This window comes from Pseudomonas fluorescens, from assembly GCF_902498195.1.
In the GTDB taxonomy this organism is placed as follows: Bacteria; Pseudomonadota; Gammaproteobacteria; order Pseudomonadales; family Pseudomonadaceae; genus Aquipseudomonas; species Aquipseudomonas fluorescens_BU.
Map to the genome: position 1 here is coordinate 1 of NZ_CABVIY010000009.1, position 112,298 is coordinate 112,298.

Sequence of the window (112,298 nt, forward strand, 5' to 3'; positions counted from 1 at the left end):
AACTCAGAAGTGAAACGATGCATCGCCGATGGTAGTGTGGGGTTTCCCCATGTGAGAGTAGGTCATCGTCAAGATTAAATTCCGAAACCCCAATTGCGAAAGCAGTTGGGGTTTTGTTTTTGCCTGCAGAAAACTGATTCTCCGTGTTTCTATGCAACGGCTTGAGGCGTGGCTATCATGCGGGCCTCATTGTGAGGCGAGACTTGCATGCTGACGTTGTTAAAGCTTCTTAAAGATGGCCGATTCCATTCGGGACAAGCGCTTGGGGCCGCTCTGGGCGTTAGTCGCAGTGCTGTGTGGAAACAGCTTCAGCAACTAGAGGCTGAGCTAGGTTTGTCCATTCATAAGGTTCGAGGGCGTGGCTATCAATTGGCCGCACCTCTGGCCCTGCTCGATCCTGCGGAAATCGGGCGGTTGGCGTCTAATTGCGATTGGCCTGTCCTGGTCTTTGACTCCATCGACTCCACTAACGCTGAAGCACTGCGTGCTATCGAGCGCCTTCAAGCTGCGCCCTTTCTTGTGCTGGCGGAGCGGCAGACCGCCGGCCGCGGGCGGCGGGGGCGTAAATGGGTCAGCCCATTCGCTGAAAACATCTACTGCAGCGTTGTTTTGCGGGTAGAAGGTGGAATGCGTCAGCTGGAAGGGTTGAGCCTGGTTGTCGGGCTCGCCGTCATGCAGGCCTTGCGCGGGGTTGGTGTTCAGGGCGTTGGTTTAAAATGGCCCAACGATGTCCTGGTCGGCCAGAAGAAAATTGCCGGAATACTGCTTGAGTTGGTTGGGGATCCGGCTGATGTGTGCCACGTGGTGATCGGCGTGGGGATTAACGTAAATATGCAGATGACCGATGAGGTTGACCAGCAGTGGACGTCCGTGCGGCTTGAGTCGGGTAGAGTGATAGATCGCAATTACTTGGTCGCTGAGCTTGAAATGACACTGCAGAAATACCTGGAGCGGCATCGGGATGGTGGGTTTTCAGCGGTGCAGGATGAGTGGCAGCAAAATCATCTGTGGCAGGGGCGTGCGGTGTCGTTGATTGCGGGTGTTAACCAGATAGATGGTGAGGTTCTGGGTATCGATAGCCAGGGCGGTCTGCGCTTGAAGGTGGATGGTGTGGAAAAAGTCTTCAGTGGCGGTGAGTTGAGCCTGAGGTTGCGTGATGATTCTTGAGCTCGACTGCGGAAACAGTTTTATCAAGTGGCGAGTGCTCAATGCAAATGCCCGGCTGGTGGTGGGAGAGGGTGTTGTCGATTCGGATCGTGCGTTGTTGCAGGGCGTAAAAGCGCTCAAGGGGCTTGCACTGAGGTCTTGCCGACTGGTGAGTGTAAGGACCTCTGAAGAAACCAGTGAATTGATCTCTCTCCTGAAGGGGGCGTTCGATGTGACAGTGGTTTGTGCAGCGCCTGCGCTTGATATGGCGGGTGTTCGCAACGGCTATGAGGAATTCGAGCGATTGGGGCTTGATCGCTGGCTCGCGTTGCTGGGTGGATTCCACCTGGCTGCAGGGGCCTGTCTTGTACTGGACTTCGGCACGGCCGTTACCGCTGATTTTGTTGCTGCGGACGGGCAGCATCTTGGCGGATTCATATGCCCTGGAATGCCTTTGATGCGCAATCAACTCCGCACTCACACCCGGAAAATTCGCTACGGCGATCTTGCTGCTGAGCGTGCATTGGAAGAGCTCGTACCGGGTCGGACGACGGTTGAGGCGGTAGAGCGCGGCTGCCTGTTGATGTTGCGTGGCTTTGTGCTGACTCAGCTTGAATTGGCACGTAGCTACTGGGGGGAGGATTTCGCGGTGTTTCTTACCGGTGGTGATGCGGCGTTGATTTCCGAGGTTGTGCCTGACGCCAGGGTCGTTCCGGATCTGGTGTTTGTCGGCTTGGCCATGGCTTGCCCTTTGTCCTGAGGTCTTTATGCGTTGGTTGTTTCTGCTGCTGCTTGTTCTCAATGTGTTTTATTACATCTGGCATCAACAGGAGGCGCCTCTGCGTGCCAAAGACGTAACGCCTTTGAGCCTGTATCGCGGCTCCCAGCAGGACATACGTCTGTTGAGCGAGGCGACAGATACGACAAGGGGTGAAGGAAAGGTAGTGCAGGCAGAGACTGAATGCCTTTATGTGGGTGGATTTGCACGTCAGGAGGCCGAGCAGGCGCTTGAGCGCAGGTTGACCGGCATGGGCGTGAAGTATCAACCGCTGCCTGCAAGTCAGGCTGAGCCCCCGGCGTACTGGGTTCGGGTGGCCCCTGAAAGCAAGCGTTGGCTGGATGACTTGCAGCTGATAAACCTTTCTAGAGAATTCAATGAGTTAAAACATAAAATAATGCCTTGTGGGGGGGTTGCACCCATCGAATAGTTTGCATAGAATGGCGCCCGCTCCACAGCGAAGACCTAAAGCGGTCAGCGAGGTGAAGCGAGGTCAATGCAGATAAGCTCAGGATTTTAATGAGAAAAATGCTTGACAGAAGGTCGGCGTAGTATAAAATGCCGGCTCGCTTAGGAGGGGTTCCCGAGCGGCCAAAGGGATCAGACTGTAAATCTGACGTCTACGACTTCGAAGGTTCGAATCCTTCCCCCTCCACCATTTTAGCGAGAGCTGCAAGCCTCGCGGGTATAGTTTAGTGGTAGAACCTCAGCCTTCCAAGCTGATGATGCGGGTTCGATTCCCGCTACCCGCTCCAAGTTTGCAGGTTTTGCACAGTGTTACGCTCTTGTAGCTCAGTTGGTAGAGCACACCCTTGGTAAGGGTGAGGTCAGCGGTTCAAATCCGCTCAAGAGCTCCATATAACAAGGCAGATATGAAAATATCTGCCTTTGTTTTAGGGGTCGCAGTTGTGAGTCGTTCCTGATGTCGCTGGTTAGAAGCTGGCTACCTCATGGCAATTGCGGACAAGTAATTTGTTGTAAAGTCTTTTTCGGGCCGGCATAATGGTCGGCCTGATTTTGTTTTAGGTCAGTAGCTCAATTGGCAGAGCGACGGTCTCCAAAACCGTAGGTTGGGGGTTCGATTCCCTCCTGACCTGCCAGATTCACTAGGTGTGTCTGGCTTTCTTTTCACAGGATCTTCATAGATGACTCCTAAGGCTGAAGCTCAAGGCTCTCGCTTCGATCTGCTCAAGTGGCTTGTAGTAGTCGCTTTGGTGGTTATTGGCGTTGTTGGCAATCAGTATTACTCTGCTTCGCCAATCCTGTATCGCGTGCTTGCATTGCTTGTCATCGCTGCTGTAGCTGCCTTTGTAGGCCTGCAGACGGTTAAGGGCAAGTCCTTCTTTGTGTTGATCAAGGAGGCGCGCACCGAAATTCGTAAAGTCGTATGGCCAACTCGCCAAGAAACCACGCAGACCACGTTGATCGTTGTGGCTGTTGTTCTGGTTATGGCGTTGCTGTTGTGGGGGCTCGATTCCCTGCTCGGTTGGCTTGTTTCCTTGATTGTCGGCTAAGGGTGTCCCGTGGCTAAGCGTTGGTATGTTGTGCATGCTTACTCGGGTTACGAGAAGCATGTGATGCGCTCGCTCATAGAGCGCGTAAAGCTGGCTGGCATGGAAGATGGCTTTGGCGAAATTCTGGTCCCCACTGAAGAAGTGGTGGAAATGCGTAATGGCCAGAAGCGCAAAAGCGAGCGTAAGTTCTTCCCGGGTTATGTGCTGGTCCAGATGGACATGAACGAGGGTACTTGGCACTTGGTCAAGGATACGCCTCGGGTGATGGGTTTCATTGGTGGTACTGCCGATAAGCCTGCGCCAATCACTGATAAAGAGGCAGAAGCGATTCTGCGTCGCGTCGCTGATGGCAGCGATAAGCCCAAGCCGAAGACGTTGTTCGAGCCGGGCGAGTCGGTGCGTGTCAATGATGGTCCGTTTGCCGATTTTACGGGGACGGTCGAAGAAGTTAACTACGAAAAGAGCCGGATCCAGGTCGCAGTGCTCATTTTCGGTCGCTCTACCCCGGTAGAGTTGGAGTTCAGTCAGGTCGAAAAGGTCTAGCTGATCATGCATCCCAACCCCGCAGCCCAAGGCTGTGGGGTTTTGTCGTCACTGGGATAAACGCGCAAGTAACCGGGGAGCCTTTCGAGGCGTTTGAACCCGTAATTGGAGTGCCTCATGGCCAAGAAGATTACCGCTTACATCAAGCTGCAAGTGAAGGCCGCTCAGGCTAACCCAAGCCCACCTGTTGGTCCTGCTCTGGGTCAGCACGGCGTGAACATCATGGAATTCTGCAAGGCTTTCAACGCCCGTACCCAGGGTCTTGAGCCAGGTCTGCCGACTCCAGTGATCATCACTGTCTACAGCGACCGTAGCTTCACGTTCGAAACCAAATCCACCCCTGCTTCGGTTCTGCTGAAGAAGGCGGCCGGTCTGACCAGCGGTTCCGCTCGTCCGAACACCGTTAAGGTTGGCACTGTAACCCGTGCTCAGCTGGAAGAAATCGCGAAAACCAAAAACGCGGATCTGACTGCAGCTGATATGGAAGCAGCCGTGCGTACTATCGCCGGTTCTGCTCGTAGCATGGGCCTTAACGTGGAGGGTGTGTAATGGCTAAGCTGACCAAGCGTCAAAAGGCTATCGCCGGCAAAATCGAAGCAGGCAAGGCCTACAACTTTGTAGACGCCGCTGCGCTGCTGGCTGAGCTGTCGACTGTCAAGTTCAGCGAGTCGTTCGACGTTGCTGTGAATCTGGGTGTTGACCCGCGTAAATCCGACCAGGTCGTTCGTAGCGCTACCGTGCTGCCGCACGGCACTGGCAAGACTGTTCGCGTTGCTGTGTTCACCCAGGGTCCAGCTGCTGAAGCCGCTCTGGCTGCCGGCGCTGATCGCGTAGGTATGGACGATCTGGCTGCCGAAATGAAAGGCGGCGACCTGAACTATGACGTTGTGATCGCATCCCCTGATGCCATGCGCGTTGTAGGTCAACTGGGTCAGATCCTCGGTCCACGTGGTCTGATGCCTAACCCTAAAGTCGGCACCGTAACTCCAGACGTAGCTACCGCGGTTAAAAACGCCAAGGCTGGTCAGGTTCGTTATCGCACCGACAAAAACGGCATCATCCACACTTCCGTTGGCAAGATCGGCTTCGATGCCGTCAAGCTGAAGGAAAACGTTGAAGCCCTGATCGCTGATCTGAAGCGTATCAAGCCAGCTTCCTCGAAAGGCATCTACGTCAAGCGCGTTACCCTGAGCACCACCATGGGCCCAGGTCTGGTTATCGACCAGAGCTCGCTGGACGCGTAAGACAAAAATTGGTGCAAGCGATTGCACCAGTTTGAAAAAATTGGGGTCCCTGCCTGGCGGGGGCTATCCAAGACCGTAGGCGACGCAAGTCTTAAACCTCAAGCCTACGCAGATGGTGCTCCCGGTTCCTTACCGAATCAGACACCAAAACGACATCCGGCTCTGGCCAGATGAAACGGTAACAAGCAGGAGTTAAACCCGTGGCAATTAATCTCGAAGACAAGAAGGCCATCGTCGCTGAAGTCAACGAGGCTGCCAAAGCTGCTCTGTCCGCTGTCGTGGCTGATGCCCGTGGTGTGACAGTAGGCGCTATGACCGGACTCCGTAAAGAGGCCCGTGAAGCTGGCGTTTACGTACGCGTTGTACGTAACACCCTGCTCAAGCGCGCTGTTGCTGACACTGAATACAGTGTTCTCAACGACGTGTTCACTGGCCCGACCTTGATCGCATTCTCCACCCAACATCCTGGCGCTGCTGCCCGTTTGTTCAAGGAGTTCGCTAAAGGTCAGGACAAGTTCGAGATCAAGGCAGCTGCGTTCGAGGGCAAGTTCCTCGCAGCTAACCAAATCGACGTGCTGGCAACTCTGCCGACCCGTGACGAAGCTATTTCCCAGCTGATGAGCGTGATTCAAGGCGCTACCAGCAAGCTGGCTCGTACACTGGCTGCAGTTCGCGACCAAAAAGAAGCTGCCGCAGCCTAAGGCTCGTCAACTTCTCGCGTTTTTTGTTTATTTCGATGGTCGCGTAGGCCGTCCCCCAATTCAGGAATTAGATTCATGTCTATCTCTCAAAACGATATCCTTGAAGCAGTTGGCAACATGTCCGTAATGGAAGTTGTTGAGCTGATCAAAGCTTTCGAAGAAAAATTCGGTGTTACCGCTGCTGCTGCTTCGGCTGGTCCAGCTGCTGCTGCCGCTGTTGTTGAAGAGCAAACTGAATTCAACGTCATGCTGACCGAAGCTGGCGAGAAGAAAGTTAACGTGATCAAGGCTGTACGTGAACTGACCGGTCTGGGCCTGAAAGAAGCCAAGGCAGTAGTTGACGGCGCTCCTGCAATGGTTCTGGAAGGCGTTGCCAAAGACGCAGCTGACAAAGCCAAAGCAGCTCTGGAAGAAGCAGGCGCTAAAGTCGAGCTGAAGTAAGCATCGACTTTGCGTTTCCAGCCCGAGCGTTAAGCGAAAGGCTGATGGCTGGTGGCTCTTGCCACCGGCCTTTTTCCGTTATTGGCAGCCGACTGGGTCGGCGCTGATAACGAGCTGTAACCACCCGATGCGGTGGCGCAAACCATGGGGTTTGCACGATTTTCTGGCTGCTCCCGTCGGGAGGGCCAAACAAGCAGGTGACCAAGCTGGGGAACGCTGATGGCTTACTCATATACTGAGAAAAAACGTATCCGCAAGGACTTTAGCAAGTTGCCGGACGTCATGGATGTGCCTTACCTCCTGGCCATCCAGCTGGATTCGTATCGTGAATTCTTGCAAGCGGGAGCGACTAAAGATCAGTTCCGCGACGTGGGCCTGCATGCGGCCTTCAAATCCGTTTTCCCGATCATCAGCTACTCCGGCAATGCTGCGCTGGAGTACGTCGGTTATCGCCTGGGCGAGCCGGCATTTGATGTCAAAGAATGCGTATTGCGCGGTGTAACTTACGCCGTACCTTTGCGGGTAAAAGTGCGCCTGATCATTTTCGACAAAGAATCGTCGAACAAAGCGATCAAGGACATCAAAGAGCAAGAAGTCTACATGGGTGAAATCCCCCTGATGACTGAGAACGGTACCTTCGTAATCAACGGTACCGAGCGAGTAATCGTTTCCCAGTTGCACCGCTCCCCGGGCGTGTTCTTCGACCACGACCGTGGCAAGACGCACAGCTCCGGTAAGTTGCTGTACTCCGCGCGGATCATTCCTTACCGCGGTTCGTGGCTGGACTTCGAGTTCGACCCGAAAGACTGCGTATTCGTGCGTATTGACCGTCGTCGCAAGCTGCCTGCCTCGGTACTGCTGCGCGCGCTCGGCTATACCACTGAAGAAGTGCTGGACGCGTTCTATTCCACCAACGTATTCCACGTGAAGGGCGAGACCCTGAGCCTGGAGCTGGTGCCTCAGCGCCTGCGCGGTGAAATCGCAGTCCTGGATATCCAGGATGACAAAGGCAAGGTGATTGTCGAGCAGGGTCGTCGTATCACGGCTCGCCACATCAACCAGCTGGAAAAAGCCGGTATCAAAGAGCTGGACGTGCCTCTGGACTACGTCCTGGGTCGCACTACCGCCAAGGTCATCGTGCATCCGGCAACCGGCGAAATCCTGGCAGAGTGCAACACCGAGCTGAACACCGAGATCCTGGCGAAAATCGCCAAGGCCGGCGTCGTTCGCATTGAAACTCTGTACACCAACGATATCGACTGTGGTCCGTTCGTCTCTGACACGCTGAAGATCGACTCCACCAGCAACCAATTGGAAGCGCTGGTCGAGATCTATCGCATGATGCGTCCAGGCGAGCCGCCAACCAAAGACGCTGCCGAAACCCTGTTCAACAACCTGTTCTTCAGCCCTGAGCGCTATGACCTGTCTGCGGTCGGCCGGATGAAGTTCAACCGCCGTATCGGTCGTACCGAGATCGAAGGTTCGGGTGTGCTGTGCAAGGAAGACATCGTCGCGGTACTGAAGACCCTGGTCGACATCCGTAACGGTAAAGGCATTGTCGATGACATCGACCACCTGGGTAACCGTCGTGTTCGCTGCGTTGGCGAAATGGCTGAGAACCAGTTCCGCGTTGGCCTTGTGCGTGTTGAGCGTGCGGTCAAAGAGCGTCTGTCGATGGCTGAAAGCGAAGGCCTGATGCCGCAAGACCTGATCAACGCCAAGCCAGTGGCTGCGGCGGTGAAAGAGTTCTTCGGTTCCAGCCAGCTGTCCCAGTTCATGGACCAGAACAACCCGCTGTCCGAGATCACCCACAAGCGTCGCGTCTCTGCACTCGGCCCTGGCGGTTTGACTCGTGAACGTGCCGGCTTCGAAGTTCGTGACGTACACCCGACTCACTATGGTCGTGTTTGCCCGATCGAAACGCCGGAAGGTCCGAACATCGGTCTGATCAACTCCTTGGCGGCTTATGCGCGCACCAACCAGTACGGCTTCCTCGAAAGCCCGTACCGCGTGGTGAAAGACGCGCTGGTTACCGACGAGATCGTGTTCCTGTCCGCCATCGAAGAAGCTGATCACGTGATCGCTCAGGCTTCGGCCACGATGAACGACAAGAAGGTCCTGATCGACGAGCTGGTAGCTGTTCGTCACTTGAACGAGTTCACCGTCAAGGCGCCAGAAGACGTCACCTTGATGGACGTATCGCCGAAGCAGGTAGTTTCGGTTGCAGCGTCGCTGATCCCGTTCCTCGAGCACGACGACGCCAACCGTGCGTTGATGGGTTCGAACATGCAACGTCAAGCTGTACCCACCCTGCGCGCTGACAAGCCGCTGGTAGGTACTGGCATGGAGCGTAACGTAGCCCGTGACTCCGGCGTTTGCGTCGTGGCTCGTCGTGGCGGCGTGATCGACTCAGTCGACGCCAGCCGTATCGTGGTTCGTGTTGCCGATGACGAAGTTGAAACCGGCGAAGCTGGTGTCGACATCTACAACCTGACCAAGTACACGCGCTCCAACCAGAACACCTGCATCAACCAGCGTCCGCTGGTGCGTAAGGGTGATCGGGTTCAGCGTAGCGACATCATGGCCGACGGTCCGTCCACCGACATGGGTGAACTGGCGCTGGGTCAAAACATGCGCATCGCGTTCATGGCATGGAACGGCTTCAATTTCGAAGACTCCATCTGCCTGTCCGAGCGTGTGGTTCAGGAAGACCGCTTCACCACGATCCACATTCAGGAACTGACCTGTGTGGCACGTGACACCAAGCTTGGCCCAGAGGAAATCACTGCGGACATCCCGAACGTGGGTGAAGCTGCACTGAACAAGCTGGACGAAGCCGGTATCGTTTACGTAGGTGCTGAAGTTGGCGCGGGCGACATCCTGGTGGGTAAGGTCACTCCGAAAGGCGAGACCCAACTGACTCCGGAAGAGAAGCTGCTGCGTGCGATCTTCGGTGAAAAAGCCAGCGACGTTAAAGACACCTCCCTGCGTGTACCTACCGGTACCAAAGGAACTGTCATCGACGTACAGGTCTTCACCCGCGACGGCGTTGAGCGTGATGCTCGTGCCCTGTCGATCGAGAAGTCCCAGCTCGACGAGATCCGTAAGGACCTCAACGAAGAGTTCCGTATCGTTGAAGGCGCTACTTTCGAACGTCTGCGTTCCGCCCTGGTCGGCCGCAAAGCCGAAGGCGGCGCCGGTCTGAAGAAAGGTCAGGAAATTACTGACGAAGTGCTGGACGGTCTTGAGCATGGCCAGTGGTTCAAACTGCGCATGGCTGAAGATGCTCTGAACGAGCAGCTCGAGAAGGCTCAGGCCTACATCGTTGATCGCCGTCGCCTGCTGGACGACAAGTTCGAAGACAAGAAGCGCAAGCTGCAGCAAGGCGATGACCTGGCTCCAGGCGTGCTGAAAATCGTCAAGGTTTACCTGGCAATCCGTCGTCGCATCCAGCCGGGCGACAAGATGGCCGGTCGTCACGGTAACAAGGGTGTGGTCTCCGTGATCATGCCGGTTGAAGACATGCCGCACGATGCCAATGGCACCCCGGTCGACGTTGTCCTCAACCCGTTGGGCGTACCTTCGCGTATGAACGTTGGTCAGATCCTTGAAACTCACCTGGGCCTCGCGGCCAAAGGTCTGGGCGAGAAGATCAACCGCATGGTTGAAGAGCAGCGTAAGGTTGCCGAGCTGCGTAAATTCCTGCACGAGATCTATAACGAGATCGGCGGTCGTCAGGAAAGCCTTGATGACTTCTCGGACCAGGAAATCCTGGATCTGGCTCAAAACCTGCGTGGCGGCGTTCCTATGGCCACTCCAGTGTTCGACGGCGCCAAGGAAAGCGAGATCAAGGCCATGCTGAAACTGGCAGACCTGCCAGAAAGCGGCCAGATGCAGCTGACTGACGGCCGTACCGGCAACAAGTTCGAGCGCCCGGTTACCGTTGGCTACATGTACATGCTGAAGCTGAACCACTTGGTAGACGACAAGATGCACGCGCGTTCTACCGGTTCGTACAGCCTGGTTACCCAGCAGCCGCTGGGTGGTAAGGCGCAGTTCGGTGGTCAGCGTTTCGGGGAGATGGAGGTCTGGGCACTGGAAGCATACGGTGCCGCTTACACTCTGCAAGAAATGCTCACAGTGAAGTCGGACGATGTGAACGGCCGTACCAAGATGTACAAAAACATCGTGGATGGCGATCACCGTATGGAGCCGGGCATGCCCGAGTCCTTCAACGTGTTGATCAAGGAAATTCGTTCCCTCGGCATCGATATCGATCTGGAAACCGAATAACACGTGACGCGAATCGAGAGCGGGGCAGGACTGCCCGCTCTCTGCTCCGCCAGGAGGAAAGGCCTTGAAAGACCTACTGAATTTGCTGAAAAACCAGGGTCAAGTCGAAGAGTTCGACGCCATCCGTATCGGATTGGCATCGCCTGAGATGATCCGTTCGTGGTCGTTCGGTGAAGTTAAAAAGCCGGAAACCATCAACTACCGTACGTTCAAACCTGAGCGTGACGGCCTGTTCTGCGCCAAGATCTTTGGCCCGGTAAAGGATTACGAGTGCCTGTGCGGTAAGTACAAGCGCTTGAAGCACCGTGGCGTAATCTGCGAGAAGTGCGGCGTTGAAGTCGCGCTGGCAAAAGTTCGTCGTGAGCGCATGGCGCACATCGAGCTGGCTTCTCCGGTTGCCCACATCTGGTTCCTGAAATCGCTGCCGTCCCGTATCGGCCTGCTGATGGACATGACCCTGCGTGATATCGAGCGCGTTCTCTACTTCGAGAGCTATGTCGTTATCGATCCAGGCATGACCACCCTTGAAAAAGGCCAGCTGCTGAACGATGAGCAGTATTTCGAAGCGCTGGAAGAGTTCGGCGACGATTTCGATGCCCGCATGGGTGCCGAAGCTGTCCGTGAGCTGCTGCACGCTATCGACCTGGAGCACGAGATTGGTCGTCTGCGCGAAGAGATTCCGCAAACCAACTCCGAAACCAAAATCAAGAAGCTGTCCAAGCGTCTGAAGTTGATGGAAGCCTTCCAGGGTTCCGGCAACCTGCCAGAGTGGATGGTGCTGACCGTTCTGCCGGTTCTGCCGCCGGATCTGCGTCCACTGGTCCCGCTGGATGGCGGTCGCTTCGCGACTTCCGACCTCAACGACCTGTATCGTCGAGTGATCAACCGTAACAACCGCTTGAAGCGTCTGCTCGATCTGTCCGCACCGGACATCATCGTGCGCAACGAAAAGCGTATGTTGCAGGAAGCTGTCGACGCCTTGCTCGATAACGGTCGTCGTGGCCGCGCTATCACCGGTTCCAACAAGCGTCCTCTGAAATCCCTGGCTGATATGATCAAGGGTAAACAGGGTCGTTTCCGTCAGAACTTGCTCGGTAAGCGTGTTGACTACTCCGGTCGTTCGGTAATTACCGTAGGTCCGACCCTGCGTCTGCACCAGTGCGGTCTGCCGAAGAAAATGGCTCTCGAGCTGTTCAAACCGTTCATTTTCGGCAAGCTGGAAATGCGTGGTCTCGCTACCACCATCAAAGCTGCCAAGAAGATGGTCGAGCGCGAGCTGCCGGAAGTCTGGGACGTTCTCGCAGAAGTCATCCGCGAACACCCGGTTCTGCTCAACCGTGCACCGACCCTTCACCGTCTGGGTATCCAGGCGTTTGAACCGGTACTGATCGAAGGTAAGGCTATTCAGCTGCACCCTCTGGTCTGTGCTGCGTACAACGCCGACTTCGACGGCGACCAAATGGCCGTGCACGTACCGCTGACACTGGAAGCCCAGCTGGAAGCGCGTGCGTTGATGATGTCGACCAACAACATTCTGTCGCCAGCCAACGGTGAGCCAATCATCGTTCCTTCGCAGGACGTTGTACTGGGTCTGTACTACATGACGCGTGAAGCGATCAACGCCAAGGGCGAGGGTCGTGTGTTCGCGGATCTGCAGGAAGTTGACCGTGTGTTCCGTGCCGGCGAAGCCGCACTGCACGCCAAGGTCAAAGTGCGGATCAACGAAACCGTAAACGACCGTGATGGCGGCAGCGTGAGCAACACCCGCATCGTCGACACCACTGTCGGCCGCGCGCTGTTGTTCCAGGTTGTGCCAAAAGGTCTGTCGTACGACGTCGTCAACCTGCCAATGAAGAAAAAGGCGATTTCCAAGCTGATCAACCAATGCTACCGCGTGGTTGGTTTGAAAGAGACCGTGATCTTCGCTGACCAGTTGATGTACACAGGTTTTGCCTATTCGACCATCTCTGGCGTCTCCATCGGTGTTAACGACTTCGTTATTCCGGATGAGAAAGCCCGCATCATCAATGCTGCCACCGATGAAGTGAAAGAGATCGAAAGTCAGTACGCCTCCGGCCTGGTAACCCAGGGCGAGAAGTACAACAAAGTGATCGACCTCTGGTCCAAGGCGAACGACGAAGTTTCCAAGGCGATGATGGCCAACCTCTCGAAAGAGAAAGTCATCGACCGTCATGGCGTCGAAGTCGACCAGGAATCCTTCAACTCGATGTACATGATGGCTGACTCGGGTGCGCGGGGTTCCGCAGCACAGATTCGTCAGCTGGCCGGTATGCGTGGCCTGATGGCCAAGCCGGACGGTTCCATCATTGAAACGCCGATTACTGCGAACTTCCGTGAAGGTTTGAGCGTACTCCAGTACTTCATTTCGACTCACGGTGCTCGTAAGGGTCTTGCGGATACCGCGTTGAAAACGGCTAACTCCGGTTACCTGACTCGTCGTCTGGTAGACGTTGCACAAGATCTGGTTGTAACCGAGATCGATTGCGGCACCGAACACGGTCTGCTGATGACTCCGCACATTGAAGGCGGTGACGTTGTAGAGCCGTTGGGTGAGCGCGTATTGGGTCGTGTTATTGCCCGTGACGTATTCAAGCCGGGCACCGAGGACGTTATCGTTCCTGCTGGCACCCTGGTTGACGAAAAGTGGGTCGAGTTCATCGAGCTGAACAGCATCGACGAAGTGATCGTGCGTTCGCCAATCAGCTGCGAAACACGCTACGGCATCTGTGCCAAGTGCTATGGCCGTGACTTGGCTCGTGGTCACCAGGTGAACATCGGTGAAGCGGTCGGCGTTATCGCTGCCCAGTCCATCGGTGAGCCGGGTACCCAGCTGACGATGCGTACGTTCCACATCGGTGGTGCGGCAAGCCGGACCTCCGCGGCTGACAGCGTTCAGGTGAAGAATGGCGGTACCGTCCGTCTGCACAACCTGAAGCACGTTGAGCGAGTGGATGGCCACCTGGTGGCGGTATCCCGTTCCGGTGAGCTGGCAATCGCTGATGACTTCGGTCGTGAGCGCGAGCGTTACAAGCTGCCGTATGGTGCCGTTATTTCGGTTAAAGAGGGTGACAAGGTCGACGCTGGCGCCATCGTGGCCAAGTGGGATCCGCACACTCACCCAATCGTTACCGAAATGAAAGGTACCGTGACCTACGTGGGCATGGAAGAAGGCATCACGATCAAGCGTCAAACTGACGAATTGACCGGTATGACCAACATTGAAGTACTCGACGCCAAAGACCGTCCAGCTGCCGGTAAAGATATCCGTCCTGCTGTGAAGATGGTTGATGACAACGGCAAGGATCTCTTGCTGCCGGGTACCGACGTAATTGCTCAGTACTTCCTGCCTGCTAACGCCCTGGTCGGTGTAGCGGACGGTGCGAAAATCGCGATCGGTGACGTTATCGCTCGTATTCCGCAAGAGACTTCGAAGACCCGTGACATCACCGGTGGTCTGCCGCGTGTTGCCGACTTGTTCGAAGCCCGTCGTCCGAAAGAAGCTTCGATTCTGGCTGAAGTCAGCGGCACCATCGCGTTCGGTAAAGAGACCAAGGGCAAGCGCCGTCTGGTCATTACCCCGAACGACGGTAGCGATCCGTACGAAGAGCTGATTCCGAAGTGGCGTCACCTGAACGTGTTCGAAGGCGAACAGGTAAACCGCGGCGAAGTTATCTCCGACGGCCCGAGCGATCCACACGACATCCTGCGTCTGCTGGGTGTGAGTGCGCTGGCCAAGTACATTGTTAACGAGATCCAGGACGTTTACCGTCTGCAAGGCGTGAAGATCAACGATAAGCACATCGAGACCATCCTGCGTCAGATGCTGCGTAAAGTTGAAATCGCTGAATCCGGCGACTCCAGTTTCATCAAGGGCGACCAGATGGAATTGACTCACGTTCTGGTAGAGAACGAGCGTTTGAGCGGCGAAGACAAGTTTGTCTCCAAGTTCACTCGCGTTCTGCTGGGTATCACCAAGGCGTCGTTGTCCACCGAATCGTTCATCTCGGCGGCCTCCTTCCAGGAGACCACTCGCGTACTGACCGAAGCGGCGGTAACCGGCAAGCGCGATTACCTGCGCGGCCTGAAGGAAAACGTAGTCGTGGGTCGTCTGATCCCGGCGGGTACCGGTTTGGCTTATCACAGCGAGCGTAAGCGCCGCCGTGAAGCTGACAAGCCGTTGCGCGTGAGCGCCAGTGAAGTGGAAGCTGCACTGACCGAAGCGCTGAACTTGAGCGGTAACTGAGTTCTGCGATAAATGAGAGTAAGGCCCTGGTCGCTCCGTTCATCGAATCAAGACATTTTGTCGAGGTTGGATGGGTGGGGAGGTCGGGGCCTTGCCTTGACTGGGGACAAGATCCTCTTTAGACTCTTGTACCCCTAAATTTGGCGGGGATTCGTTCCTGTCATTTTGCTTTTCTTGCAAGACAATAGCGTCGCAAGACAACAGTGGAGCTAGTAGATGGCAACTATCAACCAGCTGGTACGTCAGCCGCGTAAGCGTATCGTCGAGAAATCCGACGTACCTGCGCTGCAGAACTGCCCGCAACGTCGTGGCGTGTGCACCCGTGTGTACACCACTACGCCGAAAAAACCTAACTCGGCACTGCGTAAAGTATGCCGTGTGCGTCTGACCAACGGTTTCGAGGTTTCCTCGTACATCGGTGGTGAAGGCCACAACCTGCAAGAGCACAGCGTGGTACTGATCCGCGGCGGTCGTGTAAAAGACTTGCCAGGTGTTCGTTACCACACCGTTCGCGGTTCTTTGGATACTTCCGGCGTTAAAGGTCGTAACCAGGGTCGTTCGAAGTACGGTACCAAGAAGCCTAAGTAGTAGCGGCTTTTTGTAAAACTGAATCATCTATTTTTCTGAGTCGATAAGAGTAAGGTCGGAGGCGTCCCGTAAGGGTGCTGATTCCGAGCGAACCTGAAGACCGTTTGAGGGCTTATCCATGCCAAGAAGACGCGTAGCAGCCAAGCGCGAAGTGCTTGACGATCCAAAATACGGAAGCCAAATCCTGGCCAAGTTCATGAACCACGTGATGGAAAGCGGCAAGAAAGCCGTTGCCGAGCGTATCGTTTATGGCGCGCTGGAAAAGGTTAAAGAACGCAAGAACAGCGACCCCCTGGAAATCTTCGAGAAAGCTCTCGACGCCATCGCTCCGCTGGTCGAAGTAAAGTCGCGCCGTGTAGGCGGTGCTACTTACCAGGTTCCGGTTGAAGTTCGTCCGTCCCGTCGTAACGCTCTGGCAATGCGCTGGTTGGTAGACTTCGCCCGTAAGCGCGGCGAGAAGTCTATGGCTCTGCGTTTGGCTGGCGAACTGTTGGACGCTGCCGAAGGTAAAGGTGCTGCAGTTAAGAAGCGTGAAGACGTGCACCGTATGGCTGAAGCTAACAAAGCTTTCTCGCACTACCGCTTCTAATTTTAGCGTCACTAATTTTGCGAGGGCTTTATGGCTCGTACTACACCGATTAATCGCTACCGTAACATTGGTATCGTTGCTCACGTGGATGCTGGTAAAACCACCACCACCGAGCGCGTCCTTTTTTACACTGGCAAAAGCCACAAAATGGGCGAGGTGCATGACGGCGCCGCGACCACGGACTGGATGGTGCAGGAGCAGGAGCGTGGTATTACCATTACTTCTGCTGCTATCACCGCCTTCTGGCAGGGTTCTGCGAAGCAGCACAAAGACCAATACCGCTTCAACGTTATTGATACCCCGGGCCACGTTGACTTCACCATTGAAGTTGAGCGTTCCCTGCGTGTACTCGACGGCGCGGTTGTTGTGTTCTGTGGTACTTCGGGTGTTGAACCTCAGTCCGAAACCGTATGGCGTCAAGCCAACAAGTACGGCGTTCCACGTATTGTTTACGTGAACAAGATGGACCGTGCTGGCGCAAACTTCCTGCGCGTGATCGCTCAGATCAAGCAGCGTCTGGGTCACACTCCGGTGCCTATCCAGTTGGCTATTGGTTCCGAAGACAATTTCCAGGGTCAGATCGATCTGATGACCATGGAAGCGGTTTACTGGAACGATGCTGACAAGGGTATGACTCCTCGTCGCGAAGCTATCCCTGCTGAACTGCAGGAACTGGCTGAAGAGTGGCGCAGCAACATGGTTGAGGCTGCGGCCGAAGCCAGCGAAGAGCTGATGAACAAATACCTCGAAGGCGAAGAGCTTTCCATCGAGGAAATCAAGGCCGCTCTGCGTCAGCGTACTATCGCTGGTGAGATCGTTCTGGCTGTTTGCGGTTCTTCCTTCAAGAACAAGGGTGTTCCCCTGGTTCTCGACGCCGTTATCGACTACCTGCCGGCTCCAACCGACATTCCTGCCATCAAGGGTACTGACCCGGATGACGAGGAAAAGCAAATGGAGCGTCATGCGGACGACAACGAGCCGTTCTCGGCTCTGGCGTTCAAGATCGCTACCGACCCATTCGTGGGTACCTTGACCTTCGTCCGCGTTTACTCGGGCGTGTTGGCCTCCGGCGACGGCGTGATCAACTCGGTCAAAGGCAAGAAAGAGCGTGTGGGTCGTATGGTGCAAATGCACGCAAACGCCCGTGAAGAAATCAAGGAAGTACGCGCTGGCGACATCGCGGCCTTGATCGGCATGAAGGACGTCACCACTGGTGAGACTTTGTGCAACGCTGACAAGCCAATCATCCTGGTTCGCATGGACTTCCCGGAGCCGGTTATTTCGGTTGCCGTAGAGCCTAAGACCAAGGATGACCAGGAAAAAATGGGTATCGCACTGGGCAAGCTTGCTCAGGAAGACCCGTCTTTCCGCGTCAAGACTGATGAAGAGACTGGTCAAACGATCATCTCCGGCATGGGCGAGCTGCACCTGGACATCCTGGTTGACCGGATGCGCCGTGAGTTCAACGTCGAAGCCAACATCGGTAAGCCTCAGGTTTCCTATCGTGAGCGCATCACGAAGAACTGTGAGATCGAAGGCAAGTTCGTTCGTCAGTCCGGCGGTCGTGGCCAGTTCGGCCATTGCTGGATCCGTTTTGCTCCTGCTGACGAAGGTCAGGAAGGTCTGCAATTCGTGAACGAAGTAGTGGGTGGTGTGGTTCCTAAGGAATACATCCCGGCTATCCAGAAGGGTATCGAAGAGCAGATGAAGAACGGCGTTGTTGCCGGCTATCCGCTGATCGGCCTGAAGGCTACCGTGTTTGATGGTTCTTACCACGACGTCGACTCGAACGAGATGGCGTTTAAGGTGGCTGCTTCCATGGCGACCAAGCAACTGGCCCAGAAGGGCGGTGGTGAGTTGCTTGAGCCGATCATGGCGGTAGAGGTTGTTACGCCTGAAGACTATATGGGTGACGTGATGGGCGACCTTAACCGTCGTCGCGGCATGATTTTGGGTATGGAAGACACGGTCTCCGGCAAAGTAATTCGTGCCGAAGTTCCGTTGGGCGAGATGTTCGGTTATGCGACCGACGTTCGTTCCATGTCCCAGGGTCGCGCAAGCTACTCTATGGAATTCAAAAAATACAATACAGCTCCGTCGCACATCGTCGAAACTGTAACCAAAAAACAAGGCTGATTCAGTCCTTTAGGCAAGGAGTTAATTGTCGTGGCTAAAGAAAAATTTGATCGTTCCCTACCGCACGTCAACGTTGGCACTATCGGTCACGTTGACCACGGTAAAACCACTCTGACCGCTGCTCTGACCCGCGTCTGCTCCGAAGTATTCGGTTCGGCTCGTGTTGACTTCGACAAGATCGACAGCGCACCAGAAGAAAAAGCTCGTGGTATCACCATCAACACCGCTCACGTTGAATACAACTCGAGCATTCGTCACTACGCTCACGTTGACTGCCCAGGTCACGCTGACTATGTGAAGAACATGATCACTGGTGCTGCCCAGATGGACGGCGCGATCCTGGTTTGCTCGGCCGCTGATGGTCCGATGCCACAAACCCGTGAGCACATCCTGCTGTCCCGTCAGGTAGGCGTTCCGTACATCGTGGTTTTCCTGAACAAGGCTGACCTGGTAGACGACGCTGAGCTGCTGGAACTGGTTGAGATGGAAGTGCGCGATCTGCTGAGCACTTACGACTTCCCAGGTGACGACACTCCAATCATCATCGGTTCCGCGCGTATGGCGCTGGAAGGCAATGACGAAAACGAGATGGGTACCACTGCCGTTAAGCGCCTCGTAGAGACTCTGGACAGCTACATCCCAGAGCCAGAGCGTGCTATCGACAAGCCATTCCTGATGCCAATCGAAGACGTATTCTCGATCTCCGGTCGTGGTACTGTTGTGACTGGTCGTATCGAGCGCGGTATCGTTCGCGTTCAAGATGCACTGGAAATCGTTGGTCTGCGTGACACCACCACCACCACCTGCACCGGTGTTGAGATGTTCCGCAAGCTGCTCGACGAAGGTCGTGCTGGCGAGAACTGCGGCGTTCTGCTGCGTGGCACCAAGCGTGACGACGTTGAGCGTGGTCAGGTTCTGGTTAAGCCGGGTTCGGTTAAGCCGCACACCAAGTTCACCGCAGAAGTTTACGTTCTGAGCAAGGAAGAAGGCGGTCGTCACACTCCGTTCTTCAAAGGCTACCGTCCACAGTTCTACTTCCGTACTACTGACGTGACCGGTAACTGCGAGCTGCCAGAAGGCGTTGAAATGGTAATGCCAGGTGATAACATTCAAATGACTGTTACCCTGATCAAAACCATCGCAATGGAAGACGGTCTGCGCTTCGCAATTCGTGAAGGCGGCCGTACCGTTGGTGCTGGTGTTGTAGCTAAAATCATCGAGTAAGCTCTTTTTGAGTTAGCTTTGATGCTTTGAGAAAGCCCCCGCTCAGCGGGGGCTTTTTTATTGGGTTGACACCTATCTGGGGCGTCTATAGAATTGCGCCTCCTTTTAACGGGCGTATTGCGCCCGGTGGGAATAGCAGCCGGAGTCTGAAATCCAATGCAAAATCAGCAAATCCGTATCAGGTTGAAGGCTTTTGATCATCGCCTGATCGACCAATCCACCCAGGAAATCGTGGAAACCGCGAAACGTACTGGTGCTCAAGTGCGTGGTCCAATTCCACTGCCTACCCGTAAAGAGCGGTTCACCGTTCTGGTCTCCCCGCACGTCAACAAAGACGCGCGTGACCAGTACGAGATCCGTACTCATAAGCGCGTTCTGGACATCGTCCAGCCAACGGATAAAACCGTTGATGCGCTTATGAAGCTTGATCTTGCGGCCGGTGTGGAAGTGCAGATCAGCCTCGGCTAAGACTCGGTCTTAGTCGTGTAACGCTCTGAAATGGGCGGCCATAGCGGGTGAAAGCCCCGTACACTCATGAGGTTTACAACATGACTATTGGTGTAGTCGGTCGTAAATGCGGTATGACCCGTATTTTCACCGAAGAAGGTGTCTCCATTCCGGTCACGGTCATTGAGATCGAGCCGAATCGCGTCACCCAGTTCAAAACTGAAGAGACCGATGGCTATCGTGCAGTGCAAGTCACTGTCGGCGAGCGTCGTGCTTCGCGTGTAACAGCAGCTCAGGCTGGCCACTTCGCCAAGGCGAACGTTGCCGCTGGTCGTACCGTAATGGAATTCCGCCTTGAAGAAGGCGAGTACCAGGCCGGCGATCTGATCAACGCTGAAATCTTCGCCGCTGGTCAACTGGTTGATGTAACCGGTCAGTCCAAAGGTAAAGGCTTCCAGGGTACGATCAAGCGTTGGAATTTCCGCGGGCAAGATAACACCCACGGTAACTCCGTATCCCACCGCGTTCCAGGCTCTATCGGCCAGTGCCAGACTCCTGGTCGTGTATTCAAGGGCAAAAAAATGTCCGGTCATATGGGCGCTGAGCGCGTGACCGTGCAGTCCCTCGAAGTAGTGCGCGTGGACGCTGAACGCAATCTGTTGTTGGTCAAGGGCGCTGTTCCTGGCGCTACTGGCGGCAACTTGGTTGTACGTCCAGCAGCCAAGGCTCGCGGTTAAGGGGAAGCTGACATGCAATTAAATGTAAATGACGCTCAAGCGATCGAAGTTTCCGAACTGACATTTGGCGGCGAATTCAACGAGACGCTGGTTCACCAAGCAGTCGTGGCCTACATGGCCGGCGGCCGTCAAGGTAGCAAGCAGCAAAAGACCCGTTCCGACGTTCGTGGTGGCGGTAAGCGCCCATGGCGTCAGAAAGGTACTGGCCGTGCTCGTGCCGGTACTATCCGTAGCCCAATCTGGCGTGGCGGCGGTACCACTTTCGCAGCTCGTCCTCAGGATCACTCCCAAAAGCTGAACAAGAAGATGTATCGCGCAGCAATGCGTTCCATCCTTGCTGAGCTGGTGCGTACTGATCGTCTGGTCGTGGTTCAGGATTTCGCCGTTGAGACGCCGAAAACCAAAGACCTGCTGGGCAAACTGAACAACATGAGCCTGACCGACGTTCTGATCGTGTCGGACGCTGTTGATCAGAACCTGTACCTGGCTGCTCGCAACCTGCCGCACGTAGATGTACGTGACGTGCAAGGTTCCGATCCAGTTAGTCTGATCGCATACGACAAGGTGTTGATCACCGTGTCGGCCGTGAAGAAATTCGAGGAGCTGCTGGGATGAACCAGGAACGCGTATTTAAAGTTCTGCTTGGCCCGCACGTTTCCGAGAAGGCTACGGTTCTGGCAGACAAGAAAGGCCAGTTCGTTTTCAAGGTTGCTACTGACGCAACCAAGCTGGAAATCAAGAAGGCCGTCGAAAGCCTGTTCAGCGTGAAAGTAGAGCGTGTTACTACCCTGAACGTTCTGGGTAAGAGCAAGCGCACTGCTCGCGGTCTGGGCAAGCGTAATGACTGGAAGAAGGCAGTTATCTCCCTTCAGCCAGGCCAAGATCTCGATTTCAGCAGCAGTGCTGAGTAAGGAAGGGGTGCATCATGGCAATCGTTAAATGCAAACCGACTTCCCCTGGCCGCCGTTTTGTGGTCAAGGTGGTCAACCAGGAGCTGCATAAAGGCGCTCCTCACGCACCGCTGCTCGAGAAGAAATCGAAGACTGGTGGTCGTAACAACAATGGTCGTATTACCACTCGTCACATCGGTGGTGGCCACAAGCAGCATTATCGTCTGGTCGACTTCCGTCGCAACGACAAAGATGGCATCGCTGCCACTGTCGAGCGTATCGAATACGATCCAAACCGTACTGCTCACATCGCTCTGCTGCTGTACGCAGATGGCGAGCGTCGCTACATCATCGCGCCTAAGGGCGTGAGCGCTGGCGACCAGCTGATCGCAGGTGCTCTGGCACCGATCAAGCCGGGCAACGCTTTGCAACTGCGTAACATTCCAGTTGGTAGCACCGTACACGGCATCGAATTGAAGCCAGGTAAAGGCGCTCAGATCGCTCGCTCCGCTGGTGCTTCGGCTCAGCTGATCGCTCGTGAAGGTGTCTACGTGACCCTGCGTCTGCGTTCTGGTGAGATGCGTAAAGTGCTGGCTGAATGCCGCGCGACCCTGGGCGAAGTCTCGAACTCCGAGCACAGCCTGCGTTCGCTGGGTAAAGCTGGTGCCAAACGCTGGCGTGGCGTTCGCCCAACCGTTCGTGGTGTTGCCATGAACCCGGTTGACCACCCACATGGTGGTGGTGAAGGTCGTACCTCTGGTGGTCGTCATCCGGTATCGCCATGGGGCTTCCCGACTAAGGGCGCGAAGACTCGTGGTAATAAGCGTACCGACAAAATGATCGTCCGTCGTCGCAAGTAAATAGAGGGATACGACAGTGCCACGTTCTCTGAAAAAAGGTCCTTTTATCGATCTTCACCTACTGAAGAAGATCGAAGTGGCGGCGGAAAAGAACGATCGCAAACCAGTTAAAACCTGGTCGCGTCGTTCGATGATCCTGCCACAAATGGTCGGTCTGACCATCGCAGTACACAACGGTCGTCAGCACGTCCCAGTTCTCGTGAACGAAGACATGGTCGGCCACAAACTGGGCGAGTTCGCCGGTACCCGCACTTATCGCGGGCACGTGGCTGACAAGAAAGCCAAGCGTTAAGGGGTTAGGAAATGGAAGTAGCCGCTAAGTTGTCGGGCGCTCGAATCTCCGCCCAGAAAGCCCGCTTGGTCGCCGACCAGATCCGCGGGAAGAAGGTGGGCGAAGCGCTCAACCTGTTGGCTTTCAGCAGTAAGAAAGCCGCCGAGATCATGAAGAAAGTGCTGGAGTCGGCCGTAGCCAACGCCGAGCATAACGAAGGCGCAGACGTTGATGACCTTAAGGTCAGCACCGTTTTCGTCAACGAAGGGCGTTCGCTGAAGCGCATCATGCCACGTGCCAAAGGCCGTGCTGATCGCATCGTCAAGCGGTCTTGCCATATCACTGTCAAGGTTGCTGACAAGTAACGGAGTCGAAGAGATGGGTCAGAAAGTACATCCCATTGGCATTCGCCTGGGAATCGTCAAGGAGCACACCTCCGTCTGGTACGCAGACGGTCGGACTTATGCGGACTACTTGTTCGCTGATCTGAAGGTGCGTGAGTATCTCCAAGACAAACTAAAAAGCGCGTCCGTAAGCCGTATCGATATCCATCGTCCGGCCCAAACTGCACGTATCACCATCCACACCGCTCGTCCAGGTATCGTTATCGGGAAGAAAGGTGAAGATGTTGAGAAACTGCGCCAGGACCTGACCAAGCAAATGGGTGTGCCTGTGCACATCAATATCGAAGAGATCCGCAAGCCGGAGCTCGACGGTATGCTGGTTGCGCAGAGCGTAGCTCAGCAGCTGGAGCGTCGCGTAATGTTCCGTCGCGCTATGAAGCGCGCTGTACAGAACGCAATGCGCATTGGTGCCAAAGGCATCAAAATCCAAGTGAGCGGTCGTCTCGGCGGTGCTGAAATCGCACGTACTGAATGGTATCGCGAAGGTCGTGTGCCACTGCACACCCTGCGTGCCGACATCGACTATGCCAACTACGAAGCTCACACCACTTACGGTGTGATCGGTGTAAAGGTTTGGATCTTCAAAGGCGAAGTAATTGGTGGTCGCCAAGAAGAACTGAAACCACAAGCACCAGCGCCTCGTAAAAAAGCTGCTAAGTAAGGGGTACGCCAAATGTTGCAACCAAAGCGTACGAAGTTCCGCAAGCAAATGACCGGTCACAACCGTGGCCTGGCATTGCGCGGTAGCAAAGTCAGCTTCGGCGAGTTCGCGCTGAAGTCTGTTGCTCGTGGTCGTCTCACCGCTCGTCAGATCGAGTCAGCGCGTCGTGCTCTGACCCGTCACGTAAAACGTGGCGGCAAGATCTGGATCCGTGTATTCCCGGACAAGCCGATCTCCAAGAAGCCTCTCGAAGTGCGGATGGGTAAAGGTAAGGGTAACGTGGAATACTGGGTTGCCCAGATTCAGCCAGGCAAAGTCCTGTATGAAATCGAGGGTGTTTCTGAAGAGCTGGCGCGTGAGGCTTTCGCCCTGGCTGCTGCAAAGCTGCCGCTCGCCACCTCCTTTGTTAAACGGACGGTGATGTGATGAAAGCGAATGAACTTCGTGAAAAATCCGCACAGCAGCTGAACGAGCAACTGCTCGGCTTGCTGCGCGACCAGTTCAATCTGCGCATGCAGAAAGCAACTGGCCAGTTGGGGCAGTCTCATCTGCTCTCGCAAGTTAAGCGTGACATCGCTCGCGTGAAGACTGTGCTCAACCAGCAGGCAGGTAAGTAATCATGGCTGAAGCCGAAAAAACTGTCCGTACGCTGACTGGCCGTGTTGTCAGCGACAAGATGGACAAAACCATCACCGTTCTGATCGAGCGTCGCGTTAAGCACCCGATCTACGGTAAATACGTTAAGCGTTCGACTAAGCTGCACGCGCACGACGAAACCAATCAGTGCCACATCGGCGACAAAGTCACTATTCGTGAAACTCGTCCTTTGGCCAAGACCAAGTCTTGGGCGCTGGTTGATGTTCTCGAACGCGCTGTGGAAGTCTAAGGACTAGGGGTCGGAGAAATTATATGATTCAGACTCAATCCATGCTCGATGTGGCCGATAACAGCGGCGCTCGCCGCGTTATGTGCATCAAGGTGCTGGGTGGCTCCCATCGTCGTTACGCTGGTATCGGTGACATCATCAAAGTGACCGTCAAGGAAGCAATTCCTCGCGGTAAAGTGAAAAAAGGCCAAGTGATGACTGCTGTTGTAGTCCGCACTCGTCACGGCGTACGTCGTGCTGATGGCTCCATTATCCGCTTTGATGGCAACGCTGCTGTTCTTCTGAACAACAAGCAAGAGCCGATCGGCACCCGTATCTTTGGGCCAGTGACCCGTGAACTTCGTACTGAGAAGTTCATGAAGATCGTCTCGCTCGCCCCAGAAGTGCTGTAAGGAGATCCGACATGCAAAAGATTCGTCGTGACGACGAGATCATCGTGATCGCCGGCAAAGACAAAGGTAAGCGCGGTAAGGTGCTGAAGGTTCTTGCTGACAACCGTCTGGTTGTTGGTGGTCTGAACCTGGTCAAGCGTCATACCAAGCCTAACCCGATGTCGGGCGTACAGGGCGGTATCGTCGAGAAAGAAGCGCCACTGCACGCTTCCAACGTCGCCATCTTCAACGGCGAAACCAACAAGGCTGACCGCGTTGGTTTCAAAGTAGAAGACGGTAAGAAAATTCGTGTCTTCAAGTCGACCCAAAAAGCGGTTGATGCTTGAACACTGCTAGGTAGAAGACCATGGCACGACTAAAAGAGATTTACCGGAAGGAAATCGCTCCGAAACTTAAGGAAGAACTTAAGCTTTCGAACGTGATGGAAGTTCCGCGCGTTACCAAGATCACCCTGAACATGGGTCTGGGCGAAGCGATCGGCGACAAAAAAGTCATCGAGCACGCTGTTGCTGACCTGGAAAAGATCACCGGCCAGAAAGTCGTTGTGACCTACGCTCGCAAATCCATCGCTGGCTTCAAAGTCCGCGAAGGATGGCCGATCGGCGTCAAAGTGACCCTGCGCCGTGAGCGTATGTACGAGTTCCTGGATCGTCTGCTGTCGATCTCCCTGCCTCGGGTTCGCGACTTCCGCGGCCTGAATGCCAAGTCCTTCGATGGTCGTGGCAACTACAGCATGGGCGTGAAAGAGCAGATCATTTTCCCGGAAATCGACTACGACAAGATCGATGCTCTCCGCGGTCTGGACATTACCCTGACCACCACTGCCAAGAACGATGACGAAGGCCGCGCTCTGCTGCGTGCTTTCAAATTCCCGTTCCGCAACTGATTGGAGTAGGAAAATGGCCAAGAAGAGCATGAAGAACCGTGAGCTGAAGCGTCAGCTCACCGTTGCCAAGTACGCCAAAAAGCGTGCAGCACTGAAAGCAATCATCGTTGATCTGAACGCAAGTCCAGAAGCGCGTTGGGAAGCTACAGTTGCTCTGCAAAAGCAGCCACGTGACGCTAGCGCTTCGCGCATGCGTAACCGCTGCCGCCTGACCGGTCGTCCACACGGCGTTTACCGCAAGTTCGGCCTTGGCCGTAACAAACTGCGTGAAGCGGCAATGCGTGGTGACGTACCAGGTCTGGTTAAAGCCAGCTGGTAAGTACTTTCGAAGTCTCGGCGTTCGGGTTTGCAAGAACCTGACCGTCGGTGGCCTTGAATCTGGATCAAGCCCCTTTTGGGGCTTGATTCATTTCTGGGGTGTGTCTAGAATACCCGGCTCGCCTGAGCCCGTGTTTTCTATGCTCGGAGATTCTCGGCGACACGTAGTAGCCGCAAGGCTAATTTTTCTGTATTAGGAGCGTCTAGCCCATGAGTATGCAGGACCCGTTAGCGGACATGCTAACTCGAATCCGTAATGCCCAGATGGCTGAAAAGTCCGTCGTAAGCATGCCATCTTCCACGTTGAAGGTAGCTGTTGCCAAAGTCCTGAAGGACGAAGGTTACATTGCGGGTTATCAGATCAGCAGCGAAACCAAACCACTGCTGTCTATCGAGCTGAAATACTTCGAAGGCCGTCCGGTTATCGAAGAAGTGAAGCGCGTTAGCCGTCCAGGCCTGCGTCAGTACAAGTCCGTCGAAGATCTGCCGAAAGTTCGTGGCGGTCTCGGTGTGTCTATCGTCTCCACCAACAAAGGTGTGATGACTGATCGTGCTGCGCGCGCTGCCGGTGTCGGCGGCGAAGTTCTTTGCACTGTGTTCTAAGGGGGGATAAGCATGTCTCGCGTCGCTAAGAACCCCGTTAAGCTGCCAGCCGGCGTCGAAGTAAAATTCGCAGGCCAACAGCTTTCGGTGAAGGGTGCCAAGGGCACTCTCGAACTGAACATCCATTCGTCCGTTGAGATCGTTGAAGAAGCTGGTGAGCTGCGTTTCGCTGCTCGCAATGGCGATCAACAGACTCGCGCAATGGCTGGTACCACTCGTGCGTTGGTTAACAACATGGTCCAAGGCGTAAGCCAAGGCTTCGAGCGCAAGCTCCAGCTGGTCGGTGTTGGTTACAAAGCGCAAGCAAAAGGCACAGTGCTGAACCTGGCTCTTGGCTTCTCGCACCCAGTGGATTACGAACTGCCGGAAGGCATCACCGCTGAGACTCCTAGCCAGACCGATATCCTGATCAAGGGCATCGACAAGCAGCTGGTAGGTCAAGTGGCCGCCGAGATCCGCGACTTCCGTCCACCAGAGCCGTACAAAGGCAAAGGTGTGCGCTACGCGGACGAAGTCGTCCGTCGTAAAGAAGCCAAGAAGAAGTAGGGCATAGCAAATGACCGACAAAAAAGTTACTCGACTGCGTCGCGCTCGCAAAGCACGCCTGAAAATGCACGAACTCGAAGTCGTGCGTCTCTGCGTGTTCCGCTCTTCGCAGCACATCTACGCCCAGGTCATTTCGGCCGACGGCAACAAAGTCCTGGCAAGCGCCTCGACTTTGGATAAAGAACTGCGTGATGGCGCCACTGGCAACATCGACGCGGCCACTAAGGTTGGCCAGCTGGTCGCTACGCGTGCTAAGGCCGCTGGCGTCTCGCAGGTGGCTTTCGACCGCTCTGGCTTCAAGTACCACGGCCGCGTTAAAGCGCTGGCTGATGCTGCTCGTGAAGCTGGGCTGGAGTTCTAAGTTATGTCAAATAACGACCAAAAGCGCGACGAAGGCTACATCGAGAAGCTGGTTCAAGTTAACCGCGTAGCCAAAACCGTTAAAGGCGGCCGTATCTTCACTTTCACTGCGTTGACCGTGGTTGGTGATGGTAAAGGGCGTGTTGGCTTCGGCCGTGGCAAGTCGCGTGAAGTGCCTGCTGCGATCCAGAAGGCAATGGAAGCTGCTCGCCGCAACATGATCCAGGTTGATCTGAACGGCACTACCCTGCAGTACGCAATGAAGTCCGCTCACGGCGCTTCGAAGGTGTACATGCAGCCTGCTTCTGAAGGTACCGGTATCATCGCTGGCGGCGCAATGCGTGCCGTTCTCGAAGTTGCTGGCGTTCAGAACGTTCTGGCCAAGTGCTACGGCTCGACTAACCCGGTAAACGTGGTTCACGCCACTTTCAAGGGTTTGAAAGCAATGCAGTCTCCTGAATCCATTGCCGCCAAGCGTGGCAAAAGCGTCAAGGAGATCTTCTGATCATGGCTACCGTTAAAGTTACGCTGATCAAAAGCATGACCGGCCGCATCCCTAACCACAAACTGTGCGTTAAGGGTCTGGGTCTGCGTCGCATCGGTCACACTGTAGAAGTCCAGGATACTCCCGAGAATCGCGGGATGATCAACAAGGCTTACTACATGCTGCGTGTCGAGGGTTAATCGATGAAACTCAATGATCTGAGTCCAGCGCCGGGTTCCCGTCGCGAAAAGCATCGTCCGGGCCGTGGTATCGGTAGCGGTTTGGGTAAGACTGGTGGCCGTGGTCACAAAGGTCAGACTTCCCGCTCCGGTGGCACCATTGCTCCAGGCTTTGAAGGCGGTCAACAGCCGCTGCATCGTCGCCTGCCGAAGTTCGGTTTCGTTTCCCTGAAGGCCATGGACCGCGCAGAAGTGCGTCTGTCCGAGCTGGCTAAAGTGGAAGGCGACATCGTCACCGTGCAGTCCCTGAAAGATGCCAACGTGATCAACGTCAACGTTCAGCGTGTGAAAATCATGCTGTCCGGCGAAGTTACTCGCGCTGTCACCATCGGAAAGGGAATCGGCGCCACCAAAGGTGCGCGTGCGGCTATCGAAGCAGCTGGCGGCAAGTTCGAGGAATAAATGGCTAAGCAAGGTGCTCTCTCTGCGCTCGGCAAAGGCGGTATGTCTGAACTCTGGGCTCGTCTGCGTTTTCTGTTCCTGGCGATTATCGTCTACCGAATAGGCGCACACATCCCGGTTCCAGGTATCAACCCGGACCGACTCGCGGACCTGTTTCGACAGAATGAGGGGACCATTCTTAGCTTGTTCAACATGTTTTCCGGCGGCGCGCTGGAACGGATGAGCATTTTTGCGCTGGGGATCATGCCGTACATTTCGGCATCGATCATCATGCAATTGATGACAGCCGTCAGCCCGCAGCTGGAGCAGTTGAAGAAGGAAGGTGAAGCTGGCCGTCGCAAGATCAGCCAGTACACCCGCTACGGCACTGTCGTCCTCGCTCTTGTTCAGGCTATTGGCATGTCCATTGGTCTGGCGGGGCAGGGCGTTGCGTTCACTGGTGACTTTGGCTTCCATTTCGTCGCGGTATCCACGTTTGTGGCTGGTGCGATGTTCATGATGTGGCTGGGTGAGCAGATTACTGAGCGTGGTGTTGGCAACGGTATCTCGATGTTGATTTTTTCGGGTATCGTCGCCGGTCTTCCGAGAGCGATCGGGCAGTCTTTCGAGTCTGCGCGTCAGGGTGATATCAACATCTTTGCCCTGGTTGCCATCGGTTTGCTGGCAGTAGCGATTATCGGTTTCGTGGTGTTCATTGAGCGTGGTCAGCGTCGTATTGCTGTTCACTACGCCAAGCGTCAGCAGGGCCGCAAGGTCTTCGCTGCGCAGACCAGCCACTTGCCGCTGAAGGTGAACATGGCCGGTGTTATTCCGGCTATTTTCGCGAGCAGCATCTTGCTGTTCCCGGCTTCGTTGGGTGCCTGGTTCGGCCAGTCTGAAGGTATGGGCTGGTTGCAGGACATCTCGCAGTCGATCGCTCCTGGTCAGCCGTTGAATATTCTGCTGTTTAGTGCAGGGATTATTTTCTTCTGCTTCTTCTATACGGCGTTGATGTTCAATCCGAAAGACGTAGCGGAAAACCTGAAGAAGTCCGGTGCCTTTATTCCGGGCATCCGTCCAGGTGAGCAGTCTGCGCGCTACATTGATGGCGTTCTGACTCGCTTGACCATGTTCGGTGCTCTTTACATGACGGCCGTCTGCCTGTTGCCCCAGTTCCTGGTGGTTGCAGCCAACGTACCGTTCTACCTTGGCGGGACCTCGTTGCTGATCGTGGTCGTGGTTGTGATGGACTTCATGTCCCAAGTACAATCGCACCTCGTTTCGCACCAGTACGAATCCCTGATGAAGAAAGCCAACCTGAAGGGTTACGGCAGCGGCATGTTGCGCTGAGTACCCATAAGGTTCGAGGAGTTGGTGATGAAAGTTCGTGCATCGGTGAAAAAGCTGTGCCGTAACTGCAAGATTATTCGCCGCGAAGGTGTTGTTCGAGTAATTTGCAGCGCGGAACCGCGTCACAAACAGCGCCAAGGCTGAGTGTGATTGTGCTTCAAGCCCGGCAGCTAGTGCGCTGCCGGGTTGATTATTTGTTATTACAGCGATATTATCTCGCGCCCTATTTCTTGGCTTCCGGGGCGTAGGTAGCTGTCAATTGGAGTCCCACTGAATGGCCCGTATTGCAGGCGTTAACATTCCAGATAACAAGCATACTGTTATCTCGCTGACCTACATCTATGGTGTTGGTCGCACTACTGCACAGAAAATTTGTGCAGAGACTGGGGTAAACCCAGCAGCAAAGATCAAAGATCTGAGCGACGAGCAAATTGAACAGCTGCGTGGCGAAGTGGCGAAGTTCACCACTGAAGGTGACCTGCGTCGCGAAATCAACATGAAAATCAAGCGCTTGATGGACCTCGGTTGCTATCGCGGTCTGCGTCATCGTCGTGGTCTGCCAGTACGCGGTCAGCGTACCAAGACCAACGCGCGTACCCGTAAAGGTCCGCGTAAGCCGATCCGCAAGTAATCGCCCCAGCGAATCGACAGGAATTTAATCATGGCAAAACCTGCTGCTCGTCCTCGTAAAAAAGTTAAAAAGACAGTGGTTGATGGCATCGCCCACATCCATGCATCTTTTAACAACACCATCGTGACCATTACCGACCGTCAAGGTAACGCTCTTTCCTGGGCTACCTCCGGTGGTTCGGGTTTCCGCGGTTCCCGCAAGTCCACCCCGTTTGCCGCTCAAGTAGCTGCTGAACGTGCTGGTCAAGCTGCGCTGGAATACGGCCTGAAAAACCTCGACGTCAACGTCAAAGGTCCAGGTCCAGGTCGTGAATCCGCAGTCCGCGCTTTGAACGGCTGTGGCTACAAGATCGCCAGCATCACCGACGTGACGCCAATCCCGCACAACGGGTGCCGTCCGCCGAAGAAGCGCCGCGTGTAATCCAGGAGATTGTAAAGAATGGCTCGTTACATTGGTCCAAAATGCAAACTCGCTCGTCGCGAAGGCACCGATCTCTTCCTGAAGAGCGGCGTGCGCGCGATCGAATCGAAGTGCAACATTGAAGCAGCACCTGGTATCCACGGCCAACGCCGCGGTCGCCAGTCCGATTACGGCACCCAACTGCGTGAAAAGCAGAAAGTACGTCGTATCTACGGCGTTCTCGAGCGTCAATTCAGCGGCTACTACAAAGAAGCTGCTGGCAAGAAAGGCGCAACCGGCGAAAACCTGTTGCAGCTGCTCGAATGCCGTCTGGACAACGTTGTATACCGTATGGGCTTTGGTTCGACTCGTGCCGAATCCCGTCAGCTGGTATCGCACAAGTCGATCAGCGTAAACGGTCAAACCGTTAACGTTCCGTCCTACCAGGTTCGTGCTGGTGACGTGGTCGCTGTTCGCGAGAAAGCAAAAAACCAACTTCGCATTGTCCAAGCTCTCGATCTGTGTGCCCAACGTGGCCGCGTAGAATGGGTAGAAGTAGACACTGAGAAGAAGTCGGGCGTTTTCAAGAACGTTCCAGCTCGCAGTGATCTGTCCGCCGACATCAACGAAAGCCTGATTGTCGAGCTCTACTCCAAGTAAGGGCTAGAAAATAGGTGCATCCATGCAGATTTCGGTAAATGAGTTCCTGACACCCCGCCACATTGATGTGCAGGTTGTCAGTCCAACCCGCGCCAAGATCACTCTCGAGCCTCTCGAGCGTGGCTTTGGCCACACCCTGGGCAACGCGCTGCGCCGCATCCTGTTGTCCTCAATGCCCGGCTGTGCAGTAGTCGAGGCCGAGATTGACGGTGTGCTCCACGAGTACAGCGCCATCGAAGGTGTACAGGAAGACGTAATTGAAATCCTGTTGAACCTTAAAGGTCTGGCTATCAAGCTGCACGGCCGTGACGAAGTTACGCTGACCTTGTCGAAGAAGGGTTCGGGGGTGGTTACCGCTGCCGATATTCAGCTGGATCATGATGTCGAGATCGTTAATCCCGATCACGTAATCGCTAACCTGGCGTCTAATGGCGCCCTGAACATGAAGCTCGTAGTAGCTCGTGGTCGTGGTTATGAACCGGCCGACTCGCGTCAGAGCGATGAGGACGAAAGCCGCAGCATCGGTCGCTTGCAGCTTGACTCTTCGTTCAGCCCGGTTCGCCGCATCGCATACGTGGTGGAAAACGCCCGTGTCGAGCAGCGTACTAACCTGGACAAGCTGGTTATTGATCTGGAAACCAACGGTACTCTGGATCCTGAAGAGGCTATCCGCCGCGCTGCAACCATTCTGCAACAGCAGTTGGCTGCGTTCGTCGACCTCAAAGGTGACAGCGAACCAGTGGTAATCGAGCAGGAAGACGAGATCGATCCGATCCTGCTTCGCCCGGTTGACGATCTGGAACTGACTGTACGTTCGGCTAACTGCCTTAAGGCGGAAAACATCTACTACATCGGCGACCTGATTCAGCGTACCGAAGTAGAGCTGTTGAAGACTCCGAACCTTGGCAAGAAATCCTTGACTGAAATCAAGGACGTTCTGGCCTCCCGCGGTCTGTCCCTCGGCATGCGCCTCGACAACTGGCCGCCTGCAAGTCTTAAGAAGGACGACAAGGCGACTGCCTGATCGTCGTAATCACCGAACGTAGTGTTTGGTAAGGAATGAACCATGCGTCATCGTAAAAGTGGTCGTCACCTGAGCCGCACCAGCTCGCACCGCAAGGCCATGTTCCAAAACATGGCGGTGTCGCTGTTCGAGCACGAGCTGATCAAAACTACTCTGCCAAAAGCTAAAGAACTGCGTCGCGTTGCTGAGCCGCTGATCACTTTGGCCAAGACAGACAGCCTGGCTAACCGCCGTCTGGCTTTCGACCGTACTCGTTCGAAAGCTATCGTTGGTAAGCTCTTCAACGACCTGGGCAAGCGTTACGCTACCCGTGAGGGTGGCTACCTGCGCATCCTCAAGTGCGGTTTCCGCGCTGGCGACAACGCGCCTATGGCGTACGTCGAGTTGGTTGATCGTGCTACCGGCGGTGAAGCTGTATCCGCTGAGTAAGACGTCAGTCTGAAACAAAGAACCGGGCCTAGTGCCCGGTTTTTTGTGGGCGTTTCAAAAGTACTGGCCCGTTCAAGTTAATTAGTTTTTCTCTATCGATTGAGGAGATCTAATGAATTAGATGATGTCATGTTGATCGTCGATACTTCCCTAAGCCGATTAGCCGGCCGTTTGAGACCGATAAAGGAAGAGATCGCATGAGCCATAATAAAACCCTTACCACCGCCAGCGGCGCTCCGGTCGCCGACAACCAGAATTCCCGCTCTGCCGGCCCACGTGGCCCGCTGCTGCTCGACGACTTCCATCTGATCGAGAAGCTCGCTCACTTCAATCGTGAAAATATCCCTGAGCGTCGTGTTCACGCCAAGGGTTCGGGGGCTTACGGTACGTTTACCGTTACCCGTGATATCACCCAGTACACTAGCGCGAAACTGTTTGAATCGATCGGCAAGCAAACGCCGACCTTCCTGCGATTCTCCACCGTCGGTGGCGAACGGGGCTCGGCTGATACCGAGCGCGATCCGCGTGGCTTCGCATTGAAGTTCTACACCGAGGAAGGAAACTGGGACATTGTGGGTAACAACACGCCAGTGTTCTTTATCCGAGATCCGTTGAAGTTCCCGGACTTTATCCACACCCAGAAGCGCCTGCCGCAAAGCAACCTCAAGAGTGCCCAGGCGATGTGGGACTTCTGGTCGCACTCTCCCGAGGCTTTGCACCAGGTCACGATCCTGTTTTCCGATCGCGGAATCCCTGATGGATACCGTCACATGCACGGTTTCGGTAGCCATACCTACAGCCTCATCAACGCCACTGGTGAGCGCCACTGGGTCAAATGGCACTACAAGACCCAACAGGGGATCAAGAACCTGGCACCGGCGGAAGCTGCGCGCCTGGCCGGCACCGATCCTGATTACGCGCAGAGAGACTTGTTCGAGGCTATTGAGCGCGGCGAGTACCCGAAATGGAGCGTGTGCATCCAGGTAATGACCGAGGCCCAGGCCGCCGCGCACTATGAGAACCCCTTCGATGTCACTAAAACCTGGTCGCAGAAAGAGTTCCCGTTGATAGAGGTAGGTGTCCTGGAACTCAACCGGAATCCTCTGAACTACTTCGCAGAAGTTGAGCAAGCCGCTTTCGGCCCCAGCAATATGGTGCCGGGGGTGGGACTGTCGCCAGACCGAATGCTGCAAGGCCGTGTGTTCGCCTACGCCGATGCGCACCGCTACCGTATTGGCACCAATCACCAGCAACTGCCGGTGAACGCCCCACGTAGCCCGGTCAATACCTACCAGCGCGATGGTTCGATGGCATTTGGCAGCAATGGTGGTGCGACGCCGAACTACGAGCCGAACAGCTACGTCGATTCGCCGAAGCAGGCGCCTCGGTACGCCGAACCTGCGTTGGCACTGAGCGGTGCGGCCGATCGGTACGATCATCGCGAAGACACGGACTACTACAGTCATGCCGGCGCGCTCTTCCGCCTGATGAGTGACCAGCAGAAGGCGTTGCTGGTGGGCAACATCGCGGGAGCGATGGCGGGTGTATCGAGTGATGTCGTCGACCGTCAATTGCAGCATTTCTTCCGGGCCGATCCAGCGTATGGAGAAGCAATCGCAACGCTGCTCAACGTACAGCTTAACGAAGTCTAAACGAGAAGCATAACCGCCTGCATTTGGGCGGTTTTTGCGTTATTTCAGCTGCTTTTCTCAGAATATCTTCGCTTTTATTGCGTCTTGCGAGTGACGTTATGGCCGGGTTGGTTCAAACTACAGACTTTCAAGCAGGGAGATGTAGGGCGATGCAAGGCCACCCAGACGTTATCGATTACCTCAACACGTTGCTGACCGGCGAACTGGCCGCGCGTGACCAATATTTCGTTCACTCGCGGATGTATGAGGACTGGGGATTCACCAAGCTCTACGAACGAATCAACCACGAGATGGAAGAAGAAGCGGGTCATGCTGACGCGCTGATGCGCCGGATCCTGATGCTGGAAGGTACGCCGCGCATGCGTCCAGACGATCTCGATGTAGGCACCACCGTGCCGGAGATGCTCGAAGCCGATTTGCGTCTGGAGTACAAAGTCCGCGCTGCGCTGTGTAAGGGCATCGCGCTCTGCGAGCAGCACAAGGACTATGTCAGCCGCGAGATGTTGCGTATTCAGCTCAACGATACCGAAGAAGATCACACTTACTGGCTGGAAAAACAGTTGGGCCTGATAAAATTGATCGGTCTGGAGAATTACCTGCAATCCCACGCTTGATCTAGCGGACGCTATCGCGAGCCAGCTTTGCTCCCGCAGAGCGAGCGGATTCAAAAAAGCCCCTGTCACTGTTGTAGTGACAGGGGCTTTTTCATGGAGCGGAATCAGGCCCGATCACGTTCCAGCAGCGGTTTGAGGTAGTAACCGGTATGAGATTGCTTCATCTCGGCGACTTCTTCCGGTGTACCGACGGCAATGATCTGACCGCCTTTGGAGCCGCCTTCCGGCCCCAAGTCCACCAGCCAGTCGGCGGTCTTGATCACGTCCAGGTTGTGCTCGATCACCACCACCGTATTACCGTGGTCGCGCAGTCGATGCAGCACGTCGAGCAACTGCTGGATATCCGCGAAGTGCAGGCCGGTTGTCGGTTCGTCGAGGATGTACAGGGTCTTGCCGGTATCGCGCTTGGACAGCTCGCGGGACAGCTTGACGCGCTGGGCCTCACCGCCCGAGAGGGTGGTCGCCGATTGCCCCAGCTTGATGTAGGACAGGCCGACATCCATCAGCGTCTGGAGCTTGCGCGCCAGGGCCGGTACCGCGTCAAAGAACTCCCGGGCTTCCTCGATGGTCATTTCGAGGGTCTCGTGGATGCTCTTGCCTTTGTACTTGATCTCCAGGGTTTCGCGGTTGTAGCGCTTGCTCTTGCAGACGTCGCACGGCACATAGATGTCCGGCAGGAAGTGCATTTCCACCTTGATCAGGCCATCGCCCTGACAGGCTTCGCAGCGCCCCCCCTTCACGTTGAATGAGAACCGGCCCGGGCCATAGCCGCGGGAGCGGGATTCCGGCACGCCGGCGAACAGCTCGCGAATCGGCGTGAACAACCCGGTGTAAGTCGCCGGATTCGAACGCGGGGTGCGTCCGATCGGGCTTTGGTCGATATCGACGACTTTATCCAGGTGCTCCAGACCCTTGATGCTGTCGTGGGCAGCGGCTTCGAGGGTGGTTGCGCCATTCAGCGCCGTGGCACTCAAAGGAAACAGCGTGTTGTTGATCAGCGTCGATTTGCCTGAGCCGGACACGCCGGTGACACAGGTCAGCAGACCAATCGGGATGTCCAGGTCGACATTGCGCAAGTTGTTGCCACGGGCGCCCTTGAGCGACAGCGACAGCTTCTTGTTACGTGGCGTGCGTTTGGCCGGGACAGCGATTTTCACGCGGCCCGACAGGTATTTGCCGGTAAGGGAATCCGGATGCGACATCACTTCGGCAGGCGTGCCCTCGGCCACGATATGGCCGCCATGAACGCCGGCGCCCGGGCCGATATCCACCACGTAGTCCGCCAGGCGAATCGCATCTTCGTCGTGCTCGACCACGATCACCGTATTACCGATGTCGCGCAGGTGTTTCAGGGTGCCGAGCAGGCGATCGTTATCCCGTTGGTGCAATCCGATCGAAGGTTCGTCGAGGATGTAGAGAACGCCGACCAAACCCGCACCGATCTGGCTGGCCAGTCGAATGCGCTGCGCCTCACCGCCTGACAGCGTATCCGCGCTTCGGTCCAGCGACAGGTAGTCGAGGCCGACGTTGACCAGGAACTGCAGGCGTTCGCGAATTTCCTTGAGAATCTTGTCGGCAATCTCGCCGCGGCGGCCGGTCAGTTTCAGCTCGCCGAAATAATCGCAGGCATCGCCGATGGGCAGGTTGGTCACCGCCGGCAGGGTTTTCTCGCCCACCCACACATGCCTTGCTTCACGTCGCAGGCGAGTGCCGCGGCAGTCCGGGCAGGACTGGGTGCTCAGGAACTTGGCCAGCTCTTCGCGAACCGAAGCCGACTCGGTTTCGCGATAGCGACGTTCCAGGTTCGGCACGATGCCTTCGAACGGGTGCGAGCGCTTGACGATGTCGCCCCGGTCATTCAGGTATTTGAAGTCGACGTTTTGCGAGCCGCTGCCGTGAAGGATCTGCTTCTGCTGATCGGCTGGCAGTTCGTTGAACGGTACTTCCAGGCTGAATTTGAAGTGGGACGCCAGCGAGCCGAGCATCTGGAAATAATAGACGTTGCGCCGGTCCCAGCCGCGAATCGCACCTTCGGCCAGGGTCAGTTCGCCATTGACCAATCGCTTGATGTCAAAGAACTGTTTCACCCCCAGGCCATCGCAGGTCGGGCAAGCGCCGGCCGGGTTGTTGAAGGAAAACAGTTTCGGCTCGAGTTCGCTGATGGCATGGCCGCAAATCGGGCAGGCGAAGCGCGCGGAGAAGATCATCTCCTCGCCCGGTTCATCGTCCATGGGCGCCACCAGGGCAATGCCGTCCGCCAGCTTCAGCGCGGTCTCGAAGGATTCGGCCAGGCGTTGTTGCAGGTCGGCCCGGACCTTGAAGCGATCGACCACGACGTCGATGGTATGTTTTTTCTGTTTGTCGAGCTTGGGCGCTTCGTCCAGCTCATACAGCTTGCCGTTGATCCGGGCGCGAACGAAACCCTGGGCTCGCAGCTCTTCAAAGACCGAAAGGTGCTCGCCCTTGCGCTCGCGGATCACCGGGGCCAGCAGCATAAGTTTGCTGCCTTCCGGCTGGGCCAGGACCAGGTCGACCATCTGGCTGACGGTCTGCGCTTCCAGCGGGATGTCGTGGTCCGGGCAGCGCGGGATACCGACGCGCGCATACAGCAGACGCAGGTAGTCGTAGATCTCGGTGATGGTGCCGACGGTCGAACGCGGGTTGTGCGAGGTCGACTTCTGCTCGATGGAGATCGCCGGCGACAGGCCTTCGATGGTGTCGACGTCAGGCTTCTCCATCATCGACAGGAACTGGCGGGCATAAGCCGACAGCGATTCGACGTAGCGGCGCTGGCCTTCGGCGTACAGTGTGTCGAAGGCCAGGGACGACTTGCCGGAGCCGGACAGGCCGGTGATGACGATCAGCTTGTCCCGTGGCAGGGTCAGGTCGATGTTCTTCAGGTTGTGGGTTCGAGCCCCACGAATCAGGATCTTGTCCAAAGTGGCCTCGCACGGCGGGCGTCGAAAACGTAGGAGTATACGGCCAAATACTGGATGGATGCACACTATCGAATGATGTCATTGCAGCCTTTGATGAAAGCTCTGTCATCTACACGCGGCAAAGCGTCGCGATATACCCTGCCAATCGATCGGACTGGTAGAATCGGCGCCGGTTCACATGAGGTTTTTCCATGCACGATCCCCACAGCGAACGCATGAGTGGCAGCGAGACCCGCGCGGCAAGCGGTCTGGCCCTGGTGTTCGCCTTCCGTATGCTTGGCATGTTCATGGTCTTGCCGGTACTGGCGACCTATGGCATGGATCTGGCGGGAGCGACCCCGGCCCTTATCGGGCTGGCGATTGGCGCTTATGGCCTGACCCAGGCGATTTTCCAGATTCCCTTTGGCTTCATTTCCGACCGCATCGGCCGTCGCCCGGTGATTTACCTCGGGCTGATCGTCTTCGCCCTCGGCAGCTTGCTGGCGGCGAATGCCGATTCGATCTGGGGCGTGATCGCCGGGCGAATCCTGCAAGGTGCCGGGGCGATTTCCGCTGCCGTCATGGCGTTGCTGTCGGACCTGACCCGTGAGCAGCATCGAACCAAGGCCATGGCCATGATCGGCATGACCATTGGCCTGTCGTTCGCCGTTGCGATGGTCGTCGGCCCCTTGCTGACTCGCGCTTTCGGCCTGTCCGGGTTGTTCCTTGCCACCGGCGGCATGGCACTGTTCGGCATTGTCATCGTGATGTTCATGGTGCCGCGCTCAACCGGTCCGTTGCAGCACCGCGAATCCGGTGTCGCCCGCCAGGCCTTGATACCGACGCTCAAGCACCCGGACCTGTTGCGTCTGGACCTGGGCATCTTTGTGTTACACGCGATGTTGATGTCGAGCTTCGTTGCCTTGCCGCTGGCGCTGGTCGAGAAAGCCGGGCTGCCCAAGGAGCAGCACTGGTGGGTGTACCTGACCGCGCTGCTGATTTCGTTCTTCGCCATGATCCCGTTCATTATCTATGGCGAGAAGCGACGCAAAATGAAACGAGTTTTGCTCGGTGCCGTCGTGACGCTGATGCTCACTGAACTATTCTTCTGGCAGTTCGGCGATAGCTTGCGGGCTCTGGTGATCGGGACGGTGGTGTTCTTCACCGCGTTCAATCTGCTGGAGGCTTCACTGCCGTCGCTGATCAGCAAGGTTTCACCGGCGGGGGGCAAAGGGACGGCCATGGGGGTGTATTCCACCAGCCAATTCCTCGGTTCGGCACTGGGCGGTATCCTCGGTGGCTGGATGTTCCAGCATGGCGGTTTGTCGGCTGTGTTCCTGGGATGCGCCGGTCTGGCTGCCCTCTGGCTGGCCTTTGCTGTTACCATGCGTGAACCTCCCTACGTGACAAGCCTGCGCTTGCCGTTGTCGCCCGAGGCGATCCGCGAAGCGGGTCTGGTTGAGCGCCTGAAGGCTGTCGTAGGGGTAACAGATGCAGTGATCGTCGCCGATGAAGCGGCGATTTACATCAAATTGGACACCGAACTATTGGATCGCACCACCCTTGAACGCCTGGTGAACAACCCGGCCGGGGCAGCGTGCGTAGCCTAGGAGAACGTAATGGCCCGTGGGGTTAACAAAGTCATATTGGTCGGCACTTGCGGCCAGGATCCTGAAGTCCGCTACCTGCCGAACGGCAACGCCGTGACCAACCTGAGTCTGGCCACCAGCGAACAATGGACCGACAAGCAAACCGGCCAGAAAGTCGAAAAGACTGAATGGCACCGTGTGTCGATGTTCGGCAAAGTTGCAGAAATCGCCGGCGAATACCTGCGTAAAGGTTCGCAGGTCTACATCGAAGGCAAGCTGCAGACCCGCGAGTGGGAAAAAGACGGTATCAAGCGTTACACCACCGAAATCGTGGTCGACATGCAAGGCACCATGCAACTGCTGGGTGGCCGTCCACAGCAGGGCGACCAACAAGGCGGGGGCAACAACTACCAGCAGTCCGCCCCGGCTCCACGCCAGCAGGCTCCGCGTCCGCAGTCGGCACCGCAACAGTCGCGCCCGGCTCCCCAGCAGGCCGCTCCACAGCCGGCTCCGGACTTCGACAGCTTTGATGACGATATTCCGTTCTAAGCAGCTGCTTTCCCGGACGGCATAAATAAAAAGGCCCGTAGCGATCATTCGCTACGGGCCTTTTGCGTTTAAGGGGTTTGATCAGTTGGCCCCGAGAAACTCGTCAGTGGACACCACCTTGGCGTAGGCAAAACCCAGGGCCGACATGAACGCGGCGTGGACGTGAGCCGCCGGAACGGTCAGGCCATTGAACTCCAGGTCCCGGGAGGCACAGGCGTCGTGAATCACCGTGACGCTGTAACCGAAGTCATTGGCCGCGCGGGTAATGCCGTCGATGCACATGTGGCTCATGCTGCCGGCAACCACCAGTTCCTTGATGCCTTGCTCGTCGAGTATCGATTTCAGTTCGGTTTCGCGGAACGAGTTGACGAAGTGTTTGAGTACCACTGGCTCGTTGCCCTGGTTGAGCACTTTGGGGTGCAGTTTGGCCCCTTCGGAGCCCGGGGTGAAGAACGGTGCGGCGTCGGAGGTGAATTCGTGGCGGATGTGCACCACCGAATCACCGGCCTCGCGGAAAGCCTTGAGCAGGCGGACGGCGTTGTCCGCGGCGGCATCGGCGCCGGCCAGCGGCCACTTGCCTTGGGGGAAGTAGTCGTTCTGGATATCGACTACGATGAGTGCTTGCTTGGCCATGACTGTTTCCTCGAAGTGCGGGTTGGGTGTGGAATCAAGTATTGGCGCTGGCGGGCCGTGCGGGGATTGGCCGCACCGACAATAGAAGGGGGAAAACTGACAATGGATGCACAAAGGGCAATCGCTGAACTGGGTGTGTTGATCTATCCCGGCGCGCAGATGGCGGCGGTGCATGGGTTGACGGACCTGTTCGGGGTGGCCAACCGGATCGCCGCCGAGCACCAGGCAGCGCAGTTGCCGCTGCTGCGCGTCAGCCATTGGCAGGTCGATGGCGACCAACCGCCCGCGCGGGTCTACGACAGCCACGACGGTGCGGACGGCGCCCTGGTGGCCGTTCTGATTCCACCGTCGATTGCCGGCTTCTGCGAAGGCCAGGCACCGCAGGCTCTGCTTCACTGGCTTCGCCAGCAACACGCCAATGGCGCGACCCTGGGCGGCGTTTGCGTGGGGTCGCTGCTGTTGGCCGAAAGCGGCCTGCTCGACGGTCGAAGTGCCACGACCCACTGGACGTCGGCCAAATCATTTGCCGAGCGCTATCCGGCGATCAAGCTCAAGGCCGATACGCCCATCGTCGATGACGGCGACCTGATCACCACCGCCGGGCTGATGGCCTGGTCCGAACTGGGCCTGCGCCTGGTGGATCGCCTGCTGGGGCCGAGCATCGCCACCGGCACTGCACGTTTTCTGGTGGTGGAACACAGCGACAGCGCCAGTGAGTGCGGCAGCAACTTTGCGCCGATCCTCAGCCATGGCGACGCTTCGATTCTCAAGGTGCAGCACTGGCTGCAAAGCACCGGGGCCACCGATGTGTCGCTGACGGCAATGGCCGAGCGGGCCGGGCTGGAGGAGCGCACGTTCCTGCGCCGCTTCCGTGCGGCCACCGGACTCAAGCCGACGGAGTACTGCCAGCACCTGCGAGTCGGCAAGGCCCGGGAAATGCTCGAATTCACCAATGGCACCATCGATCACATTGCCTGGACCGTGGGCTATCAGGATCCGGGGGCGTTTCGCTCCACGTTCAAGAAAATCACCGGGCTGGCGCCGAGCGATTACCGCACGCGGTTTGGGGTGACCCCCCTTGCGGCAACACGCTAGTTCTTCATAGGGATCGTGCAAAATGCCGGAACTTTGAAGTCTCTCGTGCAGAATCAAACAGGCCTCATGCCATTACTGCTGGCATAACCCTCTGATACAAAATGCGTTTCCAGCCAATCCCGCTTGGCCTGATCCCTGCACCCCCTTCCTCCACATCATCCAGCAATGATTGAAGGGGGATGCATGACCTCAACACACCGCAAGAAAAGGGTGGTCGCTCATTCCGTGCGTCCCGATGCGCCCCGGCATGAAGTGGAAACCAATCGCGCCCTGGCCAAGTGGCTGGCGCAAATCCTCGGGCTCAAGTTCGGTGGCATTTACGACCCGGAGCAGCATCGCGGTCAGGACATTTACTGGCTGCCGACCCAGACGCTGGTGGGCGCGGCCGCCGCCCGGCAACTGGGTGTCACCGGGCCGGAGGATTTATGGGGCGGTTACGTGGAGCATGACTTCATCTGCACCAAGGCGATCAGTCACGGTTTGCTCAACCGGCATGCCCATGCGCCACCGGGTTGGGCGCCGTTGTTTTCCGAACGGGTGCGCAGCGTGGTGCTCGACGGCCTCAGCGTGTTTTCCCTCGACGATGCACGGCCCGCGGCGCAGCATTTGCTCTACAGCGGCCCGATCCGTCTCAAGCCCATTCATGCCTGCGCCGGGCGTGGCCAGGAGGTGATCAGCAGCCTCGACCAGTTCGACGAAATCCTCGCCCGGCCCGACGCCAGGGCCCTGTTCAGCGAAGGCGTGGTGTTGGAGCAGGACCTGGACCAGGTGATCACCCACAGCGTCGGTCAGAGTTTTATCGGCGACAGGCAATTGAGTTACTGCGGTGATCAATACCTGACCGAGGATGCCCACGGCGAGCAGGTGTATGGCGGTTCCAACCTGCTGGTGGTGCAAGGCGACTATGACGTCCTGCTGGCGCTGGATTTGCCCGATGAGGTGCGGTTGGCGATCAAGCAGGCGCAAGTATTTGACCGTGCGGCGGACGAAGCCTATCCCGGTTTCTATGCCTCGCGGCGCAATTACGACATCGCCCAGGGCCTGGCCAGCGATGGCCAGCAACGCAGTGGCGTGCTCGAACAATCCTGGCGCATGGGCGGGGCCAGCAGTGCCGAGGTGGCGGCCTTGCAGAGCTTCGTCAATGACCCGCAGATGCGCGCGATCCGGGTGTCTTCGGTGGAAACCTACATCGATCAACCGCTGCCGGCGGATGCCATTGAGGTGTACCGTGGTCCGGCGCAAAACAGTGATTTCCTGCTCAAGTACGTAACGGTCAAATCCTATGACGGCTAGAAGCGAAAGCATTCAAATCGACATCGACGATGAACAGATGAGCGGGACGTTTCTCAGTCCCAAATCGAAGGTCCCCGGCGTGTTGTTCGTGCACGGCTGGGGCGGCAGCCAGGAGCGGGACCTGGAGCGGGCCAAGGGGATCGCGGGGCTCGGGTGTGTGTGCCTGACGTTCGACTTGCGCGGGCACACCGGTGGCACGGGGATCCCGCTGACCCGGGTCACTCGCGAAGATAACCTGCGCGACCTGCTGGCGGCCTACGACCGTTTGCTCGCGCACCCGGCGCTCGACACCTCGGCGATTGCCGTGGTGGGCACCAGCTACGGCGGTTACCTGGCCTCGATCCTCACGTCGCTGCGCCCGGTGCGCTGGCTGGCGCTGCGAGTGCCGGCGCTGTATCGCGACGATCAGTGGCACACGCCAAAGCGCGATCTGGACAAGCTCGACTTGCGCGATTACCGCGCCACGCTGGTGCGCGCCGACACTAACCGGGCGCTGCATGCCTGCTCGCAATTTACCGGGGATGTGTTGCTGGTCGAATCGGAAACCGATGACTACGTGCCCCACGCGACGATCATGAGTTACCGCGCGGCGTGCCAGCAGACTCACTCGCTGACGCACCGAATCATCGACGGTGCCGATCATGCGCTGAGCGAACCGGTTTCCCAGCAGGCCTACACCTCGATCCTGGTGGGCTGGATTACCGAGATGGTGGTGGGGGAGCGGTTGAGCATTATTCAGTCCAAGTGATTGGGTGTTCTTGCGGACGCCTTCGCGGTGTAGAAACGAACACATCCTTTACGATTGAAACCGGGGACATCCTTTACGTTTCTGCTGGCTTGAAAGGCGGCTGTCGCCGCTTTTCAGCCTGCCTAAAAGGTAGTTGCAGAGATAAATGTCCCACACATCATCGTCCACTTCCTTGAGTCCTAGCGCCTCACCTGCCAAGGACTCACTGACGAAAATCATCTTGCCTTTCCATTTCATCGACCCATTTTGTCTAACCTTGCGGATCGTCATATCCGGAGCGTAATCGGCCTCAGGCACGCGCCCGTCGTACTGTCGTGGCGATGGCTCATAGAGGTCGGCAGGAACTTTCATCTCTAAAGCCTTGTGAGGCCTTACGTAATTGAATTCCTGTCGAAACTGTTCGAATGCCAATTGTTGCTCCACCAGATTACGTTCAGGTGCATGAAGCAATGCAGCCTTGAGCATTCGATGCATTCGCTCATGACGGCCATTCTGGTCAGGTCGCCCGGGCTGGATTCGCTCTGGGTAAATCCCTAGGCGTATCCACCAAGCCGCCAGGCTGGATATCCGCGAAATACCGGAGGAGGCGAAGGGGGAGCCGTTGTCTGTGCGAATCACATCGGGTAAACCGTACTCGCGAAACGCCCAGTCAAAGCCTTCGCGTGCACCGGCAACGCTGCTTTGCGCTCTGCACAGCAATAGAAATCGGCTCACGTGATCAGTAATTGTCAGTGGGTAACAACGTTGGCCGTTCTGAAGCGCGAAGTCACCTTTGAAATCTGCCGCCCATGTCTGGTTAGGCGCAGTCGCGTCGCGCAGCGGATTTTTCCCCGCTGGCGGGCGATTGAGGAAACGACGTTTTTGTACCAGACCTGCTCGCTTAAGCCATTCGCCTGCCGTACTGACAGTTGGCCAAGACAACTCCGGATGATCGATCTTAAGGTTATGGACCAGCTTCTCAGGCCCCCAGCTGTGGTGCTCGCGCTTGTAGGCGATTAGCAACTCAAGAACCTCGTCGCTGATTTTGAAGGGGCTCGTATGCGGACGCCGTGAGAGCTCTTTTAACCCTTCAATGCCCTGTGCCTCGTAGCGTGCAAGCCATTTGTCCAAAGTGGGTCGGCTAAGCCCGTAGTGACGGGCCAGCTCGCTTTTGGAGTAACTGCCTTGCAGCCAGTCACCTATGAGTTTGATTCGTTGATCCATTGGGGACTCTCGATTCCAGGGCATGGTCAGGCACCTCCTGACCGTATTTCATACCTGTAAACGATGTCTCCGGTTTAAAACGTAAAGGATGTCCCCGGTTTCTACCCGGGCGAGCCCGCTCCCACAGGGGGAATACAATTCAAATGGGGGAGCGGGCCTGCTCGCGAAGACGTCTGCCTGGACAACTCCTGTCACTTGGGTTTCTTCGCAATCCGCAACGACTTGGCCTTGGCCTCCACCAGCAAATACATCACCAGCGTAATCAACAGTGGCAGCAGGAAATAAATCGCCCGATAAGCCAGCAACCCCGCCACCAGGCTGCCTCGCGACACCTCGTGTTGCAGCAGCGCCACAAACACCGCTTCCAGCACCCCGAGCCCGGCCGGTATGTGGGTGATCACCCCGGCGATGGCGCTGATCAGCAGCACGCCCAATACCAAGGGATAGTCGAGTTTGCTCGGCAGCAGGGTGAAAATGACCGCCGCCATCAGCGACCAGTTCAGCGCGCCGAGGGCCAGTTGCAGGATCGCCATGCGCAGGGATGGCAAGTTGATTTCCACGCCGCGTATCGCCCACTCCCGGCGCCTGGAAAACTGGCAGGCCGCGAGATACCCGGCGCTCACAAGCAGCAACAAAACGCCCACCGCTTGCAACGCGCCACTGCTGAGTTTCCAGCCTGGCGGCATGCGGACCAGTCCGCTGCTGAACACCGCGCCGGCAATGACCATGTAGCCAAACCAGTTGGTGGCCAGGCTCAGCCCGAGGATTTTCGCGATGTTGCCTTTGCTCACGCCGAGTCGGGAATACAGCCGGTAACGCATGGCAATGCCGCCGACCCAGGCGCTCAGGTTGAGGTTGAAAGCGTAACTGATGATCCCCACCGGCAGGATCTGCTTCCACGTCAAATCCTGGCGAATGTAGGTGCGCCCGATCAGGTCGAAGCAGGCGTAGACCAGGAAACTCAGCAGGGTCAGCCCGGCGGCGATGATCAAGGTACGCACCTTGAAATCGGCCAGGGTGTCGAGCACTTCGCCCCATTCGATGCGCGAGGCGAACATCGTCAACAGCACAATCAGCGCCAGGAAAAACAGCATCGTCAGCGGTTTTTTCCAGCGGCTCAGTCGTGATTTGGCCGGGTGGTCGGCGTGGGGCGGCGCGTGGGCTTCAGTGCGGCTCATGCGGTTCGCTCCCGGTCGGTGAGGTGAAGGCTTTCAGGCGTGGCTTATGCGCCGGCAGCCATCCGGCCCATGCCGGGAAATGGCGCAGGAAGTGGAACACCAGAAAACCCACGGTCATGTGCCAGACCCGACCCCGAGGGGCCGTGTCCGCCGACATGGCCTTGCAGTGGTGATCGCTGAGTGCTTCGAGTCGGTCGAACAGGTCGCGGTTGAACGCACGGTCACGGATCAACACGTTGGCCTCAAGGTTCATCGACAGGCTCAACGGGTCGAGGTTGCTGGAGCCGACGGTGCTCCAGTCTTCATCCACCAGGGCGACCTTGCCGTGCAACGGGCGATCGCAGTACTCGTAGATCTTCACCCCGGATTTGAGCAGGTAGTCGTACGTCATGCGCGCGGCGAGTTTGGCCACCAGCATGTCGGGTTGGCCTTGCAGAATCAGGCGCACGTCAACGCCACGCCGGGCAGCGTTGCGGATTTCGCGCAGCAATCGATAGCCCGGGAAAAAGTAGGCGTTGGCGATCACCACGCGCCGTTGCGCGGTGCGCAGGACCTGGCGATAAATCTCTTCGATGTCGGTCGAGTGCTCGTTGTTGTCGCGGTACACCAGTCGCACCTGGCCATCGTGGTCGCTGACGGCCAGTTCCGAGCGCCGTTGCCGGCGCCGTTGCCACCAGTACCTGGCCCGCGCCGGGCGACCGCATTGCAACAGGGCAAAGTGATGGATGTCGGCCACCGCCGGGCCTTGTACTTCAACCGAATAATCCTGCTTGGCCTCGGGGCCGAAGTCGGCCAGATGGTCGGCGGAGAAGTTGATGCCGCCAATGAACGCCACCGTTCCGTCCACCACCACGATCTTGCGGTGCAGGCGGCGGAACCAGTTGGTGCGGATGCCCAGGCGCTTCGGGGCGGGGTCGAACATCTGCAGGTGCACGCCGGCACCGCTCAGCGCAGTGAGATAACCGGTGCTCAGTTCGCCACAGCCGAACCCGTCGAAGCTGGCAGTGACGCGCACCCCCCGTCGGGCGGCGTCGATGAGCACGGTCTTGAGCTCTTCGCCGACCTTGTCCTCGAACACGATGAAAGTTTCCAGGAGGATTTCGGTCTTGGCCTGGCGCATGGCTTCGAACACCCTTGGGAAATAGGCTTCGCCGTTTTCCAGCAGTTCGACGCGATTATTGCCTTGCCAGCGGTACTCGACATCGACGGCAGCGGGCTCGCTGGCCGGCGGCGCGGCTATCGGCTCCACGGTGGTTTTTTCCATCGGCGAGGTACTCATAGTTCGATCTCCACCGACAGTGGGGCGTGGTCCGAGAGGTGGGACCAGGGCCGTGTGGTCAGCACTTGCGGCCGGCTGGCCTTGAGGTTGCGCACGTAGATGCGATCCAGGCGCAACGTCGGCAAACGGGCCGGAAAGCTGCGCGCCGGTTTGCCGTGGTGCTCGGCGAACACTTCGCGCAGGCCGCAGGGCTTGAGCAAGGCATCGGCGCGTTGGCGCCAGTCGTTGAAATCACCGGCGACGATCACGGGCGCATCGTCCGGCAGCTCTTCCAGGCGACGGGCAAGCAGCCTCAGCTGTTCGTTGCGGTGGGTTTCGCGCAGGCCCAGGTGGACGCACATCGCATGCACCTCAGGGCCGTCGCCGGGCAGGCGTAACACGCAATGCAGGAGGCCGCGATTCTCGTGGCCGCTGATCGACACATCGAGGTTGTCGTGGCGCACGATCTGGAATTTCGACAGCAGCGCATTGCCGTGATCACCCGCCGGATAGACCGCGTTGCGTCCGTAGGCAAACTGCGGCCACAGGCTGTCGGCAAGGAATTCGTATTGCGGCATCGCCGGCCAATTGCTGTAGCGCTTGGGATGCTGTTCGTGCGTACCGTGGACTTCCTGCAGGAACACCACATCGGCGGAAACGCTGCGCACCGCTTCACGCAGTTCCGGCAGGATGAAACGCCGGTTCAGCGCGGTAAACCCCTTGTGGGTGTTGACCGTGAGCACGGTGAAACGGTGCACCAGGGTGTCAATGGTCGCTTGCTCGTCGGTGACGCCGACCGGTTCGCGAATGCTCATGGCAGCGCTCCTTCGGCAACGGGTTCACCGGGGGCGGTGGCCAGGTCCTGATCGAGATCGAAACGTTCCAGAAGACGGCGCGCGTCGAAAGGCGCGCGGACTTTGATGTCGTTATCGAAATAGCAAAACACTTCGCGGGATTTGCGCACCCTGGGCTTTTGCCGGGGGGCAATCAGCTGTGGGTCACTCGGTTGCCGCCCCTGGTGCCAGGCCTCGATCCGCTCGCCCCAGCGTTCCAGCGCCTGCGACGTGTAACCGCTGGCGTAGAGTTCTTCGGCGCCGTGCAGGCGCAAGTAAACGAAGTCGCTGGTGATGTCCTCGCGATACGGCCATTTACCGGCGGTGTCGGCGATCACCAGTGCGGTGTTGTAGCGTTTGAGCAGGCGGACGAAGGCCGGGTCGATGAAGCTGTCGTGGCGGATTTCCACGGCATGGCGCAGTGGTTTTTTCCTGTACGCCTTGAGGCTGGCGTGGCCGTTGAGGTGCGAATCGTGCTGGCGGGCGAGGGCGGCCGCCTGTTCGGTGTCGTGGGGCAATTGCTCAAGGAAAGTTTCGAGCAGTTCGGCATCGAATTTGAAGTTGGGCGGGAACTGCCAGAGGATCGGGCCGAGCTTTTCCTTGAGCTCCAGCACCCCGGAGGCAAAGAAATTGGCCAGGGGTTTATGGATGTCTCGCAGGCGTTTGATGTGAGTGATAAAGCGCGGAGCCTTGACGCTGAACACAAAGTGTTCAGGGGTTTCGGCGTACCACCGTGCATAGCGGTCAGGCCGTTGCAGGGCGTAGAACGATCCATTGATTTCGATGCTGTTGACCGCCCGCGACGCGAACTGCAACTCGCGTTTCTGGGGCAATCCCTTTGGGTAGAAGTCCCCCCGCCAAGGCGTGTAGCGCCAACCTGAAATGCCAATGTGAATCGCCGCCATGTCGCCTCCCGTCCGAGTGCCCCGTTCTTTTGCTGACTGTGGGACGGCGGCGAAAGTTTCGGTGGGGCTACGGACGGTATTGTGTGGACCACCGCAAACCCCTTGTGGGAGCGGGCTTGCTCGCGAAAGCGGTACACCAGGCACATTAATGTTGGATGTGCCGCCGCCTTCGCGAGCAAGCCCGCTCCCACAGGGTTGATCAATGGCCGGCGACTATGCGGGTCGAGGACTGGGCATACACCGGCCCCAGGCGATCCAGACGCCCGCTCCACGCGGTCAACGCCAGCGCCACCAACACCACCAGGCCACCGATCCACGCGGTATGGATCAAGCCCATGTGCGCCACGATCAGGCCACCGCCCCACGCCCCACCCGCAATCCCGAGGTTGAACGCGGCGATGTTCAGGCCGGATGCCACGTCCACCGCATGGGGCGTGTGATGTTCGGCCTGGCGCACCACATACACTTGCAGCCCGGGCACATTGCCGAATGCCACGGCGCCCCACACCAGCACGGTGGCCAGCGCCAGCCATGGGTTGGCGGCGGTGAACGTCAGCACGAACAGCACGGCGGCGAGCAGGGCGAAGATGATTTTCAGGGCGCTGATCGGGCCGCGCCTGTCCGCCAGTTTGCCGCCCCAGAGGTTGCCGATGGCCACCGAAATGCCGTAGACCAGCAGCACCAGGCTGACGGTGCTGGCGCTGAAACCGGAGAGGTCCTGAAGGATTGGCGCCAGGAAGGTGAAGGCAATGAAGGAGCCGCCGTAACCGATCGCGGTCATGGCGTATACCAGCAGCAACCGGGGTTGCTGGAGTACCCGCAATTGCTGCAACAGCGACGCGGGTTTGCTGTGGGCGATGTTTTTCGGCACGTAGAGCAGGCTGCCGATAAAGGCGATCACGCCCAGTGCGGACACGGCGAGGAAGGTTTCACGCCAGCCGAAGTGCTGGCCGATGAACGTGCCCAACGGAACGCCGGTGACCAGCGCCACGGTGAGGCCGGTGAACATGATGGCGATCGCGCTGGCGGCTTTTTCCTTGGGCACTAGACTGGTGGCGATGGTCGACCCGATTGAGAAAAACACCCCGTGGGCCAGGCCGGTGACGATCCGCGCCAGAATCAACGACTCGTAGCCCGGCGCTTTCCAGGCCAGCAGGTTGCCGAGGGTGAACAGCACCATCAGCGACAACAGCAGCCATTTGCGCGGGACTTTGCCGGTCAGGGCGGTCAGTACCGGGGCACCGACGGCGACACCCAGGGCATACAGGCTGACCAGCAGGCCGGCGGACGGCAGGCTGACCCCGAGGTCGGCGCCGATGGTCGGTAACAGGCCAACGATGACGAACTCGGTCGTCCCGATGGCAAAGGCGCTGAGGGTCAGCGCGAGCAAGGCAATGGGCATGGCTGCAACTCCGGTGGGGTGATGTGATGGAGCGCAGTGTCGGGGATCGGGTTGTGCGGAAAAATACAGGGATGGGCATTTGATATTTGCCTTGAGCGCAAGGATCGTCGCCATGCTCGGCTTTGTTATGCCTGTCGTGACGCACTGCGTCATTCGGGGAGTCACCGAACTTGCCGGCCATTTCCCGATCAGTTCCATACAGTCTCAGCCAAGGGAGCGCGAGCTTTGATCAAGTTCAAGACCGCGATATTACTGGGGGCGCTGCTGTTTCTGGGCAGCGAGGAACTGGAAGCCGCAGCGATCCCGGGTGTGCCGGCCGCCGCCGCGACACCGCCGGCGCACCCGCAGCCACTGGTGCAGGGCGGGCTGCTGGGCGCCATCAGTTCGAGCATCGATGAGGTGCAGGAAAAACTCGATCTCAACGAGGACCTGCTCGACGCCTGGCGTTTGCGCGCGGACCGCGCCGCCGATGAGGTGGATCTATTGGTCAATCGTCCATCGGCCCGTTCGCCCTGGAGCGTGGCCGGGGATTTCCTGTTGCTGACGGCGGTGTGGGCGGGTGTCTTCGGCCTGCTGTGGATGTTCGGCAAGTTTTTGACCGAGCGCCTGTGCCGGCATCGCCTGCTGCTCAGCCGAGAGCGCGGCCAGGCATTGCTGGGGTACGTGTTGCCTTACAGCATCCCCGCCGTGATCAGCCTGCCGCTGACGATCTATGCCAGCCAGTTCTTGCCCGTCTCCGCCGGTCGGGCGCTGGCGTTGTGCTTTGCCTATGCCACCAGCAGCGGTGTGTTCGCCGCGTCCCTGGTGATGTCACTGGTGGTGCTGTTCAATGCCGGCCACAAGCGCCGCGCGGTGCAGATCATTCGCCAGCACAGTCCACGGCTGCTGTTCATGATCGGTTTTCTCGTCGCCCTGAGCGATGCCCTGACCAGCCCGCAGATCGCTCATCAACTGGGTGGCAACCTCACCAGCAGCATCGCGGTGTTCACCGGGCTGGCGGCGACGATTTCCTTCGGCTGGCTGGTGATCCGCATGCGTCGGCCGGTGGCCCAGGTGATCCGGATTCTGCCGCTGGCCCAGCGCCGATCGCAGCCGGCCCTGCGCGAAACCCTGCGGATTTTTTCCGGGCTCTGGTATTGGCCGATCCTGTTGATGGTACTGGTGTCGATCATCAACCTGATCGGCATTGGCGATGACAACCAGAAAGTCTTGCGCAGCGCGCTGTTCACCACGGTGTTGCTGATTGCCTCGGTGTTCCTCAGCACCACGCTGCATCACCTGTTCAGGACGCGCAGCGAATCGGACGTGCGCCGCAACGGCGCCTACAAAGAGCGCTTCCTGAGCCTTTCCCACGCCTTGCTGCGCATCGCCATGGCCATTGTGTTCATCGACATCCTGGGGCGGATCTGGGGCGTGTTGCTGTTCGAATTCGCGGTGAGCAATTCGGTCGGACGGGCGATCAGCGACTCGCTGAGCCACATCGGCCTGATTTTCCTGGTGACCTGGATGGTCTGGGTGGTGCTGGACACGGCCATCCAGGAGGCCCTGAAACCACCGACCACCAAACGCTCGGCGCGACAACCCAGCACACGGGTCAAAACCATTCTGCCGCTGCTGCGCAACGCGATTAAAATCGTGCTGGTGGTGATCTGCGCCATCACCACCATGGCCAACCTGGGAATCAATGTGGCGCCGTTCCTGGCCGGTGCCGGGGTCATCGGGCTGGCGATCGGTTTCGGGTCCCAGCAACTGGTGCAGGATGTGATCACCGGGTTGTTCATCATCATCGAAGACACCCTGTCCATCGGCGATTGGGTGGTGCTCGACTCCGGGCACGCCGGCACCGTCGAGGGCCTGACCATCCGCACCCTGCGCCTGCGTGACGGCAAGGGCTTCGTGCACTCGGTGCCGTTCGGCCAGATCAAGGCCGTGACCAACCAATCGCGGCAGTTTGCCTATGCGTTCTTTTCGGTGCAGTTCACCTACGACACCGATGTCGACAAGGCCATCGAACTGATCCGCGAGGCCGGGCATTCGATCAGCAGCGATCCGTTTCTCAAGTACAACCTGCAGGGGCCGCTGGACGTGTTCGGGGTCGACAGGATGGACCTCAACGGCGTGGTGCTGACGGCGCAGTTCCGCACCGTGTCGGGCGGGCAATATGCGGTCAGCCGGGCGTTCAATCAGCGCTTGAAGAAGCTTGTGGATAATTGTCCATGGGCGCATTTCGCGCAGACTTATCCACAGCAGGTTTTGATGCCCAAGCCTGCGGAACCGATGCAGGATGGCGCGGCGCAGCCTGAGCATTCGGCGGTGTTGATGCCGGATCGGCCGCGTCCTCAGTAGTTGTGGTGGCTGTGCTGGCCCCTTCGCGAGCAAGCCCGCTCCCACAGGGGTGGGCGTGCACGCAACTCCATTGTGGGAGCGGGCTTGTTCGCGAAGAGGCCAGACCAGACAGCATCAATGCCGGATCAGTTTTCTGCTGACTTCAGCCATGGCCTGCTGATCCAGCTCCAGCCAGAATTGCTGCTTCCCGGCAATCTCGGCCGCCACCGGCAACCCATCGCGATACACCAGCCGATTGCTCGCCAGCGCCGGCACTTTAGCGCCGGGCAGCAAGGTACCGGCGAGGTTCAGCGGATCGACCCCGCACACCGCGATCAAGCTGCCGTCATGGGGGCGACGTCGCACTTCACGTAGTAATGGAATCGCCTCCGGCAGCGCAAATTGCTCGCCCGCCAGGCCACTGACAAAGCGCCCGCCGCGAATCTCGCCCCGCGCTTCCAGTCGATGGAAGGTGCGCAGCAATTCGCGCCAGCTCGGCAACCAGTCCGCCTCACGCTCCTGCAGGCGCCAGAACACCACGCCGTAGCGACGCAGCAAGGTCATGGCGATGTGTTCCAGGGTGTCGGCGGGCGTGGGTGCCGGGCGCGGGTTGTCCATAACCGGCGCTGGCGACCCGCGTCGAAGCAACGCCCAACGCCCGGCATCGTCCATGCCGCCGATAAACGCCCCGCGCCCGCGACGACTGCTGCGGGCCTGACGTTTGCTGGCGGGCGTGATCAGTGCGCGTAGCCCGGCGAAGCTGTCGGCGTTCACCAGACCGGCCCCCACCAGTTCCTGCAAGGCGATTTCCAGTTCGGTGCGCAGCACATGCGCTTCGTGTACCAGCTCATCGAAAAACAGCGCGCCGTGCTGGCGCAGGGCGTCGTGGACTTTTTGGGTCTTGGGCGACAGTTCGCTGACCGGCGTCTGCCCGGTCAAGTCACTCCACAGCCCGACCCGATTGCGCGGCAACAACACAATCGGCGTGCTGCGCAGTGCGGTGCTGGCGCCCTTGCTGTGCGCGGTGAGCCGGGTCCAGACCAGTTTGCCGCTGCGGCACAGTTCGTCCAGCCATGTCGCCGAGTAGTCTTTGAGCCGTGCCGGCAGGATGTCGCTGTCCCAGGCGGACGCGGCAGCGGGGTAGCCCTCGAACTGCGCGATGATCGCCGGCAACATCGCGCTGCCCTGGCCTTGGCTGGCGCTGGACAGGTGCTGCCAGTCGAACAGGAACCGCATGAAATCCTGCAACGCCACCGGCTCGATTTCCCGCCGCAGGCGCTTGACCGTGTAGCGATGAATCCGCGCCAGCAAATGGCGCTCGCACCATTGGTCTTCGGTGACGCCCGGGGTGAAACGACCGCGCAGCACGTAGCCTTCGCGCTCCAGTTGCGCCAGCGCCTGGCTGACCTGTGTCGGCGGCAACCCGAGCGGTTCGGCGATCGCCTTCAGCGGTTGTGGCGCAAAACCGCTGAGCCGCGCGCGAAGCACTTCAAGCACGGCGTCGTCCGCGTCCCAAGCCTCATCGAAACCCGGCAAGGCCTCCAGCACCGGGCACACATCCGCCTGTGGATAAATTGCCCGCAGGCAAGTCAGGCGCTCGCGAGCCAGCCACAGCGAATGGTTGATGCGGCAGGCGCGACCGCTGTCGGCCAGGGCCTTCAACCCATCGAGCCAGCGCGGGTTGGCTTGCGCTTCGGCGTCGCTGATGCACCCCAGGCTCATCAGCGCCTCGTGGATCTCATCGATACTGTTGGGCGCGGGCCAGGCTTCTTCAGCCACGGCAGCAATGGCCTCAACGTCCAGCGCGCCGAGGTCATCGGCGGATTGCGGGTCGCTCCAGCGGCGGTTGAGCACGGCCTGGGTGCGGCGCTCTTCCAGCGGCGCATCGTCGAGAAAGGTGTAGGGCCGGGCGCTGAGGATTTCCGCGGCCAGCGGCGAGGGCGCGGGCAAATCGCGGCTGATCAGGCGAATCTCGCCACGCTCCATGCGCCGCAACAACGCCAGCCAGCCTTCGCTGTCCATGGCGTCGTGCAGGCAATCGTCGAGGGTTTGCTCCACCAGCGGGTGGTCAGGTATTTCCCGTTCGCCGACGAGGTTTTCCACGCAGGCGATCTGATCGGGAAACACGCTGGCGATCAGGTCTTCGCTTTTCATTCGCTGGATCTGCGGCGCGACCTTGCGCCCGCCGGTGAACCGCGGCAACGCCAGGGCCACCCCGGCATTCCAGCGCCAGCGCACACCGAACAGCGGCGCATCGAGTACCGCTTGAATCAGCAGGTGCTCGGCGCTGTGGCTGTGCAGGTAGCGCCAGACGTCATCCAGTTCAAAGCTGTGGCTGGTGGACAGTGACAGCACGATGGCGTCTTCGCTGGCCGCCGCCTGCAATTCGAAATTGAAGGTGCGGCAAAACCGCTTGCGCAGGGCCAGGCCCCAGGCGCGGTTGATGCGGCTGCCATATGGCGTATGGATGATCAGCTGGGTGCCGCCGGACTCGTCGAAAAAGCGCTCCATCAACAGCGTGTCCTGGGACGGCAGGGCGCCGAGGACCTGGCGCGCGCGGGCCAGGTATTCGAGCAGTTGTTCGGCGCTGGCGAGATTGAGGCCAAGGGTCTCGGTCAGCCAGTCGAGGGCCGGTTGCAGGTTGCCCGGCGTGGCACCCAGCAGCGCATCGAGCTGCGCTTGCAGGCGCGCGACGGCGAACGACAGTTCTGCGCTGCGCCCCGGCGCTTCGCCGAGCCAGAACGGAAGGGTCGGCGGCTGCCCCTGGGCATCCTCGACCCGGACCTTGCCGGTTTCGATCCGCAGGATCCGGTACGAGGTATTGCCCAGCTGGAACACGTCGCCGGCGATGCTTTCCACGGCAAAGTCTTCGTTGACGCTGCCGATGTTCAAGCCCTGGGGTTCGAGCAACACGCTGTAGTCGGCGTTGTCGGGAATGGTCCCGCCGCTGGTCACGGCCGTCAGTTTGCTGCCCCGACGCCCGCGCAGGGTGCGGCTGACAGCGTCGCGGTGCAGGTAGGCACTGCGCAGGCCCTGACGGCCGTTGTAGCCCTCGGCGAGCATGTGCAACAGCGCCTGGTAGTGTTTTTCGTCGAGGGCGGCATAAGGCGAGGCCTGGCGAAACAGTGCCAGCAACGCGTCCTCCGACCATTCCTGGCAACTGACCTCGGCGATTATTTGCTGCGCCAGCACGTCCAGCGGCGCCAGCGGGATTTGCAAGGTATCCAGTTCGCCCCGGCGCACGCAGTCGAGCAGCGCGACGCATTCGATCAGGTCGTCGCGGGTGGTGGCGAACAGGCGACCCTTGGGCGTGCCGCCGACCTGGTGCCCCGAGCGGCCGACCCGTTGCAGAAATCCGGCAATCGAGCGCGGCGAGGCGATCTGGCACACCAGGTCGACATCGCCGATGTCGATGCCCAGTTCCAGCGACGCCGTGGCGATCAGCACTTGCAGTTCGCCGCGCTTGAGCCGTTGTTCGGCGTCCAGGCGGAATTCCTTGGCCAGGCTGCCATGGTGGGCGGCCACGGCGTCCTTGCCCAGGCGTTCGCTCAGGTGCCGGCTCAAGCGCTCGGCAAGGCGTCGGGTGTTGACGAAAATCAGCGTGGTGCGGTGTTCGCGGGCGAGGGTGGCGAGGCGGTCGTAGACCAGCTCCCAGACGTCATTGGCCATCACCGCCGACAACGGCACCGGCGGCACTTCGATATCCAGATCCCGTGGGCGGGCGTGGCCGATGTCGATGATCTGGCAGTCGCGATCGCGACCGACCAGAAAACGCGAGACCGCGTCGATGGGTTTTTGCGTAGCCGACAGGCCAATGCGCACCAGCGGCGCGGCGCACAGTGCCTGCAGGCGTTCCAGGCTCAGGGCGAGGTGGCTGCCACGTTTACTGGCGGCGATGGCGTGGATTTCGTCGACGATCACTGTGCGCGTGGTGCCGAGCATCTGCCGGCCGGAATCGGAACCCAACAACACATAAAGGGATTCCGGGGTGGTGACCAGAATGTGCGGCGCGGTCTTGCGCATCGCCGAGCGGTCTTTTTGCGGGGTGTCGCCGGTGCGTACGGCGGTGGTGATCTGCAAGGCGGGCAAGCCCATCACGCCCAGTTGTTCGGTGATGCCGGCCAGTGGCGTCTGCAGGTTGATCCGGATGTCGTTGGACAGCGCCTTGAGCGGCGACACGTAGACCACCAGGGTTTCGTCCGGCAGGCCGCTGTCGGATTCCAGGCCCTGGTGCACCAGATCGTCGATGACCGCGAGGAAGGCGGTGAGGGTCTTGCCGGACCCCGTGGGCGCGGCGATCAGGGTCGAGTGGCGCTGGCGTATCAGCGGCCACGCCCGGGCCTGGGCGGCGGTGACCGTCGCGAAGGTGTTGCTGAACCAGGCGCTGACGGCAGGGTGGAAGCCATTCAGGGCGCTGTCTGCGGGGATGGGCAGGTTCATGGGGCAATTTATGCGGGTGGGGCCGGCAAGATGCAAGTACCGCTTGGGATCTCCAGTGACCTTGAGGGCCTCTTCGCGAGCGAGCCCGCTCCCACAATGGAGTTGTGTACACCGAACCAATGTGGGAGCGGGCTTGCTCGCGAAGGGGCCAGTACAGGCACCGCATACCCCGCACATCTACACTTTACGGATGACGGTTGCGCACTAAACCCGCAAAATGCAACGATTCCGGCAACTATCGACGACCCCGGCCACGGGTGCTGTCGATAAAACCATTGTTTCTATCAGACTGGGCCTGCTGACTTTATGCGAATGCGCCTTATGTTACTGGGCGGCGGAAATGCCCTTGGGCAGGCGCTGATTCGCCTGGGTGCGGAGGAAGACATCGGTTTCCTCGCCCCCCGCCCACCGCAAGACGGCTGGGACGCCGCGAGCCTGACGCAACTGCTCGACGACACCCGCCCCGACGCGCTGATCAACCTCGCCTACTACTTTGACTGGTTCCAGGCGGAGGCGGTCAGCGAGCAGCGCCTGGCCGGGCAGGAGCGGGCGATCGAGCGCCTGGCCGAACTGTGCCAGCATCACAATATCGTGCTGTTGCAGCCTTCGAGCTATCGCGTGTTCGACGGCTCGCGCGCCACCGCTTACAGCGAAAAAGACGAGCCAGTGCCGTTGGGCCTGCGCGGCCAGGCCTTGTGGCGGATCGAGCAGAGCGTGCGCGCCACCTGCCCGCAGCACGTGTTGCTGCGCTTCGGCTGGCTGCTCGATGACAGCCCCGACGGCACCCTCGGGCGTTTCCTCGGTCGGGCCGAGCACCCGCAGGAGCTGCTGATGGCCGATGACCGCCGCGGCAATCCGACCCCGGTGGACGATGCCGCACGGGTGATCATTTCCGTCCTCAAGCAACTCGATTGCGCGGCGCCGCTGTGGGGCACCTACCACTACGCAGGGCATGAGGCCACCACGCCGCTGGCGTTGGGCCAGGCCATCCTCACCGAAGCGCGCGCGCTGCATCCGCTGGCCATCGAAGCCCCGACTGCCCAGGCCCACGCCGCGCGGCCGGACGCCGCCGAAGAACCGCAACACGCGGTACTGGCCTGCAAGAAAATCCTCCACACGTTCGGCATCAAGCCACGCGCCTGGCGTGCGGCGCTTCCGGGCCTGCTGGACAGGTTCTATCGCCATGGCTGACGGCCCCATCCTGATCACCGGCGGCGCCGGTTTCATTGGCTCGCACCTGACCGACGCATTGCTCGCCAAAGGTTATTCGGTGCGGATCCTCGACGACCTGTCCACCGGCAAGCGCAGCAACTTGCCGCTGGATAACCCCAAGGTCGAACTGATCGTCGGCGACGTCGCCGATGCCGCGCTGGTGGCCCGGGCGATGTCCGGTTGCAGCGCGGTCGCGCACCTGGCAGCGGTGGCTTCGGTGCAGGCCTCGGTGGACGATCCGGTGAAGACTCACCAGAGCAATTTCATCGGCTCGCTGAATGTCTGCGAAGCCATGCGCGAGACGGGCGTCAAACGCGTGTTGTTTGCCTCCAGCGCGGCGGTGTATGGCAACAATGGCGAAGGCGAGTCGATCGATGAAGACACGCCCAAGGCACCGTTGACCCCCTACGCCTCGGACAAGTTGGCCAGCGAACACTACTTTGATTTCTACCGGCGCCAGCATGCCCTGGAACCGGTGGTTTTCCGCTTTTTCAACATCTTCGGCCCGCGCCAGGATCCCTCTTCGCCGTACTCCGGGGTGATCAGCATTTTCAGCGAGCGCGCGCAGAAAGGCCTGCCGATCACCGTGTTTGGCGACGGCGAGCAAACGCGGGACTTCCTCTACGTCGAGGATCTGGTCAGCCTGTTGGTACAAGCTATCGAGCAACCGCAGGTGGAAGTCGGTGCGGTCAACGTCGGCTGGAACCAGGCGACGAGCCTCAAGCAGCTGCTGGCGGCACTTGAAACGGTTGTGGGTGAACTGCCGCCGGTGAACCACGGCCCGGCACGCTCCGGTGACATTCGTCATTCTCGGGCGGATAACCGGCGATTGCTGGAGCGCTTCAACGCACCTGAGCAGACGCCGATGAGCGTTGGCCTGGCGCGGTTGCTGGGACAATAGAAAAAGGCGCCTGTCCAGGCGCCTTTTTTTGTTGCTGATCGCCACCGTGCAGGGCAGTGGAAGCGATCCATTCACCACCACGTGAATCCTTTAGAACTTGTAACCCAGACCCACCATGTAGATGAACGGATCGGCATCCACGTTCACCCGTGCGCGGGTGCCGGGCGCGACGGCGTTGTTTTCCACGGTCGCGCGGGTATCGATGTCGATGTAGCGCATCTGGGCGTTGAGCAGGATGTTGTCGGTCAGCATGTAGTCAGCACCCACCTGCCAGGCCACGCCCCAGGAGTTTTTGGTGTTGAAGTTGCTGAAACCATTGGCGCGGGCTTCGCTGCTCAGGTGTTCGTCGTACATCCAGGTGTAGTTCACGCCGGCCCCGACATAGGGCTGGAACGCGGACTTGCTGTCCAGCGGGTAGTACACCAGGCTCAAGGTCGGCGGCAGTTGATTGAAGCTGCCCAGTTTGCCGTTGGCCGCGCTCAGGGCGGTGCCCTTGAGTTTGACGTCATGCTCGAACGGCGTGGCGGCCAGCAGTTCGATACCCAGGTGGTCGGTGATCATGTAGGCGAAGTTCAGGCCCAGCTGTGTGTCGCTGCTCAAGGTGGCCTTGCCGCCCAGGTCGGCCCCGCTCAATGGGCCCTGATCGACCTTGACGGTGGAACTGTCGGTGTTCGGGTTGACGGTGATCGCGCCGGCACGCAAGAGGATGTCGCCTTGTTCGTGGGCGTAGGCAAGCGGGGCTGCGAGCGCGAGGGCAAACAGCGAGGCGCCGAGCAGGGACTTGTTCATGGGGGCTCCAGAGGACGTTGAAAATGTTCGATGTCCAATGGTAAGGCGGCTAACGATTCGGTCTTTTGACTCAGCTCAAAGAAACAGTGATGGGCCTGAGTATTTGGGTGTTCTTGAGGGCCCTTTCGCGAGCAAGCCCGCTCCCACATGTGGAACGCGTTCCCCTGTGGGAGCGGGCTTGCTCGCGAAGGCAATCTTGCAGGCAATGGCTAACTGCCGGACTCACTCCGGCAATTCATACATGTAGATCTTGTCCGCCTCCATCTGATACCCGGCATCCGCCAATTCGCTGGTGGACGCCTTGACCTGCATCGCCCCTTCGATCCAGTACGGCTGGTACAACTCCTCGATCTTCACGCCCACTTCGCTTTTGACGTGCACGATCTGGTTCGACGGCGGTGGCGGCACGTGGATGCAGGCGCCGAAATACGGCACCAGCAGAAAGTCCGTGGTGCGACCGTCCTCATTCACTTCCAGCGGCACGATGTAGCCGGGCAAGCGAATGTTCTGGCCATCGAGGGCCTTGACCACCGGTGCGTTGGGCAAATCCTGCTTGGCCGCCGGCGCGGATTCGGCGGATAGCGCGTCGCCCATTTTCGACAGGTCGTGCAGGGGCGTCATGTTCGGCACTTCCGGCATGGCATCCGGCGGGATCATTTCCGACCAGGTCAGCTCTTTTGGCTCGGCCGCCCACAGGGGCAGGGCAACCAGCATCAACAGCGCAAGCAGAGCGCGGGGCATATTTAAGGTCCTCATAAACGGATCGACAGGCCATCGGCCAAGGATTGGCGATAAGCGCGCCAGGCCGGCACGCTGCCCATCAGCAGCGCGGCGATCAGGATGCCAGCCAGCAGCGTCCATTCATATTCGCTGGGCCACGCCAGCGGCAGAAACAGACCGTAATTGGCTTGCACGTACCCTTGGGCGGCGGCGATGCATACATACAGCAACGCCACGCCGGCGACCACGCCCGCCAGCGCCAGGGAGAACGCCTCCAGCACCAGCAGTGTCGCGATGTGCCAGGGGCGCGCACCCACCGAACGCAGAATCGCCATCTCGCGGCGGCGCTCGTTGAGGCTGGTGAGAATCGCCGTGAGCATGCCGATCAACCCGGTCAGCACCACGAACAGCGAGACCACGAACAAGGCTTTTTCCGCGGTGCCCATCAGGCTCCACAGCTCTTGCAGCGCCACGCCCGGCAAGATCGCCAGCATCGGTTCACCACGGAATTCGTTGATGTCGCGCTGCAAGGCAAAGGTCGAAATCTTGCTGTTGAGGCCGAGCATGAACGCGGTGATCGCTTGCGGCGTCAGGTCCATGTTGCGCGCCTGATCGGCACTGATCCGCCCTTCGCCACGGGCCGGCACGCCGTTGTGCCAGTCGATGTGAATCGCTTCCATGCCGCCGAGGCTGATGTGCAGCGTGCGGTCCACCGGGGTGCCGGTGCGCTTGAGAATGCCGACCACGGTGAATGGCTTGTCATCATGCTTGACCAGGCTGATCGCCGCCACGCCATGGGCCAGCACCAGCTTGTCGCCGAGTTTGTAGTGCAGCGCATCCGCCACTTCGGCGCCGAGCACCACTTCAAACGGATCGGTCGCGAAGGCGCGGCCCTCGGCCAGTTCCAGGTGTTGCTGGCGGCCGTACTGGTAGTGTTCGAAATAGGCTTCGGTGGTGCCCATCACCCGATACCCGCGATGGGAGTCGCCGAGGGACATCGGGATGGCCCACTTCACTTTCGGGTTGCTGGCGAAATGTTCGAAGCTGTCCCAACGGATGTTGTTGGTGGCGTTGCCGATGCGGAACACCGAGTACAACAGCAGGTTGACCGAGCCGGAGCGCGCGCCGACGATCAGGTCGGTGCCGCTGATGGTACTGGCGAAACTGGCCTTGGCCTCGGTGCGCACCCGCTCCACGGCCAGCAGCAGGCAGACCGACAGGGCAATCGCGAAGGCGGTGAGAATCGCGGTGAAGCGGCGGTTAGCCAGGCTGGCCAGCGCTAGACGAAACAAATACATCTCAGACCTCGGACGATGTGGCGGCGCGATTGAGTTCGGCCAGCGACAGGTGGCGATCGAACAGCGGCGCGAGGCTCTGGTCATGGCTGACGAACAACAGGCTCGACCCGGCTTCGCGGCATTCGGCGAACAGCAGGCGAATGAAGTTTTCGCGGGCGTCGTAGTCCAGGGCCGAGGTGGGCTCGTCGGCGATCACCAGTTCCGGCTGGCCGATCAAGGCGCGTGCGGCGGCGACCCGTTGCTGTTGGCCGATGGACAGCGAGTCGGCGCGGCGACTTAGGATGTGCTCATCCTTCAAACCCAGGTGGGCGAGCAGGGTCGCCGCGGCGTTATCGACGCTGCCATGGCGCTGTTTCGCCCGTTCGGCACGCAGTTTGGAAAAGTGGCAGGGCAACTCGACGTTCTCGCGTACCGACAGGAAGGGCAGCAGGTTGAACTGCTGGAAAATGTACCCGGTGTGATCGACCCGGAAGTGATCGCGGGCACCCGCCGACAATTGCGTCAGCTCCTGGCCGAGCAGGCGGATGCTGCCGCGATCAGGCTTTTGCACACCGCCGAGCAGGCCGAGCAGGGTGGTCTTGCCGCTGCCGCTGGGGCCTTTGAGGAACAGGGTTTCCCCCGGCTCCAGGCGGAAGGCCGGGATGTCCAGCAGCGGCGGGTGACCGGGCCAGCTGAAGCCCAGGTCGGACAGTTCGATGAGTGCGTGGGTCATTTAGCCGATTTCATGGGAATTGATGATCTGTGTAGGAGCTGTCGAGCGAAGCGAGGCTGCGATCTTTTGACTGTAAAGATCAAGATCAAAAGATCGCAGCCTCGCTTCGCTCGACAGCTCCTACAGGGGTTCAGGGGGGATCAGAAGTTAAGCGTGGCCGCCTTGGCCGTCACTTCAACGCCTTGCTGCCCGCTCGGACCGATCAGTTGTACCTGAATTTTCTGGGTGGCCGGGAATGTGTTGAAGATATTCGCCAGGTCCAGGGTTTTCAGCGCGGCGGGTGTGGTGCAGGTGAACTGGTAGTGGGCGTGGATTTCGCTGTGGTCGTGGTGATGCTCGTCCTTGGCGTCTTCGTCGTGATCGTCGTCGGCGTCCGGCTTGTCGCCGAACAGCGGGCTATTGAGTTCCTGGCCCGCGACGACGCAACCGGCGGCTTTGGCCAGGTTGAACAACGCCAGCGGTTTTTCCAGCTGGGCGCGGGCGGCGGTGACCTTGGCCTTGTCGGCCGCGGTGGTGGCGACATGTTCGAATCCCACCAGGTTCATCGCCGGGCTTTCCAGTTCCAGCTCCAGGGTCTGGCCGTCCAGCACCGCGTTAAGGCGCCCGACACCGTGTTCGTGGGCGCCGAGGCTGCCGTGCTCATGATCGTGATCATGGTCATGCTCCTCAGCAGCATGGGCGACAGCCAGCGGCAACAGGGCAAACGGCAAAGCGAGCAGCAGACGACGCATGAGCGAATCTCCGGAAGGCAACATGAATAAAATGTTATGTAATCTTATAACGTAAGTGCGCAGAGTTTGACTGCCTGCTTGGCGTTGCACAAGTCCCATGGGAGCATGCAAGCGAAGAAATGTGCGGGAGCAGACCTATGTTGCGAATTCGCGGAAGCATCGGCGACTGGCCGGTGGATTTGACGCTGGAGATGGATGAGGCCGACTGGGCGCGGCTGGGCGCACAGATTCAGGTGGAGAAAACCGAGGTCAGCGCCGCGCCGGCCAGGCCGCTGAATCAGGACGATGCGCTGTGGCAGGTGGCCAGGGACCTGCTGCGCAAGGCCGGTCAGTTGAGCGGACCGGATCTGCTGGATCAGTTGGAAGCGCTCACCGGCAGCGCGTCGTCGGGTAAGCGCCTGCTGGTGCGCTTGCGCCATAGCGCTGATGTGAAGGTGACGAGCGGCGGGGACACGCCGATTTACCACTGGGTCGAATAAACCGTAGAAGATCGCAGCCTTCGGCAGCTCCTACATGGGAATGCGTACCCCTGTAGGAGCCGCCGCAGGCTGCGATCTTTTGATCTTAATAAAGCGCAGCGAACAACTTGCGACGGTACGTGGTCACCAGCGGATGGTCGTTGCCCAGCAATTCGAACACCTGCAGCAAGGTCTTGTGTGGCAGGCCTTCGCTGTAGCTGCGGTTGCGGATGAACAGCTTGAGCAAGCCATCCAGCGCCGCGTCGTACTGCTGGCGAGCCAGTTGTTGAACCGCCAGCTGGTAGACCGCTTCATCGTCCTGCGGGTTTTTCGCCAGCCGGGCTTTGAGGTCGGCGGCGTCGGGCAAGTCCTTGGCCTGGCCGAGAAACTTGATCTGCGCCTTGGCGCCGGCCAGGGCAGCCTTGTGCTCATCGCTCTTGACCGCGTCGAGCACGGCTTGCGCCTCACTCAGTTCGCCGCGCTCGGTGAGGCAGCGGGCGTAGAGGATCAGCGCCTTGGCGTTGGTGTTGTCCTCGCCCAGCAGCACTTTGAGGATGGCTTCGGCGTCGGCAAAACGACTGTCGTCGAACAGCGCCTGGGCCTGTTCGAACGGGTCGGTCGCTGCCGGTGGCGGCATTTGCACATGAGGTTCGAGCAGGGCGCGAACAGCCGATTCCGGTTGCGCGCCGGCAAAGCCATCGACGGGCTGGCCGTCCTTGAACAACACCACCGTCGGCAGGCTGCGAATGCCGAAACGGGCGACGATGTCCTGCTCGACGTCGCAATTGACCTTGGCCAGCAGCAACTCGCCCTGATAGCTCTCGGCGATGGTCTCCAGCATCGGCATCAGCACTTTGCACGGCGCGCACCATTCGGCCCAGAAATCCACCAGCACCGGTTTGTGGAAAGAGTTCTCGATCACCGATTGTTCGAAATCGGCAGTCGTGGCGTCGAAGATGTACGGCGTTTGCTGACTCATGGGGGATCTCTTGGAAGCGTGAATCTGTTCACTATAAGGGTTGGCGAAAAAGATCGCAGCCTTCGGCAGCTCCTACATTGACCGTGAGCAAACCGGATCCTGTAGGAGCTGCCGAAGGCTGCGATCTTTAACGGCTTGCGTGGTACAGGCTCACATGCCGAAATTCTTCCGGTTCACACAGATCCGGCAAGGTCATGGCCTCCAGCATTTCAATCCGCCGATACAGCGGATGCCTGAAGTCTCGCACCCGCGAGTCCGCCACCAGCGCTTCCCGGCCGCGACTGAGGAATTCATCGAGCAGCGGCAGGTTCGCCCGGTCGTACAGCACATCCGCCACCAGAATCAGGTCGAAGCGATCCGCCTCGGCGAAAAAATCCGTCGAATAGCTGAGCGCTACGTCATTGAGTTCGGCGTTCGCCCGACAAGCCGCAATCGCCAGCGGGTCAAGGTCGCAGGCCACCACTTCGAGGGCCCCGGCCTTGACCGCGGCAATCCCCGCCACGCCGGAGCCGGCGCCAAAATCCAGCACCCGCTTGCCTTTGACCCACTCGGGAAACGCGGCCAGGTAGCGGGCCACGGCCAGGCCACTGGCCCAGCAGAAGCTCCAGTAGGGCGGCTCGTGCAGAATGCGCCGGGTTTCTTCCGGGCTGAAGGCGCGGTCCATGTTGTCGCCGTCGATCAGCCACAGCTTCAGCTCGGTGTCCGGCAGGTCACAGGCGACCAGCTGCGCATCACCGAGCAGTTCACTCAACGCCCGTTGCAGGTCGAGCGGTGCACTCATGGCGCTTTGACGAATTGCAGCTGGCCCAGCGCCTGGGTGGTGGGTTGAGCGATCCGTTGCGACGGCAGGTGCAGGATCAGCTGGCCGGACTGGCTGGCGCGCCCTCGCAGTTCAACGCGGGCGCCGGCCGGAAAAGCGTCCGGGTTGAAACGCAGGTGAAACGGCAGTACCTGATTGGTGCCGATCAGGCTCGAACTGGCGAGCAATTGCTGCGGACGGTCTTTTTCGTCGATCACCAGCAGCGCCAGTTCGACTTCGGCGCCGGCCGGCACGCCTTGCAGGGTGCCGCTCAATTCGCGCTGGTACGCCGGCAGCGGGCCGAGGGGGACCGACTCCCGGGCTTTCTTCTGTGCCTGCTCGGGCGCGGGGCCTGGGGTCGGCGGTTGAGGCTTGGGCGCATCGCTGCCGCAGGCCACCAACAGGCTGAACAGACTGAGTAAAACCAGCGGTCTTAGGGACATTTGCGGCTCCTGCAACGTGTCATCCAATATAGCCCGTCTGTATACCGCAAACCCTATGGCTTGTCTTGCCACCGGGATGCGCTACCATGGCCCTCCCTTTTTTTGTTGCCTGCCACCATGCACTGTCCCTTCTGCGGTGCCAACGACACCAAGGTCATCGACTCGCGTCTGGTCGCCGAGGGCGAACAGGTGCGCCGCCGGCGTGAATGCCTGGCCTGCGGCGAGCGTTTCACGACGTTCGAGACGGCTGAACTGGTGTTGCCGCGCCTGATCAAAACCGACGGCAGTCGCCAGCCGTTCGACGAAGAAAAACTCCGCGCCGGCATGCAGCGTGCGCTGGAGAAGCGCCCGGTGAGTGTCGAGCGCCTCGAATCGTCGCTGGTGCACATCAAACACAAACTGCGCGCCACCGGCGAACGCGAGGTCAAATCCCTCGTGGTGGGTGAGCTGGTGATGGCCGAGCTGCAAAAGCTCGACGAAGTCGCCTATATCCGCTTCGCTTCGGTGTATCGCCGCTTCCAGGACCTCAATGAGTTCCGCGAAGAGATCGACCGCCTGGCCCGTGAACCGGTGAAAGAATGACCACCTGCGCAGAACTTGCCATCCTCGACGCCCATTACATGGCCCGTGCCCTGGAACTGGCGCGCAAAGGCCATTACACGACCCACCCCAACCCCCGGGTCGGCTGCGTGATCGTGCGTGACGGGCAGATCGTCGGCGAAGGCTGGCACGAGCGCGCTGGCGAACCTCATGCCGAAGTCCACGCCCTGCGCGCCGCCGGCGAGCGGGCCCGGGGTGCCACGGCCTACGTGACCCTCGAACCGTGCAGCCATCACGGCCGCACGCCGCCCTGCGCCGACGCGCTGGTCAATGCGGGCCTGGCGCGCGTCGTGGCGGCGATGCAGGACCCGAACCCGGAAGTCGCCGGTCGCGGTTTGCAACGCCTGGAACAGGCCGGTATCGCGACCCAAAGCGGTGTGCTGGAAGGCGAGGCACGCCAGCTCAATCAAGGTTTCTTGAAACGTATGGAGCACGGCCTGCCCTTCGTGCGGGTCAAGCTGGCCATGAGCCTGGACGGTCGCACGGCCATGGAAAGCGGCGAAAGCCAGTGGATCACCGGTCCGGCGGCGCGTTCGGCGGTGCAGCGCCTGCGCGCCCAGGCCAGTGTGGTGCTGACGGGTGCCGATACGGTGCTGGCGGACAACGCCCGGTTGACCGTGCGCGCCGACGAGCTGGGCCTGGATGCCGGGCAAACCGCGCTGGCCATGAGCCGCCCGCCACTGCGCGTGCTGGTTGACGGTCGCCTGCGCGTGCCGCTGGATGCGCCCTTCTTCAAGGCGGGCCCGGCGCTGGTCGCCACCTGCGTGGCGGTGGAAGAACAGTACGCCACTGGTCCGGAATGCCTGATCGTGCCCGGCTACGATGGCCAGGTCGATTTGCGCCAGTTGCTGGTCGAGCTCGCTGGCCGTGGCGTCAACGAGGTGTTGGTCGAGGCCGGGCCACGGCTGGCGGGGGCATTCGCCCAGCTCGGGCTGGTGGATGAGTTCCAGATTTTCATCGCCGGCAAGTTTCTGGGCTCCTCGGCACGGCCGCTGCTGGATTGGCCGCTGGCTTACATGAAAGATGCGCCTGAACTGAAAATCACCGAAATTCGCGCGGTTGGCGATGACTGGCGAGTCACCGCCATTCCTTCGCCGGCGGCGAGCGTATAATTTTTCGCCATCGCTCTAGCGCTGGCTCTGTTCTCGAGGAGAACCCCATGTTCACCGGCATCATCGAATCCATTGGCAGTATTCGTGCATTGACCCCAAAAGGCGGAGATGTGCGGGTTCACGTAGAAACCGGCAAGCTCGACCTGAGCGACGTCAAACTGGGCGACAGCATCGCGGTCAATGGCGTGTGCCTGACCGCTGTTGAATTGCCGGGCAACGGCTTCGCGGCGGACGTCAGCCGCGAAACCCTCGACTGCACCGCCATGAACGACCTGAAAAGCGGCAGCCCGGTCAACCTGGAAAAAGCCCTGACCCCGACCACTCGCCTCGGCGGGCATCTGGTCAGCGGCCATGTCGATGGCGTGGGTGAAGTGGTTGCCCGCACCGAGAACGCGCGTGCCGTGGAGTTTCGTATCCGCGCGCCGAAAGAACTGGCCAAGTACATCGCCCATAAAGGCTCGATCACCGTCGACGGCACCAGCCTGACCGTGAACGCGGTCGATGGCGCCGAGTTCCTGCTGACCATCATCCCGCATACCCTGAGCGAAACCATCATGGCCTCGTACCAGCCGGGTCGCCGGGTGAACCTGGAAGTGGACTTGCTGGCCCGTTACCTGGAACGCCTGCTGCTGGGCGACAAGGCCGCAGAGCCAACTGCCGGCAGCACCATCACCGAAAGCTTTCTGGCCGCCAACGGCTACCTCAAATCCTGACTGAAGGGGGTGCCTTGTGGCGCTCAATAGCATCGAAGAACTGGTAGAAGACATCCGCCAAGGCAAGATGGTCATCCTCATGGATGACGAAGACCGCGAGAACGAAGGCGACCTGATCATGGCCGCCGAGTGCTGCAAGGCCGAACACATCAATTTCATGGCCAAGCACGCCCGTGGCCTGATCTGCATGCCGATGAGCCGTGAGCGCTGCGAGCTGCTCAAGTTGCCGCTGATGGCACCGCGCAACGGTTCCGGTTTCGGCACCAAGTTCACCGTGTCCATCGAAGCGGCCACCGGTGTGACCACCGGCATTTCCGCCGCCGACCGCGCGCGTACCGTGCAAGCCGCTGCCGCCCGCGATGCCAAGGCTGAAGACATCGTCAGCCCGGGCCACATTTTTCCGCTGATGGCCCAGGCCGGCGGCACCCTGGCCCGCGCCGGCCACACCGAAGCCGCCTGCGACCTGGCGCGCATGGCCGGTTTCGAGCCGAGCGGCGTGATCTGCGAAGTGATGAACGACGACGGCACCATGTCCCGTCGCGCCGAACTGGAAGCCTTCGCGGCCGAACACGACATCAAGATCGGCACCATCGCCGACCTGATCCACTACCGGATGATCCACGAACGTACCGTTCAGCGGATTGCCGAACAGCCACTGGACAGCGAACTGGGCCAATTCAACCTGGTGACCTATCGTGATTCCGTGGAAGGCGACGTGCACATGGCCCTGACCCTGGGCAATGTCTGCGCCGAGGAACCGACCCTGGTCCGGGTGCACAACATGGACCCGCTGCGCGACCTGCTGATGGTCAAGCAACCGGGCCGCTGGAGCCTGCGCGCCGCCATGGCCGCGGTGGCCGAGGCGGGCAGCGGCGTGGTGCTGTTGCTCGGTCACCCGCTCGATGGCGATGTATTGCTGGCGCATATCCGCGAAACCGCCGATCACGCGGCCGTGAAAAAACCGACCACCTACAGCATTGTCGGTGCCGGTTCGCAGATCCTGCGCGACCTGGGCGTGCGCAAAATGCGCCTGATGTCGGCGCCGATGAAATTTAATGCGATATCCGGTTTCGATCTGGAAGTTGTAGAATACGTGCCCTCCGAATAATGGCCGGTTGTTTGCGGCCTTGAATTCGCGGTTCAAATATCACTGAGGGACGCGTACGAGACGCGTCCCGGCTCTTTAAGAGATCTATCGAATGACCCTGAAGACCATCGAAGGTACCTTCATCGCCCCTAAAGGCCGCTACGCTCTGGTAGTGGGCCGTTTCAACAGCTTCGTCGTTGAAAGCCTGGTCAGCGGTGCAGTTGATGCCCTGGTTCGCCATGGCGTGAGCGAAAGCGACATCACCATCATCCGTGCCCCTGGCGCCTTCGAAATTCCGCTGGTTGCGCAGAAAGTCGCTCAGAAGGGCGAGTTCGCGGCAATCATCGCCCTGGGCGCGGTCATTCGTGGCGGTACTCCGCACTTCGAATACGTGGCGGGCGAATGCACCAAGGGCCTGGCCCAGGTGTCCATGGAGTTCGGCGTTCCGGTCGCTTTCGGCGTCCTGACCGTTGATTCCATCGAGCAAGCCATCGAACGTTCCGGCACCAAGGCCGGTAACAAAGGTGCCGAAGCTGCCCTGTCCGCTCTGGAAATGGTCAGCCTGCTGGCGCAGTTGGAGGCCAAGTGATTAGCGACGAAAGCGATCGTTTCAACCCGCGCGATCCAAAGCCTGCGGACGCCGGCAAGCCCTCGAAAAGCGTCAAGCGTCGCGAAGCCCGTCAGCTCGCGACCCAGGCGCTGTACCAGTGGCACATGGCCAAGCAGTCACTGAACGAGATCGAAGCGCAGTTCCGGGTCGATAACGATTTCACCGATGTCGACGGCGCTTACTTCCGCGAGATCCTGCACGGGGTTCCGCAGTTCAAGACCGAAATCGACACCGCGCTCACGCCTTGCCTGGACTTGACCATCGAAGAGCTGGACCCGGTTGAACTGGCGGTGCTGCGCCTGTCCACCTGGGAACTGCTCAAGCGCGTCGACGTGCCTTACCGCGTGGTGATCAACGAAGGTATCGAATTGGCGAAAGTCTTCGGTTCCACCGACGGCCACAAGTTCGTCAACGGTGTGCTCGACAAGCTGGCCCCGCGCCTGCGTGAAGCTGAAGTGAAGGCGTTCAAGCGCTGATCTGCGCTTGAATCGTGTCCTGTCTCGCCGATACGTTCGTTTTTTAGCGAGTGGCTGGTGTTGCCAGACAAGGCGCCGCGACGAGTCATAGCGTGCTATGGCGAGGAGCGGCAACGCAGTATGGCGACACCAGACGCCGCTAAAAAATGAACAGTATTGGTGAGACAGGATACCCAATGGGTGAGTTTGAGCTGATCCGCAATTACTTCGCCGCCGCGCCTTGTGCGCAGGGCGGCGAAGGCGTTGCCCTCGGGATTGGCGATGACTGCGCCTTGCTGGCTGTTCCCCCCGGGGAGCAGTTGGCGATTTCCACCGACACTTTGGTGGCCGGTGTGCATTTCGCGGATCCCTGCGACCCGTTTCTGCTCGGCCAGCGCTCGCTGGCCGTTGCGGTCAGCGACCTGGCCGCCATGGGCGCCACTCCTGTTGCCTTTACCCTTGCCCTGACCTTGCCGGCGGTGACCACCGATTGGCTGCAAGCCTATGCCCGTGGTTTGAACCTCATGGCGCAAAGCTGTGGCGTGGCGCTGGTGGGTGGCGATACCACCCGTGGGCCGCTGAGCCTGACCATGACCGTATTAGGTCGGGTGCCAAGTGGTTTGGCATTGACCCGCAGCGGCGCGCAACCGGGTGACCTGCTGTGCGTGGGCGGCGAACTGGGCAATGCGGCCGGCGCGCTGCCGCTGGTGCTCGGCCAGCGCAGTGCCGAGGCGCACATTGCCGACCCGCTGCTGGCGCATTACTGGTCGCCGCAACCGCAGCTGGCGCTTGGGCAGGCGTTGCGTGGCAAGGCGACTTCGGCGCTGGATATCTCCGATGGCCTGCTCGCCGATTGCGGGCACATTGCCCTCGCATCGAAGGTTGGTCTGTTGGTCGAGCGTGAGCGGTTGCCGCTGTCCACCGCACTGGTCGCTTTCCTCGGCCAGTCAGCCGCGCAAAGTGCCGCCCTCAGCGGCGGTGACGACTACGTGCTGGCCTTTACCTTACCGTCCGTCGAGTTGCCGCCGTTGCTGGCCGATGGCTGGCCAATCCATGTGATCGGGCGCGTCACGGACGGCCAAGGCGTGACGCTGCTTGATGCCGATGGACAGGACATCACCCCGCAAACCCGGGGTTATCAACATTTTCGGGAGACACCGTGACAGATCATCCCAAACAGGTCCCGGCGGAGTTCGTACCGCCGTCGGTCTGGCGCAACCCATGGCATTTCCTGGCGTTCGGCTTCGGCTCGGGCACCTTGCCAAAGGCACCGGGCACCTGGGGGTCGTTAGTTGCGCTACCCTTTATCCCGTTATGGCAAATGCTGCCTGATTGGGGCTACTGGCTGATGTTGGGCATCACCATGCTGTTCGGCTTCTGGCTGTGCGGCAAAGTGGCCGATGATTTGCGTGTGCACGACCACGAAGGCATCGTCTGGGACGAAATGGTCGGGATGTGGATCACCCTGTGGCTGGTGCCCGAAGGATGGCAGTGGCTGCTGGCGGGTTTTCTGATGTTCCGCTTCTTCGATATTCTCAAGCCGTGGCCGATTCGCTGGATTGACCGGCATGTTCACGGCGGAGTCGGGATCATGCTCGATGATGTCCTGGCCGGGGTGTTTGCCTGGTTGGCGATGCAGGGACTGGTATGGATTTTCGCCTGATGGGTTAAGTGGGAGAACTAGGGATGGCTCTACGCGGGTTGATGGTGATGGTGTTCGCCTTGTTTTGCTCACTCGGCCAGGCGCAGGAGACCGCGACGCCGTCCGTGATTCACCTGGCCAGCGAAGAATGGGAAGACTACACCGCCGCCGATGGCCATGGCCTGGGTTGGGACGTGCTGCGGCAGGTCTTTGAACCGGCGGGTGTCAAGCTGGACATTCGCACCGAGCCCTACCTGCGTTCCCTGGGCCTGGCCGAGCGTGGCGAAGTGGACGCCTGCGTCGGTTCCTACCGGGACGAGTCGGCCGAATTGCTCTATCCCCACTGGAATTTCGACACCGATCACATCTATGCCCTGGGGCTGGCCAGCAGCCCGGTGCCCACCGCGCAAACCCTGGGCAACTTTCGGCTGGCCTGGGTCCGCGGCTACGATTACCAGGATTACCTGCCCAACGTGCGCCGCTACGACGAAGTGATCCGGCGCACGGGTATCGTCTCGATGCTGACCCACGACCGTGCCGACTTCTACATCGATGCACTGACCGAGGTCGATTACGTCCTCAGCCGGGCCAAGGATCCGTCCCAGTTGCGTCGCACCCATATCGCGGAATTGCCGTTGTACCTGTGCTTCGCCAAGACGCCCCAGGCGCGCACGCTGATGGCATTGTTCGACCAGCGCATGGAGCAATTGGTGAAAAGCGGCGAACTGAAGCCGATTTTCGAGCGTTGGAAACAGCCGTATCCATTCGATTCAAACTGATCGCGGACATTACGACTGGTGTTTAACCCCTGTGGGAGCGGGCTTGCTCGCGAATGCGGCATGTCATTGAGCATGGATGTCGACCGAATCGACGCCTTCGCGAGCAAGCCCGCTCCCACAGGGGATCGAAGCAGCCCGGATATCAAACTTTTTGATCGTTATGGCCGATAATTCAGCCTAAGCGTCTGTCGGAACGTGCTGTTACAATGCCGGCCTGCGAATCTTCAGACTTTTAGATCAGGAGCACACCGGTGCCTGTCGTTTTTGTCGCCGCTTCCAAGCTGCCAACGCCTTTTGCGCAATTCACCATGCACGGCTTTCTCGATGAAGCGACCGGGCGCGAGCACGTTGTGCTGAGCCTGGGTGAGATCGCCGACGGTGCCCCGGTACTCGGCCGCCTGCACTCCGAGTGCCTGACGGGCGACGCCTTGTTCAGCCAGCGTTGCGACTGCGGCTCGCAACTGGAGGCAGCGCTGCAAGCCATTGCCCGTGAAGGTCGCGGCGTGTTGCTGTACTTGCGTCAGGAAGGCCGTGGCATTGGCCTGCTGAACAAGATCCGCGCCTATGAATTGCAGGACGGCGGTGCCGACACCGTTGAAGCCAACGAGCGCCTGGGCTTTGCCGCCGACCAGCGTGACTACGCCATGTGCCTGCCGATGCTGGAGCACCTGGGCGTGAAATCCCTGCGCCTGATGACCAACAACCCGCGCAAGGTCAAAGCCTTGACCGACATGGGCATCGTGGTGGCAGAGCGCGTGCCGCTGCACACCGGGCACAACCCGCACAACAAACTGTACCTGGCGACCAAGGCCAGCAAGCTCGACCACATGATGGGCAACGAACATCAGGGCGAGGTTGGCCGGGCGTGACCCGCGGTCAGGTGCGGCGGCGACTGTCCGTCAGCTGGTGGCAATACTTTGCGCTGGCCTTGCTGCCGCTGTTCGTGATCAACGGCGTGTTCGGCGAGAGTGAAGCCATTTTGCCGGTGCTGGCGATGCCGTTGTTCATCGCCGGTGTCGCCTCGATGTTTGTCAGCCTGAAGTTTTTCGGCGGCTACAAGCACGCGTTGATCGCCACCCAGAAAGCCCTCGACACCCCTGACGAACCCGCGGCGTGGATCAGCCTGGCGGCCAGGCGGCGCACGGCGTTCCTCGCCGCCGGCCTGCCGGCGTGGATCGGGGCATTGGCGGTGTTCGTCGGCCTTGAGGCGGTGCCGCTGGTGCTGCTCGCGCTGTCGACCACCGTGCTGTTCTACCTCTACCGTATTCCGCGTCAACTGGGTTGATGCGCGCCCTCTGGCTGGCGTTTGTATTGCTGGCCGCCAGCGGTTCGGCCGTCGCGGTCGAGCGAGTGGTCAGCCTCGCCCCGTCGCTCACGGAAATCGTTGTCGAACTGGGTGCCGCCGACCTTCTGGTGGGCGTGCTGGATGCCGGTGAACGTCCCGTCGAACTCGAGCACCTGCCTTCCGTTGGCCGCTACGGACAGCTGGACATGGAGCGGCTGCTCAGCCTGAAACCCGATTTGCTGCTGCTCTGGCCCGGCAGCGTCGGTCCCGCGCAGCGCGAACAACTCAAGCGCCTGAACATCCCGACCTACGTCGCCGAGCCACACAACTTCGCGCAACTCACCGCACAGATCGAAGCGATTGCCACGCAGCTCGGGCAACCTGCGCGTGGGAGCGCGCTGGCCAGCGGTTTGCGCCAGCGGCTCGATGCGCTGCGTCTGCGCTACCGGCGTGGTCAGCCGTTGCAGGTGTTCTATCAAGTCTGGGATCGACCGCTGTACACCGTCGGCGGCGGGCAGATCATCAGCGATGCGCTGGAGGTCTGCGGGGCGCGCAATGTCTTTGCCGACCTCACGTTGCCTGCGCCGCAAGTCAGCGTCGAAGCGGTGTTGCAGCGCAATCCCGAGGTGATTCTGGCAGGCGACCAGGCCCAGCTCGATGCATGGAAAACCTGGCCGCAGGTGACGGCGGTGGCGAACGGACAGTTGCTGTTAGTCACGGACAAAGGGCTGGAGCGGCCGAGTGGGCAGATGGTCGAGGCGACGGCCAGGTTGTGCCGGTTGATCGCGCCTGACCGTTAAAGCCGACAGCCAACCCGATCCCCTGTAGGAGCGAGCTCTGCTCGCGATGGACGTCAACGATCACGCGGGCCATATGAATGATCGCGTCGTCCGGACCTCCATCGCGAGCAGGCTCGCTCCTACAGGGTCCGCGTCATGCCGAAACCGTCACGCCTCCCTCCAGCGCCGTCGCCCCCGCCACCTTGCACAACTCCACCCCGGCCGCTGCAAAGCGGATCGCGCTGCGCATGTACATCACGCCGCTGACGGAGCTGCGCACCACCTGCGTCACGCCGCTGATGGGGTCGATGAGGTGCACCACGGGTTCATCGCGCTCAATCCAGGCACCCGGCTGATGCAGGAACACCACCAGCCCCGCACTTGGCGCACGCAGGGTCAGTGAGCCGGCGAAGGGCGTTGCCGGGTGGGGCAGGGCGGGCATGGGCGGCGGGGTCCCCTTGAGGATGCCACGGTGTTGCAGGAAGGCGAAAAGCGCCGCGGCGTCACGGGTTGCCAGCGCGTGCTCGACCTGGGCCTCGCCCCGCAACTCGACGGTGGCGGCGATGCAGCCCGACGGGATCGGGAAGCGTTCGGCGAACAGTGCCTGGAGCCGCCACCAGGGCTGGCCGCACGCTTCGTCGAATGAGCCGGCGCCGCTGCCGTCGGCGAGCAAGGTGGCCTGCGCGCCGAGGTAGCGTGCCAGCGGCTCGATCTGCGCCTGGTAAGGCGTCTCGCCGTAGAGGTGAACCACGGCCTGGGCGTCGCAGTGCAGGTCGAGGACGACATCGGCATCGACTGCCAGCAGCAATTGAGCCTGGCGCAGGGAATCGATCTCGCTGGCGGGTTGCCGCTGTTTCAGCGCATCGAGCATATGGCGGCGAATGATCTGTCGGTTCCGGTCCAGGTCCTGGGTCAGTTCATTCGCCAGCCGGCTTGCGATCATCGCGGTCAAATCCGGATAGCGGCGGTTGAAGTTCTCGCCACTGTTGAAGTCGAAACGGCCCATGGCATCGTGCATCAGGGTCTGTTCCAGGCCGATCGGGTTGGCGATGGGCACCAGCACGATTTCGCCGAGGATGTCCCCGCGCGCCTCGGCGTGATCGAGCAATTGCCGCAGGTGATGCAGCGCCAGCATGCCGGGCAGTTCGTCGGCGTGCAGGCTGGCTTGCAGGTACACCTTGCCGGCGCTGTTGGCCTGGCCGTAATGCAGGCTGATCAGCTCGCGCCGGGTGCACGGGTTGCGTGTCAACAGAGGGTGGTGCTCGACGCGCATGGGTTCTTCCTTGTGGGGGCGGTCAGTCCATCTTTAAGAAAATGAAAGCCCCCCACAATCGAATAATTTCCCCGTCAATGGTGAGCCAAATGATCCTTTCGATCCCTCGGTCGGCGGCGTCTCTGTTCAATTAAATTGGACAATTACGCAAATTTATTTTGATTGATGTAATTATTTTGTCACCAATACTAGGGCCATCGGTTCAGGCCTTTCTGCTCCTGACTTCCATAAGAAAAATAAGAGGTGCTCGCATGACCAGTTGTGCCCAGGCGCTCGTCCGCCTGCTTGAAGGCTACGGCGTGGAGTCGGTATTCGGCATTCCCGGCGTGCACACCGTTGAGTTGTATCGCGGATTGCACGGCAGCGCATTGCGCCACATCAGCCCGCGCCATGAACAGGGCGCCGGCTTCATGGCCGACGGTTATGCCCGCGCCAGCGGCAAGCCGGGTGTGTGTTTCATCATCACTGGTCCCGGCATGACCAATATCCTCACCGCCATGGGCCAGGCCTACGCCGACTCGGTGCCGATGCTGGTGATTTCCACTACCAGCCGCCGCGAACACCAGCGCCTGGGTCATGGTTATCTGCACGAGATGCCCGACCAGCGCGCCGTGGTTTCCGGGGTGTGCGCCTTCAGTCATACCTTGCAGCGTCCGCAGGAATTGCCGGAAGTCCTGGCCCGCGCCTTCGCGCTGTTCAGCTGCGCCCGTGCGCGTCCGGTGCACATCGAAATCCCGTTGGACGTGCTGGAAATGCCGGCCGATGACCTTGATCTGCGTCCACGCACGCTGCCGCAAGCTCCGGCTCCGGCGGCGGCGAATATTGACGCGGCGGTGAAATTGTTAGCCTCGGCGCGCAAGCCATTGATCCTCGCCGGCGGTGGCGCACGCCGCGCCGGCCAGGCGTTGCAGGCCCTGGCCGAACGCTTGCAGGCGCCGGTCGCCCTGACCACTAACGCCCGTGGCCTGTTGGCCCCCGAACATCCGTTGCTGCTCGATGGCGTGCAATCGTCGGCCCATGGCCGGGCGCTGTTTGCCGAGGCGGATGTGGTGCTGGCGGTGGGAACCGAGCTGGGGGAAACCGACTACGACTTTTTCGGCCTTGGGCCTTTGGCGTTGAATGCGCCGCTGATTCGCCTGGACATCGATCCGCTGCAGATCCTCGGTGCGGCACGGGCGGATGTAGGCTTGTTGGGCGATGCCGGGCAGGGCTTGCAAGCACTGCTCGATGCACTGCCACAAGCAAGCGTCAGCGAATGGGCACAACCGAGTGTCGCCCGGGTCAACGCCGCCGAGCGCGCAGGTTGGAGCCCCAAGCAAAACGTCATGCAGCAGATGCTCGACACCCTGCGCGACAGCCTGCCGGCACCGATTGTGGTCGGCGACTCGACTCAACCGGTTTACCAGGGCGCGCTGGGCTATCGCGCGCCGCAGGCCAATAGCTGGTTCAACGCGGGCACCGGTTTCGGCACGTTGGGCTACGGCCTGCCGGCAGCCATCGGTGCCAAGCTGGCCATGCCTGAACGCCCGGTTATCGCGGTGGTGGGCGACGGCGGCATGCAGTTCTCCAGTGCCGAGCTGATCGCCGCGCGTGAAGCCGGCGCCGGCGTGATCGTGGTGCTGTGGAACAACACCTGCTACGCCGAAATCCGCGACTACATGACCGCCCGCGATATCCCGCCACTGGGCGTCGACATCCTGCCACCGGACTTCGCCGCCCTGGCCAAGTCCTGCCACGTACAACATTTGCCGATTGGCAGCCGCGAGCAATTGAGCGAGGTCCTCACCAGCCTGGCCGATACCCGTCAGCCCGTGCTGCTGGAGCTGGACGCCGCCGCCTTCTTGTCGGCCTGAACACATCGCCGCTGTTTTTTGGGAGTGAAGCGCATGGAATTGCAGAAAAGATTTGCCCTGAACTGGATCGAACGGCACCGCCAGCAACTGTCTGACTGGCACCAGATCATCTGGCACTACGCGGAACCGGCGTTTCGCGAGTACAAATCCTGCGCCTGGTACGTGGAGTTGTTGCGCAAGGAAGGTTTCACGGTAGAAGAGGGCAGCGGCGGCATGCCGACCGCCTTCTGTGCCACCTTCACCAACGGCGAAGGGCCGGTGCTGGCGACCTACGCCGAATACGACGCGGTGCCGGGCAATTGCCAGGCCGCGACGACACGCAAAATGCCCCGCGATGGTTTGTCGCGTTTCGCGCCGGGCCACACCGATCCGCATTCGGCGCTGGGCATCAGTGCCCTGGGCGGCGTGCTGGCGGCCAAGGCAACGATGCTGGAGTTCGGCATCCAGGGCACCATCCGTTTCTTTGGCGAGCCCGCGGAAAAACTCCGCGCCTCCAAACCGGTGCATGCGGCCAAGGGTTACTACGACGATCTCGATGCGGCGATCAGCTTTCACCCCACCTACATGCTGCCGCTGAACAACACCACCACCTGGGATACCCATTGCGGTATCGCCTACGCCTACATCTACAGCTTCACCTGCGAAGACCCGGAAAACTGGATCGCCGCCGACCGCTACAGCCCGATTCCGCAGAACCATCTGGCCGCCCGTGCGCCTGGGGCCAACGATGCGTTGATGCACTTTTACAACCTTAACGAAAGCCTGCGCCGCTCCACGCTGCCGTTCACCGGGCTGTGGAGTTACAACGAAGCGATCCTCACCGCCGGGCAAGCCACGGCGGACAACCTGCCGCCGCACCTGTCGCAGATCCAGTACCTGCTGCGTTGCGATTCGATCGAGCAGGCCGAAACCATTTCTTCGGTGATGGACAACAACGCCGCCGCGGCCGCGATGGCCACCGGCTGCCAGTGGAAAAAAACCTGGGTCTGCAAATCCCGTGGCGGCTTGCCCAACCACGTGCTGGCGCAGGCAACCTACGACAACCTGGCCGCCGTCGGTGCCCCGCAATGGGGGCGCGAAGCCTGCGACATCGCCCGGGAAATCCAGGTCAACCTGGGCCTGGAACCCATGGCCGAACCGTTCCTGCCGGCGACTGAGCAATTGATCGAGCCGCAGGAATGCGAACGACAGATGCGCCTGCAAATGCCGGCCTGGCAGAAGTACCTGACCTCCGATGACTATCCGGAATACACCTGGCATTGCCCGACCGTGCGCCTGCTGGTGGCCCGTCCCATGCTGTCCGCGCCCGCGGGCCACGTGTATCCGGACTGGGTGTCCAATGCCCTGGGCGGCATTCCCCAGACCATTGACCCGATGATCTACGTGGCCTCGAAAACCATCGCCACCACCTTGCTCGATCTGTTCTGCCGCGACGAACTGCTGAGCGCCGCCAAGGCTGAATTCAACCAGCGCACCGGTGGCGGCATCGGTGGCGAACATTGGCAGGCGCCGCTGTTGCCGGCCGACTTCCAGGCACCGCATCGCTTCCGCTGGCCGGAATACATCCGCACCGTGCGCGGCGAGGAATGGTGGATCCCCGCCCGGGAAGACGAGTAGTTCACATAACAACAAGAATTCGAGGAGCGATACGTGCAAGCACTCAACGTGAACATCCCGCAGCAGGACACGGACAACGCGGTCGTCGCCATCGACGACTTGCATAAAAGCTACGCCGATCACCACGTGCTCAAGGGCATTTCGATGCGCGCCAAAGAGGGCGAAGTGGTCTCGCTGATCGGCTCCAGCGGCTCAGGCAAAAGTACCCTGCTGCGCTGCATCAACCTGCTGGAAATCCCCTGCAGCGGCACCCTGAGGATCAACGGCGAAACGGTGGGCTTGAAAGCCGGTCGCAATGGCGTCGCACAGGTCGCAGACCCGCGCCAGGTCGAGCGCCTGCGAACCCGGCTGAGCATGGTGTTCCAGAGTTTCAACCTGTGGCCCCACCGCACGGTGCTGGAAAACGTCATCGAAGCGCCGGTGTATGTGCTCGGCGAGGACCGCAAGGAAGCCATTGCCCACGGCGAACAGCTGCTGGAAAAGGTCGGCCTGATCGACAAGCGCAACACCTACCCGGCATTTCTCTCCGGTGGTCAGCAACAGCGCGTGGCCATCGCCCGCGCCTTGGCCATGCGCCCGCAAGTGATGCTGTTCGACGAGCCGACCTCGGCCCTCGACCCGGAACTGGTGGGCGAAGTATTGCGGGTGATTCAGGGCATCGCCGAAGAGGGGCGGACGATGATCCTGGTGACCCACGAGATGGCCTTTGCCCGTGATGTGTCGAGCAAGGTGATTTACCTGCATCAGGGACGGGTCGAGGAGGAAGGCCCGCCTTCGCAAGTGTTGCTGGACCCGCGCAGCGAACGCTGCCGGCAGTTTGTGATGGCGCAGGACAACCGCGGGTAACCCGCACCGATTGTTTTTACCTCGATATCAATAACCAGAATGAGGCACTCAAACATGAAAAAAACACTGTTGGTTACCCTGCAAGCCTGCCTGTTGGCCGGTATCGCGAGCAGCGCCATCGCGGCCGACAAGCTGGTGTTCGGCATCGCCCTGGAACCCTATCCGCCGTTCTCGTTCAAGAGCGGCAAGGGCGACTGGAGTGGCTTTGAACCCGAGATGATCACCGCCGTGTGCGAACGCATGAAGGCCGAGTGCAAACTCAATGAAATGTCCTGGGACGGCTTGATCCCGGCACTCAAGTCCCAGCAAGTGGACGTGGTGCTCAACTCGCTGTCGATCACCCCGGAACGCCAGCAGGTGATCGATTTCACCCAGCCGTACTTCTTCACCCGCGCCTTGTGGATCGGCGATCGCGCCCTGGAACTCGACCCGACGCCGGCCGGCCTCAAGGGCAAGATCATCGGGGTGCAGGGCTCGACTACCCATTCCGCTTTCGTCAAGAAGTACTACGGCGAATCGACAATCCGCTACTACAACGATCAGGACGACATCCTTGCCGACCTGCGTAGCGGTCGCGTCGACATCATGCTCGCCGACCAATTGGTGGTCGAGCCGCTGCTGGACAACCCCGACAACTCGATGCTCGCCAGCAAAGGCGTGGCGCCGCTCGATCCATTGTTCGGTGACGGCGTCGGTGCCGGTGTACGCAAGGGCAACGATGCGCTGCGCGAGCGCTTGAACGTGGCCCTGCAGTCACTGCGCGATGACGGCAGCTACGAAAAAATCCGTCAGCGCTACTTCAAGACCGATATTTCGGCCCTCTAGTGATCCGGTCATTCCGGCAAGTCCTGCAAAGGAGGGCTCATGACGTTATCTGACATTTCCCGGCTGTTTTTTGCCGATGGCTGGCTCCAGGCCCTGGCACAAGGCATGGTGAAAACCCTGGGCATTTCCGTGGGTGCCTTCATCCTGGGTCTGGCGATCGGCCTGATCGTGGCGATGGTCAAGCTCAAGGGCCCGCGCTGGATGGTGACCTGTGCCAACTGCTACACCACCTTGTACCGTGCGGTGCCGGAACTGCTGCTGATTCTGCTGCTGTATTACGCCGGTGCCGACCTGATCAACCTGACGATGGCGGCGCTCGGTCAACCGAGCGTTGAAATCAACGGGTTCCTGGCGGCCGTGGTGGTGTTGGGGATCGTGCAGGGCGCCTACTCGGGGGAAATCATCCGTGGCGCCATCGAGTCGATTCCCCATGGCCAGATCGAAGCCGCGCGCGCCTATGGCATCAACCGCAGCCTGCTGGTGCGCCGGGTGATCCTGCCGAGCATGCTGCCGTTTGCCATTGCCGGCCTGTCCAACCTGTGGCTGGTGCTGGTCAAGGAAAGTGCGTTGATCAGCGTGGTCGGTTACAGCGAATTGTTGACGGCGGGCCGCCAGGCAGCGGCATCGACCAAACACTACTTGCTGTTTTACCTCGCGGTCGCCGCGTTCTATTACCTGATCACGCTGGTTTCCAGTTCGGTCTTCCGGCAGGTCGAAGTTCGCTTCGAGCGCTGGATGCCACGGCACGCATAAGGGAGGCTGGTCATGGACTTTCAGTGGTTGAGCAGTTTTTATGGCGAGTTGGTCAGGGGTGTCGGGCTGACCCTTCAGCTGCTGCTGATCTCGGGTTTTTTCGGTTTCCTGATGGCCGTGGGCGTGGCTTTGGGGCGGCTGTCGAAGTCGCCCTTGCTGGCCAACGGGCTGCGTTTTTACACCAGCGTGCTGCGCGGGACGCCGCTGCTGGTGCAGATCTACGTGCTGTATTACGGCGTCGGCAGTGTCTTCGCGACCTTTCCACTGATACGCGGCAGTATGTTCTGGCCGTATCTGCGTGAAGGCTTCTGGTATGTCGCATTTGCCCTGACCTTGAGCGTGTCGGCCTACGTCGGCGAAGTGCTGCGCGGTGGTTTGCGGGCGGTGCCCCGAGGTGAACTGGAAGCGGCGCGGGCCTACGGCATGCGGCCGTGGCTGGTGCTGCGCCGGGTGTGGATGCCACGGGCATTGCAGATGTTGCGCCCGACGCTGGCGGGGGAGAGCGTGATGCTGCTCAAGGCCACCGCACTGGCGTCCACCGTGGCGGTGACCGATCTGCTCGGCGCGGCGAACCTGGTTCGCGCACAAACATTGCGGGTCTACGAACCGCTGCTGATCGTGGCGGTGATCTACATCATTCTGGCGATTGTCATCGAACAAGGCTTTGCCCGCATCGGCAAGACGCCCCAACGTCAGGCCTGAAACGTCGGCCCGGGGTTTTTAAGGAGCTGCAAATGAAATACTCGTCCATCGTCAAACGCATCAGTGGCGAAACCGTCACCGCCTGGGACATCCATTACGCCGCGTGTGATGCGCAGGCACGGGGTGAAGATGCAATCGTGCTGAGCATCGGCGATCCGGATTTCGCCACCGCCGATGAAATCTGCGCGGCAGCGGTCCAGGCCATCCACGCAGGCGATACCCATTACACCCACGTGATCGGCCGGCCCGAGTTGCGGGAAGCCATTGCCGCCAAGCAGACGGCACTGCTCGGCCAGCCGGTGTCCGCCGACAACGTCGCGTTGGTGGCCGGGGCGCAGAACGGTCTGTACGCCACCGCCATGTGCCTGTTCGAGCAGGGTGATGAAGTGCTGGTGCCGGCGCCGATGTACCTGACCTATGAGGCGAGCATTCAGGCCTCGGGCGCGCGACTGGTGCCCATCGCCCAACCGGCGGAGAACGATTTCCGCCTGACCCTGGCGGCCATCGAAGCGGTGATCACCGACAAGACCCGCGGCATCGCCCTGGCCACGCCGAACAACCCCACTGGCAACGTCTACACCCGCGAAGAACTGGAAGCGGTGGCACTGGTCGCTCAGCGCCACAACCTGTGGGTGATCAGCGATGAGGTCTACGGTCAGCTCACCTACGACCGTCCGCATCTGAGCGTGGCCACCCTTGAAGGCATGGCCGAACGCACCGTGGTGCTCAACAGCCTGTCCAAGTCCCACGCCATGACCGGTTGGCGGGTCGGCTGGGTGGTGGGGCCGCAGGAATTGATCGGGCACCTGGATAACCTGCTGCTGTGCATGCTCTACGGCTTGCCGGGCTTTATCCAGGCGGCGGCGCTCAAGGCGCTGGAGATCGATGAACAGGTGGTCAGCCAGGCGCGGACCCTGTACCGCCGGCGCCGCGACCTGGTGGTCGAAGGGCTGCGCCATGTGCCGCTGCTCAAGTGCAAGGTGCCCGAGGCCGGCATGTTCATGTTGGTGGATGTACGCGACAGCGGCCTGTCGAGCACCGATTTCGCCTGGCAGCTGTTCCGTGAAACCGGTGTCGCGGTACTCGACGCCAGCGCGTTCGGCGCCAGCACCGCGGGTTTTGTGCGAATCTCGTTTACCGTTTCCGATGCCGCCCTGAGCGATGCCTGTGGACGCATCGCCGGGTTTGTCGAAGGTCTTCAGGCACGCCGCTGATCCGGATAGCCGGCGCTCTGCTTAGAGCGCCGGCGTCCACGTCACCCCGAACATCCACGCCCGACCTTCCTCGCGATACCCGTACTGGCTGCCGTCATGGCTGTACAGCGCCCGGCTGTAGCCCTTGTCCAGCAGGTTATCGACCTTCAGGTCCAGCTTGATCTCGCGATTGAGTGCCCAACTGCTGCGCAATCCCAGCAAGGCATAGCCGCCCAATGGCTGCTGATTGTTCAAGTCGTCGTAGCTGCTGCTGACCGCCTGCCAGCTGGCGCCCAGGCCCAGGCGATCGAACTGCCGATCCAGGTCCAGGCTCAAGGTGCGCCGCGCGCGGCGGGCCAGGGTATGACCGGTGTCGCGGTCTCGCGGGTCGATGATTGCTACGCCCAGGTTGCTCTGCCAGCCGAACAGTTCCTGCTTCAGTGCTGCTTCGAAACCGTTGATCCGCGCCGAGGCGACGTTTTCCGGTCGTGAGTTGCTGCCGAAGATGATCGCGTCTTCCAGGTCGGTGCGGTACAGGGAGGCTTCCAGGCGACTGTCATCCGTCAATTGGCTGCGCCATTGCAACTCGTAGCTTTTAGAGGTTTCCGGCTTGAGGTCGGGGTTGCTGAAGTCCGGGTAATACAGGTCGTTGAAGGTCGGTGCGCGGAAGCCTTCGCTGTAGGTCAGCAGCAGATCATTGTCCGGGTTCAGCGGCAGGGTGAAGGTGCCGCTCCAGCTGTTCTGGCCGCCGAATTGCTGGTTCTGGTCGCGGCGCAGGCCCAGTTCGGTGGAGAAACTGTCGGTGTGGTAGCGATGCTGGATGAACGCTGCACGGTTCCAGCGGCTGTCTTCGTCGAAGGCCGTGCTGCTGTTGACCCGGTCTTCGTACCAGTCACCACCGAGGATCAGGCTGTTGCGTTCATTGAGGGTCAGGTCGTTCTGCCAGCTCACCGAATCGCGGTAGGTGTTGAACACGCTGCGTTCATCGCTGAGCTTGTCGAAGGTCTTTTCGCGGTTTTCGCTGTGACCGAATTCGACCCGGGTTTTCCAGAGATCGTTGACCCGCGCATCGACGTAGCTGCTGACACTGCTCACGTCGAATTCGCTGTAGGGCTGTTGCTGGACCGACTCGAAGGTGTCCAGGTCGAAGCGGCCGAACGGGTTGTCGAATTCGCTCTTGCCACGGTTATCCAGCACATTGGCGCCGATTTCGATGTCGTCGCCGAGGGCATGGCTGAGGCTCAGGCTGAACGACTGGTTGCGGTAGGCGTCGTGGTCGCCATCGCTGGGGTATGACTGGTGAGTGCGGTCGATCCCGGCGGTTTCATCGAGGCTGGCGCCGAGATTGAAGCGGGTTTTCTCATCACCACCGGACAGGCCAAGGCTGCGTTCCCAGGTCTGATGACTGCCAAAGCCCACGTGCAATTGTGGTCGCAACCCGGGTTCGCCGCCGCGACGGGTGAAGATCTGGATCACCCCGCCGATCGCGTCGCTGCCATAAATCACCGAGCGAGAGCCGCGCAGCACTTCCACGCGCTCGACCTGCTCGATGTTGATGTGCTGCAGGTTGCTGTCGCCGGAGGTCGAGTTGCCGATGCGCTGCCCGTCCACCAGCACCAGGCTTTGCGCCGATTGCGTGCCGCGAATGTAGACCCCCGGCAGACTGCCGCGACCGCCGGTTTGCGCAATCTGCACGCCCGGGACCCGGCGCAGCAGATCGGTCACGCTATCGGGTTGCAGCCGGTCAATGTCTGCGCGGGTGAATACGGTGTTGGCGGCGCTGCTGTCGTTGCGGGCTTCGACCTGGCGGTTGGCGCTGATCAGCACGTCGGGCAGCTTCAGGGCCTGGTCGCGTTCGAAGGTGTCGGCCAGCAGCGGGCCGGCTGGCAGCAGGGTCAGCGTCAGGGCGAGGGGGGAGAGTTTCATCGGCAGTCCGTTGGTACTTTTGGTGTACACAAATCAAATGTGGGAGCGGGCTTGCTCGCGAATGCGGTGGTTCAGTCGATAGAAATGTTGACTGAACCACCGCATTCGCGAGCAAGCCCGCTCCCACAGGGTTTTGTGTTTAGCGGTTGAGCAGTTGCAGGCGTTCGCGGATCGAGGCTTCGATGCCTGCCTCATCCAGCCCGCACTCAGCCAGCATCTGCGCCGGCTTGGCGTGTTCGACGTAGCTGTCCGGCAAGCCCAGGTGCAGCACCGACTTCAGGATGTTCTCCCGGGCCAGGAATTCGCTGACCGCGCCACCGGCACCGCCCATGATCGCGTTTTCCTCGACGGTCACCAGCAGCTCGTGGCCAGCGGCGATTTCACGCACCAGCGCTTCATCGAGGGGTTTGACGAAGCGCATGTCGACCACGGTCGCATCCAGCGTCTCGGCGACTTTCAGCGCCTCGGCCAGCTGCACGCCGAACACCAGCAGGGCGACCTTGCTGCCCTGGCGGCGAACCACGCCCTTGCCGATTTCGATCGGTTCGAGGTCTTTCTCGATGGTCGCGTTCGGGCCGTTGCCGCGCGGGTAACGCACGGCCGCCGGGCCTTCGTACAAGTGCCCGGTGGTGAGCATCTTGCGCAGTTCGTTTTCGTCGCTCGGGGTCATCACCAGCATGCCGGGGATGCAGCGCAGGAACGACAGGTCGAAACTGCCGGCGTGGGTCGGGCCGTCTTCGCCCACGAGGCCGGCGCGGTCGATGGCGAACAGCACGTCGAGGTTTTGCACCGCCACATCGTGCACCAGCTGGTCATAGCCGCGTTGCAGGAAGGTCGAGTAGATCGCCACCACGGGTTTGGCGCCTTCGCACGCCATGCCGGCGGCGAGGGTCACGGCGTGTTGCTCGGCAATCGCCACGTCGAAGTAGCGCAGCGGGAAACGCTCGCTGAAGGCCACCAGGTCGGAGCCTTCCTTCATCGCCGGGGTGATGCCCACCAACCGCGGGTCGGCCGCCGCCATGTCGCACAGCCATTCACCGAACACACCGGAATACTTCGGCCCGCTGGCCTTTTTCGGCGCGGCGGCCGGGGCGTCCAGGGGTTCGAGCTTGGTGATGGCGTGGTAACCGATCGGGTCGACTTCCGCCGGGGCGAAGCCTTTGCCTTTCTTGGTGACGATGTGCAGGAACTGCGGGCCTTTGAGATCGCGCATGTTGCGCAGGGTGGCGATCAGGGTTGGCAGGTCGTGGCCGTCGATCGGGCCGATGTAGTTCCAGCCCAGCTCTTCGAACAGCGTGCCGGGGACCAGCATGCCTTTTGCGTATTCTTCGGTACGACGGGCGATTTCCCAGGCGCCGGGCAGGCGCGACAGCACTTTCTTGCTGCCTTCGCGCATGCTCGCGTAGGTACGGCTGGAAAGGATCTTCGCCAGATAGTTCGACAGCCCGCCGACGTTGCGCGAGATCGACATGTCATTGTCGTTGAGGATCACCAGCATGTTGGCGTCCACTTCCGGCGCATGGTTCAGCGCCTCGAACGCCATGCCGGCGGTCAGGGCGCCGTCGCCGATCACGGCAATCGCCTTGCGATCACTGTTTTGCAGGCGGGCGGCAATCGCCATGCCCAGTGCGGCGCTGATCGAAGTACTGGAGTGACCGACGCCAAAGGTGTCGTACTCGCTCTCGGAGCGACGCGGGAAAGCGGCGATGCCGTCCTTCTGGCGCAGGGTGCCCATGCGCTCGCGACGACCGGTGAGGATCTTGTGCGGATAAGCCTGATGACCCACGTCCCACACCAGCCGGTCGTCCGGGGTGTCGAACACGTAATGCAGCGCGATGGTCAGCTCGATCACGCCCAGGCCGGCACCGAAATGCCCACCGGTCTGGCCGACCGTATAGAGCAATTCCAGGCGCAACTCATCGGCCAGGGTTTCCAGCTCGGCTTCGCCTAACCGGCGCAGGCCGTCCGGCGTGTTCGCGCGGTCCAGCAGGGGCGTGGTCGGGCGCTTGCGGGGAATCTCATGAAACGTCGTGGGCATCAGGCGAATCGTTATAGGTATAAAAGATGCGGCAGTTTACCTGATGCATCGGCCCCTGCCCACGCGTTGGTCTTTTTTGGCGGATACGCCGTCAGTTGCGCCGCTCGACGATATACCGGGCCAGATCGCGCAAAGGCTCGGCGGCCGCGTCAAACGGTCGCAGCGCATGCAGCGCCTGATCGCGCAGCTCCAGGGCGTAGGCCTTGGCGGCGTCAAGGCCGAGCAGGGCCGGGTAGGTCGGCTTGTCGCGGGCAATGTCGGCGCCCTGGCGCTTGCCGAGGGTCACGGTATCGCTTTCGACGTCGAGAATGTCGTCCTGGACCTGGAACGCCAGGCCGATGGCCTGGGCATACGTCTGCAGGGACTTGAGTTCGTCCTTCTCGGCACGGCCACTGGCCAGGGCGCCGAGCTTGACGCTGACTTCGATCAACGCGCCGGTCTTGTGCCGGTGCATGTATTCGAGGGCTTTCTGATCAAGCTTGAGGCCGACCGAGCCGAGGTCGATGGCCTGGCCGCCGACCATGCCGGCCGGGCCCGCCGCCAGTGCCAGGGCGCAGACCATCTGCAGCCGGGTCTCGGCGTCGGCGTTGCTCAGGCGCGGGTCGAGCAGGGCGCTGAAGGCCAGGCTCTGCAAACCGTCACCGGCGAGGATCGCGCAGGCTTCGTCGAATTTCTTGTGGGTGGTGGGCTGGCCGCGACGCAGGTCGTCGTCGTCCATCGCCGGCAAATCGTCGTGCACCAGCGAGTAAGCGTGGATCAACTCCACCGCGCACGCCGCGCCGTTGGCTTGCTCGGCCTTGCCGCCCAGCGCTTCGCACGCGGCGTAGGCCAACAGGGGGCGTACGCGCTTGCCGCCGTTCATCACGCTGTAGCGCATGGCTTCGTACAGGCGCACCAGCTCAGGGCCGGGCGCGGTGAACAGGGTTTCCAGGGCCGCATTGACGCGGGCCTGGCTGGTCGCCGAGTACGCTGCAATCATTCTGGTTGATCCGCGTCGAAGGGTTCCTCGGCCAACTCGCCATCACGCTCAAGCAGCACCTGAACCTTTTGCTCGGCCTGGGCCAGCGCCGCCTGGCAATCGCGGGTCAACCCGATGCCTTGCTCGAAAGCGGTCAGCGAGTCCTCCAGCGACAATTCGCCGTTCTCCAGACGCTCCACCAGCGTTTGCAGGTCAGCGAGGGACTGTTCGAAATCCAGTGCAGCTTTTTTGCGGGCCATGGCGGCGATTTCCGGTTGACGTTAAACCGGCGCGACACTAGCAGATAGGGGGTTTATGGGCAAATGAGCGGGGTGTTTGCGCCACGTTTACAGACTGGGACTGAACCTGTGGCGATGGGATTTATCCCCCTTGGGTCGCGAAGCGGCCCCATAACCAGCGACCCGGTGGCTTCAGGTACCCACAGTGCCCGGGTTGGCGACTGCTGCGCAGCCGAGCGGGGATAAATCCCCTCGCCACAATGTAATCGGCCAACCTTATGCTACGAATTATTCGGCTCATTTCGTGAGCCGAATAAAGTCGCTATTCGGCTCACCGTCCATCCACAAACGTGATCGCCGCCACTTTGTAAAAAGTATCTGATTGTTAGGAACGGGCGGACTGTCTACCCTTCGCGCCATCGACAACCCAGCGCTCACGGGTTTTTCAGACGAAACGCAGTATCCGCATCTGTAACGCGCCGAGGATCAGGCGCAAGGTTTCGTCAGGCATGGCAGGAGGCGTCACATGCGTTCATTTCTTTTGCTGCTGATCGGCTGGGTCTGTGCGCCGCTCATGGCCGCGCCGGGGGCCGATATCTCGGAGCCGGTGGGCGGCTGGCGCTATAACGGTCTGCTGGACCGCACGGAAAATCCGCAAGTCGCCTATCCCACGCCGCCCATCGACCGGGGCGTGCAGCGCAATCGCACGATGATCGAAGGCCAGCTCAAGGCCATGGGTACGCAGCGCGGGCCCCACACCCTGGCGGTCAACGGCAATCCCTTGAACCTGTACACCGACGAGCAAGGGCGGTTTGCCCGGCCGTATGCGTTCGGCGCCGGGTCCAACAGTGTCGAAGTGCGCAGCGCCGAAGGCCAGTCGCTCAAGCGCGTGCAATTCTATGAAGCCAACAACCTGCGCACGCCGGCGCGGATTCGTGTGGTGCTGGGTTGGGACGATCCGAAAGCCGAACTCGATCTGCACATCGTCACCCCCGACGGCCAGCACGCGTTCTGGGCGCGCCCGGCGATGACCAACGGCGGCGGCCTCGACCCGGATGGCGTCGACGGTCCAGGGCCGGAAATGTTCACCATGACCGCGCCGCTGCACGGCACCTATCTGGTTTATGTGAACTATTGGGGCAACTTTGGCAGCGGCGGCTATAACTTCGATGAGGCCGGCAACCAGAACGAGGTGATCACCTCGCAGATCAACCTGGTGCTCAACGAAAACACCGTCGACGAGAAACGCGAGACCTTCGTTGTGCCCCTGCGCGCCATCGGTGACCTGCTGCTGGTCAAGACTTTCAACTATTAAGCATCCCGCACCACGGATGAATTGGGTTTGTATTCATGAGCAATAGCACTGATTCACCGGCAGCTGCCCCGGCCGCCGACGCACCGGGCGTCAAACCGTCGCGTCGGTGGCCGGCCATTGTCGGCGGGCTGTGCCTGGTCGCGGGCGTGGCCGGCGGCATGGGCTGGCTGATGCATAAAAGCACGGCCCCGGCGCCGCAACTGGCGGCGGAAAAGCTGGGCATGAGCCGTCCCGATGGCTTGCTGGAAACCCATTCCCTGAGCCAGCTGCCCAGGGATTTGCTGGCGGTGCCGTTCCTCAAGGCAACCCTGACCGAGGATTTCGTCTTCTATTACGAAACCCACGCCGATCGCCTCGGGCTGATCGGCAGTTTGCGGCGGATCATCTACGAGCATGACCTGAAGCTGCAGGACAGCCTGATCGAGCAGCTGTTCGATCAACCGGCGGATGTGGCGCTGTGGCGCGGCGCGGATGGGCGGCTCAGGGATTTCCTGCTGGTGATGGACCGCGGCGGCCTGGCCAGGGTGCTGGAGCCGCTGGCGAAAGTGGCGCTGGATGATACGCAGTTGAGCAAGATCGCCGGCCTGAAAGTCGGCGCCGACGACGTGGCGCTCTATCAACTGACCTACAACGCCAGCAAGGCGCTGCTGTTCGCCTCCCATGGGGACAAATTGGTGGTGCTGTCGAATCCGGCCAAACTCTACGACCCACAAAGCGGGCTGACCCAGGAGTCGGGTAGCGTCTCGACCCAGGCCATCGCTGCATTGCTCAATGGCGACAAACTGTTCCCCGAGGCCTTCGGCCTGCAACCCCGTGCGCCAGAGGTCAAGCAGCGGCTGTCGGTCAATGCCAGTGTGTTGGCCATGGGGTATCAGCGTTTTATCCCGAACTTCGCCGGCCTGCGTTTCGACATGGACGACAAGGGTTGGCACAGCTTCCTCGCGATGGATGAGCTTGAAAACCAGGCGGATTTCGATTTCAAGCCGATCTGGCAAGCGATGCCCATGGGGGCCAGCGCGTGCGTGGCCCTGCCGCTGGCGGCGCAACAACAGGCACCGCTGCTGATGAAACTCGGCGCCGAAGAGGGCGCCGCCCAGGCGCTGACCGAACAGATGGCCGGTGCCGCAGGCCTGTGCTGGTATGCCGATTCCCGGTTGTACACGCCGTTGCTGGTGGCCAGCCTCAAGGATGAAGACAGCGCCGGGCTCGACGGTGATCTGGGCAAGTTGTTCGGCTCGATGGTCGGCGCCTATGAAGGCAAGGTCGAAGGCCATGCGTTTGCGGTGGTCGAGAAACAGGACGGGAAAAGCCATCAGTGGCAACGCCAGGTCAGCTCCAATTTCGGCCCGTATAAAGCCCGGGATGCCGCAGACCCGGAGGCGATCACCGGCAAGGCCTTCATGAACGTCAGCCTGGCCCGCCACGCTTCGACCCTGCTGTTTTCCCTCGACGACAAGCTGGTGGACAAGGCACTTGGCACCCTCGACAAACGCTTCCCGCCGATGGCGGACGTGGTGCCCAAAGACGTGCTGATGCCGGTCTATTTCGGCCCGGACTCGATGGCGCAACTGATGCAGCAGGAAACCCTCGACAGCCTGCCCCAGGACATGGAGCCGGTGTTCTACAACGCCGCGCAAACTTACCTGATCCCGAAACTGCGCACCCTCGGCGGTTACGGCAAGTACGCCCTGACGTTGCCTGAAGGCAGCGAGCCCGACGGCCACTGGCAATGGCTGCCGCTGGAGTGGAAAGCGCTGTGACGAAACTGATCCGAAGCCTCGGCCTGCTGGCACTGCTGCTGAGCGCGGGTGCCAGAGCCGTCGAGACGCCTGCGCTGGATGTGCAGCAATCCCAGGTGTTCCGCGCCTGGTTCGTGCGCATCGCCCAGGAGCAACTGACCCAGGGCCCGAGCCCGCGCTGGTACCAGCAAGACTGCGCCGGGCTGGTGCGTTTCGCCGCCAACGAAGCGCTGAAAGTCCACGACGACAAATGGCTGCGCAGCAACGGCCTGTCCAATCGCTACCTGCCGCCGGAGTTGCAGCTGAGCGATGCCCAGCGCGGGCTCGCCCAGCAATGGCAACAGGGCGGCGGCAAGGTCGGGCCCTACGTCAACGCGATCAAGTTGATCCAGTTCAACAGTCACCTGGTTGGCCGCGATGTCGCCCAGGCAAGACCCGGCGACCTGATGTTCTTCGATCAGGGCGATGACCAGCATTTGATGATCTGGATGGGCCGCTACATCGCCTATCACACCGGCACCACCACCCCCACTGACAACGGCATGCGTTCGGCAAGCCTGCAACAACTCATGACATGGAAGGACACCCGATGGATACCCGATGCAGCCAACCCCAACTTCATCGGCGTCTATCGACTGAATTTTCTCTCCCAATGATCGGTGCCCGCATGTTGCGTTTCCTGCCTCTGCTGTTGGTCCTGGTGCTGCCCTTTTCGGCGGTGCAGGCTGAAGACACCGTTGAACCCAGCGGCTACACGCCGGTGCCCGGTGAGAGCTTTTTCCTGCTGGCCGACAGCAGTTTCGCCAGCGACGAACAGGCGATGGTGCGCCTCGAAGCCCCCGGTCGCGATTACCGTCGATTCCGCATGGAGCCTTACGGCGGCGCCGACATTCGCGTGTACCGGATCGACAAGCCGCTGGATTTCCTCAAGCGCCAGAAGAACCTGCACCGCGTGGTCAGCGATGGCCAGTTCAAGGGCGAAGGCCTGTCCAACACCCTGGCGTATCTGTGGGACAACTGGTACCGAAAATCCCGTCGGGTGATGCAGCGGGCGTTTTCCTACGAGTCGCGTAAACAAGTCACCGAGGAAGTCCCGGAACTGAAGATGGGCAACGCCATGGCGGCGCCAACGCCCTACGACGCGCAGCCGCAATTCGCACTGATTCCGGGCCTGCCGGTGGTCAGTCAATTCCGCTATCCCTTGTGGGAAGCCAAACCGATCCAGCCGCCGGCAGGTGTGAACCTGGCGGGTTCTTCCAGCGAATTTGTCAGCGTTGCGCCGGGCAATGTCTACATCCCGTTGGGCCATCTGAAACCGGGCCTGTATCTGGTCGAAGCGCTGATCGGCAAGTACCGCGCGACTACCATGGTTTTCGTCTCCAACACCGTGGCGGTGAGCAAGATTGCCGGCGATGAGTTGCTGGTGTGGGCTGCGCGCAAACACGAAGGCAGTTCGGTGCCCAAGGTCAATGTGCTGTGGACCGACGGCCTGGGCGTGATGAGCAGCGGTGCCACCGATACCGACGGATTGCTGCGGCTCAAGCACGTCAGCCCCGAGCGTTCATTCGTGATCGGCGAGGACGAAGAGGGCGGGGTTTTCGTCTCGGAAAACTTCTACTACGACAGCGAAATCTACGACACCAAACTCTATGCCTTCACCGACCGGCCGCTGTATCGACCGGGGGATTGGGTGTCGCTGAAAATCGTCGGGCGCGAGTTCAAGAATGCCCGGGATTCGGTGCAGCCAGCCGCCGCCGACGTCAACGTGACCGTGCTGGACGCGACGGGTACGGCGCTGCAAAGCCTGGACTTGAAGCTCGACTCCAGGGCTGGCACCCAAGGCCGCTTCCAGTTGCCCGAGAATGCCGTGGCCGGCGGTTATGAGCTGCGTTTCAGCTACAAGGACCAAGCCTACAGCAGCGCCTTCCGCGTAGCCGAATACATCAAGCCGCACTTCGAGATTTCGCTGAACCTGGCCAGGCAGGATTACCGCACCGGCGAACCGGTCAAGGGCAATCTGGTGTTGCTGTACCCGGACGGCAAACCGGTGGCCAACGCCAAACTCAGCCTGAGCCTGCGCGCCCAGCAACTGTCGATGGTCGACAACGAGCTGCAATACCTCGGGCAGTTCCCGGTGGAGTTGACCAGCACCGAACTGACCACCGACGCCAAGGGCAACGCCACCCTCGACCTGCCGGCCGCCGAGAAACCGAGCCGCTACATGCTCACGGTGTTTGCCAGTGACGGCGCGGCGTTTCGGGTCAAGACCACCAAGGAAATCCTCATCGATCGCGGTGCGGCGAATTTCCGCTTGAGCGCGCCGCAGCGTTTCAGTGCGGTGGGCGACAAGGTCGTGTTCGGCTACGCCAATGCAAACGAGCAAGCCACGACGGTTGCACCGGGCAGCTACAGCTGGGTACGCCTGGAAGACCAGAGCACAGGCGAAGGCAAGCTGGCGGCCACCGATAACAGCGTCACCCTGGCATTCGAGCGTCCGGGCACTTACAGCCTGACCCTGCGCGATGACCACGGCCGCACACTCGGCGCGACCGGGCATTCGGTCACGGGCGACGGCGTCAAGGCAGTGCCCGGCACGGTGGAAATCGTCCTCGACAAACCCGAGTACAAGGCGGGTGATGAAGCGCTGGCGCTGATCACTTTTCCCGAGCCGGTCAGCGATGCCTTGCTGTCGCTGGAGCGCGACAAGGTCGAGGCGACGGCGTTGCTGTCCAGGGGCGGTGACTGGCTGAAGCTGGAGAAATTGAGCGACACCCAGTACCGCGTGCGCATTCCGGTGAAGGACCACTTCACGCCGAACCTGACGTTCTCGGTGCTGTACACCAAGGGCGGCCAGTACAGTTTCCAGAACGCCGGGATCAAGGTCATCGCACCGCAGATCGATGTTGCCATCGCCACCGACAAGGACACCTATCAGCCCGGTGATACGGTGTCGGTGGACCTGACCACCCAATTCGCCGGCAAGCCGATCCCGGCGCACCTGACGGTCAGCGTGGTCGACGAAATGGTCTACGCGCTGCAACCGGAAGTCGCGCCGGGCATCGACCAGTTTTTCTACCATCCTCGGCGTAACAACGTGCGCACCAGCGCCAGCCTGTCGTTCATCAGCTACGACGTCGCACTGCCGGGCAGCCCCGGTGCGCCGGGCAAGGCCAACCGCAGTGAACGCGGGGTGAAGGTGCTGGAGCGGCCGCGCCGGGAGGACGTCGACACCGCGGCCTGGCAACCGGAACTGTTGACCGATGCCAACGGCAAGACCCGTTTCACGTTCACGATGCCCGACTCGCTGACCCGCTGGCGCATCACCGCGCGGGCCATTGCCGATGACGGTCAGGTCGGCCAGAAGAAGCAGTTCGTGCGCTCGGATAAGCCGCTGTACCTGAAGTGGAGCGGGCCGAGCACATTCCGCAGCGGGGATAAACCGGATCTCGGCGTATTTGCCTTCAGTCAGGCTGACAAGCCGGTCAAGGCTGAGCTGGTGACTCACTACGCGGGTAGCGAACAGCGTGTACCGGTCACTCTGAACAGCGGCATCAATTACATCGCGCTGCCGGCATTCGCGCTGGCCACTGGCGAATGGGCCGCCGAGCTGGTGCAGGACGGAAAAACCGCCGATGCCCTGGCCGTGCGCCTGACCGCGACCGGTGAAGGGTGGCAGGTCACCCAGAGCCAAAGCCTGGACGTCGCCAGTGGTGACACGCCGCTGAATTTGCCGGCGGACGCCACGGACATCCGCCTGCGCCTGGATGACAGTCCGCAGGCGCTGTTCCGCTCGGCGCTCGATGATTTGCTGAGCTACCCGTACGGCGGCGTCGAACAGACGGCCAGTCGTTTGCTGCCGCTGAGCATCGCCTACCCGGCGCTTTCGTCGAACCCGCAGATCCGCGATCGCTTGCGCCTGATCATGCAGAACAGCCGCTTGCGCCTGGTGCAAATGGCCGGGCCTTCGGCGAGTTTCACCTGGTGGGGCATGGACGGCGAGCCGGATGCGTTCCTCACCGCCTACGCCTATTACGCCGACTGGCACGCCAGCCGTGTGCTGGAACTGAGCCTGCCAGCGGAGCATTGGCTGCGGGTGCTGGAGGTCTACGCGAAGCAGGCGAAGAACACGCCGCTGTTGCAACGGGCGTTGATCCTGTCGTTCGCCAAACAGATGCAATTGCCGGTGAACACCTTGCTCAGCGGCTTGATGGACGACCTGGCGACAGCGGGCGAGGGCACCGCCGCCAACATGATGGATAGCGGTGACGACAGCCTGGTGATGAGCGACCCGGATTCGGCGCTCGGCCTGGCGGCTGCCCGGGTGTTGACGGCATCGCTGGCGCGTCAGGCCAAGGTCAGTCTGCCGGAAGCCTTCAATCGGCAACTGCCCGCTGCGCAGCAACGGTTGGCGGTCAGCTCCCAGCCCTTTGCCGAGGCCCTGGATGTGTCGCTGCAACCCTTCGATCAGGCTCACGCGACGGCGTTGTTGCAACGCTTGCTGCCACAGCAGTCGACGCTGGAACGTGCGCTAGCGCTGACCTGGTTGCAACACGGCATCGAGCAGGCCTCGCCCACCATCGCCCTGGCGCCGGGTGAAGGCTGGAAGAAAAAACACGGCAGCACCGGTGAGGTGTATTGGACCTGGCAGGGGGCTTCAACCGTGCCGGCGGTGTTGTCGCTGGCGGGTGTGCAAGAACGTCCGTTGCGGGCCGCCTTGAACTACCAGACCCGGCAATCGCCGGCCAATCCGATGGCTGTGACCATCACGCGGCGCCTGTCGCGTCTGGTGCCGGGTGACGAAGCCTTCACCTTCAAACTGGAGCCGGTCGGCAACGGGCCGTTGTCCAGCGATAGCCTGTATCTGGACGAAGTGATCCTCACCGGCAAAGCCGCGATACCGCTGCGCTATGGCCTGCTCGAAGTGCCGTTGCCGCCGGGGGCCGATGTCGAGCGCACCACCTGGGGGATCAAGCTCATGGGCAAGGCCGGCACCGAACCGGCGGCGCTGGAAAAGGCCCGTTTCGAACCGGGGCAACTGGCCTACGCGGTGCCGGTGGATGCGCTGAGCGGGGAGTTGCGCCTGCGGCACCTGGTGCGTTTCTCGCAGAAGGGGCAGTTCAATTTGCCACCGGTGCGATTCACCCAGGTGTATGCGCCACAGCATCAGGCTCAGGAGCAGAAACCGGCGCTCGGTCAGGTCACCGTACACTGATATGCGCCAGTTTTTGGTGTGGATGCTGTGTTTGATGCCTGCGCTGGCCACGGCGCAGGACGAGCCGTTGCGCGTCGCGTTCAACGGTGAGTTGTTGACCTTGAACCCAACCCGGCTGCTGACCCGCGAGCCGTTGCCCGATAGCTTGCAGACGCCGTTGGGCAGTGTGTGGAAGCTGTTTGTGTACGGCTGGCTGGTGGACACCGGCGCCCGGGAGCCGGCTTATGAATGTCGCGGGCAATCGAAGGAAGAGGTGTATTGCTGCACGGCGGGCGGCAAGATCGAACGTGATCAGGCGTTGGTGAAATCCTGCGGGTTGTATTTTGAACCGGCACGCCTGGGCATTACCGATGTGGGTTGGCGGGCCTATTGGCAAGCGCGGCAGGCGCCGGAATGGTTGTTGAGCCTGGGCACATTGCAGCCTGCCACCCGGGTTCCGGTGGTTGAGTTACTGCGGATATTGGCGGTGATGCCCGCGCAGGATGAATCCCGGCGCGTGTTACTCGATGTGGTGCTGAACGCCGCCGACGGCAATGTCATAGGCGAAATCGGCAGTCGCTTGCGGGTCAAAACCTGGAGCTGGCCGGGGGATCGGGATGTCGCGTCACGTCAGGGTGGATTCGCCGGATGGACGGCGGACGGCACGCCGATCTGGGCCGGTGGACGAGGAACGAGTCAGCGGGTCTTGCGTGAATACGCCCAGGCGTTGTCGGCCGTCGTGCCCGTGACGTGGCCTGCCGACGCAGGGCGTTGCGTGGAAGTCAGCCTGTTCTCTCGCTATCCACTCAAGCGGGTGCTTTCAGGCAACAGTGAGGTGGCCTCGGGTCCGTTGCGCGGCGACTATCGCGTCGAATTCGCCAACGGCAACCAGCTGGATATCCACAGCGACGGTGAATTGTTTTTACTCAAGAACCAACTCGTCGCCCGCCTGGATCGCGAAGAATACGTGGCCCGGGTGCTTCAACGCGAAGCCACGCCCGAGCCCGCCGAAGCCGCCAAAGCCCTGGCCGTGGCGATCCGCACCTACCTGCTGCAAAACGCCACCCGCCGTGGCGACTGCCTGAGCATCGACGACAGCAGCCAGCGCCAGCGGGTCGCCCCGCGCCCGGCCAGCCTAGACGCGCGCAATGTGGCGGCATGGACCAGCGACCTGGTGCTGGCCGGCAGCACCGTCACCTACCATTCCGATCAACCGGGCCCGGACAAACTGTCCTGGCAGCAGGCCATCGAACAGGCCAACGCCGGCCAACGCTACGACGCAATCCTGCTGCACGCCTATCCGCGTGCCAGCCTCAGCCGTTGGGACAATCCGGTCGCTGCCTGCGAAGCGCTGCCCGCCGCACAGGACTGGCTGCAAAAACAGCGGCGCGGCTGGCGTCCGAGGCTGGAGAGCGAAACCGGCTACAACGAAGTCAGCACCTTCGCCGTCTGCCGCCTGACATTCGGCCGGCCCTATGTCGACCGCGAACGCCAGCGTCTCTACGTGCGGGGCGTGCTCACGTTGCAGGACCGCCTCGACCTGACCCACGAATACCTGCACCTGGCCTTCGACGCACACCCCAATGGCCAGGATGAAACCTACATCGAAGGGCTCGCCCGCCACCTTTTGCTGGAATAGACCATGACACTTCGTTTTCCACAGGTCTTGCTGTTGCTCTGTTCGTTGACGGCGTTATCGCCGGCGATGGCCGCCGACGGCATCACACTCGACACACCGGTCGGTGGCTGGCGTACCGGCGCGCCCGAAGGCGAGGGCGAGAGCTTCCGCCAGACAGTCAATTACCCGGCATCCTCGGTGAACACCCCGGCCGGCCAGGCCAATACCGCGCGCATCAGCGGCCAGATCAAGTCCACCCCCAAGGGCAACGACCCTGGCCGCCTGATCGTCAACGGCGTCAGCATGCCCCTGAAAATCGACCCCGCCGGCCGCTTCGACCGGCCGTTTTCCTTCCCCAACGGCAGCAACAGCGTCGAAGTCCGCAGCCCCGACGGCCAACAACGCCGTCGCGTGCAGTTCCTCAACGCCAGTGGCGGCGCGACACCCGCCAAATTGCGCGTATTGCTGGCCTGGGACAGCGACGGCACCGACCTCGACCTGCACCTCATCACCCCCGACGGTGCCCATATCTGGTACGGCGACCGCGTCGTGCCCAACGGCGCGGCACTCGATGTCGACGTCACCACCGGCTACGGCCCGGAAATCTTCGCCATGCCGGCACCGATCAAAGGCCAGTACCTGGTGTATGTGAACTACTTCGGCGGTGGCTATCGCAGTGACGAAGAGGGGCAGGAGGATGCGGTGCAACCCCTGACCACGGCGCAGGTCACGGTCATCACCGAAGAGGGCACGCCGAGCGAGAAGATGGAGACGTTTCTGGTGCCGATGCGGGCGGTGGGGGAGTTGACGTTGGTCAAGGCGTTCAGTTATCCGTGAGGCTCAAATACATCTTGCGCAGGGTCTGAACACGGTTGCGTCCCCGATGCTTGGATGGCAAGGGTTGGGCGGTGGCGGGGATGGAGCGGCTTGGTCTGGAGTGGCTTTTTGGCAGGCATTAAAAAGCCGGCTTGTGGCCGGCTTCTCGGGGACTGGCTTGGTTCATTTTTGGTAAACCGCGCCAGCCTTCAAAACGTACACCCGGATCTTGCGTCCGGCTGTGGGACTTGGCGAGAAAGTTATCTGCCTTGTCGGTGCGATCAGAGCCGCTGGGCGGGTCGATGCGCAAATGTGGGGCGCAGCATACTGATTTTTTTGGGTAATTCCCAGTCTGGTGTGCTGGATGGAGGATTGGGGTTGCTCACGTCTGATGAAGAGGTGGGTGATTTCTGGTGAATGTTCCGTTGCTTTCGCGGGCAAGCCAAGCTCCCACAGGCGTGGCTTGCTCGCGATGAAAACGCCTCGGTTTCACAGAAACGGCATCGGCGGCCTGCGTTTGTTCAACGTTGACCACCAGAACACCCAACCCAATACCCTGATGTTCTGTTCTTCGATTTGCGCGGGCCTGAAGATTTCATCCGGGTGCTCCGCTCGGTTATGGCTGCGTAATCGCAGCGAATTCCCCGGCATTCGGTGCAGGTATCGGATACGTAGCATCCCGTCATGTTCGATGGCGTAGATCTCGCCATCGACAATCTGGGTCAGGCCGCGGTCGATGGCCAGGATCGAGCCGTCTTCTATGCGTTCAGCCATGCTGTTACCGATCATGTGGGTACAGATGGCGTCGATGTGGTTGATTTCCAGGGAGTCGAGGTGACTGCGGGGCAGGCGGACGGTTTGGCCGGGGTCCTCGATAACGTGGGTTTTGCCGGAGCCTGGGGCGGTGGCGGTTTCTTTATAGAGGGGGAGTTCGATGTCGGTGGGCTCGATGACCGTATACACGCCGCGAATCGCCTGGGCGTCAAAGGTATTGCCGGATTCATCGTGCAGGCGTAGGTGCCTGGCGTCTTGCGGGCCATCGCCGGTTTTCAGCCATTCGCTGTTAACGGACAGTTTTCGGGCGACTTCTTCCATGTAGTGGGCGGGCACACCGCGTGTGTACCAGTTATGGACATTTTGCGGGGCCGTGTTCAGGAATTCGGCAAACCCAGTTGTCGTGATGTTCGCTACTCCGAGGAGTGCTTTGAATCGGGGGCCGCTAGTGTTCTTTTTCATGAAGGCGAGTCTACTGGCGCGGCAAAAGGCTTTGAATAAACGGGCCGTTCAAATTACGAGGGAAATTTAAGACCGGATGTAAGGCGTGTTTGAGGAAAATTAAACAAAAAAACACTAGGTCAGGCAGGTTTAAACAAGGCGTTTAAATCGGCTTTTCAAGCGCCCACAAAAAACCCCGTATCACCGGGGTTTTTCTTGAAGCTTGCCGCTAGAAGCTTATCGCTGCTTCTCAGCCTTTGTAGGCAGCAACCGACTTCGTGATGGCTTCGCGGGCAGCGTCTGCGCCAGCCCAGCCTTCGATCTTGACCCATTTGCCTTTTTCGAGATCTTTGTAGTTCGCGAAGAAGTGCTCGATCTGCTGGATCAGCAGGGCTGGCAGGTCGGTGTATTCCTTCACGTCGACGTACAGCTGGGACAGCTTGTCGTGAGGGACTGCGATGACTTTGGCATCGCCGCCGCCGTCGTCAGTCATGTTCAGGATGCCGACCGGACGAGCGCGGATCACCGAGCCTGGAGCAACCGGGTAAGGGGTCACGACCAGCACGTCGAGGGGGTCACCGTCGTCAGCCAGGGTGTTCGGGATGTAACCGTAGTTGGCCGGGTAGAACATTGGGGTGGCCATGAAACGGTCAACGAACAGGCAATCGCTGTCTTTGTCGATTTCGTATTTGATCGGCGCGTGGTTGGCCGGAATCTCGATCGCGACGTAGATGTCGTTCGGCAGGTCTTTGCCAGCCGGAATCTTGCTGTAGCTCATTGGGCGTTGCCCCCGTAGTTGACCAGAAACACTTGGCCGGATTGACCAAAAAGTGGCGGCGATTATAGGCATATTCCTACATCTGCGCCATGTACCAGAAGTCGTAGAATTCAGTCCTGGGCCCGGTAGACCGGATCCTCCGCCAGAAGTTGCCGAAGGCGGATCAGCGGGTCCTGGCGATAGAACAGCTTCAGTTGTTCATACACCTGTGGATAGGCCTCATGGAGCAAATCCGGGGCGCTGAAGAAGTATTCGCTGGTGACGGCGAAAAACTCGGCGGGATTTTCCGCGGCATAGGGGTCGATGGCGGTTTCGGCGTCCGGGTTGCGCTCCAGCTGGCGGTCCAGGTCGTCGTAGGCTTGCTGCATGACCCTGGCCCAATCGCTGACCCGCATGTCGGCGTGCAAAGGCGGCAAACCGTTGGCATTACCGTTGAGCATGTCGAGTTTGTGCGCCAGTTCGTGGATCACCAGGTTGTAGCCTTCCCAGCCACCGCTGGCCATGACCCCCGGCCAGGCGAGGATGATCGGTCCCTGCTGCCAGGCTTCGCCGCTGTGTTCGCCGTCCCATTCGTGCTCGACGCCACTGGCGTCACGATGGCGCTGTGGGCTGAGGAAGTCGTCGGGGTAGAGAACGATCTCGTGAAAGCCCTGGTACCAGTTCAGATCGCCCAGATGCAGCAGCGGCAGTTGCGTCTGGGCGGCGAGCAGCAGGCGTTGCTCCTGATGCAGTTCGACACCGGGCAGGGCGGTCAGGTGTTTTTCTTGCAGAAAGAGCACACAGGCTTCGCGCAGCCATTGGTCTTCGGCGGCGCTGATGCCGTCGAGAAAGCTCAGGTGATGGCGCACCCGTTGCCACATGTCATCGGCGATCGGGTGTTTGGCCAGCGTGCGCCGGCGTCGCCAGGTACTGAGCGACCACATGCGCAATCAGCGCGTTTCGGCTTTGGAGTTCGAACCGCCGAAGCGGCTGCGGACAAGGCCGATGATCATCGGCACCAGCGACAGCAGGATGATACCGACGACCAGCAGCGACAGGTTGGACTTGATGAACGGTACGTTGCCGAAGAAGAAGCCCAGGGTCACCAGGCCACCGACCCACAGAATCGTGCCTAGCACGCTGAAGGCGAAGAAGCGCGGGTACGGCATTTTTGCGACACCGGCGACGAACGGGGCAAAGGTGCGAACGATCGGCAGGAAACGCGCCAGGGTCACGGTTTTACCGCCGTGCTTGTCATAGAAGTCGTGGGTCTGTTGCAGGTAGTCGCGACGGAAGATTTTCGAGTTCGGGTTGCTGAACAATCGCTCTCCGGCCGTTCGTCCGATGACATAGTTGGTGCTGTCACCCAGTATCGCCGCGAGCATCAGCAAACCGCCGAGCAGCACCGGGTCCATGCCGCCGCCCGCCGCAACGGCGCCGGCAATGAACAGCAGCGAGTCGCCTGGCAGGAAGGGCATGACCACCAGGCCGGTTTCACAGAAAATCACCAGAAACAAAATGGCATAGATCCATGGCCCGTAGTTGGTGACCAGCAAATCGAGATAAACATCGAGATGCAGGACGAGATCGAGCGGGTTGAAATCCATGGAGGGCACCTGTGATGACGGCCTGTTCGGCAGACCTGTGCGGATGACTTCGCGTAAGGCTACAGACGGGTGTAGTTTTTCTTACAAGCCGGAAAGGTCGGCATTATAAGGTCTGGGGAGTGAAAAGCGTGTCGAGATTGTAGCGAGGGATGTCGGTTGACGATGAATAACGACGAACCCTGTAGAAGCGAGCCTGCTCGCGATGGACGTTAATGATAACGCGTACTTTCTGGATGAACGCGTTGCCCTTGATTCCATCGCGAGCGGGCTCGCTCCTACAGTTTGATCCAGGGTTTACCTTACAGCTCGTCGCTGATCGGCAACACGTAGTTCTTGAACTCGGTGTCTTCCCTGAACCCGATGGATTCGTAGGTTTTCTGTGCCACTTCGTTGTTGCTGCTGGTGGAAACCCGCATGCGTACGGCATTGGTTTCCTTGGCCATTTTCTTCGCGGTGCGGATCAAGTGGTCGGCCACCAGCTGGCGACGGGCGTCCTCGGCAACGTAGATGTCATTGAGGATCCAGACGCGCTTGAGCGAAAGCGAGGAAAAGCTGGGGTACAACTGACAGAACCCCATCAGTTTGTCGTCATCGTCGGCCAACGCCAGGTAAATCACCGATTCCTTGCGGCGCAGGCGTTTCTCGAGGAACGCCCGGGACGAGTCCGGATACGGCAGGGAACCATAAAACTCGCGATACTTGACGAACAACGGGGTCAGCAAATCCAGGTGTTCGAGGGTCGCTTGGATAATCCGCATGGTAGGTCTCGTCTTCAAGTGGCTGTCTTGCGTGCTTGGACGGCGACGGGAAACCCTGAATGCCGTGCGCCGATCCTGCCTGAAACTGGAACGATTGTGCAATGCGGAAGCGGTTCAGGCATGCGGTGGGCTCAGCAGGAAATTGCCTTTCATGTCCGCCCCCGATTCTGATTCCAGCGTCTGAACCTGCGCTTCGTCCTTCAGGTTGACCCCCGACAACTGCCGTCGGCAGGCTTCGCGCATCAAATACAGCAAGCGGTGTGCCGCCATGCCGTAACTCAAGCCCTCAAGGCGCACGTTAGAGATGCAGTTGCGGTAGGCGTCCGTCAGACCGACCTTGGGATTGTAGGTGAAATATAATCCAAGGCTGTCTGGGGAACTGAGGCCTGGGCGTTCGCCAATCAGGATCACCGTCATTTTTGCACCCAGCCGTTCGCCGATTTCGTCGGCAACGGCGACGCGACCCTGCTCCACCAGAATGACCGGGGCAACGGACCAGCTTTCGGCGTGGATCTGTTCTTCCAGTCGTGCCAGCAAAGGCAGCGTATGCCGGTGAACCGCCAGGGCAGACAAACCGTCGGCGACCACAATGACCAGGTCGACGCCACCTGGATGCGCTACCGCGTAGTCACTTAGAGCCTGTGCCGACTCGGCGCTCAGTTTTCGCCCCAGATCGGGGCGCTGCAAATAGCTGTTCCGGTCTATCGCCGCGCTATGCAGCAAAACGCTTTCATGCCCGCGTTCGGCCAGTTGCGAACGCAAGGCGGTGTGATCGAACGGTAAATGCACCGCATCCCGTGCCTGGGCATGGGCGTACTGAAAGTCCAGCTGTGCGCGGGTGGGCATGCTGGTGCCGGTCCGGCCCAAGGCAATGCGTGCCGGCGTCAGGCGTCGCAGTTCCAGCCATGGGTTGTGTGGATCGAAGGGTAGTTTTTCCATGTCAGCACTCATCCCAGTTGGGCCAGGGCCTGTCGAAAGGCCGGCGGCAGGCTGTTACCGAAAAGAACCTTGCCGTCCGCCTGGGTGAAGATGCCCATTTTCGCCAGCCACTGTTCGAATTCCGGCGCGGGTTTGAGCCCCAGCGTCTGCCGGGCATAGAGCGCATCGTGGAACGAGGTGGTCTGGTAATTGAGCATGATGTCATCGGAACCGGGAATGCCCATGATGAAGTTGATCCCGGCCACGCCCAACAAGGTGAGCAAGGTGTCCATGTCATCCTGGTCGGCTTCAGCGTGGTTGGTGTAACAGATGTCGCAGCCCATCGGCACGCCCAGCAATTTGCCGCAGAAGTGGTCTTCGAGGCCGGCGCGGATGATTTGTTTGCCGTTGTAGAGGTATTCCGGACCGATGAATCCTACAACGGTGTTCACCAGGAACGGGTTGAAATGTCGCGCGACGGCGTAGGCCCGGGTTTCGCAGGTCTGTTGATCGACGCCATGGTGGGCGTTGGCCGACAGGGCGCTGCCCTGGCCGGTTTCGAAGTACATGAGGTTTTGCCCCAGCGTGCCGCGATTGAGGCTCAACCCGGCGTCGTAGCCTTCTTTCAGCACGTTCAGGTTGATGCCGAAACTGGCATTGGCCGCCTCGGTGCCGGCGATCGACTGAAACACCAGGTCCAGTGGCACGCCGCGATTGACCGCTTCGATTGAGGTGGTGACATGGGTCAGCACGCAGGCCTGCGTCGGAATCTCGTAGCGCTGGATGATCGCGTCGAGCATCTCCAGCATGGCGCAGATCGAGGCGATGCTGTCGGTGGCCGGGTTGATCCCGATCATGGCGTCGCCGTTCCCGTGCAGCAAACCGTCGAGAATGCTGGCGGCGATGCCGGCCGGTTCGTCCGTAGGATGATTGGGTTGCAGGCGCGTGGATAGTCGCCCGCGCAGGCCCAGGGTGCCGCGAAATTGGGTGACCACGCGGATTTTCTGCGCCACCAGGACCAGATCCTGCACGCGCATGATTTTGGAAACGGCAGCGACCATTTCCGGGGTCAGGCCGGGGGCGAGGGCGCGCAGGACCTGTTCATCGGCGGCATCGCTGAGCAACCAGTCGCGAAAGCCGCCAACGGTAAGGTGGCTGACGACCGCGAAAGCGTGTTTGTCGTGGGTGTCGATGATCAGGCGGGTGACTTCATCGACTTCGTAGGGAATCAGGACTTCCTGCAGGAAGTGGCTCAGCGGAATGTCGGCCAACGCCATCTGCGCCGCCACGCGTTCGCCATCGTTGAGGGCGGCGACACCGGCCAGAAAATCCCCGGAGCGTGCCGGGCTGGCTTTGGCCATCACGTCCTTGAGGCTGTCGAAGCGATAAGTCTGGGCGCCGACGGAATGGGCGAATACGGCCATGGGGCGGTGTCCTCCTTATAAGCGTTAAACCCTTGCGGGAGCGGGCTTGCTCGCGAAGGCGGCGTATCAGGCAGCATTCAGCTGAATGACACACCGCCTTCGCGAGCAAGCCCGCTCCCACAGGATAGCTGTATGAATCTCATGTAATTGAGGCAAGGCCCGTGCCAGAGCGGCGGGGTGTTGGCGCCAGGTCATTGAAGACGCGTTAGCAAGCCCGCTCGCGAAAGCGGTTGAAAGGGCGACACGACAACGCCGCATCGCCCCTGATACTTAGAAGAAGCCCAGCGGATTGATGTCGTAGCTCACCAGCAGGTTTTTGGTCTGCTGATAGTGATCGAGCATCATCTTGTGGGTTTCACGGCCGACGCCAGACTTTTTGTAACCGCCGAACGCGGCATGCGCCGGGTACAGGTGGTAGCAGTTGGTCCACACCCGACCGGCCTTGATGGCGCGGCCCATGCGGTAGGCGCGGTTGATGTCGCGGGTCCAGAGGCCGGCGCCAAGGCCGAACTCGGTGTCGTTGGCGATGGCCAGGGCTTCGGCTTCGTCCTTGAAGGTGGTGATGCTCACCACCGGGCCAAAGATTTCTTCCTGGAACACGCGCATTTTGTTGGTGCCCTTGAGCAGGGTCGGCTGGATGTAATAGCCGCTTGCCAGGTTGCCCTCGAGTTTTTCCACCTTGCCACCGGTCAGCAGCTCGGCGCCTTCGCCCTTGGCGATTTCCAGGTACGAAAGGATTTTGTCGAATTGCTGCTCGGACGCCTGGGCGCCGACCATGGTGTCGGTGTCCAGTGGGTCGCCGCGTTTGATCGACAGGACTTTTTTCATCACCTCTTTCATGAAGTCGTCGTAGATCGATTCCTGCACCAGCGCGCGGGATGGGCAGGTGCAGACTTCGCCCTGGTTGAAGAACGCCAGCACCAGGCCTTCCGCCGCTTTCTCGATGAAGCTCGGTTCGGCTTTCATGATGTCTTCGAAGAAGATGTTCGGCGACTTGCCACCCAGCTCCACGGTGGAAGGAATGATGTTTTCGGCTGCGCATTTCATGATGTGCGAGCCGACCGGGGTCGAGCCGGTGAAGGCGATCTTGGCGATGCGTTTGCTGGTGGCCAAGGCTTCGCCGGCCTCCTTGCCGAAGCCTTGCACGATGTTCAGCACGCCCGGTGGCAGCAGGTCGCCGATCAGCTCGACCAGCACGGTGATGCCCAGCGGGGTTTGCTCGGCAGGCTTGAGCACCACGCAGTTACCGGCGGCCAGGGCCGGGGCGAGTTTCCAGGCGGCCATCAGGATCGGGAAGTTCCACGGGATGATCTGCCCGACCACGCCCAGCGGTTCATGGATGTGATAGGCCACGGTATTGCCGTCGATCTCGGCAGCGCTGCCTTCCTGGGCGCGGATGCACCCGGCGAAGTAGCGGAAGTGGTCGGCGGCCAGTGGAATGTCGGCGTTGAGGGTTTCGCGCACGGCTTTGCCGTTGTCCCAGGACTCAGTGATTGCCAGCAGTTCCAGGTTCTGTTCAATGCGGTCGGCGATTTTCAGCAGCACCAGCGAGCGCGCCTGGGCGGACGTGGCGCCCCAGGCATCGGCCGCCGCGTGTGCGGCGTCCAGGGCCTTGTCGATGTCTTCGGCCGTGGAGCGGGGGAATTCGGCAATCGGTTGGCCATTCACTGGCGAGGTATTGGTGAAGTACTGACCTTTGACAGGCGCGACGAACTCGCCGCCGATGTAGTTACCGTATTTGGCTTTGAACGAAACGATAGCGCCTTCAGTACCGGGGTGAGCGTAACGCATGATGTTTTCTCCTTGGCTTTTGTACTTATAAGAGAGGCGCATGTGCGCTTGCTATAAGCGTAGAGCAAAGGTCGGGCCACTGCCTTGCAGGTCAGGCAAATCAAGGCTTTGCGCGATTTTTGTCGGACAGGCGGGTGGTGACTGTGACGCTTTCGGTACAGCCAGGGTGACACTTTGTACCGTTTATGGCACAGCCTGTGACGGCTCGGTCTTGCCAGCATTGCAATGCCGGCTAGGCTGGAGGATGCTCGGCCTATCCCTTGTAGGAGCTGCCGCAGGCTGCGATCTTTTGACGTTGAAAAATCAAAAGATCGCAGCCTGCGGCAGCTCCTATAGGGGCGGTGGATAACCGCACGGGGAGAACAATAAGAAATGCACGACAACCATTTGAGTCGCCATGCCCAGCAAGTGTTGACCGTGACCCAGGGTAAAACCCACCTGCACGGGCCCGGTAGCGATCCGTCCATCGCCCGTTCCTGGCTGCGTTGCCTTGAGGACTATCACCTCGACCCGGCCCTGACCATGGCGCCGACGGTGCTGGAACACGGGCGCGTGCTCGAAAGCCGCGAACGCCTGCAGCATGTGCTGCACATTGCCGGCAACGAAATGACCAGCCTCCATCAGCAACTCTCCGGCGCCGGGCATGCGGTGCTGTTGACCGATGCGCGTGGCGTGATTCTCAACTGCGTGACCGCACCCGCCGAGCGGAAGATTTTCGAGCGAGCCGGGCTCTGGCTCGGTGCCGACTGGAGCGAGGCCTGCGAAGGCACTAATGGCATCGGCACCTGCCTGGTGGAGAAGCAGGCGTTGACCATTCATCAGGATGAACATTTTCGCGGCCGCCACACTGGCCTGACGTGCTCGGCAAGCCCGGTGTTCGACCCGCATGGCGAGTTGCTGGCGGTGCTCGACGTGTCATCGGCGCGACACGACGTGTCGCGCCAGAGTCAGTTTCACACCATGGCCCTGGTCAATCTGTCGGCGAAGATGATCGAGAGCTGTTATTTCCTGCGTTATTTCGACAACCAATGGCTGCTGCGATTTCACCTGCAAGCCGAGTCCGTGGGGCTGTTCAGCGAAGGCTTGCTGGCGTTCGACGGGGAAGGGCGGATTTGCGCGGTCAACCAAAGTGCATTGAACCTGCTGGGGCATGCCCGAGGTGGCTTGCTGGGTCAACCGGTGGAGGCGTTTTTCGACTGTGCGCTGGATGAATTGCTCGGCCGCGCCAGCCAGGAGGCCAGCGCCAGCTGGCCGCTGCGTACCCGCGACGGGCGACGGCTGTTCGCCGTGTTGCGCGGGCAGCCGCGCCGCATGCCGGTGCCATTGGTCCCCAGCCCTGTCATTGAAGAGCGTGCGCAGTTGTCCGGCATTTGCCTGGGCGACGTCGCGTTGCAGGCAGATTTCCGCAAGGCGTTGCGCGTGTACGAACGGGATGTGCCGTTGCTGATCAATGGCGAAACCGGGTCGGGCAAGGAAGCCTTTGCCAAAGCCGTCCATCACGCCAGCCAGCGGGCCGAAAAGGCCTTCGTCGCCCTCAACTGCGCAGCCATCCCCGAAAGCCTGATCGAGAGCGAGTTGTTCGGCTATCGCGGCGGCAGTTTCACCGGGGCGCGCAAGGAAGGCATGCGTGGCAAGTTGCAGCAGGCCGATGGCGGCACCTTGTTCCTCGATGAAATCGGCGACATGCCCCTGGCCTTGCAGACGCGGCTGCTGCGGGTGCTCGAAGATCGCCAGGTGGTGCCGATCGGCGGTGAACCACAGGCGATCAACGTGCGGATCATCAGTGCCACCCACCGCAATCTGCTGGAACGGGTGCAGGACGGCAGTTTTCGCGAAGATTTGTATTACCGGCTCAATGGGCTGGAGGTGGCACTGCCGGCATTGCGCGATCGCAGTGACAAGTCGCAGTTGCTCGACTTTCTGCTGGCCGAAGAGGCGGGTTCAGACGAGGTGTTGATCGATGGACCGGCGCGGGCGGCAATGCTGGGGTTCGCCTGGCCGGGCAACGTTCGGCAGTTGCGCAATGTGTTGCGCACGCTGGCGGCGTTGTGTGATGAGGGGCGCATTGGTCTGGAGGATTTGCCGGCGATGATTCGGCAGGCCCGGCCGGTGGTGGCTCAGTCGGCTGAAGAACCTTCGGAACGGCCGCTGGATGATGCCGAACGGCTGGCATTGTTGAATGCGCTGGAGCAGACGCGCTGGCATATGACGCATACGGCGGAACAGCTTGGGGTTAGTCGCAATACCCTTTATCGCAAGCTTCGTAAACACGCGATAGTCCGTTAAACCGAGTTGAGGCCATTCGCGAGCAAGCCCGCTCCCACAGTAGATTGGCGATGTTCATGAATCTTGTGTTCGCGCAAGGTCCGATGTGGGAGCGGGCTTGCCCGCGAAGGTGTCCTGAAGCCTGAAACACAAGGTGCGATTTTCCCCTCCCTACGCTAACCTGCGGCCATGTTTTACGAGGTCGACTATGCACATTCATATTCTTGGTATCTGCGGCACTTTCATGGGCTCGATGGCGGTTCTGGCCAAAGAGCTGGGCCATCACGTGACGGGCTCCGATGCCAATGTCTACCCGCCCATGAGCACTCAGCTCGAGGCCCAGGGCATTGAGCTGACCCAGGGTTACGACCCGGCGCAACTCGACCCGGCTCCCGACCTGGTGGTGATCGGCAATGCCATGTCGCGGGGCAACCCGGCGGTGGAATATGTGCTGAACAAAGGCCTTCCTTATGTTTCCGGCCCGCAGTGGCTGGCCGATCACGTCCTGCAAGGTCGCTGGGTGCTGGCGGTCGCGGGCACCCACGGTAAAACCACCACCAGCAGCATGCTCGCCTGGGTGCTGGAGCACGCGGGCATGAGCCC

General features: G+C 60.2%; 111 protein-coding genes and 4 tRNA genes (1 of these 115 running past the window's edge). 85 read left to right on the forward strand and 30 right to left on the reverse strand.

The features are described 5' to 3' along the window. Positions 1–207: 207 nt before the first annotated feature. The 49 genes from birA (at position 208) to bfr (ending at position 35,585) form a co-directional block, all read left to right on the forward strand. Positions 208–1,167, forward strand: a complete 960-nt coding sequence (gene birA, locus F8N66_RS28010; RefSeq protein ID WP_150773214.1) for a bifunctional biotin--[acetyl-CoA-carboxylase] ligase/biotin operon repressor BirA — start codon at positions 208–210, stop codon at positions 1,165–1,167. After that, on the forward strand, positions 1,157–1,906 hold the full coding sequence (locus F8N66_RS28015) for a pantothenate kinase (RefSeq protein ID WP_150773215.1): 750 nt from the start codon (positions 1,157–1,159) through the stop codon (positions 1,904–1,906). Before birA ends, F8N66_RS28015 begins: the two co-directional genes overlap by 11 nt. A gap of 7 nt (positions 1,907–1,913) precedes the next feature. Continuing rightward, positions 1,914–2,354, forward strand: a complete 441-nt coding sequence (locus F8N66_RS28020; RefSeq protein ID WP_150773216.1) for a hypothetical protein — start codon at positions 1,914–1,916, stop codon at positions 2,352–2,354. Positions 2,355–2,497: 143 nt separating this feature from the next. Next, positions 2,498–2,582, forward strand: a tRNA-Tyr gene (locus F8N66_RS28025). A 23-nt stretch (positions 2,583–2,605) separates the two neighbouring features. Next, positions 2,606–2,679 (forward strand) — tRNA-Gly (locus tag F8N66_RS28030). Positions 2,680–2,705: 26 nt separating this feature from the next. Continuing rightward, positions 2,706–2,781, forward strand: a tRNA-Thr gene (locus F8N66_RS28035). A gap of 167 nt (positions 2,782–2,948) precedes the next feature. Beyond that, positions 2,949–3,024 (forward strand) — tRNA-Trp (locus tag F8N66_RS28040). Positions 3,025–3,069: 45 nt separating this feature from the next. Further along, the gene (gene secE, locus F8N66_RS28045; RefSeq protein WP_150773217.1) at positions 3,070–3,438 is read left to right on the forward strand and encodes a preprotein translocase subunit SecE; all 369 of its coding nucleotides are present in this window, start codon (positions 3,070–3,072) and stop codon (positions 3,436–3,438) included. Between the two features lie 9 nt (positions 3,439–3,447). After that, on the forward strand, positions 3,448–3,981 hold the full coding sequence (gene nusG / locus F8N66_RS28050; RefSeq protein ID WP_007933727.1) for a transcription termination/antitermination protein NusG: 534 nt from the start codon (positions 3,448–3,450) through the stop codon (positions 3,979–3,981). A 117-nt stretch (positions 3,982–4,098) separates the two neighbouring features. Continuing rightward, complete coding sequence (rplK, locus tag F8N66_RS28055) at positions 4,099–4,530, forward strand: 50S ribosomal protein L11 (protein ID WP_007933726.1); 432 nt, start codon at positions 4,099–4,101, stop codon at positions 4,528–4,530. Then, positions 4,530–5,225 (forward strand): 50S ribosomal protein L1, encoded by a 696-nt coding sequence (rplA, locus tag F8N66_RS28060; RefSeq protein ID WP_003186095.1) that lies wholly within the window; start codon positions 4,530–4,532, stop codon positions 5,223–5,225. The genes rplK and rplA overlap by 1 nt, the downstream gene beginning before the upstream one ends. 200 nt (positions 5,226–5,425) lie before the next feature. Further along, positions 5,426–5,926, forward strand: coding sequence for a 50S ribosomal protein L10 (rplJ, locus tag F8N66_RS28065; protein WP_150773218.1), 501 nt, complete (start codon positions 5,426–5,428; stop codon positions 5,924–5,926). Positions 5,927–6,001: 75 nt separating this feature from the next. Further along, positions 6,002–6,367, forward strand: coding sequence for a 50S ribosomal protein L7/L12 (rplL, locus tag F8N66_RS28070; protein ID WP_077046802.1), 366 nt, complete (start codon positions 6,002–6,004; stop codon positions 6,365–6,367). A 219-nt stretch (positions 6,368–6,586) separates the two neighbouring features. Beyond that, a complete protein-coding gene (gene rpoB / locus F8N66_RS28075) occupies positions 6,587–10,660 on the forward strand; it encodes a DNA-directed RNA polymerase subunit beta (RefSeq protein ID WP_150773219.1) in 4,074 nt (1,357 codons plus the stop codon). 64 nt (positions 10,661–10,724) lie between these two features. Then, positions 10,725–14,924, forward strand: a complete 4,200-nt coding sequence (gene rpoC, locus F8N66_RS28080; protein ID WP_150773220.1) for a DNA-directed RNA polymerase subunit beta' — start codon at positions 10,725–10,727, stop codon at positions 14,922–14,924. A gap of 216 nt (positions 14,925–15,140) precedes the next feature. Beyond that, on the forward strand, positions 15,141–15,512 hold the full coding sequence (gene rpsL / locus F8N66_RS28085) for a 30S ribosomal protein S12 (protein WP_002555494.1): 372 nt from the start codon (positions 15,141–15,143) through the stop codon (positions 15,510–15,512). Positions 15,513–15,630: 118 nt separating this feature from the next. Further along, entirely contained in the window at positions 15,631–16,101 is a 471-nt protein-coding gene (rpsG, locus tag F8N66_RS28090; protein WP_002555493.1) for a 30S ribosomal protein S7, read from the forward strand. Positions 16,102–16,131: 30 nt separating this feature from the next. After that, positions 16,132–18,237 (forward strand): elongation factor G, encoded by a 2,106-nt coding sequence (gene fusA / locus F8N66_RS28095; protein ID WP_150773221.1) that lies wholly within the window; start codon positions 16,132–16,134, stop codon positions 18,235–18,237. Between the two features lie 30 nt (positions 18,238–18,267). Further along, positions 18,268–19,461, forward strand: a complete 1,194-nt coding sequence (gene tuf, locus F8N66_RS28100; protein WP_103403382.1) for an elongation factor Tu — start codon at positions 18,268–18,270, stop codon at positions 19,459–19,461. 156 nt (positions 19,462–19,617) lie between these two features. Next, complete coding sequence (rpsJ, locus tag F8N66_RS28105) at positions 19,618–19,929, forward strand: 30S ribosomal protein S10 (RefSeq protein ID WP_003186070.1); 312 nt, start codon at positions 19,618–19,620, stop codon at positions 19,927–19,929. An 80-nt stretch (positions 19,930–20,009) separates the two neighbouring features. Then, positions 20,010–20,645 (forward strand): 50S ribosomal protein L3, encoded by a 636-nt coding sequence (gene rplC / locus F8N66_RS28110; protein WP_003186059.1) that lies wholly within the window; start codon positions 20,010–20,012, stop codon positions 20,643–20,645. A gap of 12 nt (positions 20,646–20,657) precedes the next feature. After that, positions 20,658–21,260, forward strand: coding sequence for a 50S ribosomal protein L4 (gene rplD, locus F8N66_RS28115; protein WP_003228735.1), 603 nt, complete (start codon positions 20,658–20,660; stop codon positions 21,258–21,260). Continuing rightward, positions 21,257–21,556 carry a 50S ribosomal protein L23 gene (gene rplW / locus F8N66_RS28120; protein WP_002555488.1) on the forward strand — a complete coding sequence of 100 codons (300 nt, stop codon included), beginning with the start codon at positions 21,257–21,259 and terminating at the stop codon, positions 21,554–21,556. The genes rplD and rplW overlap by 4 nt, the downstream gene beginning before the upstream one ends. Before the next feature lie 14 nt (positions 21,557–21,570). Beyond that, positions 21,571–22,395, forward strand: a complete 825-nt coding sequence (gene rplB, locus F8N66_RS28125) for a 50S ribosomal protein L2 (protein ID WP_003210080.1) — start codon at positions 21,571–21,573, stop codon at positions 22,393–22,395. Positions 22,396–22,411: 16 nt separating this feature from the next. Continuing rightward, positions 22,412–22,687 carry a 30S ribosomal protein S19 gene (rpsS, locus tag F8N66_RS28130; RefSeq protein ID WP_002555486.1) on the forward strand — a complete coding sequence of 92 codons (276 nt, stop codon included), beginning with the start codon at positions 22,412–22,414 and terminating at the stop codon, positions 22,685–22,687. An 11-nt stretch (positions 22,688–22,698) separates the two neighbouring features. Beyond that, a complete protein-coding gene (gene rplV / locus F8N66_RS28135) occupies positions 22,699–23,031 on the forward strand; it encodes a 50S ribosomal protein L22 (protein WP_003103908.1) in 333 nt (110 codons plus the stop codon). 13 nt (positions 23,032–23,044) lie between these two features. After that, complete coding sequence (rpsC, locus tag F8N66_RS28140) at positions 23,045–23,731, forward strand: 30S ribosomal protein S3 (RefSeq protein ID WP_003176422.1); 687 nt, start codon at positions 23,045–23,047, stop codon at positions 23,729–23,731. Positions 23,732–23,743: 12 nt separating this feature from the next. Continuing rightward, positions 23,744–24,157 carry a 50S ribosomal protein L16 gene (rplP, locus tag F8N66_RS28145; RefSeq protein WP_003228729.1) on the forward strand — a complete coding sequence of 138 codons (414 nt, stop codon included), beginning with the start codon at positions 23,744–23,746 and terminating at the stop codon, positions 24,155–24,157. After that, complete coding sequence (gene rpmC, locus F8N66_RS28150) at positions 24,157–24,348, forward strand: 50S ribosomal protein L29 (RefSeq protein ID WP_002555481.1); 192 nt, start codon at positions 24,157–24,159, stop codon at positions 24,346–24,348. The genes rplP and rpmC overlap by 1 nt, the downstream gene beginning before the upstream one ends. A gap of 2 nt (positions 24,349–24,350) precedes the next feature. Then, positions 24,351–24,617: a 30S ribosomal protein S17 gene (gene rpsQ / locus F8N66_RS28155; protein ID WP_003176419.1), complete on the forward strand. Its 267-nt coding sequence runs from the start codon at positions 24,351–24,353 to the stop codon at positions 24,615–24,617. A gap of 23 nt (positions 24,618–24,640) precedes the next feature. Next, entirely contained in the window at positions 24,641–25,009 is a 369-nt protein-coding gene (gene rplN / locus F8N66_RS28160; RefSeq protein WP_002555479.1) for a 50S ribosomal protein L14, read from the forward strand. A gap of 11 nt (positions 25,010–25,020) precedes the next feature. After that, entirely contained in the window at positions 25,021–25,335 is a 315-nt protein-coding gene (gene rplX / locus F8N66_RS28165) for a 50S ribosomal protein L24 (protein ID WP_003186046.1), read from the forward strand. A gap of 20 nt (positions 25,336–25,355) precedes the next feature. Then, positions 25,356–25,895, forward strand: coding sequence for a 50S ribosomal protein L5 (gene rplE, locus F8N66_RS28170; RefSeq protein WP_003210069.1), 540 nt, complete (start codon positions 25,356–25,358; stop codon positions 25,893–25,895). Between the two features lie 13 nt (positions 25,896–25,908). Then, positions 25,909–26,214 (forward strand): 30S ribosomal protein S14, encoded by a 306-nt coding sequence (rpsN, locus tag F8N66_RS28175; protein WP_027617689.1) that lies wholly within the window; start codon positions 25,909–25,911, stop codon positions 26,212–26,214. Positions 26,215–26,423: 209 nt separating this feature from the next. Continuing rightward, entirely contained in the window at positions 26,424–26,816 is a 393-nt protein-coding gene (rpsH, locus tag F8N66_RS28180) for a 30S ribosomal protein S8 (protein ID WP_003228724.1), read from the forward strand. Between the two features lie 12 nt (positions 26,817–26,828). After that, positions 26,829–27,362, forward strand: coding sequence for a 50S ribosomal protein L6 (rplF, locus tag F8N66_RS28185; protein WP_003176412.1), 534 nt, complete (start codon positions 26,829–26,831; stop codon positions 27,360–27,362). Positions 27,363–27,372: 10 nt separating this feature from the next. After that, complete coding sequence (gene rplR / locus F8N66_RS28190) at positions 27,373–27,723, forward strand: 50S ribosomal protein L18 (protein ID WP_003186037.1); 351 nt, start codon at positions 27,373–27,375, stop codon at positions 27,721–27,723. A 3-nt stretch (positions 27,724–27,726) separates the two neighbouring features. Then, positions 27,727–28,227: a 30S ribosomal protein S5 gene (rpsE, locus tag F8N66_RS28195; RefSeq protein WP_003186035.1), complete on the forward strand. Its 501-nt coding sequence runs from the start codon at positions 27,727–27,729 to the stop codon at positions 28,225–28,227. Positions 28,228–28,229: 2 nt separating this feature from the next. Next, the gene (rpmD, locus tag F8N66_RS28200; protein WP_003176408.1) at positions 28,230–28,406 is read left to right on the forward strand and encodes a 50S ribosomal protein L30; all 177 of its coding nucleotides are present in this window, start codon (positions 28,230–28,232) and stop codon (positions 28,404–28,406) included. Between the two features lie 3 nt (positions 28,407–28,409). Further along, entirely contained in the window at positions 28,410–28,847 is a 438-nt protein-coding gene (gene rplO / locus F8N66_RS28205; RefSeq protein WP_003228720.1) for a 50S ribosomal protein L15, read from the forward strand. Then, a complete protein-coding gene (secY, locus tag F8N66_RS28210) occupies positions 28,848–30,176 on the forward strand; it encodes a preprotein translocase subunit SecY (RefSeq protein WP_003228718.1) in 1,329 nt (442 codons plus the stop codon). A gap of 27 nt (positions 30,177–30,203) precedes the next feature. Then, complete coding sequence (rpmJ, locus tag F8N66_RS28215; protein ID WP_002555468.1) at positions 30,204–30,320, forward strand: 50S ribosomal protein L36; 117 nt, start codon at positions 30,204–30,206, stop codon at positions 30,318–30,320. 130 nt (positions 30,321–30,450) lie between these two features. Next, the gene (gene rpsM / locus F8N66_RS28220) at positions 30,451–30,807 is read left to right on the forward strand and encodes a 30S ribosomal protein S13 (RefSeq protein WP_009045849.1); all 357 of its coding nucleotides are present in this window, start codon (positions 30,451–30,453) and stop codon (positions 30,805–30,807) included. Positions 30,808–30,837: 30 nt separating this feature from the next. Then, complete coding sequence (gene rpsK, locus F8N66_RS28225; RefSeq protein ID WP_002555466.1) at positions 30,838–31,227, forward strand: 30S ribosomal protein S11; 390 nt, start codon at positions 30,838–30,840, stop codon at positions 31,225–31,227. An 18-nt stretch (positions 31,228–31,245) separates the two neighbouring features. Then, positions 31,246–31,866: a 30S ribosomal protein S4 gene (gene rpsD, locus F8N66_RS28230; protein WP_003176404.1), complete on the forward strand. Its 621-nt coding sequence runs from the start codon at positions 31,246–31,248 to the stop codon at positions 31,864–31,866. A 22-nt stretch (positions 31,867–31,888) separates the two neighbouring features. Then, positions 31,889–32,890 carry a DNA-directed RNA polymerase subunit alpha gene (locus tag F8N66_RS28235; RefSeq protein WP_007924176.1) on the forward strand — a complete coding sequence of 334 codons (1,002 nt, stop codon included), beginning with the start codon at positions 31,889–31,891 and terminating at the stop codon, positions 32,888–32,890. 42 nt (positions 32,891–32,932) lie between these two features. Next, positions 32,933–33,319, forward strand: coding sequence for a 50S ribosomal protein L17 (gene rplQ / locus F8N66_RS28240; RefSeq protein WP_024778333.1), 387 nt, complete (start codon positions 32,933–32,935; stop codon positions 33,317–33,319). 197 nt (positions 33,320–33,516) lie between these two features. Next, positions 33,517–34,971: a catalase gene (locus F8N66_RS28245; protein ID WP_150773222.1), complete on the forward strand. Its 1,455-nt coding sequence runs from the start codon at positions 33,517–33,519 to the stop codon at positions 34,969–34,971. A 149-nt stretch (positions 34,972–35,120) separates the two neighbouring features. Continuing rightward, the gene (gene bfr, locus F8N66_RS28250; RefSeq protein ID WP_034148071.1) at positions 35,121–35,585 is read left to right on the forward strand and encodes a bacterioferritin; all 465 of its coding nucleotides are present in this window, start codon (positions 35,121–35,123) and stop codon (positions 35,583–35,585) included. Positions 35,586–35,689: 104 nt separating this feature from the next. On the opposite strand, the gene uvrA is transcribed toward bfr, so the two are convergent. Next, the gene (gene uvrA, locus F8N66_RS28255; RefSeq protein WP_150773223.1) at positions 35,690–38,524 is read right to left on the reverse strand and encodes an excinuclease ABC subunit UvrA; all 2,835 of its coding nucleotides are present in this window, start codon (positions 38,522–38,524) and stop codon (positions 35,690–35,692) included. Positions 38,525–38,715: 191 nt separating this feature from the next. Between uvrA and F8N66_RS28260 the strand changes: the two genes are divergently transcribed. Continuing rightward, entirely contained in the window at positions 38,716–40,113 is a 1,398-nt protein-coding gene (locus F8N66_RS28260) for an MFS transporter (protein ID WP_150773224.1), read from the forward strand. 9 nt (positions 40,114–40,122) lie between these two features. Further along, positions 40,123–40,641: a single-stranded DNA-binding protein gene (locus tag F8N66_RS28265; protein ID WP_150773225.1), complete on the forward strand. Its 519-nt coding sequence runs from the start codon at positions 40,123–40,125 to the stop codon at positions 40,639–40,641. A gap of 81 nt (positions 40,642–40,722) precedes the next feature. Here F8N66_RS28265 and F8N66_RS28270 read toward each other — a convergent pair whose 3' ends face one another. After that, the gene (locus tag F8N66_RS28270) at positions 40,723–41,274 is read right to left on the reverse strand and encodes a cysteine hydrolase family protein (protein WP_150773226.1); all 552 of its coding nucleotides are present in this window, start codon (positions 41,272–41,274) and stop codon (positions 40,723–40,725) included. A gap of 102 nt (positions 41,275–41,376) precedes the next feature. Here F8N66_RS28270 and F8N66_RS28275 point away from each other — a divergent pair, with 102 nt between their 5' ends. The 3 genes from F8N66_RS28275 to F8N66_RS28285 all read left to right on the forward strand — a co-directional run bounded on the left by F8N66_RS28275 (position 41,377) and on the right by F8N66_RS28285 (position 44,410). Beyond that, positions 41,377–42,369, forward strand: coding sequence for a GlxA family transcriptional regulator (locus F8N66_RS28275; RefSeq protein WP_150773227.1), 993 nt, complete (start codon positions 41,377–41,379; stop codon positions 42,367–42,369). Between the two features lie 183 nt (positions 42,370–42,552). After that, positions 42,553–43,662 (forward strand): DUF3182 family protein, encoded by a 1,110-nt coding sequence (locus F8N66_RS28280; RefSeq protein ID WP_150773228.1) that lies wholly within the window; start codon positions 42,553–42,555, stop codon positions 43,660–43,662. After that, positions 43,652–44,410, forward strand: a complete 759-nt coding sequence (locus tag F8N66_RS28285) for an alpha/beta hydrolase family protein (RefSeq protein ID WP_150773229.1) — start codon at positions 43,652–43,654, stop codon at positions 44,408–44,410. The genes F8N66_RS28280 and F8N66_RS28285 overlap by 11 nt, the downstream gene beginning before the upstream one ends. Before the next feature lie 48 nt (positions 44,411–44,458). Here F8N66_RS28285 and F8N66_RS28290 read toward each other — a convergent pair whose 3' ends face one another. The 6 genes from F8N66_RS28290 to F8N66_RS28320 all read right to left on the reverse strand — a co-directional run bounded on the left by F8N66_RS28290 (position 44,459) and on the right by F8N66_RS28320 (position 51,189). Beyond that, the gene (locus tag F8N66_RS28290) at positions 44,459–45,637 is read right to left on the reverse strand and encodes an integrase core domain-containing protein (protein WP_150773230.1); all 1,179 of its coding nucleotides are present in this window, start codon (positions 45,635–45,637) and stop codon (positions 44,459–44,461) included. A gap of 167 nt (positions 45,638–45,804) precedes the next feature. Then, positions 45,805–46,791, reverse strand: a complete 987-nt coding sequence (locus F8N66_RS28295; RefSeq protein WP_150773231.1) for a lysylphosphatidylglycerol synthase domain-containing protein — start codon at positions 46,789–46,791, stop codon at positions 45,805–45,807. Further along, positions 46,778–48,070, reverse strand: a complete 1,293-nt coding sequence (gene clsB, locus F8N66_RS28300) for a cardiolipin synthase ClsB (RefSeq protein WP_150773232.1) — start codon at positions 48,068–48,070, stop codon at positions 46,778–46,780. Before clsB ends, F8N66_RS28295 begins: the two co-directional genes overlap by 14 nt. Beyond that, entirely contained in the window at positions 48,067–48,864 is a 798-nt protein-coding gene (locus F8N66_RS28305; RefSeq protein ID WP_150773233.1) for an endonuclease/exonuclease/phosphatase family protein, read from the reverse strand. Before F8N66_RS28305 ends, clsB begins: the two co-directional genes overlap by 4 nt. Continuing rightward, positions 48,861–49,787 carry a DUF72 domain-containing protein gene (locus tag F8N66_RS28310; RefSeq protein ID WP_150773234.1) on the reverse strand — a complete coding sequence of 309 codons (927 nt, stop codon included), beginning with the start codon at positions 49,785–49,787 and terminating at the stop codon, positions 48,861–48,863. Before F8N66_RS28310 ends, F8N66_RS28305 begins: the two co-directional genes overlap by 4 nt. 199 nt (positions 49,788–49,986) lie before the next feature. Next, positions 49,987–51,189 carry an MFS transporter gene (locus F8N66_RS28320; protein ID WP_150773236.1) on the reverse strand — a complete coding sequence of 401 codons (1,203 nt, stop codon included), beginning with the start codon at positions 51,187–51,189 and terminating at the stop codon, positions 49,987–49,989. Between the two features lie 225 nt (positions 51,190–51,414). Between F8N66_RS28320 and F8N66_RS28325 the strand changes: the two genes are divergently transcribed. Continuing rightward, the gene (locus tag F8N66_RS28325) at positions 51,415–53,535 is read left to right on the forward strand and encodes a mechanosensitive ion channel family protein (RefSeq protein ID WP_150773237.1); all 2,121 of its coding nucleotides are present in this window, start codon (positions 51,415–51,417) and stop codon (positions 53,533–53,535) included. 114 nt (positions 53,536–53,649) lie between these two features. Here F8N66_RS28325 and F8N66_RS28330 read toward each other — a convergent pair whose 3' ends face one another. Further along, positions 53,650–57,954 carry a DEAD/DEAH box helicase gene (locus F8N66_RS28330; RefSeq protein WP_150773238.1) on the reverse strand — a complete coding sequence of 1,435 codons (4,305 nt, stop codon included), beginning with the start codon at positions 57,952–57,954 and terminating at the stop codon, positions 53,650–53,652. Positions 57,955–58,260: 306 nt separating this feature from the next. Between F8N66_RS28330 and F8N66_RS28340 the strand changes: the two genes are divergently transcribed. Together F8N66_RS28340 and F8N66_RS28345 are read left to right on the forward strand one after the other, a co-directional pair. Continuing rightward, positions 58,261–59,145: a sugar nucleotide-binding protein gene (locus tag F8N66_RS28340; protein WP_150773240.1), complete on the forward strand. Its 885-nt coding sequence runs from the start codon at positions 58,261–58,263 to the stop codon at positions 59,143–59,145. Beyond that, positions 59,138–60,067 carry an NAD-dependent epimerase/dehydratase family protein gene (locus F8N66_RS28345; RefSeq protein WP_150773241.1) on the forward strand — a complete coding sequence of 310 codons (930 nt, stop codon included), beginning with the start codon at positions 59,138–59,140 and terminating at the stop codon, positions 60,065–60,067. The genes F8N66_RS28340 and F8N66_RS28345 overlap by 8 nt, the downstream gene beginning before the upstream one ends. A 90-nt stretch (positions 60,068–60,157) precedes the next feature. On the opposite strand, the gene F8N66_RS28350 is transcribed toward F8N66_RS28345, so the two are convergent. From F8N66_RS28350 to F8N66_RS28370, 5 genes are all read right to left on the reverse strand, one after another. Continuing rightward, on the reverse strand, positions 60,158–60,856 hold the full coding sequence (locus tag F8N66_RS28350; RefSeq protein ID WP_150773242.1) for an OmpW/AlkL family protein: 699 nt from the start codon (positions 60,854–60,856) through the stop codon (positions 60,158–60,160). Positions 60,857–61,078: 222 nt separating this feature from the next. Continuing rightward, the gene (locus F8N66_RS28355) at positions 61,079–61,597 is read right to left on the reverse strand and encodes a DUF3299 domain-containing protein (protein ID WP_150773243.1); all 519 of its coding nucleotides are present in this window, start codon (positions 61,595–61,597) and stop codon (positions 61,079–61,081) included. 11 nt (positions 61,598–61,608) lie between these two features. After that, entirely contained in the window at positions 61,609–62,874 is a 1,266-nt protein-coding gene (locus tag F8N66_RS28360; RefSeq protein WP_150773244.1) for an ABC transporter permease, read from the reverse strand. A 1-nt stretch (position 62,875) separates the two neighbouring features. Then, positions 62,876–63,586 carry an ABC transporter ATP-binding protein gene (locus tag F8N66_RS28365; protein ID WP_150773245.1) on the reverse strand — a complete coding sequence of 237 codons (711 nt, stop codon included), beginning with the start codon at positions 63,584–63,586 and terminating at the stop codon, positions 62,876–62,878. 140 nt (positions 63,587–63,726) lie between these two features. Further along, positions 63,727–64,317, reverse strand: a complete 591-nt coding sequence (locus tag F8N66_RS28370) for a DUF2796 domain-containing protein (protein ID WP_150773246.1) — start codon at positions 64,315–64,317, stop codon at positions 63,727–63,729. A 137-nt stretch (positions 64,318–64,454) separates the two neighbouring features. Between F8N66_RS28370 and F8N66_RS28375 the strand changes: the two genes are divergently transcribed. Continuing rightward, positions 64,455–64,796, forward strand: coding sequence for a hypothetical protein (locus tag F8N66_RS28375; RefSeq protein WP_150773247.1), 342 nt, complete (start codon positions 64,455–64,457; stop codon positions 64,794–64,796). A gap of 85 nt (positions 64,797–64,881) precedes the next feature. Here the strand turns inward: F8N66_RS28375 and trxA are convergent, their stop codons facing one another. From trxA to F8N66_RS28390, 3 genes are all read right to left on the reverse strand, one after another. Beyond that, positions 64,882–65,754: a thioredoxin gene (gene trxA, locus F8N66_RS28380; protein WP_150773248.1), complete on the reverse strand. Its 873-nt coding sequence runs from the start codon at positions 65,752–65,754 to the stop codon at positions 64,882–64,884. Between the two features lie 127 nt (positions 65,755–65,881). After that, positions 65,882–66,535 carry a class I SAM-dependent methyltransferase gene (locus F8N66_RS28385; RefSeq protein WP_150773249.1) on the reverse strand — a complete coding sequence of 218 codons (654 nt, stop codon included), beginning with the start codon at positions 66,533–66,535 and terminating at the stop codon, positions 65,882–65,884. Continuing rightward, entirely contained in the window at positions 66,532–66,996 is a 465-nt protein-coding gene (locus F8N66_RS28390; RefSeq protein ID WP_150773250.1) for a YbaY family lipoprotein, read from the reverse strand. The genes F8N66_RS28385 and F8N66_RS28390 overlap by 4 nt, the downstream gene beginning before the upstream one ends. A 117-nt stretch (positions 66,997–67,113) precedes the next feature. Here F8N66_RS28390 and nrdR point away from each other — a divergent pair, with 117 nt between their 5' ends. The 12 genes from nrdR to F8N66_RS28455 all read left to right on the forward strand — a co-directional run bounded on the left by nrdR (position 67,114) and on the right by F8N66_RS28455 (position 76,079). Continuing rightward, positions 67,114–67,578, forward strand: a complete 465-nt coding sequence (gene nrdR / locus F8N66_RS28395; RefSeq protein ID WP_003228656.1) for a transcriptional regulator NrdR — start codon at positions 67,114–67,116, stop codon at positions 67,576–67,578. Further along, positions 67,575–68,708: a bifunctional diaminohydroxyphosphoribosylaminopyrimidine deaminase/5-amino-6-(5-phosphoribosylamino)uracil reductase RibD gene (gene ribD, locus F8N66_RS28400; protein ID WP_150773251.1), complete on the forward strand. Its 1,134-nt coding sequence runs from the start codon at positions 67,575–67,577 to the stop codon at positions 68,706–68,708. The genes nrdR and ribD overlap by 4 nt, the downstream gene beginning before the upstream one ends. Before the next feature lie 47 nt (positions 68,709–68,755). Further along, the gene (locus tag F8N66_RS28405) at positions 68,756–69,421 is read left to right on the forward strand and encodes a riboflavin synthase (RefSeq protein WP_008059524.1); all 666 of its coding nucleotides are present in this window, start codon (positions 68,756–68,758) and stop codon (positions 69,419–69,421) included. A 16-nt stretch (positions 69,422–69,437) separates the two neighbouring features. After that, the gene (gene ribBA / locus F8N66_RS28410; RefSeq protein ID WP_150773252.1) at positions 69,438–70,529 is read left to right on the forward strand and encodes a bifunctional 3,4-dihydroxy-2-butanone-4-phosphate synthase/GTP cyclohydrolase II; all 1,092 of its coding nucleotides are present in this window, start codon (positions 69,438–69,440) and stop codon (positions 70,527–70,529) included. Between the two features lie 91 nt (positions 70,530–70,620). After that, positions 70,621–71,097, forward strand: coding sequence for a 6,7-dimethyl-8-ribityllumazine synthase (gene ribE, locus F8N66_RS28415; RefSeq protein WP_003228649.1), 477 nt, complete (start codon positions 70,621–70,623; stop codon positions 71,095–71,097). After that, complete coding sequence (nusB, locus tag F8N66_RS28420) at positions 71,094–71,594, forward strand: transcription antitermination factor NusB (RefSeq protein ID WP_008053839.1); 501 nt, start codon at positions 71,094–71,096, stop codon at positions 71,592–71,594. The genes ribE and nusB overlap by 4 nt, the downstream gene beginning before the upstream one ends. 176 nt (positions 71,595–71,770) lie before the next feature. Then, the gene (gene thiL, locus F8N66_RS28425; protein ID WP_150773253.1) at positions 71,771–72,736 is read left to right on the forward strand and encodes a thiamine-phosphate kinase; all 966 of its coding nucleotides are present in this window, start codon (positions 71,771–71,773) and stop codon (positions 72,734–72,736) included. Further along, positions 72,733–73,236: a phosphatidylglycerophosphatase A gene (locus F8N66_RS28430; protein WP_137804417.1), complete on the forward strand. Its 504-nt coding sequence runs from the start codon at positions 72,733–72,735 to the stop codon at positions 73,234–73,236. Before thiL ends, F8N66_RS28430 begins: the two co-directional genes overlap by 4 nt. 23 nt (positions 73,237–73,259) lie before the next feature. Next, positions 73,260–73,994, forward strand: coding sequence for a substrate-binding periplasmic protein (locus F8N66_RS28435; protein WP_150773254.1), 735 nt, complete (start codon positions 73,260–73,262; stop codon positions 73,992–73,994). A 251-nt stretch (positions 73,995–74,245) separates the two neighbouring features. After that, positions 74,246–74,863 (forward strand): GTP cyclohydrolase II, encoded by a 618-nt coding sequence (gene ribA, locus F8N66_RS28445; protein ID WP_034148042.1) that lies wholly within the window; start codon positions 74,246–74,248, stop codon positions 74,861–74,863. Then, positions 74,860–75,279 carry an MFS transporter gene (locus F8N66_RS28450; RefSeq protein WP_150773255.1) on the forward strand — a complete coding sequence of 140 codons (420 nt, stop codon included), beginning with the start codon at positions 74,860–74,862 and terminating at the stop codon, positions 75,277–75,279. The genes ribA and F8N66_RS28450 overlap by 4 nt, the downstream gene beginning before the upstream one ends. After that, complete coding sequence (locus F8N66_RS28455; protein ID WP_150773256.1) at positions 75,279–76,079, forward strand: cobalamin-binding protein; 801 nt, start codon at positions 75,279–75,281, stop codon at positions 76,077–76,079. The genes F8N66_RS28450 and F8N66_RS28455 overlap by 1 nt, the downstream gene beginning before the upstream one ends. 133 nt (positions 76,080–76,212) lie before the next feature. Here F8N66_RS28455 and F8N66_RS28460 read toward each other — a convergent pair whose 3' ends face one another. Continuing rightward, positions 76,213–77,331, reverse strand: coding sequence for a succinylglutamate desuccinylase/aspartoacylase family protein (locus F8N66_RS28460; RefSeq protein WP_150773257.1), 1,119 nt, complete (start codon positions 77,329–77,331; stop codon positions 76,213–76,215). A 251-nt stretch (positions 77,332–77,582) separates the two neighbouring features. Between F8N66_RS28460 and F8N66_RS28465 the strand changes: the two genes are divergently transcribed. Genes F8N66_RS28465 through F8N66_RS28495 form a run of 7 tightly spaced genes read left to right on the forward strand, consistent with a single transcriptional unit; the run spans position 77,583 to position 85,141 of the window. Next, entirely contained in the window at positions 77,583–79,184 is a 1,602-nt protein-coding gene (locus F8N66_RS28465; RefSeq protein WP_150773258.1) for a 5-guanidino-2-oxopentanoate decarboxylase, read from the forward strand. A 33-nt stretch (positions 79,185–79,217) separates the two neighbouring features. Further along, positions 79,218–80,801, forward strand: a complete 1,584-nt coding sequence (locus F8N66_RS28470; protein WP_150773259.1) for an amidohydrolase — start codon at positions 79,218–79,220, stop codon at positions 80,799–80,801. 33 nt (positions 80,802–80,834) lie between these two features. Continuing rightward, positions 80,835–81,647, forward strand: a complete 813-nt coding sequence (locus tag F8N66_RS28475) for an ABC transporter ATP-binding protein (RefSeq protein ID WP_318195462.1) — start codon at positions 80,835–80,837, stop codon at positions 81,645–81,647. Positions 81,648–81,701: 54 nt separating this feature from the next. Next, positions 81,702–82,472, forward strand: a complete 771-nt coding sequence (locus F8N66_RS28480) for a transporter substrate-binding domain-containing protein (RefSeq protein WP_150773260.1) — start codon at positions 81,702–81,704, stop codon at positions 82,470–82,472. 39 nt (positions 82,473–82,511) lie between these two features. Next, positions 82,512–83,225 (forward strand): ABC transporter permease, encoded by a 714-nt coding sequence (locus F8N66_RS28485; protein WP_150773261.1) that lies wholly within the window; start codon positions 82,512–82,514, stop codon positions 83,223–83,225. 12 nt (positions 83,226–83,237) lie between these two features. Continuing rightward, complete coding sequence (locus F8N66_RS28490; protein WP_150773262.1) at positions 83,238–83,927, forward strand: ABC transporter permease; 690 nt, start codon at positions 83,238–83,240, stop codon at positions 83,925–83,927. A 32-nt stretch (positions 83,928–83,959) separates the two neighbouring features. Further along, the gene (locus F8N66_RS28495; RefSeq protein WP_150773263.1) at positions 83,960–85,141 is read left to right on the forward strand and encodes a pyridoxal phosphate-dependent aminotransferase; all 1,182 of its coding nucleotides are present in this window, start codon (positions 83,960–83,962) and stop codon (positions 85,139–85,141) included. A 21-nt stretch (positions 85,142–85,162) separates the two neighbouring features. Here the strand turns inward: F8N66_RS28495 and F8N66_RS28500 are convergent, their stop codons facing one another. The 4 genes from F8N66_RS28500 to F8N66_RS28515 all read right to left on the reverse strand — a co-directional run bounded on the left by F8N66_RS28500 (position 85,163) and on the right by F8N66_RS28515 (position 90,302). After that, positions 85,163–87,046 carry a TonB-dependent receptor domain-containing protein gene (locus F8N66_RS28500; protein WP_150773264.1) on the reverse strand — a complete coding sequence of 628 codons (1,884 nt, stop codon included), beginning with the start codon at positions 87,044–87,046 and terminating at the stop codon, positions 85,163–85,165. 139 nt (positions 87,047–87,185) lie between these two features. After that, complete coding sequence (gene dxs, locus F8N66_RS28505) at positions 87,186–89,084, reverse strand: 1-deoxy-D-xylulose-5-phosphate synthase (RefSeq protein ID WP_150773265.1); 1,899 nt, start codon at positions 89,082–89,084, stop codon at positions 87,186–87,188. A 91-nt stretch (positions 89,085–89,175) separates the two neighbouring features. Then, entirely contained in the window at positions 89,176–90,063 is an 888-nt protein-coding gene (gene ispA / locus F8N66_RS28510) for a (2E,6E)-farnesyl diphosphate synthase (RefSeq protein ID WP_150773266.1), read from the reverse strand. After that, positions 90,060–90,302, reverse strand: coding sequence for an exodeoxyribonuclease VII small subunit (locus F8N66_RS28515; protein ID WP_007894317.1), 243 nt, complete (start codon positions 90,300–90,302; stop codon positions 90,060–90,062). Before F8N66_RS28515 ends, ispA begins: the two co-directional genes overlap by 4 nt. A 505-nt stretch (positions 90,303–90,807) precedes the next feature. Here F8N66_RS28515 and F8N66_RS28520 point away from each other — a divergent pair. The 6 genes from F8N66_RS28520 to F8N66_RS28545 are packed head-to-tail and all read left to right on the forward strand — an operon-like array spanning position 90,808 to position 100,981. Continuing rightward, positions 90,808–91,596 (forward strand): YfaP family protein, encoded by a 789-nt coding sequence (locus tag F8N66_RS28520; protein ID WP_150773267.1) that lies wholly within the window; start codon positions 90,808–90,810, stop codon positions 91,594–91,596. A gap of 35 nt (positions 91,597–91,631) precedes the next feature. Then, on the forward strand, positions 91,632–93,356 hold the full coding sequence (locus F8N66_RS28525) for a DUF2138 domain-containing protein (RefSeq protein ID WP_150773268.1): 1,725 nt from the start codon (positions 91,632–91,634) through the stop codon (positions 93,354–93,356). Continuing rightward, positions 93,326–93,991, forward strand: coding sequence for a DUF1175 domain-containing protein (locus tag F8N66_RS28530; protein ID WP_150773269.1), 666 nt, complete (start codon positions 93,326–93,328; stop codon positions 93,989–93,991). Before F8N66_RS28525 ends, F8N66_RS28530 begins: the two co-directional genes overlap by 31 nt. Next, the gene (locus F8N66_RS28535) at positions 93,988–98,547 is read left to right on the forward strand and encodes an alpha-2-macroglobulin family protein (RefSeq protein WP_150773270.1); all 4,560 of its coding nucleotides are present in this window, start codon (positions 93,988–93,990) and stop codon (positions 98,545–98,547) included. Before F8N66_RS28530 ends, F8N66_RS28535 begins: the two co-directional genes overlap by 4 nt. A gap of 1 nt (position 98,548) precedes the next feature. Then, positions 98,549–100,165 carry a DUF2300 domain-containing protein gene (locus tag F8N66_RS28540; protein ID WP_150773271.1) on the forward strand — a complete coding sequence of 539 codons (1,617 nt, stop codon included), beginning with the start codon at positions 98,549–98,551 and terminating at the stop codon, positions 100,163–100,165. Between the two features lie 3 nt (positions 100,166–100,168). Further along, positions 100,169–100,981 carry a YfaP family protein gene (locus tag F8N66_RS28545; RefSeq protein WP_150773272.1) on the forward strand — a complete coding sequence of 271 codons (813 nt, stop codon included), beginning with the start codon at positions 100,169–100,171 and terminating at the stop codon, positions 100,979–100,981. A gap of 468 nt (positions 100,982–101,449) precedes the next feature. Here the strand turns inward: F8N66_RS28545 and F8N66_RS28550 are convergent, their stop codons facing one another. The 8 genes from F8N66_RS28550 to F8N66_RS28585 all read right to left on the reverse strand — a co-directional run bounded on the left by F8N66_RS28550 (position 101,450) and on the right by F8N66_RS28585 (position 109,430). Then, positions 101,450–102,196, reverse strand: coding sequence for a S24 family peptidase (locus F8N66_RS28550; protein WP_150773273.1), 747 nt, complete (start codon positions 102,194–102,196; stop codon positions 101,450–101,452). A gap of 229 nt (positions 102,197–102,425) precedes the next feature. Further along, positions 102,426–102,953: an inorganic diphosphatase gene (gene ppa / locus F8N66_RS28555; protein ID WP_007990564.1), complete on the reverse strand. Its 528-nt coding sequence runs from the start codon at positions 102,951–102,953 to the stop codon at positions 102,426–102,428. A gap of 110 nt (positions 102,954–103,063) precedes the next feature. After that, complete coding sequence (locus tag F8N66_RS28560; RefSeq protein WP_150773274.1) at positions 103,064–103,876, reverse strand: zinc-dependent peptidase; 813 nt, start codon at positions 103,874–103,876, stop codon at positions 103,064–103,066. 6 nt (positions 103,877–103,882) lie between these two features. Further along, positions 103,883–104,539: a DedA family protein gene (locus F8N66_RS28565; RefSeq protein WP_150773275.1), complete on the reverse strand. Its 657-nt coding sequence runs from the start codon at positions 104,537–104,539 to the stop codon at positions 103,883–103,885. Between the two features lie 299 nt (positions 104,540–104,838). Continuing rightward, a complete protein-coding gene (locus F8N66_RS28570; protein ID WP_150773276.1) occupies positions 104,839–105,297 on the reverse strand; it encodes a GNAT family N-acetyltransferase in 459 nt (152 codons plus the stop codon). A 114-nt stretch (positions 105,298–105,411) separates the two neighbouring features. After that, the gene (gene eutC / locus F8N66_RS28575) at positions 105,412–106,236 is read right to left on the reverse strand and encodes an ethanolamine ammonia-lyase subunit EutC (RefSeq protein WP_150773277.1); all 825 of its coding nucleotides are present in this window, start codon (positions 106,234–106,236) and stop codon (positions 105,412–105,414) included. Between the two features lie 8 nt (positions 106,237–106,244). Further along, positions 106,245–107,639 (reverse strand): ethanolamine ammonia-lyase subunit EutB, encoded by a 1,395-nt coding sequence (locus F8N66_RS28580; RefSeq protein WP_150773278.1) that lies wholly within the window; start codon positions 107,637–107,639, stop codon positions 106,245–106,247. Positions 107,640–107,909: 270 nt separating this feature from the next. Continuing rightward, positions 107,910–109,430 carry an aldehyde dehydrogenase family protein gene (locus tag F8N66_RS28585; protein WP_150773279.1) on the reverse strand — a complete coding sequence of 507 codons (1,521 nt, stop codon included), beginning with the start codon at positions 109,428–109,430 and terminating at the stop codon, positions 107,910–107,912. A gap of 372 nt (positions 109,431–109,802) precedes the next feature. Between F8N66_RS28585 and F8N66_RS28590 the strand changes: the two genes are divergently transcribed. Both F8N66_RS28590 and mpl read left to right on the forward strand, forming a co-directional pair. Beyond that, on the forward strand, positions 109,803–111,716 hold the full coding sequence (locus F8N66_RS28590) for a sigma-54-dependent Fis family transcriptional regulator (RefSeq protein ID WP_150773280.1): 1,914 nt from the start codon (positions 109,803–109,805) through the stop codon (positions 111,714–111,716). 187 nt (positions 111,717–111,903) lie between these two features. Then, a protein-coding gene (mpl, locus tag F8N66_RS28595; protein WP_150773281.1) for a UDP-N-acetylmuramate:L-alanyl-gamma-D-glutamyl-meso-diaminopimelate ligase crosses the window boundary here: on the forward strand, positions 111,904–112,298 show its 5' end (the start). Its footprint extends 955 nt past the window's final position; the window shows 395 of its 1,350 coding nt (coding positions 1–395); its start codon is at positions 111,904–111,906; its stop codon lies beyond the right edge, outside the window.

Excerpts from the sequence above, each read along its gene's own strand:
- birA (WP_150773214.1), top strand. The coding sequence starts at position 208 with ATGCTGACGTTGTTAAAGCTTCTTAAAGATGGCCGATTCCATTCGGGA.
- F8N66_RS28015 (WP_150773215.1), top strand. The coding sequence starts at position 1,157 with ATGATTCTTGAGCTCGACTGCGGAAACAGTTTTATCAAGTGGCGAGTG.
- F8N66_RS28020 (WP_150773216.1), top strand. The coding sequence starts at position 1,914 with ATGCGTTGGTTGTTTCTGCTGCTGCTTGTTCTCAATGTGTTTTATTAC.
- secE (WP_150773217.1), top strand. The coding sequence starts at position 3,070 with ATGACTCCTAAGGCTGAAGCTCAAGGCTCTCGCTTCGATCTGCTCAAG.
- rplK (WP_007933726.1), top strand. The coding sequence starts at position 4,099 with ATGGCCAAGAAGATTACCGCTTACATCAAGCTGCAAGTGAAGGCCGCT.
- rplA (WP_003186095.1), top strand. The coding sequence starts at position 4,530 with ATGGCTAAGCTGACCAAGCGTCAAAAGGCTATCGCCGGCAAAATCGAA.
- rplL (WP_077046802.1), top strand. The coding sequence starts at position 6,002 with ATGTCTATCTCTCAAAACGATATCCTTGAAGCAGTTGGCAACATGTCC.
- rpoB (WP_150773219.1), top strand. The coding sequence starts at position 6,587 with ATGGCTTACTCATATACTGAGAAAAAACGTATCCGCAAGGACTTTAGC.
- rpsL (WP_002555494.1), top strand. The coding sequence starts at position 15,141 with ATGGCAACTATCAACCAGCTGGTACGTCAGCCGCGTAAGCGTATCGTC.
- rpsG (WP_002555493.1), top strand. The coding sequence starts at position 15,631 with ATGCCAAGAAGACGCGTAGCAGCCAAGCGCGAAGTGCTTGACGATCCA.
- fusA (WP_150773221.1), top strand. The coding sequence starts at position 16,132 with ATGGCTCGTACTACACCGATTAATCGCTACCGTAACATTGGTATCGTT.
- rpsJ (WP_003186070.1), top strand. The coding sequence starts at position 19,618 with ATGCAAAATCAGCAAATCCGTATCAGGTTGAAGGCTTTTGATCATCGC.
- rplC (WP_003186059.1), top strand. The coding sequence starts at position 20,010 with ATGACTATTGGTGTAGTCGGTCGTAAATGCGGTATGACCCGTATTTTC.
- rplD (WP_003228735.1), top strand. The coding sequence starts at position 20,658 with ATGCAATTAAATGTAAATGACGCTCAAGCGATCGAAGTTTCCGAACTG.
- rplW (WP_002555488.1), top strand. The coding sequence starts at position 21,257 with ATGAACCAGGAACGCGTATTTAAAGTTCTGCTTGGCCCGCACGTTTCC.
- rplB (WP_003210080.1), top strand. The coding sequence starts at position 21,571 with ATGGCAATCGTTAAATGCAAACCGACTTCCCCTGGCCGCCGTTTTGTG.
- rplV (WP_003103908.1), top strand. The coding sequence starts at position 22,699 with ATGGAAGTAGCCGCTAAGTTGTCGGGCGCTCGAATCTCCGCCCAGAAA.
- rpsC (WP_003176422.1), top strand. The coding sequence starts at position 23,045 with ATGGGTCAGAAAGTACATCCCATTGGCATTCGCCTGGGAATCGTCAAG.
- rplP (WP_003228729.1), top strand. The coding sequence starts at position 23,744 with ATGTTGCAACCAAAGCGTACGAAGTTCCGCAAGCAAATGACCGGTCAC.
- rpmC (WP_002555481.1), top strand. The coding sequence starts at position 24,157 with ATGAAAGCGAATGAACTTCGTGAAAAATCCGCACAGCAGCTGAACGAG.
- rpsQ (WP_003176419.1), top strand. The coding sequence starts at position 24,351 with ATGGCTGAAGCCGAAAAAACTGTCCGTACGCTGACTGGCCGTGTTGTC.
- rplN (WP_002555479.1), top strand. The coding sequence starts at position 24,641 with ATGATTCAGACTCAATCCATGCTCGATGTGGCCGATAACAGCGGCGCT.
- rplX (WP_003186046.1), top strand. The coding sequence starts at position 25,021 with ATGCAAAAGATTCGTCGTGACGACGAGATCATCGTGATCGCCGGCAAA.
- rplE (WP_003210069.1), top strand. The coding sequence starts at position 25,356 with ATGGCACGACTAAAAGAGATTTACCGGAAGGAAATCGCTCCGAAACTT.
- rpsN (WP_027617689.1), top strand. The coding sequence starts at position 25,909 with ATGGCCAAGAAGAGCATGAAGAACCGTGAGCTGAAGCGTCAGCTCACC.
- rpsH (WP_003228724.1), top strand. The coding sequence starts at position 26,424 with ATGAGTATGCAGGACCCGTTAGCGGACATGCTAACTCGAATCCGTAAT.
- rplF (WP_003176412.1), top strand. The coding sequence starts at position 26,829 with ATGTCTCGCGTCGCTAAGAACCCCGTTAAGCTGCCAGCCGGCGTCGAA.
- rplR (WP_003186037.1), top strand. The coding sequence starts at position 27,373 with ATGACCGACAAAAAAGTTACTCGACTGCGTCGCGCTCGCAAAGCACGC.
- rpsE (WP_003186035.1), top strand. The coding sequence starts at position 27,727 with ATGTCAAATAACGACCAAAAGCGCGACGAAGGCTACATCGAGAAGCTG.
- rpmD (WP_003176408.1), top strand. The coding sequence starts at position 28,230 with ATGGCTACCGTTAAAGTTACGCTGATCAAAAGCATGACCGGCCGCATC.
- rplO (WP_003228720.1), top strand. The coding sequence starts at position 28,410 with ATGAAACTCAATGATCTGAGTCCAGCGCCGGGTTCCCGTCGCGAAAAG.
- secY (WP_003228718.1), top strand. The coding sequence starts at position 28,848 with ATGGCTAAGCAAGGTGCTCTCTCTGCGCTCGGCAAAGGCGGTATGTCT.
- rpmJ (WP_002555468.1), top strand. The coding sequence starts at position 30,204 with ATGAAAGTTCGTGCATCGGTGAAAAAGCTGTGCCGTAACTGCAAGATT.
- rpsM (WP_009045849.1), top strand. The coding sequence starts at position 30,451 with ATGGCCCGTATTGCAGGCGTTAACATTCCAGATAACAAGCATACTGTT.
- rpsK (WP_002555466.1), top strand. The coding sequence starts at position 30,838 with ATGGCAAAACCTGCTGCTCGTCCTCGTAAAAAAGTTAAAAAGACAGTG.
- rpsD (WP_003176404.1), top strand. The coding sequence starts at position 31,246 with ATGGCTCGTTACATTGGTCCAAAATGCAAACTCGCTCGTCGCGAAGGC.
- F8N66_RS28235 (WP_007924176.1), top strand. The coding sequence starts at position 31,889 with ATGCAGATTTCGGTAAATGAGTTCCTGACACCCCGCCACATTGATGTG.
- rplQ (WP_024778333.1), top strand. The coding sequence starts at position 32,933 with ATGCGTCATCGTAAAAGTGGTCGTCACCTGAGCCGCACCAGCTCGCAC.
- F8N66_RS28245 (WP_150773222.1), top strand. The coding sequence starts at position 33,517 with ATGAGCCATAATAAAACCCTTACCACCGCCAGCGGCGCTCCGGTCGCC.
- bfr (WP_034148071.1), top strand. The coding sequence starts at position 35,121 with ATGCAAGGCCACCCAGACGTTATCGATTACCTCAACACGTTGCTGACC.
- F8N66_RS28260 (WP_150773224.1), top strand. The coding sequence starts at position 38,716 with ATGCACGATCCCCACAGCGAACGCATGAGTGGCAGCGAGACCCGCGCG.
- F8N66_RS28265 (WP_150773225.1), top strand. The coding sequence starts at position 40,123 with ATGGCCCGTGGGGTTAACAAAGTCATATTGGTCGGCACTTGCGGCCAG.
- F8N66_RS28270 (WP_150773226.1), bottom strand. The coding sequence starts at position 41,274 with ATGGCCAAGCAAGCACTCATCGTAGTCGATATCCAGAACGACTACTTC.
- F8N66_RS28275 (WP_150773227.1), top strand. The coding sequence starts at position 41,377 with ATGGATGCACAAAGGGCAATCGCTGAACTGGGTGTGTTGATCTATCCC.
- F8N66_RS28280 (WP_150773228.1), top strand. The coding sequence starts at position 42,553 with ATGACCTCAACACACCGCAAGAAAAGGGTGGTCGCTCATTCCGTGCGT.
- F8N66_RS28285 (WP_150773229.1), top strand. The coding sequence starts at position 43,652 with ATGACGGCTAGAAGCGAAAGCATTCAAATCGACATCGACGATGAACAG.
- F8N66_RS28290 (WP_150773230.1), bottom strand. The coding sequence starts at position 45,637 with ATGCCCTGGAATCGAGAGTCCCCAATGGATCAACGAATCAAACTCATA.
- F8N66_RS28295 (WP_150773231.1), bottom strand. The coding sequence starts at position 46,791 with ATGAGCCGCACTGAAGCCCACGCGCCGCCCCACGCCGACCACCCGGCC.
- clsB (WP_150773232.1), bottom strand. The coding sequence starts at position 48,070 with ATGAGTACCTCGCCGATGGAAAAAACCACCGTGGAGCCGATAGCCGCG.
- F8N66_RS28305 (WP_150773233.1), bottom strand. The coding sequence starts at position 48,864 with ATGAGCATTCGCGAACCGGTCGGCGTCACCGACGAGCAAGCGACCATT.
- F8N66_RS28310 (WP_150773234.1), bottom strand. The coding sequence starts at position 49,787 with ATGGCGGCGATTCACATTGGCATTTCAGGTTGGCGCTACACGCCTTGG.
- F8N66_RS28320 (WP_150773236.1), bottom strand. The coding sequence starts at position 51,189 with ATGCCCATTGCCTTGCTCGCGCTGACCCTCAGCGCCTTTGCCATCGGG.
- F8N66_RS28330 (WP_150773238.1), bottom strand. The coding sequence starts at position 57,954 with ATGAACCTGCCCATCCCCGCAGACAGCGCCCTGAATGGCTTCCACCCT.
- F8N66_RS28340 (WP_150773240.1), top strand. The coding sequence starts at position 58,261 with ATGCGAATGCGCCTTATGTTACTGGGCGGCGGAAATGCCCTTGGGCAG.
- F8N66_RS28345 (WP_150773241.1), top strand. The coding sequence starts at position 59,138 with ATGGCTGACGGCCCCATCCTGATCACCGGCGGCGCCGGTTTCATTGGC.
- F8N66_RS28350 (WP_150773242.1), bottom strand. The coding sequence starts at position 60,856 with ATGAACAAGTCCCTGCTCGGCGCCTCGCTGTTTGCCCTCGCGCTCGCA.
- F8N66_RS28355 (WP_150773243.1), bottom strand. The coding sequence starts at position 61,597 with ATGCCCCGCGCTCTGCTTGCGCTGTTGATGCTGGTTGCCCTGCCCCTG.
- F8N66_RS28360 (WP_150773244.1), bottom strand. The coding sequence starts at position 62,874 with ATGTATTTGTTTCGTCTAGCGCTGGCCAGCCTGGCTAACCGCCGCTTC.
- F8N66_RS28365 (WP_150773245.1), bottom strand. The coding sequence starts at position 63,586 with ATGACCCACGCACTCATCGAACTGTCCGACCTGGGCTTCAGCTGGCCC.
- F8N66_RS28370 (WP_150773246.1), bottom strand. The coding sequence starts at position 64,317 with ATGCGTCGTCTGCTGCTCGCTTTGCCGTTTGCCCTGTTGCCGCTGGCT.
- F8N66_RS28375 (WP_150773247.1), top strand. The coding sequence starts at position 64,455 with ATGTTGCGAATTCGCGGAAGCATCGGCGACTGGCCGGTGGATTTGACG.
- trxA (WP_150773248.1), bottom strand. The coding sequence starts at position 65,754 with ATGAGTCAGCAAACGCCGTACATCTTCGACGCCACGACTGCCGATTTC.
- F8N66_RS28385 (WP_150773249.1), bottom strand. The coding sequence starts at position 66,535 with ATGAGTGCACCGCTCGACCTGCAACGGGCGTTGAGTGAACTGCTCGGT.
- F8N66_RS28390 (WP_150773250.1), bottom strand. The coding sequence starts at position 66,996 with ATGTCCCTAAGACCGCTGGTTTTACTCAGTCTGTTCAGCCTGTTGGTG.
- nrdR (WP_003228656.1), top strand. The coding sequence starts at position 67,114 with ATGCACTGTCCCTTCTGCGGTGCCAACGACACCAAGGTCATCGACTCG.
- ribD (WP_150773251.1), top strand. The coding sequence starts at position 67,575 with ATGACCACCTGCGCAGAACTTGCCATCCTCGACGCCCATTACATGGCC.
- F8N66_RS28405 (WP_008059524.1), top strand. The coding sequence starts at position 68,756 with ATGTTCACCGGCATCATCGAATCCATTGGCAGTATTCGTGCATTGACC.
- ribE (WP_003228649.1), top strand. The coding sequence starts at position 70,621 with ATGACCCTGAAGACCATCGAAGGTACCTTCATCGCCCCTAAAGGCCGC.
- thiL (WP_150773253.1), top strand. The coding sequence starts at position 71,771 with ATGGGTGAGTTTGAGCTGATCCGCAATTACTTCGCCGCCGCGCCTTGT.
- F8N66_RS28435 (WP_150773254.1), top strand. The coding sequence starts at position 73,260 with ATGGCTCTACGCGGGTTGATGGTGATGGTGTTCGCCTTGTTTTGCTCA.
- F8N66_RS28455 (WP_150773256.1), top strand. The coding sequence starts at position 75,279 with ATGCGCGCCCTCTGGCTGGCGTTTGTATTGCTGGCCGCCAGCGGTTCG.
- F8N66_RS28460 (WP_150773257.1), bottom strand. The coding sequence starts at position 77,331 with ATGCGCGTCGAGCACCACCCTCTGTTGACACGCAACCCGTGCACCCGG.
- F8N66_RS28465 (WP_150773258.1), top strand. The coding sequence starts at position 77,583 with ATGACCAGTTGTGCCCAGGCGCTCGTCCGCCTGCTTGAAGGCTACGGC.
- F8N66_RS28470 (WP_150773259.1), top strand. The coding sequence starts at position 79,218 with ATGGAATTGCAGAAAAGATTTGCCCTGAACTGGATCGAACGGCACCGC.
- F8N66_RS28480 (WP_150773260.1), top strand. The coding sequence starts at position 81,702 with ATGAAAAAAACACTGTTGGTTACCCTGCAAGCCTGCCTGTTGGCCGGT.
- F8N66_RS28485 (WP_150773261.1), top strand. The coding sequence starts at position 82,512 with ATGACGTTATCTGACATTTCCCGGCTGTTTTTTGCCGATGGCTGGCTC.
- F8N66_RS28490 (WP_150773262.1), top strand. The coding sequence starts at position 83,238 with ATGGACTTTCAGTGGTTGAGCAGTTTTTATGGCGAGTTGGTCAGGGGT.
- F8N66_RS28495 (WP_150773263.1), top strand. The coding sequence starts at position 83,960 with ATGAAATACTCGTCCATCGTCAAACGCATCAGTGGCGAAACCGTCACC.
- F8N66_RS28500 (WP_150773264.1), bottom strand. The coding sequence starts at position 87,046 with ATGAAACTCTCCCCCCTCGCCCTGACGCTGACCCTGCTGCCAGCCGGC.
- dxs (WP_150773265.1), bottom strand. The coding sequence starts at position 89,084 with ATGCCCACGACGTTTCATGAGATTCCCCGCAAGCGCCCGACCACGCCC.
- ispA (WP_150773266.1), bottom strand. The coding sequence starts at position 90,063 with ATGATTGCAGCGTACTCGGCGACCAGCCAGGCCCGCGTCAATGCGGCC.
- F8N66_RS28515 (WP_007894317.1), bottom strand. The coding sequence starts at position 90,302 with ATGGCCCGCAAAAAAGCTGCACTGGATTTCGAACAGTCCCTCGCTGAC.
- F8N66_RS28520 (WP_150773267.1), top strand. The coding sequence starts at position 90,808 with ATGCGTTCATTTCTTTTGCTGCTGATCGGCTGGGTCTGTGCGCCGCTC.
- F8N66_RS28525 (WP_150773268.1), top strand. The coding sequence starts at position 91,632 with ATGAGCAATAGCACTGATTCACCGGCAGCTGCCCCGGCCGCCGACGCA.
- F8N66_RS28530 (WP_150773269.1), top strand. The coding sequence starts at position 93,326 with ATGGCTGCCGCTGGAGTGGAAAGCGCTGTGACGAAACTGATCCGAAGC.
- F8N66_RS28535 (WP_150773270.1), top strand. The coding sequence starts at position 93,988 with ATGATCGGTGCCCGCATGTTGCGTTTCCTGCCTCTGCTGTTGGTCCTG.
- F8N66_RS28540 (WP_150773271.1), top strand. The coding sequence starts at position 98,549 with ATGCGCCAGTTTTTGGTGTGGATGCTGTGTTTGATGCCTGCGCTGGCC.
- F8N66_RS28545 (WP_150773272.1), top strand. The coding sequence starts at position 100,169 with ATGACACTTCGTTTTCCACAGGTCTTGCTGTTGCTCTGTTCGTTGACG.
- F8N66_RS28550 (WP_150773273.1), bottom strand. The coding sequence starts at position 102,196 with ATGAAAAAGAACACTAGCGGCCCCCGATTCAAAGCACTCCTCGGAGTA.
- ppa (WP_007990564.1), bottom strand. The coding sequence starts at position 102,953 with ATGAGCTACAGCAAGATTCCGGCTGGCAAAGACCTGCCGAACGACATC.
- F8N66_RS28560 (WP_150773274.1), bottom strand. The coding sequence starts at position 103,876 with ATGTGGTCGCTCAGTACCTGGCGACGCCGGCGCACGCTGGCCAAACAC.
- F8N66_RS28565 (WP_150773275.1), bottom strand. The coding sequence starts at position 104,539 with ATGGATTTCAACCCGCTCGATCTCGTCCTGCATCTCGATGTTTATCTC.
- F8N66_RS28570 (WP_150773276.1), bottom strand. The coding sequence starts at position 105,297 with ATGCGGATTATCCAAGCGACCCTCGAACACCTGGATTTGCTGACCCCG.
- eutC (WP_150773277.1), bottom strand. The coding sequence starts at position 106,236 with ATGGAAAAACTACCCTTCGATCCACACAACCCATGGCTGGAACTGCGA.
- F8N66_RS28580 (WP_150773278.1), bottom strand. The coding sequence starts at position 107,639 with ATGGCCGTATTCGCCCATTCCGTCGGCGCCCAGACTTATCGCTTCGAC.
- F8N66_RS28585 (WP_150773279.1), bottom strand. The coding sequence starts at position 109,430 with ATGCGTTACGCTCACCCCGGTACTGAAGGCGCTATCGTTTCGTTCAAA.
- F8N66_RS28590 (WP_150773280.1), top strand. The coding sequence starts at position 109,803 with ATGCACGACAACCATTTGAGTCGCCATGCCCAGCAAGTGTTGACCGTG.